A 115,343-nucleotide genomic window follows, 5' to 3' on the forward strand; every position below is an offset into this window, starting at 1 on the left:
TGGATTTTGAAAGCTATTTTTTTCCACTGCATCATGCCAAAATTCAAGTGCTGGCCTCGCATCAGGTGTTATATTCCAAAAATCCCTTAACGTAGCCCGGGTAAAAATTCTCATATATTGATCTGCAAAAGTACGTAAGTTTCATGGAATGCATTCCCGGAATGGGAAAAGCTTATTGACGATTCTTTACGTTGAATAATGCAGTAACAAAAAATACCTCGCTTCGGGCCTATTACGGCTGCCGGGCGAGGTATTTAAAAGATATATAAAATCTGTAAATGAATGCAGTACGTTAGTGTACGAGCAAGGCCCCGGCGTTTTTCTTTTTGGCGCGTTCTTCCCTTCGCAATAAAATGCGTTGTTTGATTCTCATCCAGCGCTCGTACAAGCTGGATTCTTTCAAAAAGTCCCAGGAATGTTTCTCAACCTCAGTACCTATAGAAGCTGCCGAAACTTCTTCTTTTTTCTTATCGTCAGGATTGTACATCATACCCGTGCAAAGGCAATGCTTTCTGCCCGTCCGGGTCAGTACATCGTAATTTACACAGCTCGCACAACCTTTCCAGAATGCGTCATCAGCAGGAAGCTCACTGAATGTTACCGGCTCGTAACCCAGATCCGAATTGATCTTCATCACAGGTAAACTGGTCGTAATACCAATAATCTTTGCATCAGGATACTTCTGCCGAGACAGCTCGAAAGCTTTTTGTTTGATTGCTTTCGCCATTCCGCTGTTCCGAAAATCGGGGTGTACGATCAGTCCGGAGTTTGCCACAAATTTACCGTGTTCCCACGTTTCAATGTAACAAAAGCCTACCCATTCGTTGGTATCGGTGGTCGCAATGATTGCTTTCCCCTCTACCATTTTTTCCATTATATAAACAGGAGAACGTTTGGCTATGCCGGTACCACGCTTTTTAGCGCTCTCTTCCATTTCCGCGCAAATGATTTCGGCGAAATGAAGATGATTTTCATTGGCAGTCTGAATTATAAACTTACTGCCCACTACTTCGGTATTTTTCATTGATAACTTTACTGACAAAAATGTTCGAAACAATAATTACTATACCCAGATAAAAAACGATGGGACGTTTAGAATAAGAAAGAAAAAAGGGGTATAAAAGTTTTACCACGTAGGTAAAATATAATTATGCGGTCCGGGGGGACCTGAATCGGAAAGGCGTAGTATGAAGAACAGTATGTATGCCGTTGTTGTTCATTGACTTGCTAATGCGTCTAAGAAGGTGCAAATTTTGAAAAAAAAATTGTCACTCCAAAGAAACAGAAGATATATTTTTATGGTTCGTTTTGCATTAATAAAGTTTTTGAACCCAAACTACATACTGTGGCTTTCATGACAGAGATCAATACCGATGACATACTTAACGGATATATAAACGGAATATTTCCGATGGCCGAGTCGGATGGGGCAATTTATTGGTATTCGCCCAATCCGCGCGCTGTCATTCCGATTGATACCTATAAGCCTTCCAAATCACTCAGGCCGGTTTTGAATAAGAAGTATTTCGAGATAAAGATTGATACAGACTTTGAAGGAGTCATGCGCGGATGCTCCGGGCCGAGGGTCAATGAGCAGGGTACCTGGATTTCGGAATCCATTATAGCTGCTTATACTTCGCTGCACCGGTTGGGATATGCGCATAGTGTTGAAAGTTACCGGGAGGGAAAGCTGGTTGGAGGACTTTATGGCGTTTCTATCAATGGTGTCTTTTTTGGGGAGTCAATGTTTTCGAGGGAAAGTAATGCTTCCAAAGTAGCATTTCACTATCTGATGCAACTCTTAAAATTCAACCATTTTGTACTGCTGGATACGCAATTTATGAATGATAATGTGCTGCGTTATGGTGCCATTGAAATTCCGAGGGACGAGTATCTTGACCTTTTACAGAAGGCATTGAAAGTGAAAAGAAGATTCGACGCAGGCGTGTTGGCGGATTTATCTTTACACAAACCGTCGTAAGCCACGACAATGTGTTCTATTTCATTTGAAATAATTTAATTTTGACCCAAAATTGATTACCCAGCGTACGAAGTTGTAAAGAGATCGTGCCCATTATTGAATTCCAAAGTGTCAAAACCAATATTAGTAATAAAGTTCGGGACCGCTTCGATCACACTTCCCTCTGGTGAGCCTGATACCAGCATCATTTCCGAAATTGCCAGACAGGTTTCAGAAATCCATTCCAGATACCGAATTATCATTGTTTCATCAGGAGCAGTAGGTGCTGGGAAGGCTTATATTCAGGATTATAAAGGAACCATGACGCAGCGGAAGGCGGCGGCATCTGTGGGAAATCCGTTGCTGGTGGGGCTATATGCCAAATTCTTTGCTCCGAACCAGATTTACATTGCTCAAAGCCTTTGCGAAAGACAACATTTCGCGAACCGGAATAAATTTTTGCAGCTGAAAGAGACATTTGAAGAACTTTGGGGAAACAATATTATCCCTATCGTGAATGAGAATGATGTGGTCAGTGACCGTGAGTTGAAGTTTTCAGATAATGATGAATTGGCCACATTACTAGCGGTGGGTTTTGGAGCGGAATGTTTAATGTTCTGTACTTCGGTCGGCGGCCTGCTGGACGAGGAGGGTAAAATTTTAAGGAACGTATCCAATGTCAATGAGGTTTTTAAGTTTGTAAAGACGGACAAATCTTTTCTAGGTCTTGGAGGAATGGCTTCCAAACTTACTTTCGCAAAACTGGCGGCGAGAATGGCCATTCAGGTTGTGATTTTTGGAATGAGCCAGCCAAACGAACTGCTGGAAGCGCTCAATGGAAATGCCGGAACGCTCATTCACGCGGGCAAAAGCACATTATCGGCGAGGAATCGCTGGCTTGGAAGTGGCGGTTTGGTATCTGGCAGCCTGCAAATTGACGAAGGAGCTGCCAAAGCATTATTGAGACGAAAAAGCCTGCTGGCCGTGGGAGTAAGTGAGGTAACCGGTGATTTTGAATCCGGGGAGATTATTGAGATTTACTCGCCGGCAGAAGAAATGATAGCGGTGGCGAGGGCCAGGGAAACCTCATACGCAATTCGCGAAAATCTGAAAACATTGAATTTCGAAGTGGCTAATGCCAATGATATAGTACTATTATAATGGAATCTATTTTACCTCTTTTAAAAGAAACACGGGAAGCGTCGGCGGCAGTTCGCAGGTTGTCGGACCGGCAACGGGCTGATCTTTTGATTTCCCTTGCCGCAAAGGTTTTGGCCAATGCAGGGTATATTATTGCTGAAAACCAGAGAGATCTGATTTTGATGGATGACGCTGATCCCAAAAAGGACCGGTTGCTTCTGAATGAAAAAAGGATCAATGATCTGGCGCAAAGTCTTATTGATGTGGCTGGGTTACCAGATCCTACGGGAGAGGTTTTTGTTGAAAAGACGATTGAGCAAGGACTTTCATTGAAAAAAATAGCGGTTCCACTCGGGGTAGTAGGCGTAATCTATGAATCCAGGCCTAATGTTACTATCGACGTAGCATCGCTTTGTCTCCGCTCCGCGAATGCTTGTGTGTTGAAAGGTGGGAAAGAAGCGCATTTTTCGAATACCTGCCTGGTAAGCCTTATTCATGAAACATTGGAGGAGTTTGGGGTACCGAAAGCGGCAGTTACATTACTTCCAACGGGCCGCGAGTTTGTGGGCGAGCTGTTGACGGCAACACAATATGTCGATATCATCATCCCGAGAGGTTCGGAGGGGCTGATCAAATTTGTGAGGCAGAACTCATTGGTACCTACCATTGAAACTGGTGCGGGCGTTTGCCATACCTACATTGAGGCATCGGGAGACTTAGACAAAGGTGCAGAGATTGTCATTAATGCGAAGGTTTCCAAGCCGGCAGCGTGCAATGCGCTGGACACTGTATTGGTTGACAGGGTGGTTGCGGAAAGCTTTTTACCAAAGCTAAAAGAAGGGTTTACGAAATGGAATGTAGAGGTTTTTGCGGATGAAATATCCTATGACATTCTGCAAAGAGCGGATTACCCTTATTTGCAAAAAGCCGGGCCGGATGATTTTGGAAAAGAATTCCTTGATTTTAAATGTTCGGTCAAAATAGTGGATGGGTTAGATGATGCGTTGAAACAAATTGAATTATACTCGTCAAGGCATTCGGAAGCCATTGTTTCAACGAATGACGAGACCATTGAAACATTCCTGAGAGAAGTGGATGCTGCGTCAGTTTATTCCAATGCCTCTACCCGCTTTACCGATGGCGGCGTATTTGCATTAGGTGCTGAAATTGGCATTTCAACTCAGAAGTTACACGCAAGAGGACCATTTGCGCTCGAAAAACTAGTTACAGAAAAATGGATTGTTAAAGGTGACGGGCAAGTAAGATGGTAAATACATTGGAAAATATACAAACGCTTACCCGCGAAGCCATTGCGCTTTTGAAAAACCTGATCGAAACACCTTCTTTCAGTAAAGAGGAAGACAATACGGCGCAGCTGATCATTGATTTTTTTGGGAGGAAAAACATTCCTTTTCATACCAAGAAAAACAATATCTGGGCTTATAATCTTCATTTTGACGAAGCAAAGCCTACTGTCCTGCTCAATTCGCACCACGATACCGTGAAGCCTAATAAGTCATGGACATTGGATCCCTTCAAGGCAATTGTTGAGGAGAATAAATTATATGGTTTGGGAAGTAATGATGCGGGTGGATGCCTGGTATCGTTGATTGCCACATTTTGCCATTTTTATGAAAGAGAAGATCTCACCTACAATATAGCAATCGCAACGACGGCTGAGGAGGAAATTTCAGGAAAAGAAGGTTTGGAAATTGTAGTACCTGAGTTGCCCGAGATAGCTTTCGCGATCGTAGGCGAACCGACAGAAATGCATCTGGCAGTCGCTGAAAAAGGCTTGTTGGTGTTGGATTGTACTGCCAAAGGTAAGTCAGGACACGCGGCAAGAGAGGAAGGCGAAAATGCCATTTACAAAGCATTGGCGGACATTAAGTGGATTACAGAGTACCGGTTTCCAAAAGTTTCGCCGACGTTGGGCCCGGTGAAAATGTCGGTAACGATCATTAATGCCGGAACGCAACATAATGTGGTGCCCGACGCGTGTACTTTTACCATCGACGTAAGAGTTACCGATCAGTATACATTAGAGGAGGTTATTGAAGAGATTCAGAATAATATACAGTCGGAAGTCTCCGCCCGCTCGATCCGGTTACGGCCATCAAGTATACCGATGGACCACGCGATCGTTAAGAAGGGTTTAAAATTGGGACGCATTGCATACGGTTCACCTACGACCTCCGATCAGGCGCTTCTGGATTGTCCGTCGTTAAAAATGGGGCCGGGCCATTCAGCAAGGTCTCATAGCGCCGACGAGTTTATCTACCTTCACGAAATCGAAGAAGGTATTGCTCAATACATTACCATGCTGGAAGGCGTCGTCACCAAATCCTAGGGATATGCGATTTTACACAAAGGAGGATGTACAAAAATTTGATACTATACCATTTTTGTATATCAAAACTTCTTTGTCTGGTCACTTATTCACGATAACACTCAATCGTCCGGAAAAGCGCAATGCTTTTACACCCACGATGACGGAAGAAATCACATTTGCGCTAGCTTATGCTCACTTCAATTCGGAAGTAAGGTGTGTGATTGTTAATGCATCAGGGCCTGTTTTCTGCGCGGGTGCGGATTTGAATGCTTTTCATGACCAGTCAGCTAATATCAGGAATGCAAATCTGCCAGCTACCCGTGAGGATATCAAGCTTGGGGATGCATTTGTACAACTTTTAAAACCAAGCATTGCCCAGGTAGAGGGGCCTGTACTGGCTGGCGGTTTTTTGATTGTCTGCGGTTGTACATTCGTGGTGAGTACTAATGATGCAAATTACAGCCTCCCGGAAGTAAAAAGAGGAATTTGGCCGATGCAGGTTATGGCGTCTTTGATGCAGATCATTCCGGCCAGAAAAGTGCTGGAAATGTGTATCACAGCCAAGAGCTATAATGTTGATGAAGCTTATCATCTAGGATTGGTCACCCAAGTTTCGACGAAAGAAAGCATTGCTGATGATGTAAACATACTAGCGGATCAAATTCTACAAAATGCGCCGCTGGCGATTCAAATGGGTATGAAGGCGCTTCAAAATCTATCCGAAATTCGTGATAGCGAAAAGCAAAGCTATCTGAAATCACAGCTTGATTTATTAATGCAAACGGATGATGCCAAAGAAGGCGCTTCTGCCTTCAGAGAAAAACGAAAGCCAGACTGGAAAGGGGAGTAATACGGAGCGTATAGCGCTCCGCAAGAAAAACCGCTGGTTAATTTCCCGGAACAATCTCAATCTCCTCGCCGTAGCGGTTATGGAATTTGAAATCAACAACTCCCAGGGAAGTGTCTTTAATCAGTTTTACCCAGGTTTTGTAATGGAAAAGCCATTTTACCTGCTCGGAAATAATTCCTTTTGTAAAATAGGAATGCAGGAATGGATGAAGTGAAATCGTAATCCCACGTTCATTTTGTTTGGTAAGAATGTAATCCAGGTTATTCGCGATCACATCAGACACCAGGATACTAGCTTGAATGGTACCCGTTCCGCCACAAGTAGGACATGTTTCGCGGGTCACAATGTTCATTTCAGGTCGTACACGCTGACGTGTAATTTGCAACAACCCAAATTTCGAAAGTGGCAGCACCGTGTATTTAGAACGGTCGCCTTTCATTTCGTCGCGCATGGTATCGAAAAGAACGCGCTTGTTTTCCGCCTTCTTCATATCGATAAAATCGACGACGATAATACCACCCATATCGCGAAGACGCAATTGACGGGCAATTTCCTTCGCTGCTTCAAGGTTTACACTTAATGCAGTCGCTTCCTGATCTTCTTCGGAATTAGATTTGTTGCCGCTGTTTACGTCAATGACGTGCAGTGCCTCGGTGTGCTCAATGATTAGGTACCCACCATTAGGCAAGCTTACCGAACGGCCAAATAGTGACTTGATCTGCTTTTCCAAACCAAATTGTTCGAAAAGCTTGTTCTTGCCATTATGCAGTTTCAGGATATTCTCCTTATCCGGCGCAATGTTGTGAATGTAGGCTTTGATGTCGTCATACACTTCTTTTGAATCTACGGTAATGCTGTCGAACGACTCGTTCAGCATGTCGCGGATAATGGAAGAAGCGCGATTCATCTCACCTATCACGCGGTCGCGTGGTTTGGCGTCGCGAAGTGTTTTAATGCCATTTTCCCATTTGTCAAGGCAGTCCTGCAAATCTTTGTTCAGCTCATCCACATCTTTGCCGGTGGCAACGGTACGGATGATTACACCAAAGTTAGCTGGCTTGATAGAGGACATAAGCCGCTGCAAACGGTTTCTCTCCTGCTTGTCTGTTATCTTTTTGGAAAGGTTAACAGAGTTGGAAAAAGGAACGAGTACAATGTAACGGCCGGCAATGGAAATGTCACAGGAAAGCCTCGGACCTTTTGTAGAAATAGGTTCTTTGACAATCTGAACAAGTATAGGCTGATTTTTAGAAAGGACTTTATCGATTTTGCCCAACTTCTCAATCTCAGGCTCCATCTTGAAATTATTCAATTTGCCTGAATTGCCCCGCTTGGAGATAACATCCTTGGTGAGCTTGTTGAGAGAGTTGATATTAGGCCCCAGATCGAGGTAATGCAGAAACGCATCTTTCTCAAAACCTACATCAACGAACGCGGCATTAAGCCCCGCTACCAGCTTCCTTACTGTACCGAGATAGATATCCCCAACGGTAAAGCTTTGGTCCGGTGTTTCGACGTGGTATTCTAAAAGACGTTTATCCTGCAAAAGGGCTATACGTTCTCCCTTTTGAGTAGAATTGATTAGTAATTCGTTACTCAATGTTCAACCAACTAAATGGCTATATAATGTTGATACTTAACCTCCCGCTTTTGGAATAAAAGGGGCATTACATACGAGGGGAAGAAGGCATGACCGGATCTTCATATTTAAAAACCCGGTCATGACCATTTATTTCTTCTTATGTCTGTTTTTTCTAAGGCGTTTTTTTCTCTTATGAGTGGAGATCTTATGTCTCTTTCTTTTCTTTCCGCAAGGCATAAATATGTCGTTTATAAATAAAAAATGGTTTCCTTATCTTCTGCTGATCAATTGTTCAGACGGCCTTCAAGTTCGCCAATCGCTTGCTGAATAACCGGATCTTTTTCCTCTTTCTTAACCTCCGACAGAACCTTACGTGCCTGTTCCTTTTCTCCGAGCTCTACCAGCGTAAGTCCTAAATAGAATTTCGCTTTGGTATTTGCAGGATTATTGGTTAAAATCTGTCTGAACCTGTCAGCAGCCTTAGAATATTGGTTAGATCTCATGGACAAAATCCCCAGATTGAACAAAGCCAATTCGTTGGTGGGATCCGTGTCAATTACCTCACGCAACATCAAAATTCCCTGCATCGGGTTTTCTGTATTCACATAAGTCATTGCCATATTAGCTTTTACAGCTAATAATCCAGGATCCTGATCAATTGCTTTCTGATAATATTCGCGGGTTTTTGTTCCCAGGTTTTTCGCTTTCTGCTCGTCAATGGCAAAACCATAAGCTTCGTAGTAGCGATCACCTGTTCTCACCAGGTTATCGATGGTGGGAGACAAAAGGGTTACTTTTTCAGCATAAAAAGCCGCACTGTCAAATTTTTGTAGCTCGGCAAATTTATCAGACAATTTTAACCCCGCGGTTATCTTTTCTTTTTCATCCGCTTTAATGAAACCACTTCTCAATTGATCTACAATTTTTTGTTGATCAGCAGATAAAGTGGCTCCATCATGCGATTTGGAAGGAGTCTCGGGAGCAGCTTCCGTAGAAACTGCGGCCGTCTGGCCCTTTTCCTTGTCTACCTCGTTACTTTTTGTGTTTACAACCACTTTTGGAAGACTGAACAATGTTCCAACCAAAGCGACCGCGAGCACGCAAGAAAGAATGATAGACTTTTTCATACTGTTATAACCTAAACCTTTTCAAGTAATTACTTTTCAGCGACTACTTTCAATTTGTCACTTTCTTTTACCTGTTCAACAAAAACTTTTGCAGGTTTGAAGCTTGGTACAAAGTGCTCGTCAATGATCATTGAAGTTCCCTTAGAAATGTTACGGGCAACTTTACGCGCACGTTTTTTATTAATGAAACTACCAAAACCTCTTACATAAAGATTCTCACCATCAGAAAGTGAGTCCTTTACCACGGTGAAAAACGATTCTAGCGTTTGCTGAACATCGCCCTTGTCCACGCCTGTTTTCTCAGAAATCTGTGCGATTACGTCTGCCTTAGTCACTTTGATTGTTTACTTTAAGTGGATATTATTTCATTTATTTACTTACTCCTCTAAATTTTGGGAACACAAAGGTACGGTAATTTTACCAGTATTTAAAAGGATGGGGTTTTCATTTTTTTTCTAATCGGTTAAAAAACAGTGCACATAAGCGAAAATTATATGGTACCGGATCATTTTCAGGTAATTGATTTTAATAAAAAACTTAAATCCTGGTACCTCAAAAACCATCGCCCGCTGCTCTGGCGCCAGACCAACGACCCGTATAAAATATGGTTGTCGGAAATTATTCTTCAGCAAACCAGAGTGGCTCAGGGGACACCCTATTACGAGAAGTTCCTGTTAAACTACCCGACCGTTTTTGATCTGGCAAATGCGGACGAACGTGACGTATTAAGGCTTTGGCAAGGCCTCGGCTATTACTCCCGTGCCAGGAATATGCATTTTACAGCAAGGCAGATTGTTAGTGAATTTGAAGGTAAATTCCCCAAAACGGCGGTACAGCTTTCGAAGCTCAAAGGGCTTGGTCATTACACTGCGGCGGCAATCGCTTCATTCGCATTCGGGGAGGCAGTTGCGGCGATCGATGGTAATGTGTACCGGGTCATGTCTCGAATTTTTGGGATCCAATCGGATATGTTGAGCAATGATGGGAAAAAGGAATTTGCGGCTTTGGCGAAAGAGCTGGTTTCGCAAGATGATCCGGCAACCTACAATCAGGCGATGATCGAGTTCGGGGCGATTCAATGTGTTCCTGTTTCGCCTGATTGCAAAATTTGCCCGTTCAATGACATTTGCTATGCCTTTGAATTCAAAATGCAGAGCCAACTTCCGGTTAAAATCAAGAAATTGACCGTCCGTCATCGGTTCCTTAACTATTTTCTGATCAGAAAGAATGATGAGCTCGCGATGCAGGAACGGCTAGGCAAGGATATATGGAAAGGGTTATACGATTTTTATTTGATGGAATCGCCAGGCCCGGTGAGCACTCCGGACGACCTGGATGATGAGCCCGCTCTTCGTGTTTTACTGCAAAAGGGCAGGATCAGCGAGGTTGCCAGGTTGTATAGTCACATTCTGACGCATCAAAGGCTGAATGTCCGCTTCTGGTGGATTGATTTTCAGTCAGGAGATACAATAGATTTACCACCCGGAATGGCTTTCTATACAAAAGAGCAAATTGAAATTCTTCCGAAACCCATCTTGATTGATACGCTTCTTAAAGAAGAGAATTATCTTTAAAACGATTGATAATGTCTTCGGTAAACAGAACTGGTTAAGGTTTCTTTGCGCTGTTTTAATTGTGTTTAAAGTAATATATTTTTGTACTTAACATGTAAAACGAAAGAGTTATGGCGGGTTTTAATTTAACTACCAATCAGATAAATGACTACAACCGGGATGGTTATGTAGTTGTAAAAGCACTTTTTTCGAAAGAGGAAACGGATAAATTATATCGTACCGCCATTGAAAATTCGGTCATGCAAAAGAATGCTATGGACCTGAATGATCAGTCGGGGAAGAAAACGAAACTATCGTTGTGGTTTACGCCGGGTGATGACGTTTTTGGTTACCTGATCAGAAGTGAAAGAGTGGTTAACTCGGTATGGCAATTGCTAGGTCAGGATAGCCAGGTTTGCCATTTTCATACCAAACTAATGCAGAAGGAGCCAAAAGTTGGCGGCGCATGGGAATGGCATCAGGATTATGGCTACTGGTATAAAAACCAGTTTATTTTTCCTGACCAGCTCATGAGTGTGATGATCGCATTAACTCCCGCTAGCAAAGAAAACGGATGTTTACAGGTCATCAAAGGATCACACAAAATGGGCCGCGTCAATCATGGTTTCTCTGGCGAGCAGGTAGGAGCTGACATGGAAATGGTGAACCATGCGTTGAAGACAATGGACTTGGTTTACTGCGAAATTGAGCCGGGCGATGCATTGTTTTTCCATAGTAACCTGCTTCACAGGTCGGAAGCGAATCTTTCGGATCATCCGAGATGGTCGCTGATTTCATGTTACAATTCGCAATCCAACATAGCTTACAGTGAAACTTCCACTTCCTGGAGAGTACCGGTTTCTATTGTACCAGACCACGCTTTGACTGAATGGGACGCTGCGTCATTCGGTAATGCTGATTTTCTAAGAAAAGAAGACGACCCCGCGCTGAAAACTACTGGCTGGGAGAATGAAGTGAAGACGTCCTGATTTTTTTAAATTGAGTCATGGGGCGTCATTGATTGTCATGCGTTGTCATTTATTGTCATTTTTGAAAAAGCGATAAATAACTATCCATGACCAGGTATGACGATAAGTGACCAAAAATGACAATATCTGACTAATTCATAAAATATTTAATCGATTGCTGATATGCAGAAAATTGCAATGCTGGGTTCCGGTTTTATCGGACGCTTTTATGCTGAGTCCATTCATGGCCAGCGCGGCCGGGATAAGGTGGTCGCTATTTATGCTAGGAGAGAGGAAAGTGCGCAAAAGTTTGCAACGGATTACGGATGTGACTTTTGGTCGTCGGATATGGAGGAGGTGATTGCCCATCCTGATGTGAATATGGTTTGCATTGCACTGCCTAACAACATTCATGAGCAGGCAGTAATGCTTTGTGCCAGGCATAAAAAAGCTGTCGTTTCTACAAAGCCGCTCGGCAGGAACGGTGAGGAGGCGCTACGCATGATGAAAGCAGTAGAAGAGGCTGGGATTTTCGCGGGTTACCTGGAAGATCTGTGCTATACGCCGAAGTTTTTGAAATCACTGGAGAGTGTGAAAAACGGATCGTTGGGGAGGATTATCTGGGCCAAGTCCCGTGAGGCGCATCCAGGGCCACACAGCGAATGGTTTTGGGACATTGAACAGGCCGGCGGTGGCTGCATTCTGGATTTGGGTTGCCATTGTATTGAGATATCGCGGAATTTTATCGGTAAGGATATCAGGCCAGTTGAAGTAATGTGCTGGGCCGATACGCAGGTCAAACCCATTGATGCTGAGGATCATGCCATTGCTTTGGTGAAATATGAAAATGGTGCGATCGGGCAATTTGAAGTAAGCTGGACATTCCGCGGCGGTATGGATTTGAGGGACGAGGTCATGGGTACCGAGGGGACCATCTGGATCAATAACTTTTTGAGGACAGGTTTTGAAATGTTTACAACAGGACAGAACCCCGATGGTAAAGGAGAAGATTATGTAGCTGAAAAGGCCGAGAGCAACACTGGCTGGCTTTTTCCGGTGGGGGACGAAGTCAATGATCTTGGTTATAATCACATGTTTACGGATATGTTCAACTCTGCTGAAAAGGGAACGGAGCCTGCTGAAACATTCTATGATGGCTACATTGTGAATGCTGTGATTGACGCGGCGTATAAGTCAGCGAAGTCCAAATTGTGGGAAAAAGTAGAACTGCCGGTCTGGCGTGGGAAAGAAGGTGTGACCAAACCTTCAAATTACGTCTCATATAACGAAGACTATTATTTGATCAGACAGGAAATGACACACGATGGTCGCAATAAATTGATCCTGAAAGACAAAAAAACAGGAAAAATCAGCGAGCAGGATGTCTGAAAAGGTTTCAAACCTGTTATCTTTAAAACTACATTTTAAAATCATCCACAACAAAAAACCATGGCAGGAAGCGTAAACAAAGTAATTCTGATAGGAAATTTGGGCAGTGATCCGGAGGTTAGATATCTCGAAAGTGGATCAGCGGTAGCCAAATTCAATATCGCAACCACTGAATCGTATACTAATAAAAGTGGTGAGAGAGTAGACAACACCGAATGGCACCGGATTGAACTTTGGGAAGGATTGGCCAAGGTAGCCGAGAAATACCTGAAAAAAGGAAATCAGGTTTACATTGAAGGTCGTATCCGTACCGACAGCTGGACGGACAAGGAAGGACAGCAAAGAACCGGCGTGACGATCCGGGCTAACAGTATGACATTACTCGGCGGACCTGCGGGCGGAGGTAGCGAAAGCAGCGGACAAGGTTATTCTCAGCCGTCTGCTCCCCGTGCCAACCAATCACCAAGATCCTCCGATCCTATTCCGCCTTCACTGGCTGCTGGAAACGATGACGATGATCTGCCGTTTTAGCCAGACATTCCAAATATTTAGGCGATTCTGCCATCAAAGAACATTTATTTTTGAGGTAGAATCGCTACATTTATCTTATTGAATGTCCGGTATGAACATTTTATAACATTTTGTGAAAGAAACTGCAGATAGCGACGATCCACTTTCCCGAACGCGTACGGGGATTTTATTTCCCCAACGAAGTACGCAACCTATCTTGGCAGGGGTGATCATACCCATTGATTTCTTAGCTCCCTACGACTTTATCCTCATTATTTTTCTGTTCATAATTTCCCTTTTCCTTTCCGGGATACGCGCAGCATACGCAGCATCCGGCGCAATGGAAAATCCATGGGAACGAAAAAGTGACGCAGAAAACAGCCTTCCCAGTCGAATACAGCAACTTGCGCTTTCGCTAGTACAGCGTGCCATTACATTATTTGCGCTGGTTCTCGCGGCACGATTGGCATGGATACATTTACAAATTACTCAAAGTGAAGTTGTTACCTGGGTGATCCTGGGAACGCTAGCATTCTGGATATGGTTGGATGCCATCGTACGGTACAATAGTGCGCGACGTGCAAATGAATTTATTCCCAGAATTTCAGGCCTTACGCAGTTTCTGATCAAGATATGCAGGCCGCTCACACAGCCTATTATGAAGCTGGGCTATTCCTTTGGGGTGCTCACGCCGGAAGGAGCGGAAATAACTACCGAAATGCTCGAAGCAAAGGCTGAAAGCGAGGAGGAAACTGATCTTTTACGCGGACTGGCTAATTTCAGGCAGACAAATGCTAAAAAAGCAATGCAGGCGCGTCTTCATATCACCGCTTTTGACATTGAACTGAATTTCCATGAATTAATGGATAAGATCAACAAATCGGGTTACTCGCGTGTCCCTGTTTTTCGGGACGATCTGGATCATATTGAGGGAATTCTGAATGTAAAGGATTTACTTCCTCATATTCATCTCGATGAGCATTTTAATTGGCAGAAACTCTTACGGCCTGTCTATTTTATTCCCGAAAGCAAGCGTCTGGACGACCTGATGAAGGATTTTCAGAGCCGCAGGGTACATATGGCGCTCGTGGTCGATGAGTACGGCGGCACGGGCGGACTTATCACACTGGAAGACATTATTGAAGAGATTTTCGGTGATATCAATGACGAATATGATGAGGATGACGAGATTAACTACACGCAGGTAGATGAGAATACTTATGTTTTCGAAGGAAAGGTACTGATCAATGACTTGTGCCGGTTACTGAATCTCGAGACCGATTATTTTGACGAGGTTAGGGGAAGTAGCGAGTCGCTGGCTGGGTTGCTACTGGAATTATTCTCGCGATTGCCACGTCCGGGGGAGATTGCCACGCACCGTGAAGTAACGTTTAAAGTACAATCGGCTGACAAGAAAAGAATCAAAAAAGTCCGTGTTCTGGTGTCTGAAAAATGATGACTCTAAAGAAAAAGTACAATTGATTTTATTTCCTCCAAAGTTATTATTAATTTTGCCCGGCAAATAACAATAGTTTATTTGCTATGAGCACAGACCCATCCAAAGTCCTCTTCGAGGCGTTAACTTACGACGACGTTCTTCTAATACCTGGTTATTCAGAAATTCTGCCTCGCAATACAACAACAAAAACCAAGCTGACACGTAACATCGAGCTGAACATTCCACTTGTTTCTGCCGCGATGGATACAGTAACAGAATACGAGCTGGCCATTGCCATGGCTCAGGAAGGCGGTATTGGAATTATCCATAAAAACATGAGCCTGGAGTTGCAGGCCGAGCAAGTAAGAAAAGTAAAACGTTCTGAAAGCGGAATGATCCTGGATCCGATCACACTCTCAGATAATGCTACACTAGGTGATGCGCATCAGATCATGCGCGAGTTCAAAATAGGTGGTATACCTGTGATCGACAAAGACCGTAAACTGATCGGTATCCTGACCAACCGGGACCTTCGTTTTGAAAGAGAAATGGGGAAACCCGTTACGGAGATCATGACCAAGGACAAGCTGATCACCGCTTCCGACGGACTGTCGCTCGACGATGCCGAAAAGATCCTTCAGGAATACAAAATTGAAAAACTCCCAATCGTTGATTCAGAGTACAGGCTTACCGGATTGATTACGTATAAGGATATCCTGAAACGTAAGTCGCATCCGAATGCATGTAAGGACGAGTACGGCCGCCTTCGTGTAGGAGCAGCCGTAGGAGTCACGGCAGACCTTTTGAAACGCGTAGAAGCATTGGTTAAGGCTGGTGTCGACGTTATTAGTCTTGATACTGCTCACGGACATTCCTTCGGTGTCATTGAAGCATTGAAATCTGTTAAAGTGCAATTTCCCAAACTGGATGTGATCGCAGGTAACGTGGCCACAGGCGAAGGAGCAAAAGCACTGGCAGAAGCGGGTGCGGATGCAGTTAAAGTAGGAGTAGGACCAGGCAGTATTTGTACAACCCGTATCATTGCCGGTATAGGTGTACCTCAGCTCACAGCAGTCATGTGGGCAGCAGAAGCATTGAAAGACACAGATGTTCCTGTCATCGCGGACGGTGGTATCCGTTTTTCAGGAGATATGACCAAAGCGCTGGCTGGTGGCGCGAGTACGATCATGATCGGTTCTATGCTGGCAGGAAGTGACGAAGCTCCGGGTGAGATCGTCATTTACGAAGGAAGGAAATTTAAAGCTTACCGCGGAATGGGATCAGTGGAAGCAATGGAGGATGGTTCGAAAGACCGTTACTTCCAGGATGCCGAAGATGATGTTAAAAAACTGGTTCCGGAAGGAATTGTTGGCCGGGTACCATTCAAAGGAAAAGTTTCCGAAATTGTATATCAAATGGTCGGTGGCTTGAAAGCTGGCATGGGATACTGCGGAGCTGGCGACATTGCTGCATTGCAAAAAGCACAGTTCGTGAAAATAACATCCGCCGGTGTGAAAGAAAGTCACCCACACGATGTAATGATCCAGAAAGAAGCGCCGAACTACTCGTCGAAATCGTGATTGCTGTTAGCTTTTTAGCTGTTAGCTATTGGCTATTGGCTATTGGCTATTGGCTTTCCGATTTTGAATACTAAAACAAAAATGCCTCGCGACCACAATGTCACGAGGCATTTTTGTTTACGTTTAAAAGCTAAAAGCCAACTACGCTGCCGAAGGCTTCGCAAAGCGACTTTTGAGATATTGAAAAATCATTGGCAGGATCGAGAATCCGATAATTCCGAAGATAACCAGTTCGAAATTTTTCTTCACGATATCCATATTTCCGAAGAAATAACCTAGTAATGTAAGCGATGGTACCCAAAGAATGGCGCCAACGACACAATAGACGATGTATTTGGAGTAATTCATGCTTCCGGCACCTGCTACAAATGGTGCAACGGTGCGTACAATAGGGATGAAGCGGGCCATGATAACTGTGCTACCACCATGTTTTTCGTAAAAAGCTTCTGTTTTTTCAAGATACTCTCTTTTCAGGAAGAGAATCCGTTCCCTTTTCTTGATTTCGCCTCCAAATTTTTTACCCATAAAATAATTGACATTGTCACCCATTAATGCAGCAATGATCAAAACAATGATGATCAGCCACACATTCAGTCCGGTTCCTTCGTTGGCAGCAATAGCGCCTGCAGCAAATAACAATGAATCTCCCGGCAACAGCGGCATGATAACCAGCCCTGTTTCGGTGAACACGATCAGAAACAAAATTACATACGTAAGCGTACCGTACTGTTCAACAATGTTAAACAAATGCTTGTCCAGATGAAGGAAGAAGTCAATGAACTGGGTCAAAAATTCCATAGCTAAATTTGATTTGACAAATAGATTTGATGTATAGTAGTTACTTGGAGTCAATTTTCCATTTCTGCTTTGTTTTGGCATTCAGGAAGTGGTTGAATGTATCGCCTCTCAGGCCTAGTCGTATGGTTTCAAGAGGAATGAGTTCGCTCGGGGCGATGTTCCCAAGATTGACATTGGCACCCAAAAGCTTTACAAACCAAACCTGCTGGGATTTTTGGGGAGCCTCCCAGAGCATATCTTCGAAAGCGATTTCAGTCAGGATCTCTTCAACCAGACCTTGTCGTACTTCGCCGCTGGCGCGGAACAAACCTACATTTCCTGATTCTCTCGCCTCTCCGATCACCTTCCAGGCGCCAGCCTGCAGCTCTGACTTAATGAGCTGGATCCATTTGTAAGGAGGAATGATCTTGTTCTCATCTTTGGAACCCACCTCGGACAAAACCGTTACCTGCTGGGCGAGGGTGCGGATATATTCACATTTGAGATCCTGAGCCATTTCAATGGAGCCGTCGGAAACTTCCGCGTACTTCAGGTCGTATTTATCGAGCAACTTGCGGTAATCGTCGAACTGATTTCGTACCACGAAGGCTTCAAACAATGTACCTCCAAAATAGACCGGAATATTGGCATTTTTGTAGACGGCCAGCTTTTCATTCAAATTAGGGCTCACAAAAGACGTGGCCCAGCCAAGCTTTACGATATCAATATAAGGTGCTGCTATTGAAAGCATGTCTTCGGTTTCCCTGACACTGAGCCCTTTGTCCATTACCATGGTAATACCCTTCTGCCGGGGTTTTTCGGAACGGTTGGGGACTTGCGATAACGTAAAATTCATATATGGGTATGCTTTTATCTCTGGCAAAAACTCCGGCAAAGGTAGTAATTACCTTTGATACGTAGCAATAAAATCCATATCATTGCCACTGATGGATATATTCTTCTACGATAATTACTATTTTTAGAATACACATGAATAATCGCTTAAACCGAATTATTTTAAATGACCATTCCAAGTAACATGGCTTCTTTCCAGGAAAATAGCAGATTGATTTTTCTGCAACAATTTGTCGGGCAGCATATGACCGGAAGTTTTTCGCCGGTAGCCAAGTGGCTCAACGGAAGATTGATTGCCATCCAGGATTCTGAAATGGAGATCGAATACATCGTACGGGAGGATATGTGTAACCCCATGAGTACTTTGCACGGAGGAATTGCAGCGACGATCCTGGACGATATTGTGGGGACTATGGTATATGCCATGGGAAGAGAATTTGCCTATACATCTGTTAACTTGAATTGTGACTTCTTAAATCCTGCGGTTGTGGGAGATGTCCTGACCGCGAAATCGCAAATAATACGCGCTGGCAAAAGTGTCATTCATGTCGAAGGGCAAATTACAAATGGCCTTGGAAAAATTGTAGCCAAATGTTCCAGTAACCTCATTCAAACTGCCTTGAAAATACCGGCACCATCGGGAGACTAACACGGCTACCGCTTATCTTTGTTTATGGAAAAACAATTCAATGATCTATCGGAAAGCCGTCAGCAACAATTGATGGCTTTTGACCGCCTGCTTACTATTATGGACGAACTTCGGGAGCAATGTCCTTGGGATCGGAAGCAAACCATGGAAAGCCTGCGGCATTTGACGATAGAGGAAACCTACGAATTATCCGACGCTATTATAGAAAATGACCTGCCCGAGATTAAAAAGGAGTTGGGTGATGTGTTGCTGCATATTGTTTTTTATGCCAAAATCGGTTCCGAACCAAGGCTGGACAATGGCTTTCAATTTGATATAAAAGATGTATTGCATGGAATCTGCGATAAACTAGTATCGCGCCACCCGCACATTTATGGAGATTTTGTGGCAGATTCGGAAGAAGCCGTGAAGCAGAATTGGGAGAAATTGAAACTGAAAGAAGGAAATAAATCGGTACTATCGGGAGTGCCAACGTCATTACCTGCATTGGTGAAGGCCATGCGCATTCAGGAGAAAGCGCGTGGCGTGGGATTTGACTGGGATGATAAACGGCAGGTTTGGGGTAAAGTAGAGGAGGAGCTGGCGGAATTTAAGGAGAATTTTAATATTGAAACCGGCGAGGTACTAGATCAAAAAGAGGCTGAGGGTGAATTTGGTGACCTCTTATTTTCGCTGGTTAATTATTCAAGATTTGTAGACATCAATCCCGAAACGGCTTTGGAGAGAACCAATAAAAAATTCATCCGCCGCTTTCAATACCTCGAAGAAGCATCAAAAGCAGACGGAAAATCCTTGTCGGAAATGACATTGGATCAGATGGATGCATACTGGAATGAGGCGAAAAAATTGAATGCTTAAAAAGTTTAAACTTTTGTGTGACTTTATTTGAGTAGTGCAGTCTAAGTAAAGATGCCGTTTGTAAACCATGGAATTCTTTTCGATATTGGTTTGAGTTATGTTACGCAGGCATCAGTTTGGAACTGTTATTCATCAAATAATTTTGCCTGAAAATGTATCTTGAAGAGCGTGTTGAACAATTAGAAAACCTGGCAGTGGATCAAGGAAAGCACATCGAAATAATAGCTTCTGGCCTGGCAACATTGACTGCCCAGGTTCAGAAAGGCTTTTCCGATGTGCGGCAGGAGATAAGTGACCTGACTGAACGCTTCGGCGTTTTGGAGTCAAAAGTCGAAAGGCTGGATGTCAGGGTTAGTAGGATCGAAGTCAAGATTGACAAAATCGAGACGAGACTTGAACATGTAGAGATACGACTAGACAAAATCGAGACGAGACTTGATCATGTAGAGATACGACTAGACAAAATCGAGACGAGACTTGATAATATGGAGATGAGGCTAGAGCATGTAGAGATGAGACTTGACAAAATTGACACAAGACTCGATCAAATGGATGCAAGACTTGACCGATTTGAAACTAAAATGGATCAGCGTTTCGATGAGCTGATCATGCTCATTAAAAGTAAATAGTGGAATGTCTTCCCATCATATAGTAAAGGAAAAACAGGAGCCGGCTCTGATCATTGCCAACGGTGAAGCTTGTAGTGAAGAACTTCTGGGCCAATTGTTGGAATGGAGCCCGTTCATAGTTGTACTCGACCACGCGATTTACCGGGTACTTGATCTGGGGATAAAAATTGATGTCTGGATGGGTGATTTCGATCAGCAACATGATTTTGAAAGCATCCAGGCCCGCCAGCATCCGCTGGAAATCATCAGTACGCCTGATCAGGAAAAGACGGACCTTGAAAAAGCTATTGATTTTTTGATAGAAAGAGGTTTTCCTGCCGCAAACATTGTGTGGGCTACCGGCCGCCGCGCGGATCATGCTATTACCAACATTACCAACCTGGTTCGGTATAAAGAGCAGATCAGGCTCGTTTTGTTTGACGATTATTCGAAAATTTTCCCGCTTTCAGGCACATTTGAAAAATGGTATGTAGCGGGAACGCCTATATCACTCATTCCTATCGGGGTGGTTGAAGGAATCGAGACCAGCGGATTGAAATATAACTTAAATGATGAAACCCTGACTTTGGGACATCGCACCGGCAACAGTAATGAAGCCGAGGCAGATGGTATGGTCAGGGTTTCTGCGAAAGAAGGAGATCTTTTGATTATGGAATGCTGGGACCTATAAGGAAGCCTGCTTGCTTTCCTTCGATTCCACGTAGAAATTGCGATCCACAGAAAGTGTCTTTTCAGATTTCGTTTTTAAGCTTTTCCATTCAGCTGTGGGATAAAGGAATTCCTCCTTACCACTGCCAATCTTTACTTTCACCGGCATATCGAATCCGTCCACTACATTAGCCCAGCGATACTGTAAGCCTTTATTTCCAAACGAATATTCCAAAACCGGAATTCTTACATCCCTGAGATACTGATCAAAGACCTTCGACAAATTTCTGCCTGCCTGCTCACTGACATAAGCCTCAATTTGCGATCCGTCGACAGTCTGGTGATAAAATGTTTTGTTCAAACCTCTAAGGATCTGCCTCCATTTCTCATCATCATTGACAACCTGGCGAATGGTATGCAACAGATTTCCACCTTTGTAATACATATCCTTGGAGCCTTCCTGATTCACACCGTATGTGCCAATAATAGGCTCATCATTCGCGATCAGAGCCCTCGTCCCGATCACATAGTCTGAACCTGCTTCTTTACCAAAATAATATTCAGTATACAGATTTTCGGAGTAGTTAGTGAAACCTTCATGTACCCACATATCCGCGACGTCCTTGTAGGTAATGTTATTCGCGAACCATTCATGACCGCTTTCGTGGATGATAATGAAGTCCCATTTCAAGCCCCAGCCTGTGTTGGAAAGATCCCGGCCGAGGTACCCCATTTTATAGCCATTGCCATAAGTGACTGAACTTTGATGCTCCATGCCCAGGTAAGGCACTTCTACCAGCTTATAGCCATCCTCATAAAAAGGATAAGGGCCGAACCAGTGTTCAAATGCTTTGAGCATTTGCGGCGCCTGCTTAAATTGCTCTTTGGCCTTCTCGAGATTCTGAGGAAGTACGTAATAGCTTACAGCCAGGTCACCTTTTTCACCTTTGAAAGTCTCTTTCCAGCTCACATAATTCGCCACGTTCATATTCACCCCATAATTATTGATCGGGTTTTTGACAAACCAATTGAATGTATGCGTGTTATCATTGTTTTCAACCACAGATCTCAGGTTTCCGTTAGATACGTCCATCAGGTTTTTGGGCACTGTAATGCTGATCTGCATACTGTCCGGTTCGTCGTACATATGATCCTTGCACGGCCACCACACGCTCGATCCCAGCCCTTGGCAGGATGTTGAAATGATCGTGTTTCCTTTACCGTCAGGAACCCATTGTACGCCACCATCCCACGGCGGACGCTTTGCCAGCCTCGGTTTGCCTGAATAAAAGACTTCAATCGTTTCAGTTTTACCGACCTCCTGTTTTTTCTTCAAATCAATAAAAAAAGCACTACCATCCCGTTTGAACCTAAGCGACTCTCCGTCCTGAATCACTTTACTGATCTGTAAGGGTTCCTGCAAGTCAATTTGAATGGTTTGATTTGGCTGAATTACTTTGTAAACCACCTGCGTACTTCCCGACAATGTGCTGTCTTTAGCATTGGGCGTCACTTTCAAATGGTAGTAAGTAAGGTCCCACCATACGCGCTGTGGGGTAATGGAGCCGCGTAGTGTGTCGGCATGGGTAGACTTTGGAGCCTGGGCCAAACCGTTTATTGAAACGGCAACAAAGCATAAGCAAGCAATGATTCGAAGCATGTAATGGTGTTATTTATTTATCAAGAATTTCCATATCGTTCAATTCGGGTCCGCCTCCCCGATTTGCTGACCCTGCTGCGACATATACTTTTTTATTAAGCGAAACGGCCTGCGTTCCATGTCGGCCCTGGTGCATCGAAGGCAATTTTTCCCATTTTTGTTTTTGCGGATCAAATGCCTCGACATCATTATGGGCCTCCACATGGGCATCGCTTTCGCCGCCAATGATCAGGATCTTGTTATTGTAAACAACGGCAGTATTGCCGGCCCTTAGTGTAGGGAGATTATTGGAAGCGTCTAGCGTAGACCATTTGCCTGTTTTGAAATCGTAAACATCCACTTCCTTAATTACGGTGTTCAGTACCTGATTGATGCGGGCAGTGGAGAGGCGGCCGCCGGCAATATATAGCTTGTTATCTAAAACGGCTACCTGTATATGATCTCTGGGGCGGGGAGCGTCAGTCAATGTGGTCCATTTGCCGCTGGCCGGGTCGAATTCGTCGAACCAGGTAACTTGCCCGTCCCAGTGCCCATCCTGGATTCCGCAGACGAGGTAAATTTTATCATTCAAAACAAATGCGCCTGCTGCGCCGCGACGGCGATTTTCAGGAATTGAAGCCCCCTTTCGCCATTCATTTTTAATGGGATTAAAAATGTAAATATCAGGTATCGGCGTCTCGTGCGGGTACCCACCGGTAAACGCTCCTAAGACATAGATCTCGTTCTTGTAAGTGACTGCCTGGAAGTGGCTCATTTCGAGCGGCGTCTTGGCCAGGCCAATCCATGCGTCTTTTTTAAAGTCATATTCGTCCACAGGTTTAATCCCGCGGCCACCCAAAAGGTACAGTTTTCCATTAGCAGTCGCCATTGCATTTTCATGGCGTTTTTCCGGGAGGTTTTCCGGTTCTGATACTTCCCAGATCTGTGCCGAAAGCGTGAAAGCAAGCAGATTGAATATGATCAGCAATGCGCCGGTTTTGCAAAAAGAATTCATAGTGATTGCGTTTAGGATGGGTAGGCAAAGCATTGAAAAAATGCTTTTTTTTCATAAAAACGACATTAAGGTACAATTATATTTCTTAAAACCGAAAGACCAGCTCATGGCTGGTCTTTCGGTTAATTTTCGTCAATAAGTCATTAATTTTTGCTGCTGATTTCAAGAGCCGGACTTTCAAAACCAAGCTTTTTCAGCCCTGTTTGTACATCCGGATCTTTCATAAACAGCTTCCACAAAAGGCCTGTGCGGTAGTTCTCTATCATCACAATAATCGGTCCCTGGTCAATGGCCAGGTGCGACTTGGCGTACCAGTTTTGAGATTCATTAAAGGCATCGGTAAAACCGTATTCGCTCCAAATTTTATCGCCCATATCATCGTAAAAATGCCGTAGCGCTTTCATGGATTGTTCCGGTGTATAAGGGAACGAGGATAGCGCAGCAGTAGGGGTAATGGTACCGAAATCATTGGTCGGCGAATGTGCATTGTATCCATTATACGTATCGCTGGCCGTCAGTCCCCAGCTGTTTTCTCCATAACCTTTAAATTTCCCCGGATTGGCGACGCAATACTTATAGTTAATGAGCGAATGATTTACATTTTGTTCCCAATAATTAGCATACTGGTCTTTTAAATGGCGCGGATCGAGGCCCACGAAAGAGTAATGTGCAAAAAACAGCGGACCACCATATTCGAAACCGAGCGGAAGTTTTATACCATAATATTCCTTCCCATTTTTGAAATGATCACTTTGCGCCCAGCATTTATTATAAACCTGTGCAGTGATCGGATATCTTGGGGACGCAGCTGCCATAATATAGGTAATGAGGGTCTCATTATAACCTCTCAATTCAAAATTCATAGCCCAACCATTGTTAGGACTCCAATGCCAGTACAGCTGGTTCGGATTTCCCTGCGTGTACCAATCCCACTCTGCCTCATTCCAGATCCATTGAATACGGTTACGCAAATCTCTCTCAACGTCTGTATTTTGGTCAAAATACTGTCTCGCAGCCAAAAGCCCCTGAAAAAGGAAAGAGGTTTCAACCAAATCGCCGCCGTCGTCCTTGCGCCCAAACGGTACGATCTTGCCGGTTGCGCCATTCAACCAATGTGGGAAAATGCCATGGTAATGATCTGCCTTGGACAAGAATTTGACCATTTTAAGTAACCTCGCTGCCACTGAATCCCTCGGCTGCCATTTTCTTTCCGCAGCAACGATCATTGCCATGATGCCAAAACCGGTACCGCCGGTTGTCACTACTTCGTTGCCATAGTCATAAGCAACATTGCTCCGTTCGCGCGACATTCCGCTCACCGGATGCCCGAATTCCCAGAAGTAACGGAAAGTTTGCTTTTGAACGAGTTCCAGCAAAGCCGTGTCGGACAAATTTTTAGGTCTGTCGGCTGCATTAAAATCGGTTGGTTTTGCGGCAACGGTTTTCTTCTTCTGCGCCTGGATATCTGCCTGTGCAAAGAGTAGAAAGAGGCCAAGCAGGTAATAGAAGGATATCTTCATGATTGGGTCAATTAAATGTTGAGGATTGCATTATTTCAAATCGGGGCTGGTGAACCCTAATTTTTTTAGCCCGGTTTTCACTTCAGGGCTGCTCATAAATAAATTCCATGGTAAGCCACTCCTATGATTCTCGATCATAATGATAACCGGTCCCTGGTCTATGGCGAGGTAGGAGTCGGCAAACCATATTTTATCCAATGAAAAGGCATCGTAGAAGCCGTAATCACCCCACAACTTATCCCCCAGCTTGTAATAGAAAAACTTCAACGCTTTCATCGATTCCACAGGAGAGTAGGGGAAAGCGGAGAGTGCTGCGGTTGGGGAAATGACACCTTTGTCATTGGTGGGCGAATTGGCATTATAGCCATCCGGAATGTCGCTGGCAGTCAACCCCCAGCATTGGTCACTGTAACCATTAAACGACTGAGGATTGGTTTTGCAATAGTTGTAATTGATAAGCGTATGTGCTTTGTTTTGGGTAAAATAATTCGTGTAAGTGTCGGCCAGACCCGTCGGGTTGAGTCCCAAAAAAGAATAATGCGAAAAGAATAAAGGCCCTCCATAAGGTTCGCCGAGCGGAAGTTTGATGCCATAATATTCTTTTCCATTAGCAAATCCTCCATTGCTGGCCCAGCCTGCATCGTACACTGCTTTTGGAATAGCGTGTGTGGGCGACGATGCAGCCAATGCATAAGTGATCAGGCATTCGTTCCAGCCTTTGATCTGGTGGTTCATGTCCCAGTTATACTGCGGGCTCCAATGCCAGTACAACACGTTTTCATTGTTTTTTCGAAACCAATTCCACTCGACGGCTTCCCAGATCGTGTTAATGTCCTTTCTCAAAGCAGTTTCAACCACGTTGGCATCATTGAAATACTGTCTGGCGGTCAGTAGTCCCTGGATCAAATAGGAAGTTTCTACCAAATCGGCGCCGTTATCTTTGGTACTGAATGGTACTACCGATCCCGTGGCACCATTGAGCCAATGCGGAAAAGCGCCATGAAATTTTTGCGTTTTGTCTTTCAGAAAGCTGGTGATCTTTTGCATTCTTTCCAGTCCCTGAGCGCGGGTAATGAATTTTCTTTCAATAGCAATCGGAATGGTCATGATCCCAAAACCGCTACCGCCGGATGTCACAACATCGCCGGACGAATTTCTTTCCCGGGCCAATCCGCTGACCGGATGCCCGAAGTCCCAGAAATACTTGAATGTTTGTTTCTGGATAAGGGTCAGTAGTGCTTCGTCGGATAGTACGGGGAATTTGTCTGTACTATCCAGTTGCGTGGTAAGACTAACTTTGACTTCACTCAGCAGTAAACCATTGCTCTTGGATTTCAGAGCTTTGGTGGCGGTAACGGAGTAGGCTTTTAGATAATCCAGATCGGTAGAAGGGATAATCACAACAGAGCTGTCGCCATTTTCCAAAGCACTTGAAAAAGCAATATTTTCACCGGACTCAGATTTGAAAGTGATCCCGCTGGTGATAGAGCCGCTGCTCAGCGTGGTGGAAAATGTAAACCTGATCTTTGGTTTCAGGTTCACATTTACATAATCAAATCCTGTGTACGCATCATTTACTTTCAGGCTGTTAAATCCGAAAGAGGAGGGGACTATTGGTGTCGGCCCGGGATCCTTTTCAGATTTGCAGGAAATCCCGAGCCATAATAGCAAGCCAACAAGAACAATATTTTTAAATGGCATTATTTTCCTCTTGATTCCAATTTAACCAGGGCATCTACTTCGTTGTCTTTCAGGGCAACATTGTAAATCCGTACTTCGTCCAGTAAACCGGTCAAATAACTGGCCCAGGGTTCGCCTTTTGATTCGGTGGTCAGACTGGGTTTGGTTTGAAACTGAACTGTGCCGAAAACCATTTTTCCAGGATTTTTCCACTTCAAATTTCCAAATTTCGCAACTGTACTGGTCGCCGTTTTGGAACCATTGATATAAATAGAAAAAGTGGAAGTAGTAGCGTCATACGACAATGCAATGTGCGTCCAGGAGTTGTACAGGTTCACAATTCCTTCCTTGGATACCCAGGTGTCAGTACTGTCATTTTGAATGTGAGCTTTAAAAATTCCGTCGGTTTCTGTACCGCCGTTTTCAAAGAATGTCTCAATGTTACCCCAAAACCCATCCTTTTTCGAAAGTCCAACCAGTCCAATGATACCACCGGCAGCCGTTGAAGACTGACTGTTGACCCAATAAGTCATGGTGAAACTTTTCAGGCCTAAAATTGATGCAGTCGGATCAAATAAAACATAACCTTCTTTTACCCCCTTCATGGCCTGGCCTTTCAGACCATTGGCAAACGTGGTACCTGTGTTGACGCCGGCTGTTTTCGAAATCACGTCCATATAGTCACCATCGAATGGGAAATGTGCGATCAGGTTGGCAGCTGCTATCTCATTGGAGGCAGTGAAACCGCCAATGGAAACGCTCGGCGCATAGCTTTCCGGATCGAATTTCTCGTAGCACGCGGATAGACTCACGAGCATAAAGCCACTAACGACCCAGATTAATTTATTCTTTAAAGTTTTCATCGATAGATCTTGGTTTGACATTAATAACCTGGATTTTGAACCAATACGCCTGCACTCAGGTCGAGCTCATTCTGTGGGATCGGCCACACTTCATTTTTGCTAGCTTTCCATCCTTTTGGACCAAAAACAGTGGCAGCTCTTCCCTGACGGATGACGTCAAAATAGCGGTCAAATTCCATGGCAAGCTCTACGTGGCGCTCGTTCCAGATCGCGGTGCGAAGAGCGGCTTTGTCGGTTGTAGTCACTTTTGGAAGGATCGTTTTGCTGGTACCTCTCGCTCTTGCTCTTACCAATTCCAGCGAAATCAAAGCCTGTGCGCTGTTTCCTAATTCGTTCGCTGCTTCTGCATTCATCAATAGCACTTCCGCATAGCGCAGCACACGTACATTTTGCTGAGAGCCTTCATTGAATCCGGTGGTGTATAGTGCAAAAGGCACATAAGACTTTTGATTATACATTGGATTATCGCCGACTGCCGCAATAGCGTCGCCGGAAGGGGTAGTTTCCCCACGGAAAATAATGGTAGCATCTCTCCTCGGATCTCCGGTTTCAAATGCGCTGGCCAATGTAGCTGTGGGCGTATTGAAGCCCCAGCCACCGCCGGTTACACCACGTACGCCCTGAACTTGGGAGTACTGTGAATTGCTTACCTCTTTATTGTTAGGAAGCAGCTCATTTTGAAGCTCAAAGATCGATTCCGTGGAGTTTTCATTCGCTACCCGGAAAAGCGCCTCATAATTGGCAAACAACGAATACTGACCGGAACTAATCACCTGCGTGGTGAGGTCAAATACCTGCTGCCATTTCTGCTGATACATGGAGACTTTAGCGTGCAAAGACAATGCTGCACCCTTCGTAACACGCCCGATATCCGATGAACCGTAGCTTTGAGGTAGAACACCAGCTGCATCGGTCAGGTCTTTCTCAATCGCCGCGTAAACCTCTGCTTTGGGTGTCCGGGGAATGTTGTATTGGGTCGCATCCTTCGGTAATGTCAAACGTAGCGGAACATCTCCAAATGCTCTCACAAGCCGGAAATAAGAATATGCGCGGATGAACTTCGCTTCGGCAATGTACCGGGCTTTCAATGTCTCGTCCATGCTGATCGTCGGAATGTTGTCGATCACCTGATTCGCATAATTGATATTCTGATACTGTCCTGACCAGAAACCGCCCAGCTGCCCGTCACCAGACCCTACCGAAAAATTATCATAATCATTAAAGAAAGTGGCATCAGAAGGTGTACTGCCTTTTTCGGCATCGTCGGATCCTACACTTTCAACTGCGATAGCAGCAAAAGCGGTATTATTCCAGCCCCGCAGGTTGGCATACATTGCATTGACTGCCTTGGTAGCATCACCTTCATTTTGCCAAAACACAGTGCCGGCTTGCTTACCCTGCGGATCAGTGTCCAGGAAGCTTTGGTCACATGCGGAAGGCACTACCAGCAAGGATAGCAATCCCAGATACAGACCAGTCCGCTTTACATTATTTTTTAAACCTATATTTTTCATATTGCTTGTTGTCTTAGAAAGTAACATTGATACCAAAGTTGTATGTGGCTGAGAGCGGGTATACATTCGCGTCGATACCTGCCTGCGTTGGCTTATTCTCATTGGCGCGTACCTCAGGAGAAAGTCCTTTGTATTTGAAGAAATTCAAAGCGTTTTGTGCATTGGCATAAAGTCTCAGCTTTCTGATTTTTAGCTTTTCGTTCACCGCTTGTGGGAATGTAAAGCCCAGTTGTGCATTTCTCACACGGAAATAGCTGCCGCTTTGCACAAAGAAAGTGTTAGGCAGATAGTTAGAACCTCCGCCGATATTCGCAGATGGATAAGTGTTGGAAGTGCCTTCTCCATGCCACCTGTTGTCATAAAAATCTTTGGTGAAGTTCTCATTGCCATATCTCCATCCCAGGTTCGCATTATAAAGATCTACTTTGGCAACGCCCTGGAAATCCAGAGAAAGGTCAATGTTGCGGTAATTCCAGGTGGTGTTGATACCGTATGTAAACTTGGGGTTGGGGTTACCAATCACTTGTCTGTCGAGGCCGGTGATGGCGCCGTCCGGTGTGCCATTGGTTCCGCTGATATCACGGTATTTGAAATCTCCCGGTTTTGCGTTAGGCTGCGCAGACTTGGCGATCTCATCCACATTCTGAAAAATTCCATCCACTACATAACCATAGAATGAGCCTATCGGGTCGCCTACTTTGGTGCGTGTTGCCAGCGCGCCACTAGTTAATCCTACGCCACCGTCGTAAATCGGGTTAGCGCCGGATGAAACTGAAAGCACCTTGTTATTATTGATACCACCATTGAAACCAATGCTGTATGAAAGATCTTTGCCGATATCGTCTCTCCAGTTCAGCGAGAATTCAAACCCTTTATTCTCGAAATTAGCCTGGTTTCCTACAATACGACCGGATTCTGTACCAATAGAGCTAAGTACCGGAATGTCGAAGATCGCTCTTTCAGTCTTTTTAATGTAGTAATCCAATTCGACAGTCAGCCTCGATTTCAGGAAAGAAGCTTCGATACCTGCATCAGTACCCACGCCGCGTTCCCAGTAAGTGGTAGGAGGAATGATCGTGTTAATGCTCGCACCGGTATTGACAGTTCCGCCAAAAATCGCTGCAAGGCCGCCACCCGTTGCAACCGTAAGCGTCGAAAGGTTTGATGGAACCGACGCATTACCGATCTTACCCCAGCTACCTCTCAGTTTCAGGTTATCGAAAATGTTCTGACCTTTCATAAATGATTCATTACTGATCACCCAGCCTGCTCCAACTGATGGGAAGTAGCCCCATGCATTGCCGCCCTGGAAGAATTTCGAAGAACCATCAGCACGAAGAGATGCATTAATCAGGTACCTATCATTAAATGAATAGTTTACCCTGCCAAAATAAGAAGCATACGTTCCCAGATCACCTTCATCTTTCACATTGCGTCCGTCGGTATTTCCAAGTGTCAGATAAAGATCGCCTTCACTTGAAAATGGTACATTCAATGCGCTGGCAGTCAGTTTGTACGATTGGTCGCGTTGTGCAGATTGTCCCGCGAGTATTGTAAAGCTGTGTTGCCCAATGTCTTTCGTGTAGGTCAATGTGTTTTCAAAGATCCAGTAACGAGCCTGCGGACGTGTAAATTCCAGAAGGCTGGTGGTATTGCGCTGTTTGAAAGTGGCCACATATTCCGGATTGTAATAGCGCGTCTCATCTTGTGAGTAACGGCCACCGAGGCTGGTCCTGAAAGTCAAACCTTTCAGAATAGAAAGTTCAGCGTATGCATTACCAGTCAAAAGCGTCTTTTTTGTATTTTGATTATAGTAATCGATCGAAACCTGCGGGTTGAAGTTATTACCGTCGCCCAGGTTATAATCCGTCGGGTCACCATAGGTTCCGTCGGCGTAATAAACAGGTACTACCGGGCCGGCTGCATAAAGTTGTCTGAAAATTCCGCCCGCCTCGTCTTTGGATTTACTGAACGATCCGGTCGCGGTGTAGCCTACTTTAAGGCTTTTCAGGACCTGAAAATCATTCTGTAACCTGGCAGTGTACCTTTTGAAATTATTCTTTTCAACAATACCATCCTGATTGAGGTAACCCAAGGAAAAGCTGTAAGTGGTTTTCTCGCCACCACCGCTGATCGAAAGCTGATGATTGGTAACCATTGCATTTCTTAAAATCTGGTGGTACCAGTCTGTGCCTTCGCCATATTGGCTAGGGTCAAGAACATTAGGTTTTCCGTTAACATTACTTAGCTCATTGACCATTGTAGCGTATTCATTCGCATTCGCCATTTTGATCTGGTTGGTCACTTTCTGGTAGCCTACAAAACCATTATAATCAACGATCGCTTTGCCGGATTTTCCTTTTTTGGTAGTAATCAAAACCACACCATTGGCGGCCCTCACACCATAAATAGATTGACTCGAAGCATCTTTTAAAATGTTCATGCTTTCAATGTCGCCGGAGTTGAGGAACGAAATGTCATCAAACCACACACCGTCAACTACATATAACGGGTTAGCGCTGCCGTAAGCAGTACCGACACCGCGGATACGGATTTGCGGAGCTTCACCCGGCTTTCCTGAGTTATTGATCTGGACACCGGCAACTTTTCCCTGCAAACCGCTCACTGCGTTCATGGATGGTTGTTTTGCAATGTCTTCGCCTTTGATCTGAACCACGGAACCGGTAACATCAAGTTTACGCTGACTACCGTAACCCATCACCACAAATTCCTCCAAAGTCTTCGCATCTTCCTGCATTACGACATTCAGAACCGTTTGTGTGCCCACAGCAACTTCCTGTGGAATCATTCCGATCATTGAAAAAACCAAAACAGATTGAGCAGACGGAACGCGAATCGCAAAATTTCCTTCAGCATCGGTGGGAACACCAATGGTAGTTCCCTTTATCAGCACGCTGGCTCCCGGAAGAGGAGAATTGTCCGCGCTGGAAGTGACTTTTCCTGTGACATTAATTTCCTGTCCATAAGAGACCATACTCACGGACATAAAAACCATGATGTACAGTAATCGTACAATAGTTTTCATTTGTTATAAAATTGATGATTGAATTATTATAAGAATTTATTGTCTTCAAATATAGATCCAGGATTGCCCAGGAGTCAAAAAAAGCACTACATCACCACTACATCAATGAGAATAATGCAAGGTTTAGTAGAATTTTAGGCTGTTTTGTGAAGGTTTAATACAATGGCCTCAAATGTCCATCATAAACTGTACCAGATTAGCTTCGGCATCCAGATCCAGCTTTCTTCTGAGGCGATAGCGCTTGATTTCCACACCGCGGATGGAAATGCCCAGTACCGGCGCCATTTCTTTGGTGGAAAGATTCATCCGCAGACAGGCCGCCAGGCGCAACTCCGAGGGTGAAATAGAAGGAGATATTTGTCTTAGTTTTTTAAAAAACTGCTCATGCACTTCGTCAAAATTTTGCTCAAAAAGTATCCAGTCGTCTTTGCCAGCCACATTGCGTTCGATACTGTGAAGCAATTTCTGATAATGAATGTTCGGAAGTTGCTGACCCATTTCAGCTTTCACCTGTTTCAATTCGTCGCGGATCTCTTCCAGGATCTCATTTTTACGTACTACATTGATGGCGACATTGCTGAGCTGCTGGCTTTTATTCTGGATTTCACTCTGCAGCTTGTCATTCTGGATTTGCATGATCTGCCGTTCGCTGGAAAGACGTTGCTGACGTAGCTTCTCTTCCTGTTCTTCGATGAGTTTTCTCCGGTGCCGTGCAAGTCTTTTTTCTTGAAATACGAGTAACGCAGTGACCGCGAGTGCGGCCAGAATAGCGAAAAGAACACGGGCAAAAAGCGTTTCCCGCCAGTACGGTTTGACACTGAACCGGTAAGAGGTAATGGAGTCATTCAGACTGCTTTTTACCTCAAATAGGTAATCTGTGGATTCCAGGTTGGTGAACTCTACAAAGTTCTGTACCGTCCATTCGGACCATTGATCGTTAAGTCCCCGCAGCCGGTACCTGTATTGAATATTTTGCCCGTACACAGGCAATGCGTACATAATCCGCAGCGAGCGCACATCGGAAGGAAGGGTAGGATTACCGACAATGCTGAACGTCTCGGTCAGATTTCTCAGATTAGCCACTTTTCTGATGGCGGGCGCAGAAACCGGCTCGTCGTTTTTTTCTCCCGTGGTCCTGTTGTACAAGGCATAACCATTATCCAGACAAAAAAAGTAGTATTCCTTAGAAAGCGGAATGACCGTCTCGCTATTCCTGACTAATGTGAGGTCGAGATTGCGGACTTCTTTCCCCGGCGAATAATAGGTGACTCGGTTCATGAAAACCTTGAACCAATCATTGTTAATGCCTGTCAGAACTTTGAATGGTTCTTCTTCCGGTAAAAAATCGGCACTGGTTTCAAGTTTATTATTTAGGCCGGGTTCCAGGAAAGCATTACCGGAATGAATATGGACACGATTTTTCCAGTTAATAATCTCGACCGAAAACTCACTGGGAAGGTCCTTCGGGGCTTTGAATTCCTTCCATTGCAATGCTGAATCCAGGTTCGGTGTAAGTTTGGTTTGAAACAGTCCCTTGTACGCATGCCCCAGCCAGAACGTCCCTTGATCATCCCGGACAATCTGTCGGATGGGGATGGGTTGCGCTCCCTTTACCGCATAGGCGTAAGTCCAGGCATTCTTGCTGTCCTTTTTATATACATGCAGACCGACGTACGCACCCTGCAGCAGCAGTGTGTCGATACCACTGCGCAAGGGCAGGAGTACCCAGCCACCATTAATATCGGAGATTTTTGTGATGCCATGCTCTTCGATTCGATAAGTAGCATCATTGTGACCGCATAGCAGCTGATCATTGAACACTTTTAGCGTCCAGGTTTGCCCTTCCAGCCCTGGTACGGGGCGAAAAGGCTCTGGCGAAAGCCATTTTTTTACAAAAACACCCTTGTTGGAACCCACATATAGGTTGCCCCGCCAGATGGCGGCCGCATAGGTAGAGCCCAGCGGATTATCATTGGTTTGGTAGGAAATAACCGGAGAGGACATTTTGACCATGTCAATACCTTGATCAAGCCCGATCCAAAGCTGTTTTTTGCTGTCTTCGGTCAGGGCAAGTACGGTGTTATTCTGCAGTCCGGTTTCTTTGTTGAACTGATATTTGAGTGTACCATTCCTGGAAACTACGTAAACCCCTTTTTGAATGGTCCCAAAAACGAAGCTGCTATCCTGGCTGAGGACCAATGCGCGGTTAATGATGTTGGTTTTCAGCTCTTCGGAAATGCCAATGTTCCAGGGCGTCAGTTTCCCGTTTTCCCAAATGAACAAGCCATGCTTGGTAGTAGTGATTAAAATGCGATTCCGTGAAAAAGGCAGGATGGAAGAGACAATGGTAGGTGCAAGTGACTCCGTTCCGGGAAACGGCTGGAATTTCCCTGCCTTCATTTCATACAATCCCTTTCCGATCATCTGAACCAATAACCTGTTTTGAACGAACCGGAGAAACATGAAATTTCCATTTACCTTCAATTCGGTCAATGACTGGCCGTCGTACCGGTATACTTTGGAAAAAGACTGAAAATAGATGTACTGCGGTGTTTTCAGAATATGCCAGATCTCTTCTGTTTTAAGGCTGGCGAAGTTGGCTTTTTTGCTGAGGGAATAGTATTTCAGTTGTCCGTCCTGCTCTTTTTTCCAATAACCGAATTCGGAAAATCCACCTGCGTAAATACGATTTTCTTTTTTTGCTGATCGGTTATGAACTTTCCCGGGCAGCGATGGGATTTCGGTTTCGTCGCACAAAATAGTCCGCACGATCTGCCTGTCAGGCAATGGGTAGAGTTTCCAGGAAGCCCCGTCAAATTCCAGTAACCCGTCGGAATTGGCGGAGTAAACGATCTGGTCCGAACCCTGATCAATGGCCCAGTTCTGATTGTGCGCCTTGTAAACTGATGAAGGATAATTGATCAGCGGCGGTGTCTCCTGAGCGAAAGAAGTTGAGATAAAAGTGATAAAAAGCAGTATAGCGGCGTACAGATCCGCCTTATATTTGAAGATCGGGTATGTGGAAAATCTAATTACGGACCGTTTTGCTGCCTGGTCAAAAATCATTTTAAAGGTCTTTTAATATCGTTTTAGCTCTCTGCTGAGGGTTTAATGCGCTATTATCTTTTGATAACATTAACGTCAGTAAATGAAAAAAGTACTTTCCGTAATCCTGTTTAGTTCGTCTATGGCCATGGCGCAGGTGAAGCCATCAGACGATAATACCAAGAGCGATATTCGGTACAATCTTAACGAATCCGGCTCACATTATGTAAAAGTTACATTTACGAATCAGGCCTGGTTTCGCTTCAATGAGAACAACCCCGGTACCACAGTTTTAAGTGATCCCAAGTCCAATACTTTTGACATTGGTTTACGCCGGACACGCATTCAGTTATTCGGGCAGATCACCGATCGTATCTTTTTCTACACACAGTTCGGAATGAACAATTTCAATAAAGTGAGTGCTTTTCCATCTTACAACACTGCCGGTACGCCGAGCCAGAGAAAGGTAGCCGCCTTTTTTCATGATGCAGTGGGTGAATATGAAGTTCAGCGCAAAGGAACCAGTTTCATCCGCTTTGGAGGTGGTTTAACGATCGTGAATGGTCTCTCGCGTTTTTCACAACCCAGTATCGGCACCATCCTGACCATTGATGTTCCCGTTTTCGCACAGGCCACCGTGGACCAGACTGATCAGTTTTCAAGAAAGCTGAGTATTTACAGCAGGGGGCAAATCGGCAAATTCAACTACCGTATTGGGATTGCCGATCCGTTCCCTATCGAAACCAACGGCTCCACTCCTCCGGCGCTTAACCAGAATTCCGTGTTCTCGCAACGTAGAAATCATAAGCAGTTTGAGGCTTTGTTCATCTATAACATTTTTGATACCGAAGACAACACGACACCGGGTTATATGACAGGTACCTACCTCGGCAAACGTAAAGTTTTGAACATTGAGGCAGGTATTATTTCTCAAAAGAATGCGACCTGGCGAAAAGAAGCTGTTGATACACTTTACAGCAATATGACACTTTGGTCGGTGGCTGCTTTTATGGATATGCCGGTAAACAAAGTGAAGGGAACTGCCGTATCAGCATACCTGGGCTACTTTGACACTAATTATGGAAACGGATACCTGCGTTACAATGGTATCATGAATCCCGCAACAGGCACTACCCAGCCAATCACCGGCGTGAGCGGAACGCAGGGTAATGCGTACCCGATGTTCGGAACCGGCAGCGTGGTGTACGCACAGGCTGGTTACAAGCTGAAAGACGGTTTGTTGGGAAGCCAGGGAACACTAATGCCTTATGCGTCATTGCAACATGCGGATTATGAAAGATTGAGAGATGGAATGAATGTTTTTAATGTAGGTGTAAACTGGCTGATCAAAGGTGTCAATGGTAAAATGACATTGAGCTACGAAAACAGGCCGGTGTATCGGAACAGTTTGGTTGCTAACGAGCTGGAAAAATATGCAAGGAGAGGTTCCTGGACGCTGCAATACCAGATTTCGATTTGAAAGAGACTTACCAAGTCTGGCAGACTTGGCAAGTCTTACTCGTCCTTAGAAGTTAAAATTAACCCTCGCAAATATATACCTCCCATTCACACCCATTTGCTGCACACGACGGGAATATACAAATCGTCCGAGACTGAAATTCCCCGAATGATTATGCCGGTCCTGGTACACATCAAATAAATTATTAGCCCCGATTGAAACATTGATTCCCTTGACCAGATCATAATTCAAAGCAATGTCGGTAACGATTTTCGCGCCAAATGTCTGGTCCAGCGTTTCTTTTTGTCCCGTTAATGTATTCACAGGCCAGGAGTCAGGCTTGGTAGGATCGATGGTCGGGTCCCAATAACTCACTTCGCCAAAACGTACTCCACGCAGCATGACCCCGAATTTGCCGACTTTATAATTGATGGTCAGGCTCTGCTTGTTTTTCGGGCTGGCGATCTCGAAACGGCTCATGTCTTCGCGATTGAAATAAGTGTTCACCTGATTGGTTTGTACCAATATGTCCGACGCGTGAATGATCGGCTTGCCGCTCGCGTCCTTCTTTACTTTGTTTTGGATAAATGTGCCGGCCAAAACGGCTCTTAATGACTGATTGCCGCCGAATTTGGTGTTATATGACAAAACAGCCTCAATTCCACGTGAACGCGTATCGACTGCATTCGAAAAGAAATTGGCGGTAGTGGCATTGGCTGCGGCGAGTTGCGCTTTTAATGCTGCGTTGCCTCCATCATTGAAGTTGTTGGTCAATACGATACGGTCGTCAATGTCGATCTGGTATGCATCCACCGTCAGTTCCAATGCATTGTTGATCTGTATGGTTGTTCCGACGGTAAAGCTTTGGGAAGTTTCCTGTTTCAGCTTGGGTATGCCGAGGATTTCGGCCGGTTTGCTGTCGTTGGTAAATGTCCCGCTTTCCTGCGCTACCTGCTGACCGTTCTGGGTTACGAATAATGTATTGGTTTTGGCATAATAACGTTGCTGCAACGACGGCGCACGGAACCCGCTGCTAGCGGAGGCTCTCAGCGCAATACCATCCGTAAATTTATAACGAGTGGCTACTTTGTAATTCAATGTGTTTCCGAAATCGGAATAATTTTCAAAACGCAGAGCGCCACTCAATACCCAGGCCTTGGTAATGTCCTGTTCGAGATCAATGTACCCTGCAACACTGCTACGTGAATGCGAGCCGGCATTTTGAGGAAAGAAACCCGAAAATACCTGTGCACCTGCCGCTACTCCTGCTGCCACATCGTAATTTTTGTAAGACGATTCCTCGCCAGCCGTGATCGTGTACTTGTCAGTTCGCTGTTCTGCGCCAACTGCCACATTCAATCCATATAAGACATCAAATTTCCTGCCCAGATCCAGGTTGATCGTATTTTGGGAAAAACCATTTCCTCCTGCATTAAACTTGGTCTGAAATGTGCTGCTGGAAACGGCCTGCGTGTAATTGACCGAATTGGAGATGGTATAGTCGAAATCGTTCTTGCCAAAGGTATTGCTCAGGTCAAATTTCCATTCACCCAGCTTACCGCGGAAGCCTGCCGCCGCTGAAATGTCGGTAACATCACTATTAATTTCCGGCAAAAAGCCGTTTGGATAAACAGTGGTGACATTGGGCCTTACTGCCGCAGGGATGCCATTGGGGTAGCGATAAAACCCGGCCGCATTTCCCTTCTTGTTGTTATAACCTCCGAAAGCGTAAAGTTCGATACTGGAAGTGAGCGGAATGCTGGCATTCAAAACGACACCGCCACCCTTCACTTTTGAATTCCCGATCCGCATGTCAAAATCATTACGGGTCAGCCCCTTCGTACTCAGCAGCTCATCATCTACAATTTTACCTCCTACTGCCGGGAAAATCTGTCCGGTGTAAGTTCCGGTCCTGTTGGTAGCTTCGCGGTTTACATATTCGCCGGTAATATTAACAAAGCCCTTCTGGCCGATTTTGAAACCATAGTTCAAGCCCACCTGAGCAGTTCCACCGTCTGAAATGTTTACAGAAGCGTCCTTACCGCTATTAAGCACATAGTTTTTGTCGTAACTCGTGACGTTCTGCCCGTACGACACATTGCCGCTCAGGCCAGTGCGGGTTTTGAGGATAATGTTTATCACACCAGCAATCGCGTCGGAACCATATTGGGCAGCAGCGCCGTCGCGAAGAATTTCGATTTTATCCACCGCAGTAGCCGGGATAGCATTCAAATCCGTTCCGACCGTACCACGGTTCACGGTACCATTCACATTGACGAGCGAGGACTGATGCCTCCTTTTTCCATTTACTAAAACCAAAACCTGATCCGGGCCAAGTCCTCTGAGCTGTGCGGGGTCAATATGGTCGGAGCCGTCGGAAATGGTTTGCCGGGACGACTGAAATGACGGTGCGATGTAAGTCAGGATCTGGTTAATGTCCACCTGGCCTACGTTATTGGTGATCTGGGAAACCGGAATAATATCGACCGGGACGGGTGAATCGATCCGGGAGCGACCGCCGCTCCTGGAACCGGTGACCACGATTTCGCTCAGTACTTCCGACGATTCTGCCATGGACACATTCAATGTGGTAACGGCTCCTGACGTTACTACCGCCGGAATGATCTGGGGCGTGTAGCCGATGAATGAGACGACGATGTTGTACGATCCTTCTGCAATGTTAATGCTGAAATTACCGTCTGCGTCCGTTACTGTTCCGTTGTTGGTGGACTGTACGAGGATCGAAACGCCGGGCAATGCGGAGCCATTTTTTTCGTCGGTGATCTTCCCTTTGATACCTTGCGCAAATGAAGTGATTGGGCCCAAAATGGCCAAAAGTAGAATGAATAGATTTCTCATAGATGTGTATTTTTTTGATAAATAGTTGATGAAAATGATACTTTATAAATTTTTTATTGAATTATTTAGTATCAATTTAATTCGAATCACGTTGAAAACCAAATACTCGGCAAAGCAAAGGCCGACCCGGATAATCCGGACCGGCCTGTATGTTAGCTTATTTATATGGTCTTACAAACTCAAAGCTCCGTTCATCGAGCGAACGGCTTCGGCTGACTTTTCAAACGCTGCTTTTTCTGCGTCGCTCAGTCTCAGGTTAACGATTTTTTCCCAGCCGCTTCTGCCGAGTACCACTGGAACGCCCATGCAAATATCCTTCTGACCGTACTCGCCATTAAGGTAAACGCTGCATGGAACAATGCGTCTCTGGTTACGGACAATGCTTTCAACCAATAACAATGTAGCAGCGCCTGGTGCATACCATGCTGAGGTCCCGATTAGTTTGGTCAATGTAGCGCCGCCTACCATGGTATCTGCCGCCACTTTTTCAAGCTGGTCGGAAGATAGGAAACGGCTCACGGGGATACCATTATAAGTAGCCAATCTGGTCAGAGGGATCATGGTGGTGTCGCCGTGGCCACCGATCACCATTCCGTGGATATCGAGCGGTGAAACGTCCATCGCCAGTGCCAGGTATGTTTTGAAACGTGCACTATCCAATGCACCGCCCATTCCGATCAGTCTTTTCTTTGGAATTCCTGATTCTTTCAGAGCAAGATAAGTCATGGTGTCCATTGGATTGGAAACCACAATAACGATTGCTTTTGGAGAGTATTTGAGAAGATTTTCGGTAACTCCTTTTACAATTCCTGCATTGATTCCAATCAATTCTTCACGCGTCATGCCCGGTTTGCGGGGAAGCCCTGAAGTGATAACCACTACATCAGATCCTTTTGTCTTTTCATAATCATTGGTAGAGCCAATGGGTTTGGTATTGAAACCAAGCAATGCTGCCGTCTGGTACATATCCAGCGATTTGCCTTCGCTCACGCCTTCCTTAATGTCAAGTAATACGACCTCTTCTGCCAGCTCACGACGAATAATATTATCGGCAGTAGTTGCACCAACGGCGCCCGCACCTACAACAGTAATCTTCATATAGAAATATGGTTAATTGTATAGAAATTAATGCTTTTTGAATTTTTTCCTAAAAGTAGGGCACATAATTTGTTTAAACCAAGCGGAATGCGATTTTTTGGCGGAAAAGTCACAGGTGTGATCCAAAATGCAATTTTTTGCGTATCTTGATAGTTATATTGGCATTATAAACCACTTTTTCTTGCTTAGTATAATGGATGATGAGTCTATGGTTTCACGAATTTTAAAATCATTTTTTTTTAAAAATGCCAAGGGAAAAGCTGGCCGTTATGCACAAAATTCCACACGTTTGCTCGAACTGGTCAAGGAGGTCATCGGCAAGCTTCAGAAGGTGGGGTTCAGGGATAATCTCTCGGAGTTTCAGAATGGAGTTCAGTTATTGATCCGGATGGTGAAGGCTTATGCCTCCGGTGAATACAGAGGGTTGCCATGGAAAAGCCTGCTTTCAATCGTTGCTGTGCTGATCTATTTTGTATCCCCGATTGACCTTATTCCTGATTTTCTGCCGATTATAGGTATTACTGATGATGTAGCTTTGGTGATCTGGCTTCTCAAAACATTGAGTGGTGATGTCAGTAAATTCAGTGATTGGGAAAAGAATGAAAAAACGATTAATATAGGATAAAAGGCTCCTTAGTTTTAGTTCTTATAAAAAAGAATAATTATTTTTGTAAACATTAAAAAGAAAACAGATATGGAATCAGTAACCGTTTTGGCATTTATGGGATTAGGTGGACAAGAGATCTTTTTGGTTGCCTTGTTCGTTTTACTTTTCTTCGGTGCGAAGAAAATTCCTGAATTGATGCGCGGTTTGGGGCAAGGTATCAATGAATTCAAGAACGCTACCAAAGACGTTAAAGAAAATATTGAGAAAAGCATGGAAGACCCCAAATAACGCTTCCATTCTTATCCGAGGTACAACCAGAGCCTTTAAGCATCCACTTAATGGCTCTGATTCTTTATTTACAACCCCACAAAGAAATTGACATTGAAAGAGTATCTGACGCTAGCCGAAATTCAGGGAGATTTGCGTGAAGGAGGTTTGACCTGCGTCAAGTTAGTGAACCATTATTTAGAAAATATTGCATCTGCGGCTCATCTGAACGCTTTTGTTGAAGTGTACGGAGACGAAGCGCTTGCAGCAGCAGCCGCGGTTGATCAAAAAATAAAAGGCGGAACAGCTGGTCGGCTGGCCGGTCTGATCATTGGACTCAAAGATGTCCTTTCCTACAAAGGACATGGTTTGCAGGCCGGAAGTAAAATCCTTCAATCCTACGAAGCACCATACACAGGCACAGCAGTCCAGCGCCTGCTCGACGAGGATGCGATCGTGATAGGAAGACAAAACTGCGATGAGTTCGCAATGGGCTCCTCCAATGAAAATTCTTCTTTCGGCCCGGTACTCAATGCGGCCAATAATTCCAAAGTTCCTGGGGGATCGTCGGGTGGATCAGCAGTAGCTGTTCAGGCCGGGCTTTGCCATGCATCTCTGGGTAGCGATACCGGCGGTTCGGTTCGACAGCCGGCTGCATTTTGCGGGGTTATCGGTGTCAAGCCTTCTTACGGCCGCGTGTCCCGCTATGGTCTGATCGCTTATGCGTCGTCATTTGACTGCATCGGGCCGATCACCAAATCTGTTGAAGATGCTGCCCTGATCCTTGAAATAATGGCCGGGGGAGATAATTTCGATAGTACTGTTTCAAGCAAAGAAGTGCCTGCTTATTCTTCCAAAATGGAATGGAATGGGAAGGCTAGAATAGGTTATATTCGGGAAACTATTGATAATGAGGCGATTTCTTCTGAGATTCGCCAACAGACGCTGGACGTACTGAACCGTTTACGCGCCGAGGGGCATGAAGTGACGGCAGTAGAAATGCCATTGCTGGATTCATTGCTACCTACTTACTACATTCTTACCACAGCCGAAGCAAGTTCCAATTTATCGCGGTTCGACGGCGTACGATACGGTTACCGCAGTGCTGAATCTGTTGACCTGGAAAGCATGTACAAAAAGACACGTACGGAAGCTTTCGGTGAAGAGGTAAGGAGAAGAATACTGCTGGGTACTTTCGTATTGAGCGCTAATTATTATGACGCATACTATACCAAGGCGCAACGCGTTAGAAGATTGGTGCGGGAGGAAACGAACCGGTTCTTTGAGCAGTTCGATTTTCTGATTTCCCCGGTCACACCTACCACCGCCTTTACAATTGGTGAAAAGACAGAAGATCCGTTACAAATGTATCTGGCTGACATTTTCACAGTACAGGCAAACGTCGTTGGAAATCCCGCCATCGCTATTCCGAATGGAAAAGATGATCACGGAATGCCAGTAGGAATTCAAATCATGGCTCCTTATTTTGGTGAGGAAAAAATGCTGGCCTTCGCCGGTTACCTTACCGAACTGAACAAAAAGGTTGCTATAGAGTACAATACAAATCACTAGTAAGAGGCAGAAAGTCAATCTGTTTTTTTATCTTGCCGGTTACAAAGTGGTTGTATTTAAACCCAAAGATTTAAAAGTAAATAATCGTGCCAGAATGACGAAGTGTTTCGCGGCTTATTCTGACATGATTTTGTGAGTAAAAAGTAAAATGTGTTAGAGATTATTCTAATTCATCAGGCAGATTTTCAGAACATCGAAAATTTAAAAAAGGGATATTTTATCTGTAATTATGTCATCAGCAGGTACTAGCCATTGAAAACCGGGAATTGATTAACCTTCAAAAAACATTTATTGATGAGGATTTCGAAAAAAGTATTGTGGCTCGGAGCCATGTGTGTTGGATTCTGGAACTCGCCCGTTAAGGCCATCATTCCACAGGAGAAGTTAGCATTCGAGCCAGATACACTGGAGACTATTGCTCAGGCAGAAGAAAGTTTACTACCCTACTTACCGGAAGTAGAAGAGATCGGGGCGACACCCGCTATTTCACAGGAATTGCTGAGAGAGCGGTTCGCTAAGCTGGAAAAATCGATTCCGCTTACTTATCATAAATCCTCTCATGAATTTGTAGAGTATTTTATCTACAAAAAGACACAGTTTACAAAAACGATGATGGAGAAAATGCCTTTGTATTTTCCCCTCTTCGAAAAAACACTTCAAAAACACGGACTGCCTACCGAACTGAAATATCTTTCAATGATTGAGTCGGGGCTTAATCCAACCGTGATCTCACATGCGAGAGCCGGTGGTTTATGGCAGTTTATGCCCGCAACTGGTCGCGAATTTGGTCTTTATCAGGATAAATACATTGACGAACGCTTCGAGCCGGTAAAAGCTACCGAAGCAGCTTGTCTTTATCTGAAACAACTTTACAGGATTTTTGGAGATTGGGAACTAGCACTGGCTTCGTACAACACAGGCCCGGGTAATGTGAAACGCGCCATGCGCCGCTCGCAAGGAACTACATTCTGGACTATATATAATGTACTTCCACGCGAAACTCGCTCGTATGTACCTCAGTACGTAGCGATGAATTACATGATGAACTATGGTAACGACCATGGGATATTCCCTGAGAACACCGAGTTCCTGATCCCTAACGATACCATTCATGTCAACGGATACATTGACCTGGCTACTTTTTGCAAGCGGAGCAACATTGATTTCGCGGAGCTGATCAAGCTGAATCCTCAGATCACCAAAACATCACTTCCTGATCAAACCAGGGACTTTGTACTGAAAGTGCCAAGCATGCAGTTTACCTACCTGGTAAGCAACAGGAGCACTATCATGGATTCCTGCACGAGAAGATACCTGCCGACCGGCGTGATGGTGGCCCGTGTGGATAGTACCGCGACCGATTCGTTAGGTAATGTATCTGCATTTCCATATGCGCTGGTTAGTAATAGTCAGGAGCAGACGGACGATCTTGAAGAAGACGATCATGAAGAGGTTGTTGAACGCAGCAAGACTAAACGATCATCGCATACCGTGCGCCGTGGTGAAAACCTGATGTCGATTGCAAAAAGGTACCGCGTTACGGTTTCGGAGCTGAAACGATGGAATCATATACGCAGAAGTAATATCAGAAAAGGCCAGCGACTGGTGATTTATAAAGACGTAAAAGCTGCCCGACCTAATGTAAGAGTGGCTTCGGCTTCATTCAAGCAGGCTGAGCAAATAGAGCAACCTGTTAAGAGAAACGACAGACATACCAGGAAGCGCTACCACACGGTTCAGAAAGGTGATACTTTGTGGATTATTTCTCAACGTTACGGGCTTGAAATCAGCCAGTTGAAAAAAAGAAACAAGATCAGGGGCAATGCGATTAAGCCGGGACAAAAACTGATCATCTCTACCTAGTGAACAAGAGTCTGAAACACACATACTATTTTTATGATTGCCTACGTTAACGGAACTGTAGTCTACAAAGATCCGGCTTATGCCATTATCGACGTAAACGGGCTGGGCTACGAAGTTCGCATATCTTTACAAACCTATACTTCACTTCCGGAGCTGGGGGAGCGCTGCAAGCTGGTAACGTTCCTGAATATACGGGAGGATGCCCACATACTTTACGGTTTTTGGGGAAACGATGAAAAAAAGCTATTTCTGGATCTGATAGGAATATCCGGAATCGGGCCTTCAACAGCATTGGTAATGCTTTCTTCGCTTTCTTCATCCGAGATCAGGCAGGGAATTATGGACGAAGATCTGCGCCTGATTCAATCCATTAAAGGGATCGGGTCCAAAACTGCTCAACGAGTTATCCTGGAATTAAAAGATAAAATCCGCAAGGAAGATTTAGTGTCGACCGGTACAAGATCCGTCGATAGTTCTTCCGGCAACATTAGAAGTGAAGCGTTAGCTGCTCTTGTCACATTGGGTATACCCAAAGCAACTGCAGAAAAAAGCCTGGACGTGATCATTAAACGCGAAGGACAGACGCTCACGGTGGAAAACCTGATAAAACTTGCGCTTCGATAACCGGAACTGTAATGATATTTGGCAAAAAAATTTACGATAGTAAGACCGAGTTGATGAATTTGAGTGTAGTTACAACCTTCTCTAAATAAGTATATTACCTTGTCATCAACGATTTACTCATTTCTGTTTAAGGCAGTTAGCATTTCAGCAGGAGCGGTACTATTGGCCAATGTTTCTGTTGACCCGGATCCTTCGTATTCCGGGCAGGCTGGGGAATGGGCACTTTTGGCTGACACGATCAGAGAAGATACTACTAAGAGAAACCTTGACAGATCAGGCAATCAGCTGATCATGCGATGGAAGGATTATTATTCCAACCGCATCGCAGAACCCCGTCCAAAATCACCATTTTATCTTCGCGACCCAGCCAACATTTCAACTTCCATATTGCTGGATAGTACCGGAAAAGTAGCTGTTTCAGAGAATATTCAGACTCCCACGGGCAATCTCAATTTTCGCGCACCGGAACGCATGGACCTGGCAACCTATGACAAGATCCAGGAAGACCGTGCGTTTAAAAGCCTCTTGCGGGAATATGCAGGCCGGCAGGATGGCAAAAGTGCTATGGGCGCGCGGGGACTTTTACCAAAACTGGACATTCCACCGGGTCTTTCAAAGCTGCTCGGGGACGATTTTATCAATTTCAAACCGACCGGTTTTGTTTCTCTGGATCTCGGGCTGATGCACCAATTCCTGGACAATCCGTCTATCCCGATCCGCCAGCGGCGCAACACACAATTTATATTTAACGAGCAGATTGCGATCAACTTCGATGCCCGATTGGGAGATCAGCTGGGTTTTCAGACGAACTTTGATACGAAGGCGAATTTCAACTTCGAGAATGCGATCAAGCTGAACTACAAGAACCCTGAGGAAAGCTTTATCCGTAAAATAGAGGCAGGAAATATCAACTGGGCCATTAATAGCCAGCTTATTCCGGGTGTCCAGAATTTGTTCGGTTTAAAAACGGATCTTCAGTTCGGAAGGTTGAAAGCGACATTAGTGGCTTCTCAACAAAAATCGAGTAAGGAAAGGGTCGTTTTACGTGGAGGAGCACAGAACCGTGATTTTGAACTTCGCGCAGACACTTACGATGAAAACCGCAATTTTTTCCTATCACAATATTTCAGGAACATATACGAAAGCTCATTGCAAAATACGCCTACCATTACCTCAGGTGTAACAGTGACTAGAATTGAAGTGTATGTTACCAACCGGACCACGACCACAGAATCTTTAAGAAATGTGGTTGGTTTTGCAGATTTGGGTGAACCTAAGCCTTATAAGTCTGCAAACCCTAATTTACAGCCGATACGGTCTACGTCTCCTGCTGACAATGCTGCCAATAATTTGTATAAGACGCTGAATGACAATAGTGCTTTCCGACAGGTTGATAATACCAACAGTTCCATTACCGCTCTCGGATTGGAAAAGACACTGGATTATGAACTGCTACGCGGAGCGAAGAGGCTGATCCTGGATCGTGACTTTACATTTCATCCACAGTTGGGATACATTTCTTTAACCAATGCATTGAGGAATGACGAGGTACTGGCTGTTTCCTACGAATACACATTGAATGGAAGAGCATTTAAAGTAGGTGAGCTCACGGAAGACTATCAGGCCCGCAAGGATAATGAGGTAATCGCATTGAAGTTGCTGAAATCATCGACAATCCGGAACAATACCAAGCTTCCAATGTGGGACCTGATGATGAAAAACATTTACTCTCTCGGTACCAGTCAGATAGAAAAGCAGGGTTTTCAATTAAGGATCATATATAAGGATGACCAAACCGGGATTGATAACCCTAATTTACAAGAAAGTAGCATAGCCAATGTTCCGCTGATCCGCCTTGCCGGACTGGATCGCCTGAACCCGGTGAATGATCTGCAACCCGACGGAAACTTTGACTTTGTAGACGGTATCACGATGGAAAGCAAAACCGGGCGGATCATTTTTCCGGTACTTGAACCATTCGGTACCAATCTTTCGAAGAAATTCGGAGCGGGTGAGGATCAGTTCCGTAACAAATATGTGTTCAGTGAGCTGTACCGCACTACCATGATCGATGCAGCGCAGATTTCAGAACGTAATAAGTTTTTCATTAAAGGCTCTTACCAATCGAGCGGCGGGGCTGAGGTGCAGCTGCCATTTGGTGTCCTGGAAACATCGGTTACCGTCACTTCTGGTGGTGTACCGCTTTCGCCAGGCTCGGATTACATTGTAGAGGCGCAAATCGGCCGTGTCCGGTTGCTGAATAGTAGTGTACTGAATTCAGGTCGGGAAATTGTGATCGAATATGAAAGGCCTGATATGTTCCAGAACCAGATCAGGTCATTGATGGGAACCAGGCTTGACTACCTCGTAAACCGGGATATGAGCATTGGATTTACCGCGATAAAATACCGGGAGAGACCAGCAGGGTTTTTGTCGCGTGTGTCTATCGGTAATGAGCCGGTGAATAACACGATCCTTGGTTTTGATATCAATTTCCGCAAAGATGTTCCTTTCCTGACCAAATGGCTGGATGCATTACCTTTCCTTCAAACCAAGGAAATGTCGAGTATTCAGTTCAAAGGTGAGTTTGCCAAATTGATTCCTGGGGTTTCGAAAGACGTTAACAACCGCTCGCTGGTAGACGATTTTGAAGCGACCCGTACGATTTATGATCTTTCGCGTCAGCCACAGAAATGGAGACTCGCGGCTGTTCCTCCCAAATTCCGGGAAGGATTGGATGGTAAGACGCTCAATTACGGATACAAACGGGCAAAAATCTCCGCCTATACGGTTGATAATATCTTTGGAGGCTCACAGGGACTTGGAGGCGGATACCAGCCCCCAAGCAACATTCAGGATGCTGACCGGGCCAATTTTTATGAAAGATTGTTCCTGCCCAATGAAATTTTCCCAAACCGCCCGATCGCAGGATTGGTGACTTACCCTCAAAATGTACTGGATATCGCCTACTATCCCAGCGAAAGGGGAATGTACAACTACAATGTTGACCTGAGCGCTGACGGTCTTTTGAAAAACCCGCGTCAGAATTTCGGGGCGATCAGCCGTGCCATTACCTCAGATAATGATTTTGACAATGCCAATATCGAAAGCATCGAGTTCTGGATGCTTGATCCATTTATCAAGGGAGTGAATGGACAAGTCCGCGACGGATTCAAAAAGGAAAATAACACGACTGGTGGGAAACTGATATTCAATCTCGGCGATATTTCCGAGGATGTCATTCCGGATGAGCGCTACAATTTTGAAAACGGGTTGCCAATTGTACAGAGGCAGGTAGGAGTGAATGTTGACTCTACGGCCTGGGGTTATGCTACCAAATCACAATATCTGATCAATGCGTTCAGCAATGAGTCGGGCGCCAGGGAAAAGCAGGATGTAGGTTTGGACGGTTTGAGCAATGCTGACGAAAGAACATTCTTTAAACAGTATCTGGACAGGTTGCCAGCAACCCTGACTGCCGATGCCAGAGAAAGAATACTAGCTGACCCCTCAGGTGATGACTTTAAGTTTTTCCTGGGTGCCGAGCAGGACAGCGCCGACTTGAAGGTCCTGGAACGTTACAAAAGCTACATCGGGATGGAAAATAACTCTCCCGAAAGTCTTGGAAGAGCTGCGGATGTGACGCCGGCTTCCACTAATGTTCCCGATGCGGAGGACATGAACGTGGACAACACGATCAATGATAACGAATCCTACTACGAATACGAAATTGACCTGAAACCGGATCAGCTTGGGATTGGTAACGGGTATATTGTCGATAAAACCATCACTGACGGCCAAAACTGGTACCTGTTCCGGGTTCCGATCAAGGAATTTTCAGGAATTGTAGGCAGTATGAATGGTTTTAAATCCATTCGTTTCATGCGCATGTACCTCACTGACTTCCAGCAGCCTGTTGTATTGCGCTTTGCACAGCTTCAAATGGTGGGCCAGCAGTATCGCAAGTATACTTCCAATCTGGACGCACCGGGCTTACAGGAAGTACCTGAGCCTTATGATGCGAAATTTACAGTGGGAACTGTCAGCATCGAAGAAAATAGCACTTCCGGTACCGGAGCTAACAAATATATCTACCAAATTCCTCCGGGTTGGAAACGTGATCAGGATAATACGCAGAGACCTCCGCTATTGCTGAATGAGCAGTCGATGAGCCTTTGTGTGACCAACCTGCGCGATGGTGATTCCAGAGCCGTGTTCAAGAATGTAAACCTTGACCTGTTGTTCCGCAAAAGACTGCGGATGTATGTGCACATGCAGAACGAGCAAAGTGAAGACGGGATGGTAGGTGCATTCATGCGGATTGGTACCGACCTTACACAGAACTATTACGAGATCGATCTTTCGAAATTGCAGGCGACCCGGCCTGGTGTTAGTGCTGCTGAAAGTGTGTGGCCGGAGGGTAATGAGATCAACATTGCCCTGTCTGATCTGATCAATGCCAAGGCGCAGCGTAACAGGCAGCTTGACAAAAACCTGAGTGTGCCTTTCACCATCATGACCGGCGACGGGCGATACAAATTGACTGTTGTCGGAAATCCGGATTTGAGTTCGGTAAGGGTCATGATGATCGGTATGCGAAACCCAAAGTCGGTGGATGAGCGCTCCAAGACATTTTGTATCTGGGTCGATGAAATGCACGTCGAAGGATTTGACGAGACGGGTGGAGTTGCCGCCATTGCCCAATTGAATGCGAAGCTGGCGGATTTTGCGACATTGACCGCTTCAGGCAGGTTGGAGACATTCGGTTTCGGAAGTGTTCAGCAGCGGATCGGAGAGCGCTCCCGTAATTTCACCACCGAATACGGCGTCTCCTCCAACATTGCATTAGACAAGTTGCTTCCTGCCAGCTGGGGTTTCAGTATACCACTGTTTGTGAGCTATGACCGGCGAAATGTGAAGCCCCATTTTGATCCGCTGGATCCAGATACACCATTAAATACTTCATTGGATAATTTGCTTTCGGATGAAGAACGGGATGGTTACCGGCGAATGGTCGAGGAAAATGCTGTCAAAAGAGGGATCAATTTCTCCAATGTCCGAAAGATCAAGACCAAACCAGGGGCGAAAACCCACTTTTTTGACTTTGAAAATTTCTCCTTTACCTATGCTTTCAGTGATGACAAGCGGCGGAACATACTGACGCAGGAGTATAACCAGCGCATGTACCGCGGGGGCATCACCTACGTATACAGTAGCCAGCCTAAGCCTATGGAGCCATTCAAAAACTGGAAAGCAACCAGTCGCTGGGCGGAACTGATCAAAGACATTAACCTCACCCTGCTTCCTAATATGGTACAGGTGAGTACCGACGTGGACCGCCGCTTCCTGAAAACACAATTACGCAATGCTGACCTCACTACCGACGGCATTCAGCCATTATTTGAAAAGTATTTCTGGTTTAACCGCTACTATGACTTCGGCTGGAACCTGACCAGGAACATGACGCTGACGTACAAAGGAGTTGCGAATTCGATCATTGACGAACCAATGGGCGATATCAACACCGGAGAGAAAAAGGATTCGCTATGGAATAACTTCAAAAAACTGGGCAGGATCAAGAATTTTGACCAGAGAATAGACCTTACGTACCGGCTTCCTTTGGACAAAATACCACTTACTGACTGGATGACGGCGGATTACAAACATACTGTTGCCTATCAGTACCAGGCCAATGCATTGGGATTGAAAGATACGACCGGCCTGCCTTTCGGAGACATTATCAGGAACAGCCGTGAACGTGGAATTACCGGAAAAGTGGACTTTGTATTGCTTTATAATAAACTGCGCTATCTCAAATTCGCCAATACACCGTCTGTCGGCAGGAAGAACTTTGCCAGAAGCCCCGGTGACATTGAGGACATTGATATGCGTACTACCGACATTTTGAAAACGGTAACACGCGCTTTGATGACGGTACGCGGCATTAATGTGAGCTATTCGGTATTGGAAACAACTGCATTACCGGGTTACCTCCGCGCTCCGAAATATTTTGGAATAGATAATACCAATGCACCTGGCTTACCATTCGTACTCGGGCAGCAGGACAGGAATTTCCAGATCAAGGCGGCGGAAAAAGGATGGATTACGAAGAGCGGACAGCAGAATATGCCTTTTCAGCAAACCATTGCAAAGAACTTTTCTGCGAACACCACGCTGGAACCATTCAAAGATTTCCGGCTGATCATTGAGGCCAGACTAACGAGACAAGATGCCTACCAGGAATTTTACAGACCCGATTCGACCGGTGGATTTGCATCCCAAAGTCCGCTTCGTAATGGTCAGTTCAGTATGTCATTCATGTCTTTCCGTACCGCTTTTGCCAAGATCAGGAAAGACAACTCTTCGCCGATTTTCGATAAATTCAGAGCATACCGTGCTATTTTGAAGGATCGGCTGAATAATGAAAACAACAGCGGGGGTGAGTACAATGAAACATCTCAGGACGTTCTGATCTCGTCATTCTTCGCGGCCTATACGGGCAAAGACCCGAAAACGGTGCGTACGAATCCATTTTTGAAATTTCCGATGCCAAACTGGGATTTGAGCTATAATGGTTTGTCGCAGCTGCCGGCATTCAAAAAGCTTTTCAGTTCATTCACATTGAAACATAAATACATGTCGAATTACAGCGTGGGTAACTTCACCTCCTCGCTGGACTACGAAGCTTTATATGTGAACCTGGCGGTGACCGGTTACCCGCTATCGTCCAGACTGAATGATCTTGGGCAATATATCCCGGTTTTTGCGATGAGTACCATTACATTATCGGAGAAATTCCAGCCGCTGGTGGGCGTCGAGTTCAGGACGCAGAGCAGGATTACGGCGCGGGTCGAGTATAACCGTGACCGTACCATTGCCCTTAACCTTTCCAATTCACAGGTAGCAGAGCTTTTCAATCAGGATGTGACAGTGAATATTGGTTTTACCAAAAACAATGTACCGCTGCCATTCAAGATCAATGGTGCGAAGCGGAAACTAAAGAATGACATGACGATGCAGCTCGCGTTAACATTCCGCGACACGAGATCAATCCAGCGGAAATTTGATGGTGAAAACATTCCTATTGCGGGTAATATCAACTTCCAGCTTCGCCCAACCATTAATTATATGGTTAACAATCGGTTAAGCGTCCAGTTTTACTTCGACCGTACATTCAACGATCCGCTCGTTTCCAATTCCTTTTACCGGGCCAGTACTTCGGGAGGGGTGCAGTTGAAATTCAATTTGGCAGAATAATATTTCGATTTGGAAATTACACGCTACATCTTGTAATTTGCGGTTCAAAGATATTCACAACTTACCTTTTTAATTATGGATTTCCCGTCAGAACTTAAGTATACAGAGGATCACGAATGGATTCGTATTGAAGGAGATACGGCAATTATAGGAATTACAGATCATGCTCAGAACGAATTAGGTGATATTGTGTATGTTGACATCAATACTGTTGGGGATGCATTGAGTAAAGGAGAAGTTTTTGGATCAGTAGAAGCGGTGAAAACGGTTTCGGATCTTTTCATTCCAGTCGACGGAACAGTGGTGGAAGTGAATGAAGAGCTTGACGCAGAACCTGAACTCGTGAATACAGATCCTTATGGTCGCGGCTGGATGGTGAAAATCAGTTTGACAAATCCTGGTGATGTAGATGGCTTATTATCCGCCGAAGACTATCAGAAATTTATAGGTGCCTAATATTAGGTTGAAGCTCCGGTTGGAGCTTTTTTTTTGAAACCGGCGGTACCAGATGTATTCCGGCTATTAGTTTTAAGAAGATATGAAATTGTTAATTCGCGCTGTTCGCATAGTTGATAAAAAATCTCCATTCAACGGTCAGGTAAAGGATATCCTGATTGAAGATGGAAAAATTAAGAACATAGGAGACGGCCTCGAAGCTGATGAGGCAGAGGTGAAGGAAGGAAATGGTTTGAATGTGTCGGCCGGGTGGATCGATATGCGGGTAGCCTCGCGTGACCCGGGTTTTGAGCACAAAGAAGACCTTAATTCGGTCAGGATTGCTGCGTCCCGGGGCGGATTTACTGAAATCGTACTGCTACCGAATACCGAGCCGGTTGTCCATAGTAAAGATACCCTCAATTACATTCGCCAGTCGGGAGCTGGCGGTCTTGTGAAATTACACGTTGCCGCAGCTGTGACCCGCAAAGCCGAAGGTATGGATTTTACGGAAATGATCGATCTGCACGAGGCTGGCGCGATCGCTTTTACAGATGGCGAACATCCGGTGCAAAACGCGGACCTGTTCCTTAAAACAATCCTATACCTGCAGCCGCTGAACGCATTACTAATGAACCGGCCGGAAGACAGGGAACTCTCGCTGTACGGACAAATGCACGAAGGCGTAACGAGTACATTGATCGGCATGAAAGGCATTCCGTCGCTGGCCGAGGAAATGATGCTGACCCGCGATCTGAAATTATTGGAATATGCTTTGGAAAAGAGCATGTACCAGTCTGCTGCACCAGCGTTACACGTTTCGCTGATCTCGACAAGCCAGGCGGTGGAGCTGATCCGAGCAGCCAAGGCAAAGGGACTTCCGGTTTCCTGTGACATTGCTGCACATCAGCTTGCGTTCCTGGACACGGACCTGATCGATTTTGACACCAATTTGAAAGTAAACCCACCTTTCCGTTCCGAATCTGACCTGAATGCATTGAAAGATGGACTGGCTGATGGTACTATTGACGCCATTGTGTCGGATCACAACCCGCATGATGAAGAAAGTAAAAACCTGGAATTCGATCACGCGGATTTTGGTATGACGGGACTGGAAACCGCCTTTTCAACTGCATTGGAATACAGCGGGCTGAATGTGGAAGATATCGTTGAAAAACTGACCAATGTGCCAAGACACATATTGAGGCTTACGGAGATTGGTATTCAAGAGGGAAGCATTGCGAACCTGACTTTCTTCGAACCGGAAACGGAATGGAATTTTGAAAAAAGCTACTCTAAATCGAAGAATACGCCATTTTTGGGTAAGAGGCTGAAAGGTAAGGTAAGAGGGGTGATCAACAATGGAAAACAAGAGTGGTATTCATGAAATCAATTATTGCATATTTTGACAAACCAATATTAAAAGTTTCCCTGCTTTTTGGCCTGGCGACAGGTTTGCTGGTTTTTGTATTTTTTCTGGGACTTTACCTGATGGATATTGTACCGTTGGGTAATAACAAAATCCTTGACTTTGGAATACACATTATTTTGATCGCAGGTGCATGCTGGTACTATCGGAAGAAAGTAGGGAATGGTTTTCTGCATCTATGGGAAGCACTGACGATCGGTTATGTGGTGAACACGATCGGCGCGCTGATCGCGGGCTGGCTCATTTACTTTTTTGTGACTTACATTGATCCTTCCGTGTTTACGAACTACCTGGACGAAATGAAGACATTGATGCTGGCAGGTAAAACGGAATTGGTAAAAAATATTGGAGAGCCCGAATTTGTCAAAATGTACAATGGCGTCGGCAGTATGGAGCGTTCTGAAATTATCATGGACGAGGTCAGCAAAAAAACAGTGATGGCTATCATTCCGATCTTAGTCATTTCGCTGATATTCAGGAAGCAGGATTACGGTTTGTATCACAATAAATAATGATATTAGTGGTATCAGGAATTCTCAACAATCTCTTAACATCAATTTGGAATGGAAGAAAAAACTTCTACTGCCCGTGTTGCGCTGAAATACGGGGTACTTGCTTCGGTGGTGATTATGATCTATTCTACGGTCATTAACCTCGCTGGACTGTCCCAGAATAAAATATTATCGTCACTGTCTTTCATTTTCATGATCGTCGCCATTGTGCTGGCTATGAAGAATTTTCGTGAGCAGAGCAAGGGTTTTATGACTTATGGGGAAGGCCTGGGGCTGGGGACGTTAGCGTCGGCCGTGATGGGGCTGCTGAGTTCTGCATTCGCGATGTTCTACATGCAGTTTATTGACAATACATTGCTTACCCAAGGCATGGACAAAGTGCGGGAGGACATGGAAAAACGCGGTATGGATGATTCGCAGATCGATCAGGCGATGGAGCTATCACAAAAATTCATGTCGCCTGGGATCGTTTTTGTCATGGGGGTTTTCGGGTACATTGTCATGGGTTTTGTCATTTCACTGATCGTAGCCGCCATTATCCGGAAAGAAAAACCTGTTTTTGAATGATCCGTCCAAGATCTGAGCGTATTTAAATCGTTGAAATAGTGTTAGCAATATTCCGCAAAGAAATAGGCAGCTTCTTTAATTCCCTGATCGCCTATATTGTGATGGTCGTGTTTCTGACGGCCGTTGGACTGATCGTCTGGGTATTTCCTGACTCCAATATTCTTGACTACGGCTACGCCGACTTAGGCTCTTTTTTCAGTCTGGCGCCGTACGTTTTGATTTTCCTCATTCCCGCCATTACCATGCGTTCCATCGCCGAGGAAGCACGGACGGGAACACTCGAACTATTGCTTACCAAACCACTTCGCAACAGCGACCTCGTACTTGGTAAATTCCTCGCCAACTGGGCGTTGGTACTGATCACATTATTCCCGACGGTGATCTATTATTACAGCGTTTACAAGCTCGGCAATCCCGAAGGTAACATCGATTCTGCCGCGGTACTGGGTTCCTATATCGGACTTTTGCTTTTCAGCGGGGTAGTGGTTTCAATGGGCATATGGTCCTCTTCGTTGAACGATAATCAGATCGTCGCTTTCATTATCGGAGTCTTCACAGCATTCATTTGGTACATTGGTTTCAGTTCAGTGTCTGTACTCTTCGGTACCGGGCTGGTTGCCCAAATCCTCTCCTGGGCAGCATTGGACCAGCAGTACCTGGCATTGGGTAAGGGCCTGGTGGATTCACGCAATGTGGTCTACCTGCTCAGTCTGATCGCTTTCTTTAACTTTCTGACGTTGTGGAAGGTAGAGCAACTCAGAAAATGAACCGTTTTTAATTGTATTGATCGAACCATGATCTAAATCGGTTGTGTTCATCGTATATAGTTAAAAAACACACTAGCGATGAAAACTTTAAACGCCAGGTGGGGAATGCCATCAGCGCCGCCAACTTTTATAATTTTTAGCGGATTTCAGACCGAGGCAATTAATTATAGTGCCGGTGTCTGGTTCTTCGGAAATTTTACTAGATTGCCTTTAAGAAATTTACAATTAAATGTTAAACAACTCTTGGCGACCAACAAGGTAAAATACTCGGAAGAGGAATTGGTGTTAGCTCTGAAAAGAAATGAGCAAACCGCCTTTGAATTCCTGTACGACCATTACTCAGGTGCTTTGTTTAATATCATTTCAAAAACGTTGAGGGACGAGGAGAGAGCCGCGGATGTGTTGCAAGAATCCTTTCTGAAAATTTGGAAAAATATAGCTTCCTATAATCCGGAAAAGGGACGATTGTTTACATGGATCATGAATATTGCACGAAATGGTGCGATTGATGCGGCCAGAGCGGAGGGAAGAAAACCAGCGATGGATGATATTGAAAACAGGGCTGTCCTGAATGAGCGGGATGTGTACGAAGATTCACAGACTGCCAGTTCGGAAATGAAAGCAATCGTTAATATGCTTAGACCCGAAAGGAAAATCCTCATTGATATGGCCTATTTCCAGGGTTATACGCATGAAGAAATTTCAGAGGAGCTGAGTATCCCTTTGGGTACGGTAAAATCCAGGATCCGGACAGCATTACACGAGTTAAAACAATACTTTGCAGTATGAATATCCAAGCCTACATAGAGTCCGGTATATTAGAGGAATATGTATTGGGCACTGTTTCTCCCCAGGAAAAACAGGAAGTGGAGTGTATGTCTCATATTTACCCTGAGATAAAGGAAGAGCTGTTGCGAACTGAAAGTGCGTTGGAAGAATATGCACTGAAACACCAGACCTCTCCACCAGCTTCTTTAAAGGAATCGATTTTTGCTAAAATGAATTTTGATTCCCTTGAAGATATAGATGACACACAAGCTGATGAATTGACCATTGGGAATGCAGACAATATTATCCAATTAGAAACACCGACGATCATTTCGCAACCTGTTAATACAGAAGAACCAAAGATCATTGAAGACGTATTTGACAGGGTTGAAACCAGGGAAGTTATACCTTTCTGGGCCAAATTGGCGGTTGCAGCAGCGGTATTATTAGGTTTGTTTGCAGGCTGGTCGGCCGTACAGATGACTGAGTACAAAGGCAGTAATGAGCAATTGGCAGCTGAGATGAATGAAGTGAAGACGGAAATGGCAGGTTTGAAACAGGGGTTTGATTACAATCATTCGCTGGCAGGTCTGTATCAGAATCCAAGCTATAAGGTTGTGAAAATGGCTGGCATGCCAAAATCTCCCGAAAGCGCAGTGTCTGCATTCTGGAACCAGCAAACGAACGAAGTGTATGTGGACGTGCAAAAGCTTCCAGCCGCGCCGACGGGCAAGCAGTATCAGCTGTGGACGATCGTGGACGGGAAACCTGTCGATGTAGGAATGCTCGATAGCCAGTTTTCCGGTAAAGTTTTGAAAATGAAAGAAACCAAACCAGGCGCAGTAGCATTTGCCATTACGCTTGAAAAAGAAGGAGGCGTACCGTCTCCGACAATGGAAGAAATGTACGTAATGGGGAAAGTGAGTTAATGTATGAAGCGTCGTAATTTTTTAGGAAGCATCGCACTCACGAGTGCATTAGTAAATAACACAGAAGGTCCGGCTACACAGTCCGGGCCTTTTTTGCGTGAAAATAAGTCGAAGGAAATGCTGTCGGCTGATGTCGTTATCGCCGGAGCTGGACTGGGCGGCTGCGCGGCGGCTTTGGCTGCATTGCGAAACGGGCTATCTGTGATCCTGACAGAGGAAACGGACTGGATTGGCGGACAGGTTTCGCAGCAGGGAGTACCGCCGGATGAGCATCAATGGATCGAGACGCACGGCGCTCCGAAGGCTTACCGTGATTTCAGGACTGCGGTAAGGGAATATTACAAGCAAAACTATCCGCTGACCGCCGATGCCAAAAGCCGCAAACACCTGAATCCTGGTGATGGAGCTGTTTCCAGATTATGTCACGAACCGCGCATTGCAGTAGCAGTTTTGAATGATATGCTGGCACCCTACCAAAGCCGGGGTAAGCTGACATTGTTGTTGGAACACAAAGTAGTATCCGCCGAACTGCAAGGAAACCGGGCCAAGTCACTAGAATTTTTGAATAAAAGAACCGGTAACCACGTCATTCTCACCGCGCCATATTTTGTAGATGCCACTGAGCTGGGAGACTTGCTGCCGATAACCGGAACTGAGTTCGTAACAGGTACTGAGGCTAAAAGCGAAACCAACGAATTACACGCACCCGAAAAAGCAAATCCTGACAACGTACAGGCATTCACCGTTTGTTTCGCGATCGACTATCAGCCCGGTGAAAACCATGTGATCGAAAAACCTGCCGAGTACGATTTCTGGAAAAACTTTGTCCCGAAAATGACCAAACCGTGGTCAGGGAAATTACTGGGACTTTCGTATTCCAATCCCAAAACGCTGGAACCGAAAGAACTCGGTTTTCATCCTGAGGGAATCGCTACCGGCGACAAGCTCAATCTGTGGAACTATCGCAGGATCATTAGTAAGTCCAACTTTACTCCCGGCACCTACAAAGGCGACATTACGATCGTGAACTGGCCGCAAAACGACTATTTTCTTGGAAATCTGATCGGGGCGAGTGAAAAGGAATTCAAGAAGCATTTTGAAAAAGGGAAGCAGTTGAGCTTGTCGTTGCTATACTGGCTGCAAACAGAAGCCCCTCGTCCCGACGGCGGCAAAGGCTGGCCGGGAACCCGTCTCCGAAAAGACATCATGGGTACCGAAGACGGACTCGCCAAATATCCCTACGTAAGAGAATCACGACGCATCAAAGCCGTTTTCACGATCAAAGAAGAGCATGTGGGCGCAGAAAACCGGGCGATGGCCGTAGCCAACGGTGCCACCGGCGACAAAAACAAAGCCGCCGAATTTTACGACAGCGTAGGCATAGGCTACTACCACATAGACCTCCACCCGAGCACAGGAGGCAACAACTATATCGATTTCGCCTCACTACCCTTCCAAATCCCACTAGGCGCATTGCTGCCTGTGCGAATGGAAAACGTGCTTCCTGCGAATAAGAACATTGGTACCACGCATATTACGAATGGATGTTACCGGCTGCATCCGGTGGAGTGGAGCATTGGGGAGGCTGTGGGTTTGTTGGTGAAGTATGCGGGGGAGAAAGGGGTTGCGGCGCGGGTTGTTAGGGAGAGGAAGGAGTTCTTGGAGGGGTTTCAGGAGTTTTTGGGTCGCGAGGGGGTTGGGGTGGCGTGGAAATGGTGAGATGAATTAGGTAAAATATTCATAGATTGTTAATATATATAAAGGCAATCATGAAAGAGATATCACAGAGGCAATTTGATGCGTTTTGTTACACTAGGCTAGCTCTCACAAGGCAGGTAAGTCAGGAAGTGCGATGGTTTGAAGCAGGAAATCGTAAATTGTTGGCGACAATATTTTTTGATTATTCCGATGAAGATTACGGATTTGTAATTTTGGGACGAGATCAACTTAATCTATTTCGAAGTATTGAAGTTTCTACTGGATTCTATGATTCCATTGATAAAGCAATATGTGGTTTGCGTGAACGTATGGATTTTTATTCACGCGATTCAAATGAATATTATGAACAAGGTGATGAGAAGGGTAAACCTAATGATATATTTTTACCAAAACGAGACGGTCACAAACTTCACCCCTACTTCAAAAGGTTAACGGAGCTCCCACAATACGAAGCTGCGCGAAATCTGATTAAAGAGATCGCTTACTCCTTTAAGGATGTTGACGGCAATTACATTGAGCAATTTCAGACAACAGCTTTTGACGCGAGATTATGGGAGTTGTACTTGTATGCATTTTTTCAGAACAATTGGTTTCAAATTGATCGTAATAAATCAGTCCCAGATTTTTGCCTAGTTAAAGATGGACAAGAATGCTTTGTCGAGGCGGTTACCGTGGGCGCCAACGAGAAATTTGATTTACCTAATCCAAAAAGCGCTCAGGATGTTGTTGAATATTCGAAGGACTATATGGCTATTAAATTTGGCAGTGCCTTGTTTACCAAACTGAATCATAAAAATAAGTATTGGGAGCTGCCCCATGTAATGGGAAAGCCTTTGGTATTTGCAATACATGACTACCATCAACCTCCTGATGCGGACACGCCAGCTTCTATGACTTGGTCGAGAGCGGCCTTATCTAATTATTTATATGGTATGCGTGATGTTGTGGAATTTAATGAAGATGGTAGACCGCAGTCAGCAATGATGGAAACACCAGAGGGAAAAAAACAAAAGATCGTTAGTCAAGAGGAGCATCGTTTTGGCGGTAAAGTGATACCTTCCAATTTTTTTATACAACCTGAAACTGAAAACATCTCAGCAATTCTTTTTTCTAATGCAGCAACTATACCTACATTTAATCGTATGGGCAAGTTGGCCGGACTCGGATCGGAAAGTGTAATCATGATTAGGCAGGGTGTAAAAATGACTGAATCTGGAAATATACTACCTTTTACAATTGATGTGGCTTCCGAGGATTATGAGGAAAGTTGGGGAGATAGCATTGTGATGTATCACAATCCAAACGCAAAAATACCATTGAATCCGTTTTTGTTTGAAGATATAACGCACGTTTTTTATGATCCATCGGCTGAGCAATTTCATTATCTTCAAAACCCGAATGAAATTTATAGCTCGACGACTACAATTTTTACGAGTCCAGCAAATTGATTTATCTGAATAAATTGAAGAGCTTTTGGCAAAATGACAAACTATGGATTCCGTGAATTTTGAATATATAGGAGACAATAAACTTCGGGACATTTTGATTAGAGATCAAAATGAAATGGAACTTTGTCTTAAAAATGGAGCTGCAAAGTCGGTCTTGGTTCTTGCGGGAAGCATTATTGAGACAATATTGATTGATATTTTAAGTCACCACATATCTGGTAGTAGAGATGAGTTTTTGAAAAAACAACTTTATCAGCTAATTGACATTGCTCATGCAGAAAAAATAATATCGGATAAGTCAAAAGATCTTTTATCTATTCTAAGAGGTTATAGAAATCTAATTCACCCAGGTAGGGAGGTTAGGGAGAATGAGAGATTTGATATTAATACGGCCAAAATAGCAGTGACCTTAGTAGCTATTTTGTCCACCGAAATTAAAAGCTACTTGATTGATCGATATGGATTTTCTGCAAATGATATCATAGAGAAACTAGAAAAGGATGAAACTTCCGCTGAATTATTTAAAGAGTTATTATTAAGGTTGAATCAAAGAGAAAAACATGCTCTTTATTTTTTATTGAGAGATTATAAGCCAGGAAGGCGAGCTCTGCAGAGAACATTAGCTGATAATTTAAGACCTCTTATTTATAGGCTAAGGCCTTTCCTATCAAACGATTTTGTGTTAGAACAACTGAAAGACCTAGTTGTAAGAGTACAAGTCGGTGAGGCAAAAGAGATTCTTTCGTTATACAGAATTTGGCACAAGGATTTAAGACTGTTGCCGGATAGAGACAGCGAAACTATTTTATTGTATATAATAAACTACATCGATTACAATGTTTATACTATTTTAGAGCAAGGTATTTATTCGTCAAATTTATATGGTCTGACATCTATTTCTCATTACATTGCTTCCGAGAGGACATTGGTAGAATTTAAACGGTTGGTCAAGTCAATTTTATCGGCCTATCAGGGTGAAGTGCCCTTAGTGAGGTTTTTTATAGAAATATTTGATAGGCTTGGTGGGAATGATAAGATTGAAGTTGAGAACTACATTCTCAATGAAATGCCAATTGAAATAACTGGCGATTTTTTAATGAAACTAGCAGATCTTAGAAAAGCTGATGATGACCTTCCCTTTTAAGTTATAAAAATAAATGTGTACCAGCAACAAGTAAATGAAGTTTTTCAGATGGTGATTAGATTGTAGTAGTGCTATGGCAGCTAGCATGCTAAATTTTCATATATAAGCTTTTTACTCAAATTTAAATGTGCTATTAGAAAAGAACTCCTGATCCCACGCTCCTCCAACAAATCAACTCGCCGCTCAAACACATCTTGCAACCCAAACTTGAAGTCAAAATAATTATCAGCGTAATTCTCAACTTCCAAGTCAAAGAAGTCAACGATTAAATCAATATCACTTTCGTCGTTAAAGTTTTCAGTCAGAACTGACCCAAATGCATATAATCTCTTCACTTTGTAAGTTTTACAAAGCACTACAATTTCGGCTTGATACTTTTCCAGCCATTTCACATTCAACTTTATTTAACCGCAATCAACCTTTCCAACCGCCCCATCATCTCATCCTTCTCCTTCAACATCCTCTCATACAAAGCAATCTTGTCTTCGTGAAGTCGAAGGAGTTGTTCAACGGGATGAAAAGTAGGATTGTTATTGATAGCATTAATCATTGAGCTATCATTGAATGTATTTGCAATGATGTTCACAGCACTTTCCTCGTCAAAATTCCGAATCGCCTCAGCCGGGATTTTAAGAATCGCCGCAACTTGTTCCAAAATATCGGAATCGATTTTTTCTCTTTGTTCGAGTAAAGAAACCTTTTGCTGGTTCCAGTCTTCGCCAAGCTCAAACGCCAGGCTGTCTTGTTTGAGGCCCAAAAGTTCACGAAATCGTTTGAGGTTTCGGCCTTCGTGGATCTTCGGATTGGAGGTAGTATGTGCCATGTGGAAAGGGGTTTGGTTAAAGGGGCAATTTATATAAATCTGGCGGGAAGTGTTCGGGTAATTTACAAGCATTTTGGCGTAATGTACCTGCCGGATGTGTAGGGTAACGTTTGCAGGAAGCCGTGCTTTGCAGAAAACCCAAATGTTCAACACATCTGAAATCAACAAAATGGACACCAAAACACACTTAGAGGAGACTGCCGACGCGCAATTTCTGGCCTATGGCCGGGAGGTAGGCAGTTTGTTGAGCAATAATAGCGCCGAAAGCTGGAAGGCCGAACTTTGGACGATGTTTGGCGGATACATTGTCGCCCTCAAAGATTTCGGCCACGCGCCTGAGCTTTGCAACACATACTTTTCATTTAAGGAGTTGCTTGAATTCTTTGAGAAGGTGGAACGGATTAGGTTGGGGGAAACAGAAGGGGCTTGAACCGAAGTGACTGATTGTGGAGTTTCTGATTTTGTTTGATATATTTGGTTACATAGCGTTCGTAATCAATGTATTTGGCCTTATCTGTGCTTGTGTATGAGAAACTTTTTTATGATTTTGGTGATGGCCTCAATGTGCCTTTCTGTTTCGGTGGAAGCTCAGCAGGCGCGACGTTGGGAGGTTGGTGTTCAGGGTGATTATGGGCGGGATTGGTATCATAAAAGCTACGCGGCCGACGTAAATTACGGGGACGATATCCTGGATTTTTCTTCAAGCCGCTCATGGGGAGCGGGTTTCTATTTTGAGAGGCCACTGAATCAGCGATGGTCTGTGCTGGGGCAGGTAGGTTATATGCAAAAGAAGTTGCATCCGCAGCTTTTTCATTATCCCAGCCAAACGGCATCTCACTATTATACCCGCGAATTGCACCACAGGGTCGCAGCAGATGCGGGAATGAGGCTGTATTTGAATCCGGAATCGCCGGTTAAGTTTTTTATAGACGGAAAGGTGGGAGGAAATGTCTTTATTTCGATCGTTCAGCGTGAAGCCAGCAGGGGCGACAGGGTTATCAGGGACGTTTTCGAATTTCAGCGAGTTGCTCCGGTTGCCTCGGGCTCGGTCGGTTTCAAATGGTCGCGATTGACGATTTCTGCAGAATACAGGGACGATCTGATGATATCCAAACGGAGTGATAAAAGGAGCGGTGTATCGGGTAGGGGGGTGTTTGGGAAGGTCGGGGTGGCGTTGTTTCAGGGGAAGAATAGGTAGGAATGTTAAAATAGCCCATGACTTCAGTCGTGGGTACCGGAAGTGCGACAGAGAAAACATCCCGGCTTTAGCCACCGCAAGGTTTTGGCTAAAGCCGGGATGTTTTTTGTTTTGGCTTCGATCCGTAGGCTGAAGCCCACGGTTAAGGTTGGCCCATATCATGATGCAGAGCGCACCCCTAGCCCATGACTTCAGTCGTGGGTACCTGACGTGAGGTATGATTTTTGTTTTTGGCTTCGATCCGTAGGCTGAAGCCCACGGTTAAGGTCGGCCGCTCATCCCTACTTCTTCTCTTTCGCCTGTTTCAGCGCCTCAGTCGTCAACCAATACTTCGCGATCATATTCGGGACTTCCCACTCCGGCAGCTTACCAGCCTTCAAATACTCCATATACTTATTCGCAACCTGGGCGAAATGTGACTCGTGGCCGGTGTCGTACTTAACTGGAATGGTAATTTCCCAGCCCGCAGCGATCTTTTTCAGTTCTACGCCCGGATGTTTTTCCTGAACGGATTTGAATGCAGCCGCAACAGCATCTTCGTAAGCTTTGCCTTTGTCGATTGCTTCAATATACAGTACCGGCTTGAATTTCTGGTCTTTTCCCTGGCGCACGATCAGGTTCGCTTTTGAACCTTTCATGATCGAATAGTGGGTGTCACCGGTTCCTTCCGGTGCCTGGAAATTCCAGAGAACGGAAACTTTTGCATGCACACCTTTTAGCTTATAGCTCAATTCGCCATTGGAATACACATTCAAAACAGTGTCTTTGAGGTCCTTTTTCAGGAAGTCAGGGAAAGTTTCGCTTTTGGTGACCAACTTGAATTGTGATGTTGTCAATTGCGTTGCTGTCCGTTTTGCACCTAGCAGCTCAATGTCTTTTCCATAATCCAAAGTCACATCCGGAAAGGCACTCCATTGCACCAGATCGATCAAATGTGTCGTTACATCTACCATTCCTTCGCCTTGCTGGTTCACATCAAAAAACCAGGTCGGCCGCACCAGCGGCTCACCGGAGATGTATTTGAAATAATGGTGAACACTTTCCTTCACCACGGCAGGATTTTCGGGGGTACCTTTTTGCAATTCTCCAAAAATAGCAGGCAATGAAGCCAGTTCGCGCTGCAAGGCATTGGTGATCTCGTAGCGCTCCGTCATGATATCATACAAAAGCACTTTATTTTTTTCGGCACTCGCAAATGCTTCTTTCAGCTTATCGAAACCGGCGGCATCGATTGCCATTGGTTTGTCGGCCAGTACATTGAGGCCGGCGTCTACCGACTTTTTAATGTAATCCGTTTTTTTCTGATTGTTACCAGCCAGTACCACTACATTGCCTTTCTTTTCAGCAAGCATTTTGTCCAGGAAATCCGCGCCGGTGTATACTTCTTCTTTCCAATGCGTCGGATTTTCGGGAGTGGAGTTATACTTCTCCACTTTGTCCAGATAAGCCTTCACATCCGGACCTTCGGAAGCGTAAACATGCACTACCGAGTCCACATCCGCATACATTGATTTTTGAACCAATGCCGCATGGAAGTGGCCGGGTTCTACAACAATCAGGCTCAAAGGTTTCTTCGCCTCATCCTTAGCCTCTTCTTTTTTCGTACTACATCCCTGATTTAATGCCATTGCGCTCAATAAAGCGATCGTCAAGAGTTCTTTTCTCATTGGATTGGGTTGAGGTAATATTTGCAAGATAATCCCAAAACGGAACTACGCCTGACTGTAAGACGAAATTTCTTTCAGCCTCCCTGAACTGGCTTTGTCGATAAATAAAATGGCGTGAGGATGCTTGCGGAGAATGGTAGAAGGGAATTCTTCCTTGATATCTTCCGCAACGGTATGGTAAATGGCATCCGCTTTTTTCTCGCCGGGAACAATGCAAAATGCGTATTTGGCTTTCAGCAATGTCGGAATGGTCAATGTTAATGCAGTTTCCGGTACTTCGTCAAAAGTATCAAAACAGGCATCATTCACTTGTTGCTGGCGGCAGGCATCGTCGAGTTCTACCTTTTTTACGATCAATGGATCATCAAAAAAAGCTACGTGCGGATCATTGAAAGCGAGGTGACCATTTTCACCAATCCCCAGACAAACAATGTCGATCGGATTTTCGAGCAACAGGTTTGCGTAATGTTGACATTCTTTTTCAATGTCGGTAGCGTTACCGTCGAGGTATGAAACAGAATGCACCGGTACATGATCGAACAGACGCACTTTCAAAAAATAACCAAAATTCTGTGGCGCATCCGCCGGTACACCCACGTACTCGTCCATGTGGAAAGCATTGATCTTTTCCCAAGCAATTCCCTGCTCTGATTTCAATGCTTCCAAGAATTCATTCTGGGACGGCGCAGAGGCAAATATAATGTTCACCAAATCCTTGGTATCCTGAATTTCCCGGATCTTATCGGCAACCATTCTAGCTGCATTTTCACCCATTTCCTGTCGGGTTTCAAAGATTTTTATTTCAAGATTATCAACTTTCATTATTGCGGTAGTTAGATTTTTTGATATTGTTTTTCGTAAATAATTCTTCCCTGTACAATGGTAGTTTGTATCCTGATATCCTCATCGAAAATGACAATGTCAGCATCTTTCCCAGCCACCAGCGTGCCTTTTTTATTGTCAACACCCATAATGCGCGCTGGCGTAGCCGTCATCATTCGCACTGAATCGAGTAAAGAAACGTCCGCCATTTGAACCATGTTTCTTACCAGTCTGTCGGCAGTAGAAACACTTCCGGCAAATGAGGTGCGGTCGGGTAACTTAGCGACTCCGTCTTCCACAATCACTTTCAAGCCGTTTTTGAGAGAACCCAATGTACTTTCGCCCTCCGGCATTCCGGCAGCACGCATGGCGTCGGTGATCAATGCAATGTGGTCAGGGCCTTTTATTTTATATATTAATTTCAAAAGCGGTGCAGGCAAATGCACGCCGTCGGCGATGATCTCCACATCCATATCCAGCAAAAAGGCGCTTTCAATGGTACCTGCGTAGCGAAATGCATTTTTCCTCGTAACTCCCGACATGGCAGAATAAAGGTGCGTGGCCAGTGTGTAACCATTTTCATAAGCTTCCAGCACTTCCTCATAAATCGCATCCGTATGGGCCACAGCCGCCAGTATACCTTTCTGACGCAGTCTTTTACCAAATTCAATGGCACCCGGAAGTTCTGGCGCGGCGCTCCATCGCGTTATCGAGGAAGAATAAGCCAGTACTTCTTCGTATTCTTTCGGATCAGGATTTCGAATGTAGCGTGGATCCTGCGCACCTCTTTGGCTCAATGCAAAATAGGGGCCTTCCAAATGCATTCCGAGAAACTGCGCGCCTTTTGTATTCCTTGCATTGGCTTTTTCGTACAAATCCAATGTTTCGAGCAAATCCTCTTTTTCACTGGTTAATGTCGTCGGCACCATGGCTGTTGTACCGTATTGCGCATGTGTTTCGGCAATTCCCAAAAACGCCTCGACGCTACCATCCATAAAATCATGTCCGCCACCACCATGAATGTGCAGATCGATAAATCCCGGGGCAATGTAATGTCCGTTGGCATCGATTACCTCTGCGTCTGGTACTTCAACATTACCCTGATGAACGCCCACAATTTTTCCATCCTCAATTACCAGCGTACCGTTTTTCAGGTAGCGGTAAGGTGTTATTAGTGTGCCGTTTGTTATTTTGAGGCGCATGTTTTTGGGCTTTTAGCTATTAGCTTTTTTATTGCGTTAATATGTAAACATCATTTCAATCCCGGAGAAAGCGAAATGCTAACGGCTAATTGCTAACAGCTAACAGCTAATAGCTAAAACCCCCTCACCTCCACTTCCTAAACTTATGTCCTTTTACCGCATAAAAAACCAAATACAAATAACACGGCAGTAACACCCAGTACGCCTGCCGCACGTCCAATTTATCAGCAAAATATCCGTAGAAAAGCGGCATAATGGCATTGCCACAAAGTCCCATGATCATCACGGATGCGCCGAGCTTTGTAAATCTTCCCAGATCGTCGAGTGCGAGCGGCCATATTCCGGCCCATACCAGCGAGTTGGCCAAACCAAGCAAAACCACAAACCAGATTGAAAGATCAGCCTGATGACCTAGGAAATTGACTTGGCCGTGTGCAAAAATAATGAGCAATGTAAAAATCGTCCCAAGTACCGTGCAGATTCTCAATGCATTCACCTGACTGATGAACTTCGGTATCACTGTAATGCCAATCAGATAACCGCAGATTGTGCAAAACAATGTGTAAGAAGGAAATACCTTGGCTTCCAGCAGATCAATGCCCATTGAATTGGCATAACCAATGATGGTATCGATCGCGATCACCTGCGTACCCACATGCAGGAAAATAGCCAAAGCGCCCAAAATGAGATGTGGAAATTGAAAAATACTATTCTTACCCGCGTTGGCTGTTGCAAGATGTTCACTCTCGTGCTCTGTATCAATTTCCGGAAGCGGTGATTTGAAAACTAGAAACCCTAAAACAAACAGAAATGAACCCAGACAAATGTACGGAACGATCACCCGCTGGATCAGCTCATCCAACGCTGCGCTTCGCTGAACATCAGTCATCGAACTCAGTTGCTTGAACAAATCGGTATCGGTAGGTTTAAGAATCACCGCTGCAAATACAATGGGAGATAAAATTCCCGCCGCCTTATTGCAGATCCCCATCATACTGATCCGTTGCGCCGCCCGCTCTTTGGCGCCCAAAATCGTGATGTAAGGATTGGCTGCTGTTTGAAGGATCGACAAGCCGATACCAATTGTAAACAGGCCCAGCAAAAAGATCTCATAAGTTCGCGACATAGCCGCCGGAACAAATATGAATGCACCCAATGCCATCGCCCAGAAACCAAACATCATTCCTTTTTTGAAACCTACAGCTTTCAAAAGGTAGGATGACGGAACCGACATCACGAAGTAGGCAATGTAAAAAGCGAAAGCCACCAGGTATGCCTGAAAACTGGTCAGCTCGCAGGCAATTTTGAAATAGGGGATCAAAATGGAATTGACCCAGGACACAAAGCCAAAAATGAAAAACATCAGACCGATCAGAAAGATTGATATGGTAGTCTCTTGTTTGGTCAGGTTTTCGACTTTGATTGCTATGGTTTCACTTTTCATTGTTGTTGTTTCATTATCGGATGTATAGTCCCCAGGATGAATCCTCGGGTTGGGTGATGATGGTCGGCAGAGGCGGAGCTCTGTCCTCGGAAGCTCCACGCCTGCATGGGTCCGGATCTGCCTAGCCCGGACCTGCCTAGCCCGGACCTGCCTAGCCCAGGACCTGCCTAGCCCAGGACCTGCCTAGCCCAGGACTTAAGTCCTGGGTTAGGCAGGTCCTGGATTATGGTTATATGGTTGGTTCCCAGCCTTTTTGGTACTCACGTTTCCAAAGCTTCTCTGCTTCTTTGTTGCCTTTGATGTGACCGTTGGTGGGGTCGATGTTCAGCGTTCCGCCGGAGCGGATCGCTATGTTACCAAGTTGCGCCAGCAATGTACTTTGATGTCCACCTACAATCTCGGAAGCCAATGGCGTGCCTTTTTTAATGGCGTCAAAGAAATTCTGAATGTGTAATGCGTCCAATCCCTGCGACGGGTTCATTTTATTTCTCGGGTCAATTACAAAGTCATTTTTTACTTCTTTAATGATCTTGTTATCAAGCCCATATATCGTGTAAGTGTTACCTTCTCCGATTTGCAAAGAACCCGAATCGCCATAGAATACTACGCCTACGCTGCTGCCTTCAATGGTACGCCCGTTGCAGCTCCTGCCTTCCCACGACATAGCGGTATTGTTGGCAAATTCGAGGTTAATGACCTGAGTATCGGGTGTTTCCCAGTCATCTCTGTAACGGAAACGTCCGCCTGAGGAAGTGACTCTGGTAGGATAATCTACCTGTAATCCCCAGCGCATGAGGTCCAGCATGTGGGTACCGTTGTTCAGCGCCTCGCCGGTGCCCCAATTCCAGAACCAGTGCCAGTTGTAGTGTATTAGATTGTCTTTAAAAGCACGTCTCGGTGCAGGTCCTTGCCACAATTCGTAGTCCAGCCACGATGGTACAGCAGTTTCTTTCCCTACTCCGATAGACGCTCTGTTATTGGTATACCATCCTTTCACAAAATACGGACGACCGATTAGGCCATCATGTACTTCTTTGATAGCAGCAGCAACATTCGGCCAGGAACGGCGCTGGTTGCCCATCTGGATCACATTTTTATATTTTTTAGCCACCGAAACCAGTATCTCACCTTCATTTGGATTGTGGCTGCAAGGTTTTTCAAGATACACATGTTTGCCAGCTTTGGAAGCCAATATAGCTGCCGGCGCATGCCAGTGATCCGGTGCAGCGATTACCAGCGCATCCATATCCTTATTTTCCAACGCTTTGCGGAAATCAGGAATACTAGCAGGTTTGGATTTTTGAATATCGCTTACTGTGGCGATGGCTTTTTCAGCTGCCCGCGTATCCACGTCCGAAATCGAAACGACTTCACAGTTAGGTTGCAATGCATAATTGGAAGACAATGCAAGACCGCGGCTATTGACACCCATCATGCCGACGCGTACTTTCTCGTTAGCTCCCAAAATGCGCGCATAACTTTTCGGACTAAAACCCGGCAATACGCCTCCGAAAGTCAGTAATGCGCTACCTGCAATGGATTTTTTGATAAAATTCCTTCTGTTATCTCCTTGTTCCGGGTTGTTGGACGACATATCGGTTTGGGTTGAGTTATTATTGCTTTTCATATTAAAGAGTTTAAGATCATCAGTTTTAAAAAGGCTTGAAAAGAGATTCATACTGATTGTCAGCCTTGGATTTGTGGTGCCCAGTAGGTGCAGTAAGCTGTCGTGAATACCGGTCCTTTGAACAGCTGACAGTTGCCACAAGTCTTGCCATCTTTGGGCGGCAACCATAGTTGGCAATTACCACATTTGGAATCAGGAATGGGCGATTCCTTAACATATCCAAGCTTTTTACGCGCATTCAGATCATTTTCACTCACATTGGAAAAATCATTGCAAGGATCTTTGGGAGGGCCCACAGCTTCCTGTTTTTTTTCCTCCGTTTTGGTCCCGCATCCAAATAGCCACAAGCCTGAACCTGCCATGAAAGTGGTCATGCCAACGGATTTCGCAATAAACTCTTTCCGGGTTAATGTGTTATTCGCTATTCTCATTTTCCAGTTGCTCGCTGGCTTGCAAGGGTACCAGCTTTACTTGCTTCTATAATTTGATCAATGTCTTTCCGGAAAATGGTTTTTTCCTCATCCATACTGTTGAAAAAACCATATTGATCCGTCAGCAATGCTAGAAATGCTGGCGAAGAACCCGGTTTGGAACTGAGTACAGCCATTCTGAACCATTGATCTTTGTAATGTTTCTGTAAAACTGCTGCTAATGGAGTTGCAGATTTGACGGCCGGAAACTGGCCAAGGCTTAGTGTAGCCTGAAATGCTACCCGTGCCGAGGAATCGTCCGTCGCTTTGATCAGTTCCGGCAATAGCTGCGGGTATTTTTCCGAAAGCATTACCCCATATTCTCTCACACCCGGGTGGACGTCGCGCATGGCCTTTTTGATCATATCCGCATCAAGAGACCGTAATCCTTCCAATACGAAAAATGCGTGAAGCCGTGCCCTCGGATCGGTATTGGTTTCAAACAGTGTTTTAACAGCCGGAGCAATAGTGTTGTCCTGACGTTCCAGAAGTAGTTTTTGCGCTTGTCCGCTCCACCATTGGTTTGGATGTGCGAGCAGCTTGACCAGTTCCGCAGATGTCATTTTGCCTGGGTACTGAGCAATAGCCTTACGACCTGCCGCATTTTTCGGAGTGATCTTGTAAATCCTTCCTTTATCCATTCCCGCATTGAAATCCATATCCGTTTTCAGTTCTTCCGGAATAGAAACCGGCGTTTCAATGTGCTGACGGTACATATCAATCACATATAGAGCACCATCCGGGCCTACTATGAAACTTGCCGGGCGAAACCAGGGGTCGGTTGAAGCCAGAAATTCTTTGTCTTTTTCAATGGTGCTGTCCCTGCCTGCGCGGTAGGTCGGACTGTCTTTCAAAGGCGTCAAAACGTCGCGGTGGATCAGGTTACCTGCTACGTCCCCGGTAAATACATTTCCATAGTATTCTTTGGGAAAAAGATCACCATTGTAAACCGTCCCGCCGGAGGCTCCTGTAAAATGATCATCGGCATATTCCTGGCGATCCAGATTCTGCTCTGCGTATTGTTTTTGACGCTGCCTGGTACGTTCAGCGCGCCAGTAAGGGGCAGGAGTGACCTGGTACATGATCATTTCTTTGTTCGAAACATCAAAAACTCCTTTTGCGGAAGGCATATTAGGATGTCGGTGCGTGTAGCGCCATGGGATCACGGCATGCTGAATATGCAAAGTGTTTTGAGTTACAAAACGATGTCCCCAGTCGTTAAATGTATGTCCAAATTGTCCCGGGCCTGTTTCCTGTTCGAATTCATCATTGTCGAGCCGGAAACGAAAATCCGCACTGCTCATCGCGAGGGGCGCTTTGCCTGGTTTTTTGTTGGAAGTAACTGTGCCGTTTTGCCCATTATTGGAAGCATATATCCAGTTATCAATGCCAAAACGAAGATTCGTAATCTGCGCCTCTGAATTATTTTCAAAAAAACCAGTGAACAAAACTTGCTTGATATCAGCCTTGAAATCGTCCGTAGTGTCTTTCATAAAAAGGATATTGGGAGCCGCCGTCACAAGCAAACCGCCTTTCCAGGGCAAAACGCTGGTAGCCTCCGAGATACTGTCAGCAAAAATGACGGATTTGTCAATCCGCCCATCACCATCTGAATCGGTAAGCATTCGAATGCTACCTTTCCCTTTTCCGGGTTCCGGTTTATAAGGATAGTCAGGCATTTCAACTACAAAAGCGCGTCCTTCTTCATCAAAAACCATTTCCACCGGATCTAAGACGAAAGGCTCCGCTGCAAAAATTTCGATTTTGAAATCATTGTCCAGCTGAAAACTTTCCAATGCTTCCTCCGGCGTTAATGCATCCGCATAACGTTTTTGGGAGCAGGAAGCAGTAATTAGCGCACAGCAGGTCAGGGCAATAATGGTCAGATGTTTCATAACCAATTAGTTATTTGAATGGGTTGGTAACCTTAACCAGGTCCTGAATGGTTTTTTCGTCGTGCTCGAAGCGTGCCAGCGTGTATATATTTCCATCTCCGTCAACTGCGATCGAATTGACATACGTTGGTCTTTCTCCGTCACCGTAAAATACAGGACCGTGGTCAATGTAAGTCTGACCGGGAATGTGGTAGGTAATCAAATGGAGATTTTCAAGCCCTTTCGCAGCTCCTTTTGCGATCTGCTCTTCCCCTTTCAATCGTTTGCCGTCGACATAAACCGGTCCGCCGGTAAGGTAATAAATGGTTTCCATGTCCGGGCCCAGCTGAAACCCGAGGTACCCATAACTGAACTGGTCAAACATCCCGCTCTTCTTGGAAGGGCTGGATGTAATGCGTTCAACGATTTCAATGGTTTCGTCTTTTGGATCAAACCGAAAAAGATACCCTGAGTTGCCGTGGACACCGTACGCCACATTTTCAACAGGGTGCCAAAAGATTTTACGCCAGTTGTAAGACATACTTCCCGGACGGGTAGGGTCGTATTTTCCAAAATAATCCAGCCGTAGATCTACATTTTCAAGCTTGCGGATCACATTGGTTTCAGGGCTGTATGTAAAAATATCACCCTCAGCGACCGAAAAATGAGCCGCACCATTTCTTGCATCCACAAAAAGCGACCGGCACAACGACCGGAAATCTTCACCCGGCGTACCAGCTTCTCCACCCGCTGAAACAGGGCCGAGGTTTCTTAAAATATCATTGTCAACATCGTAATGAATAAAATTCCCTCTCGGCCAGGTCAAACCATACAAATGCCCGCGATCTTTGTCCATCGTCATTGACACCATCCCTTCGCCGTCGGGTACCAATGCCAGATCTTCAAATTCCCCGGTTTCCAGATCATAGGAAAGAAAATGACCGCCCGGATATAGTGCGTATCCGTCCGGGGCAGTTTCTGGCAAGCGGTCCATGCCGTCTATCAGCTGATAAAAGCCCACATGCGTTGAAAAGTAAAGCTTTCCATTGCGTTCATAAAAACGTACGTGACTTTTGCCCTGCGGAATGGCTTTCAAATCCTGTTCACCGCAAATGGTAGTCAAATCGCCAATAAACCGGATGGAATCAGTCCCGGGATCATACACGTACATCTGTCCGCCGATCTCATGGTTATCAGACGATAATACATAATATATCTTCCCGTCACTTGCCGCTGAGATAGCATTGTAAGTGTCATGCGCTCTTTCGAAACCGGAATAGTAATGTTTTGCAGTCAAGGAATTTTTATCAGTTAAAGCTTCAAAGGCAAAGAAGTAATCGGTACTATTCACTTTATTTATGATCGTTGAGTAACTTAATTCTTGATAACCCTGGACTCGGGCTTCGTAACCCCGGCCTGCTTCGCAAGCTGTACTATTCCATTCAAAATCTCTATCTCTACATCCGAAGCCCAGGTTGCAGGGAGGCCGTAAACAATCGCCGCCACTTCGCCTTCATAGCCACCTTCCCGGAGAATGGTAGTGCTGGGAATGTAGGTCATCACATCATTGGAGTATCCCATGACAAAGGTTTCCTGGCCGAATATTTTCTTAATGTTAATGGCATAATCCACCACCAGCTCGCCTCCGAGGGTCATAATCGGCTGGTCGCCAAGCTTCCACACCTGCAATGGAAAAGGGTAGGAGGTAGCGAACTTTTCTCCTTTGTTGATCATATCGATCATCCGCATTGCCCATCGCTGCTGGTAACCCGTAGTTTTTTCAGCCATCGCAGTCAGCTGAACTTTGGTAGGTGCTGTGGTTAGAGAGAGATTTACTTCCGTGTAGGCAGTAGCCAACGTGGCGTCCAATGGCTTCATTTCTTCACTCAAAACCCGCTCCACGGCGGCCGCAAGTGTCTTTCCGTATTGAATGGCCAATGGTACGGTGTGCCTAGGCAATGGATTCTGATCCGCTCCTGCTCCCTGGAAAAACAATGCGGTTGCACCTGGATAAAGCTTTTCAAGTTCAATTTGGGCAAATCCAGGATAGTCTCCCGACCATTTGTAACTATCCAGCACCGTTGGGTGGCAGGCATAGCCAAATGCAATAGCCATTATTTTCCCTTTTGGATCTGCTACTTTTAAAACAGGCACAGCTGCATCGCCGGGACCGGTAATTTCTGTGAGCCTTTCCAAAGTAGCCGCGTCATTGTTACGACGATTTACCTGAAACCGGGCCACGCCATTTTGGGCATGTAAAGTAGCAGGCTGCAACGCTTTCAATGCATCGCCGGCAAGCGCGACGATTTGCTCTGCAAGTTTCGTAGTGTAGGCGTCTATCTTGTTTTGTTCTTCGGGGTTCAATGGATAAATGTCCGAAAGCGCAGTGCCCAGCACCGGGCCGGAATGCGTATGCGAGCTATTGAGGATGATCTGGGCTTTGGAAAGCTTATATTTTGCAAGAATCTGCGCCCGGATGTTATCGGACAAATTTTTAGGAAATCCCAAAAGATCGGTCGTGATCATCACCGCCTGCTTACCATCGGCATCTTCCAGCGCCAAAGCTTTGGCCCAAAGATCGTGCAACTTACCGTCGGAACCGTGTGTACGGGATGCGAATCCGGCCATCCACATCGGATCCTGCGGCGTAATGGCCACTTTGGCCACACCCGCCTTCCAGCTTTTGGTTTGCGCGGAAGCAGGAAGGATATAAAGCAATGCCAGAAATATCAGTATCAGTACCCTCATTTTTGACCGAGCGTTTTGATTTGGTCCACATTATGGTGAATTTTTTCAATGGCCGAAGCAATGTCCTTCATATCCGACTTACTGCCCAGAAGCATATTTTGAGTAAACCACACGGCTTCCTCATTGCATACTTTGTCGTTTACCGGACATTTATTCTGCTCGTTGTATTGATTGATGTCCAGCATTTCCTTCGGATACATTTTCCGGTAGTTTTTGGATTCAAATGTGTCTTTCAGGTAAGGCTGGGTGTTCAACGTCGCATAGCCACTCGAACAGGGTACGCCCTCAGCTTGCAGCGCTTTCAGGAAACTCGCGCGCGACAGGTCTTTGAAACCCTCTTTTTTGTAACGAAAAGGGAATAAGTGAAACGCGCCTCTCGTTACATTGTCATAAAGTTTATAGGGAACAATGCCGGGGATATCCTTGATGAGGGATTTTAGATACGCAGCATTGTCATTTCTGATGGTAGTCTGGCTATCCAGTCGTTTCATTTGAGCCAGACCAATGGCTGCCTGGTATTCCGTAAAACGCAATTTAGTACCCTGAATAAGGCATCCTGTACTGACAGCCCCAACGGTAGTTCCGTAGGCATAACCAAAGTTGTGATATGAAAAGCATTGGTCCATAAAGGCGTCATTGTTGCTCACAATGGCACCTCCTTCACCGATCGGCAGGTTTTTAGAATTCTGAAAACTAAAACAGCCTGCGTCGCCGATCGTTCCTACTTTTTGCTTGCTATACTCCGCCAAATGGGCCTGGCAAGCATCTTCGATCACCAGTAATTTATGTTTTTTGGCAATCGCCATGATCCTGTCCATATCCACGGGAAGTCCCAGAATATGGACGGCCATAATGGCTTTGGTACGCGGTGTGATCTTCGCTTCTATTTTGGCAGGGTCAATCTGAAATGTTTCCGGGTCAATATCCACAAAAACAGGCATGGCGCCATTGGATAAAATCGAGGAAACGGAGGCTATAAACGTGTAAGGCGGCACAAGTACTTCGTCACCGGCCTGAATCCCCAGTTGGTTGATGGCAATCACCAATGCATTGGTACCATTCACCGTGGAAAGGCAACGTTTCGCACCCAGTGCACTCGCCCATTCTTTTTCAAACTGGGTTACCACCTGCGCACGGGACCAGATGCCGCTACGTAGCACTTCCAGTACCTGTTTTTCGTCCGTTTCGGGATTCCACATAGGCCATACCGGCCATTTGTCAGCTGCCCAGGCAGACGGCCCGCCGAGTATCGCAGGCTTCTGTGCTGATTTGATATGAACCAGCGGGCTGGCTATACCGGTCGAAGCGAGCGCCACGCCCAGGCCGGCCATTGAATTTTGCCTGATAAACGTTCTGCGAGATACCTTTTCTTGAAACGGTTTCATGGGATTACAGATTCAGGATGACAGAATGGTTGGTTATTTTTTTGCCTTGCTCAATACACTTTCCAGTGTAACGCTTTTCCCGCCTTGCCGTTTGCTTTCGTCCGCTGCTTCCATGAAAGCAAAAATTTCAATGGTTTCCTCGGGTGTCACGGGTGTTTCCCCGGTTTTGAAATATTTAATAATATCGACCAAAAGAGGCTCGTACCCGCCGTAGGGGCCCAATACTTTGTTGCCGTCCTCTGTGAAAACGGTTGCGCCGTAATCATGTTTTCCCGTGCGGGTACCACGAAATGTGCCCGTGCGGCCGTCCCCCCAAATACCCACCACGATGTCCGTATTAGGTGTGCTCACACGGGTCACGCTTTTGCAGCCCGTCCCCATCACCGTGTATAACGTTTCTACGCCGTGGATGCCATACCAGAAAAAGTCCGGGTGTGTTTTTTCGAGAACGGCCGGACTATATGTGTCCGCGCCTAATACTTTCTTTTTGTCAATGCCTTCGATTCCTTTGATGTAGCGAAGAGAGGAAGCAGAGAATATGGGGATTTTATATTTTTTGGAAGCTTCGTAAATCGCCAGGGTGTCCGACAGGGAAGCCGCTACCGGCTTATCTATAAACATCCTCTTGCCTGCTTTGAAAACTTCCAGGGCTTGTTCCAGGTGAAGTCTTCCGTCGTTGGTTTCAAGCATGATGAAATCAACCTTTCCAAGCAGCTCTTTGATAGAACCGGTAATTTCGACACCCAGTTTCTTTACTTCTTCAATGTACCCAGGAATGCGTTTGGTACTGGATTCAATGTCTTTGCTACCATAAGGATAGGCAGCGGTAACCCGGAATCCATCATAGATAGGGTCGGGTTGTTCGGCATTCAGCCCCTTGGTAAAGGCAATGCTATGCGAAGTATCCAGCCCGATAATACCCACTCTTTTCCCCTCCGCAGGATTTGCTTTCAGGCTTGTGTAATCTAATAAACCAAGTCCGATACCGGTCGCCACCGATTTCAAAATGAACTTTCTTCGATTCAGGGAATGCATATAATTCAGGAAAAGGTGTTAGGAATAGTCTCTTTGCTCAATGATTTCGGGTACGTACCCGTAAATATACTAACATATTTTTATTTACAAGTTATTGCTTTAATTGTTTACAAAAAATTTTGTAAACAATTTTAATAGGTTCAATATATATCGCATAATGGTCAAAACGCGGTATTTGCGACTGGCAGGAATGTTACATGCCTGACGGCATTCAAAAATGGATATTAATGGTGACATGTTACCAATATTTCGTGCCTAAGGCTACCAATATTTCGTACCTGCCGGTACTTGGCGTTTTGCTGTTTTGGTAGCGTTTTGCCTTTCGTTGCGCTACCCAATGTATAGCTTTCACATTGGACCAACGGGAATCGCAGAGCGATGTAACAATTGACCCGCATTACATTTCCAAATCACGTCGCGATTTAAAATCAATACAAGATCAATTCTGATAAAACGCCTGATTCTCCTTGGTGATAATGTCGATCGGCATGAAATGTACCTTATCGACCGGCGCGCCAAGCACCAGCCTTTGGTATAATGCCATTAATCCGCGGTAACCCTGCTCTTCGGGTTTGTGACAGATCAGGAAATCGATCAGGCCTTTTTTGAGATAGTCTATATTTTCCTTCAAAAAATCGTAGCCAATGAGCGATATGTCAGTTCTTTTACTTTTTTCCAAAAACGAGGCGACGGAGAAAACACGCGAATTGGTCACAAAAATGGCTTCAATGTCGTCGTGCTTGTGTAAAACGTGCGTCAACTCGCGGGTTACGGACAGACTATCGGTATCCTTAATGTCAACCCGGATGATTTCGCCGGGGAGGTTATGATCCGTAAAATAAGCTCGGAATCCTTCTTCGATCTGCGGGTAATTATAGTTGTCGATCTCTTTTGAGATATTGACAACCAGTACCTTATGGTTTTCTTTCAGCCTGTATGTGAGCAATCTTGCACCCACATAACCACTTTGGAATAAATGCGGGCCAATGTAACATAGCTTGTCCTGGCCCGGAATGTCGGAGTCGATGAATGTGAAAGGGATCTTTTGTTTGTGACAGGCCTGAACAAATTGCCGCGACTCCTCTATAAAAGAAGGGGATAGCAGCACGCCCTGGAATTGCCCGTTGAGGATCAATGCGGCCTGTTCGCTAAAAGAATCTTCACTATTGAGATCGAAAAAAAAAGTTTTGACCTGTACCCCGTACTTCCTGATCTCAGCTTCCGCGCGGACAACACCTTTCAGCGGCGCTTCCCAGAAATCGGTTTCTTTGGATACACGAGGGATCAATACCGCCAGCGATATGATTTTTTTGGAGGCCAGCCGACTCGCCAGAATATTGGGCTGGTAGTCGAGTTCCTTGATGATCTCAATGATCTTCTTCTTGGTTTTTTCAGAAACTCCCGTCCGGTTGTGAATGACCCTGTCTACCGTCGCGATGGAAACATTGGCCCGCCGCGCTATTTCTTTTACCCCAAAAAAGGTGTTGTCTTTCTCCATCCGGAAAGCTAAAATTTGAATGTCAAAGTTTGTAAGTATTGCAAATGACTGCAATTCACCGGCAATGCCCCTAATAAAGCGATTCTGGAATTCATTTTACGATTTCCGGCAGTGATTTTTGATTTTTTATGCTCTTGAACATGCCATAACTCCATACGCTGAGCAGCTGATAATAATAGCTGCATTCTTAATAAAAGCGCTAGGATGGCGAAATATTGTATTTTTTAAATTTATGATATAATGTATTGCTGAATTTATGGAGATTTTTAATGCAGTAGTTTCTCCCGGTTGCTTGTTACGGATTATGTACTTTATTTTGCCTATATATTCAATAGAGTAAATATTTTATTAGTAATTAGCCCAACAACCACCAATTCAAATCCCCATGAACCATGTCTAAACATTTATCCCTAAAAACCCTTAAAATACAACCCGGCATTTTGCTGCTATTGATCCTGCTGGGAGGTTTCAATGCGATTGCGCAAAATAGTACGGTCAAAGGCATTGTAACCTCGGCTACGGACAAAGGCGGTCTGCCGGGTGTGAACATTGTGGTCAAAAACACATTAACCGGCACCGCAACTGACGCGGAAGGTAAATTTGAGATCAGTGCACCGTCTGACGCTACGTTGGTTTTCTCCGGTATCGGGTACGTTACCCAGGAAGTTTCAGTAGGCGGGAAAAGCACTATTGATGTAAAACTTGCTGTTGACACCAAGCAATTAGAGGAGGTCGTAGTAGTCGGTTATGGCACGCAAAAACGTAACAGCCTCACCAACTCTGTGTCGCAGATCAGTGGCGATGCGATTACTAAAAGACCGGTTTCCAACATCCAGCAGGCTTTTCAGGGCTTAATGCCGGGCGTGACAGTCCTGGATCAGGGCGGATCGCCGGGTAAGTCCAACACCAACATCCGTGTTCGCGGAATAACCACTTTCAACATTAACGGCAGCAGTACCAGTGGTTTTGATCTGGGGAAAAATGATGCGCTGGTGATCGTCGATGGCATCGAGCAGCGGCTGAGCGACATTAACCCGGATGATATCGAGTCGGTTTCGGTTTTGAAAGATGCTTCTTCTACTGCGATCTACGGCTCACGCGCTACGAATGGTGTAATCCTGATCACCACCAAAAGAGCAAAAGGCGGAAAAGTACAAGTGGACTACCACGGCTACTATGCCATCCAGAAGTCCAACAATGTACCTAAAATGATGGGATTGGAAGCTTACATGCGTGAGCAGGTGGCTGCCTACACCAATGCAGGCGTAACATTACCTGCTCGTTTCACGGAAGAATCTATTCAGGCATATGTCAATGCGACGGATCGCGAGAAATATCCAATGGCCAACACCTGGTTTGAAACTATGCTCCGTTCGGCACCTCAGCAAAACCACACCATTTCCGTTGCGGGTGGGACAGACGTATTACGCACAAGATTGAGTGTTCGCTACCAGGACCAGCAAGGTGTCATTGCCGGTTATTCCAATAAAATAGGGGAGTTCAGGCTGAATACGGATTATACAGTTTCCAAAAGATTGCGCGTGAGTGGCGACATTAACTACCGTTACAACCGCTCTTTGAATCCGACAGTCAATAACTCCAATGCCAATCCGACACCCCTGAACAATTTCTTTCATGGCACATTATGGGCTGTCCCCAAGTACGCCGACGGAACGTACGGATTAAGTACCCAGGGAAATAACCCATTGATGTTTAATGAAATAGGGGGGCAGTCGAGACAAAATACGGATTACCTGGCAGGTTACCTGAAAGCGGAATTTGACATTGCGGAGGGGTTGACATTCTCTACTCAGATCGCCGGCCGCGGCTCTTTTGTTTTCCAAAAGAACTTGACCAATTCCTACACCAATGTGGATAAGAACGCCAACATCACCAAAACGGTGGCGATCAATTCGCTGACCGAGGTGCGCAACACATTGCGGGAATACACGCTCAACAATTTGCTGACTTACGAAAAAAGCTTTGGCGATCACAACCTGAAAGCATTGGTAGGTTACTCGCAGATTGGCAATACGCAAACATTCCTTTCTGCATATCGGGAGCGTTTTTATAACAATGACATTGGTTCAATCGGCCAGGGCGCGAATGATGGTACCAAAAGCAATTCCGGTAATGATGCCGAATATGGCTTGCGTTCTTTCTTTGGCCGGGTCAATTATGATTATAAGGAAAAATATCTTTTTGAAGCCAATGCGCGCTACGATGGATCATCCAAATTCACGGGTACCAAGCAATACAGCGTTTTCCCATCATTCTCCGCAGGATGGAGGATTTCAAAAGAGAACTTCTGGAGTAATATCGAAAAGACGGTTAACGAGCTGAAATTGAGAGGTTCTTGGGGTATTACGGGTAACCAGTCAGTGGATTTGTACAGTTACTATTCAGCGCTCACTGCCAATGGATATAGTTTTGGAGGAACTTCGGTACAAGGTTACCGCCCGACCACATTGGCAAATACCAACTTGGGCTGGGAGTCGACCACACAATTGGACCTCGGACTTGACGCTGCATTCTTCAATAAAAGACTAAGCCTGACTGTCGATTACTATCGCAAATTGACCAATGACATTCTGCTCAACCTTGACATTCCCGCTACCATAGGCTTGACCGCCCCTCCGCAAAATGCAGGTTCTGTGGAGAATAAAGGATGGGAATTTGGCCTTAACTACCGCGGCGGACAGGGTAACTCTGGGTTCCGTTACACATTGGGCGGTAACCTGAGCATTAATGAAAACAAAGTGGTGGATCTGAAAGGTACCGGCCCCTACATTACCGGTTCCGACATTGATCCGCGGTACATTATCGCCAAAGGCTTGCCGATCAACACGCTTTGGGGCTACCAAACCGACGGATTATTCCAGACAGCGGCAGAAATTGCCGAGTACAAAGCCACTTACGCTACCAATACCAAACCTGGCGATGTAAAATACGTTGACCGGAATAATGACGGCAAGATCAACGCGGATGATATGACGGCGGTCGGTAACTCATTCCCGAAGTATACATTCGGTGTAAATTCTGATTTCTCCTACAAAAATTTCGAGCTGAACATTCTTTTCCAGGGAGCCGCCAAAGTGGACGCGCGTCTGGCAGGTGCATTGGCTGAAATGGGTAACCAGGAAGGTTTTACGCATGAAATTTATACCAATGATTACTGGACTCCTGAAAATCCCGGAGCACGTTTCCCAAGGCCGGTCAAATTCGATCTGCGCAATGTCGCTACTTCTGACAGGCTGGTGATCGACGGTTCATATGTGAGGTTGAAAAACGTACAGCTGGCTTACAACATCCCGGCGGAGATTGTTAGCAAACTGCGTGTGAGCCGCATCAGGGTGTATACTTCGGCTACGAACCTGTTCACCATTTCCAAACTCAATGACTGGAACCTGGACCCTGAGGTGCCGTCGGGACGCGCGGTCTATTTCCCGCAAACTGCGCTGTACACATTTGGTTTAAACCTGCAATTCTGATCCGGTACTCAAAAGCATTCAATCATGAAAACAAATACATTCAAACATATTCTTTACTCAGGAATTGCCGCGCTCACTTTCGGACTGGCTTCCTGTGACTCCGGATTGCTGGAAACGGTTCCAAACGACCGCCTTTCGGTGGATCTTTTCTGGAAAACAGAGGCGGATGCGAAGCTGGCTGTCAACTCACTATATACCGATCTGGACAGTACCAACCTGATTTCCTGGGACGGTATGACGGACATTGCGCACATTAATCAAAGCTTCAATATCGATGCCTACATTGAACTGGGAAGTTACGACGCGACGAGCTCAAAAATTTACGGCGAATGGAGAAGAGCCTATCGCGGTATCCGTGCCGTTAACTATTTTCTCGAAAATGTGGATAAGGTCCCAAGTACCAATGCTGCGCTGATCAATCAGTTCAAGGGCGAAGCCAAGGTATTGCGTGCTTACCAATACATTAAGCTCGCCGGACTTTTTGGCCCTGCGCCGCTGGTTACATCCTCCATTACCATTGAAGAAGGCCGGGCATTGACCAATACACCTGTGGAAGAAATCTGGAATTTTGTTGAAAAAGAACTAACCGAAGCCGCAGGACTTTTGCCAGTAAGCTATGGCGCGGCCGATAAAGGAAGGGTGACGAAAGGAGCTGCATTAGGCCTTTTGGCCAGAGCGGATCTGTACGCGGGACGCTACCAAAAAGCAGCCGATGCAGCGGATCAGGTGATCAAGCTGGGCGTGTATGGGTTGTATGATTCTTACGAAAAACTGTTCAGCTACGCTGCTGAGAACAATAAGGAAGTGATTTTTGATAAGCAGTATTTGAAAGATGTTTATTCTAACAATGTATTCTCCTACCTGGCACCGTACAGTCAGAAAAACGGAGGCAGCGCAGTGGTACCTACCAAAGCATTGGTAGATATGTATGAAACATTGGGCGGCAAGAAGATTGCCGATGCAGGAAGTGGTCACGATCCTGCAAAACCATACGCGAACCGTGATTCCCGCCTGAAATTTTCGGTGTATCTGGAAGGCGATGCATTGCCGAGTGGCATCACCTTCCAGCCGAAACCTACCAGCGGAACTGCCGACGCGATCGGAAGTACTTACATTGCTTCCACGACTGGTTTTAACATTAAAAAATACATGAATACGGAAGATTTCGCCAACCCGGGCAATAGTGGTATCAACATCATTTTGCTGCGCTACGCGGAAATCCTGCTGACTTATGCAGAAGCTAAAATCGAGCTGGGGCAAGCTGATGCAAGCGTTTTGGCGGCTATTAACCTGGTCAGAAATGGCAGATCGGACGTGAAACAGCCGGCTGTGGCCGCTACTACTCAGGCAGCATTGAGGAGTATTGTTCGTCAGGAAAGAGCGGTGGAGTTAGCATTTGAAGGACAGCGCCTGTTTGATATCCGTCGATGGAAAATTGCTGAAAATGTCATGACCGGACCAGTTTTCGGTATTACCTATTCCGACAATACAGGCAAATTGATCACCGTACAGGCAGTTGCGTCGACGCGGGCGTTTGATGCGAGCCGCCATTACCTGTGGCCGATCCCGCAAAAGGAAAGGGATCTTAATCCTAATTTGAAACAAAATCCGAACTGGTAGTCTCTGGATTGAAATATTTGATAATTTCCCGGATCATCCGAAACGGGAAATTTTATACTAAACCAAAACTTTAACATGTTCCGATTACTATCTGTGTTTTTTGTAGCACTGGGCCTATGCTTTTTAATGAGTTTTCAATCTCAAAAACCAGCTGCAAAAACACCTAATATTGTTCTTTTCTTCATTGATGACCTCGGTTACGGCGATTTGTCAGTGAATGGTGCATTGGGATACAAAACGCCTAATCTGGATAAAATGGCCGCGGAAGGAACGCGTTTTACTAATTTTATGGCTGCCCAGGCGGTTTGCAGCGCCTCCCGTGCTGCATTACTAACGGGTTGCTATCCCAATCGCGTCGGAATTTCGGGTGCATTGGGGCCTCAACAACCTGTTGGACTTAATCCGAAAGAAGAAACCATTGCCGAGCTTGTGAAAGCACAGGGTTATGCCACCGGGATCTTTGGTAAATGGCATTTGGGAAGCGACGAGGAGTTTTTGCCGTTGCAGCAGGGTTTCGACGAATACTATGGTGTGCCTTATTCACACGATATGTGGCCGCTGCATCCATGGCAGGAACGTGCAAAATATCCGCCGCTACATTGGATTGACGGTAACAAGCCAGGCAAAGAGATCAAAGACCTGGAAGATGCCAGCGAACTGACGCCGACTATTACCGAGCATGCGGTAGCATTCATCAAGAAAAATAAAAATAAGCCATTCTTCATGTACGTGCCGCATCCGCTGCCACACGTTCCGTTAGCGGCGTCGGCTAAGTTTAAAGGAAAAAGCGAGCGTGGGATTTTCGGGGACGTACTGATGGAGCTTGACTGGTCGGTGGGGGAGATTATGAAAGAGCTGAAAGCACAGGGGCTGGACCAGAACACATTGGTGATTTTTACGAGTGACAATGGTCCTTGGCTGAATTATGGTGACCATGCTGGTTCGTCGGGCGGGTTTCGTGAAGGAAAAGGAACGTCGTTTGAAGGCGGGCAGCGTGAGCCTTGCATGATGCGCTGGCCGGGTGTAGTACCTGCCGGAAGAGTTTCGAACAAACTTTTGTCCACCATTGACGTCCTTCCCACTATTGCTAAACTCACGGGGGCCAAGTTACCGAAAGAGAAAATAGATGGTATCGAGTTCACGGACCTGCTGAAAGGTGACGATACGAAAACGCCGCGCGAAAATTTCCTTTACTATTATCGAAAAAATAGCCTGGAAGCCGTCAGAAAACATGATTGGAAACTGGTATTTGCACACCCTGGTCGTACCTATGAAGGCTCATTGCCGGGGAGGAATGGTCAGCCGGGCCCTAGTCCTGAGGATCATGATTTTCCCAAAGCATTGTACAACCTCGCACGTGACCCGGGCGAGCGATATGATGTATTGGAACAAAATCCAGAGATCGTAGCGGAACTGGAAAAAATAGCGGATGCTGCGAGGGAAGATCTGGGTGATGATTTACAGAAGCGTCAAGGGAAAAATAATCGCCCGGCCGGACAGGCTGTCAGAAAATAAAGACGAAGTATTTTTTGGCGCCGTAGGTGCCCCCTGTTTATAGAAATTGTGTTGATAACGTTTTTCGGCTCCGTAGGTGCCGCCTGTTTGTAGCATTTGCATGACCCAATACCTCGGGCAATTTTCACGATTATTTTTACAATCGTAAATTGGCCAACCGGATTCTTTTACAAACAGGTAGCCCCGATGGGGCAATGGCATTGCGGTTATTTTTTGATTATTTATTTCGATCATCATTTCTACAAACAGGTAGCCCCGATGGGGCAGTATTCATTTTGAATTACTAATTGATAATGATAAAATCGCCGACTTCGAAACTTTTCCTGATTTTTGCTCTATTCATCTGTTTTCCGGGTTTTTCGCAAAAGAACCGCAAGCCTAACATCATTTACATCTACGCCGATGACCTCGGCTACGGCGAGCTGGGCAGTTACGGACAAAAGAAAATCAGAACTCCCAACCTGGACAAACTGGCCAAAGAAGGAATTCGGTTTACCAAACATTACACCAGTACACCCGTATGCGCACCGGCTCGCTGTATGTTGCTGACGGGCAGGCATGGCGGACATTCATACATTCGCGGGAATTACGAAATGGGAGGTTTCGCGGATAATAAAGAAGGTGGCCAGATGCCGCTACCGGAAGGAACGCTTACCATTGCCAAAGTGCTGAAAGGTGCGGGGTATGCTACCGGCGCCGTAGGTAAATGGGGGCTGGGAATGGCCAATACGACCGGCGATCCTAACAAGCAGGGATTCGATTATTTCTATGGTTACCTGGATCAAAAGCAGGCCCACAACTACTACCCGACACATTTATGGGAAAATGGAAAATGGGATACGCTCAATAACCCGGTCATCGACGTGCATAGAAAGCTCGCGCCGGGCGCGTCGGATGAGGAGTTCGCCTATTTCAAAGGGAAGGATTATGCCATTGATAAAATGGCTGCCAAAGCAGAGAAATTTATTAATAATCACAAAGAGAAACCATTCTTCCTGTACCTGCCTTTCACGATCCCGCATGCTTCATTGCAGACATTGGACGAGGAAATTAAGCAGTATGTAGGACAGTTTGATGAAAAACCATATCTCGGTGAGCGAAATTATGCGTCCACCAAATATCCATTGTCAACCTACGCGGCGATGATCACTTACCTGGATAAGCAGGTAGGCAAGGTGATGGAGCAGGTGAAACGTTTGGGGTTGGACGACAACACGATCATTATGTTTTCGAGCGACAATGGTACGACGTTTAATGGTGGTACGGACGCGAAATTTTTTAACAGTGTTGGCGGTTTAAGAGGATTGAAAATGGATGTTTATGAAGGCGGAATCCGCGAACCATTCATTGCCAGATGGCCAGGTAAAATCCCTGCCGGTACCACTTCTGACTTTGTTTCAGCACAGTTCGACATGTTTGCGACATTATCAGAAATCGCTGGCGTAAAAGCACCGCCTTCCGACGGGATCTCGCTGGTACCTGTTATGACGGGTAAAGGAAAGTTGCAGCCCCGAGAATATCTGTATTTTGAATTCTCCGAAAAGAGCGGCCAGATCGCGATCCGGTTTGAGAAATTCAAGGCTGTTAAAAGTGATTTGAAAAAGAACCGCAATGCAGCCTGGGAGCTCTACGATATGGAAAACGATGAAAAAGAGTCGGTTGACATTGCTTCAAAACATCCTGAAATTATATCCAGACTGGATGCGATCGTGAAAAAGGAGCACCAGGCAGCCACGATCAAGGAGTGGGAATTCATTGATCCCAAGTTCTGATGAGTTACATTCTGAAAATTATTTCAAAATGTGCAATCTGAGCCTTGTTTGTTTGATTTTATTATCTTTATTTTGTCTATCAACTTAGTAGATTATTAAAGACTTTTAAAATACTAAGTTCAGTGAGTGTCTACTCCTGATACCCTAATGAACAGCCCTGTCCGACTTGCGGGAATTTTCGGTGGTTGTCAATTCAGGCTGGTCGTCTGGGCTGTCGTAGGGTATCAGGAACAAAGATACTTATCAAATCTACTTTTTCTTCTCTGCCGGTCAACGGAATGTATGTTTGCCGCGTCTCTAATACAAAAATCTGCATTTAGCGCTCGGAAATTAGCTTTTTACAAGTAATCTTGCGGTTTCAATGCCTTTTTCAAATGTATCAATTGAATCAATACAAATGAAGATATTTATTTCGCTGTTACCCTGCCTGTTACCTTTTCTTGGAGGAAGTACTGTGTCAGCGCAGGCTCCGAAAGCCCCCCGCCCGAACATCATTTTTATTCTTGCCGACGACCTTGGATACGGTGATGTGGGTTTTAACGGGCAAAAGCTGGTGAAAACGCCTAACATTGACCGCCTGGCCAGGGAGGGAATGATCTTTAATCAATTTTATGCGGGTACCTCTGTTTGTGCTCCGTCACGCTCCTCCTTGTTGAGTGGCCAGCATACGGGACATACCTATATCAGAGGAAATAAGAGCGTGGAGCCTGAGGGACAGCAGCCGATCGCGGATTCGGTGATTACGGTAGCCGAAGTTTTGAAAGAAGCAGGTTACGTTACCGCTGCTTTTGGTAAGTGGGGCCTGGGGCCGGTAGGCTCGGAAGGGGAGCCGGGTAAGCAGGGTTTTGATCAGTTTTATGGGTACAATTGCCAGAGTCTCGCACACCGTTACTATCCGAACCACCTTTGGGATAACCAGAAAAAAATAGTTCTTGAGGCTAACAAAAACCTCATGTATAGCAAAGAGTACGCACCCGACCTGATCCAGAAGCAAGCATTGAGTTTTATAGACAGTCGCGACGGAAAGCAGCCATTTTTCCTATTCTTACCGTACATTCTTCCACATGCAGAGCTAATTGTTCCCGATGACAGTCTGTTTCAATACTATAAAGGAAAGTTCGAAGAAAAACCTTACCGCGGCGCTGACTATGGCCCAAAAGCCACCGATGGTGGGTATACTTCACAGGAATTTCCCCGTGCGACATTCGCAGCCATGGTTGCCCGTCTGGATTTGTATGTGGGACAGGTATTGGAAAAATTGAAGGAGAAAGGGCTTGATAAAAACTCGCTGGTGATTTTTACGAGCGATAATGGGCCGCACATCGAAGGAGGAGCAGATCCCAAATTTTTTAATAGTAGCGGCGGCCTGAGAGGAGTGAAGCGGGATTTGTATGAAGGAGGAGTAAGGGAGCCATTTGCGGCGCGCTGGCCTGGTGTGATCAAGCCTGGCAGTAGAAGTGATTTCATTGGGGCATTCTGGGATGTACTACCCACGTTTGCAGAGCTCGCCAATGCTGCGGCGCCCCGCAATATTGATGGTATCTCATTCACAGATGCATTGAAAGGAAAAGCAACGCAGAAAAAGCATGACTACCTGTATTGGGAATTCCATGAGCAAGGTGGCAGGCAGGCGGTGCGGCAGGGAAACTGGAAGGCTGTCCGGCTAAAAGCTGCGGGTAATCCCGACGCGCTCGTTGAACTATACGATCTTTCCAAAGACCCGGGAGAAACCACCAACGTAACGCCTCAATTTCCTGAAAAGGCCAAAGAACTCGGGCAAATCATGAATAAAGCCCACGTATCCTCCGCCATTTTCCCCTTCGGAAGCCTGGCTACGAATTGAATGAAACGAAACTTGCCAAGTCTTGTAGACTTGGTAAGTTTTATTTTTTCAAATCAACCCCAATCCCGCAGCCAGCTTAATCAACGAAGCAGTATTAGAGACTTCGAACTTCATTAACAGGTTCTGCCGATGGCTATTGACCGTGGTGACGCTGATAAAAAGCTGGTCGGCGATCTGCGGATTAGTCAGTCCCTCGGCGATTAAGAGCAACACTTCCTTTTCACGACGGGTCAAAAACGGGACGGTCTTTGGCGCAGGAGTCGATGCATTCTGGTCAAAATTGACATTCATGAAATATCCGCCAGCCTGAACCTGCTGAATGGCTTCCAGAATTTCCTCTTTGCTCGAACTTTTGATCAGATAGCCCGATGCGCCATTCTGAATCATTCGCGAAACATAGGCACGCTCGCTGAATGTGCTTAACGCTAGCGTTTTCACATCCGGAAATTGCTCTTTTACTTTCTTGCAAAGCTCAATTCCGCTAATGTCAGGCAGGTTAATGTCCAGGAATGCAATGTCCACTTCGTTGTTTTTTAAAAACGCGATCGCGTCTATCGCATTGGAAGCAGTACCGACCACCGCTAGCCCTTCGCTGTCGGCGAGCAGTGATTTTAATCCTTCCAAAACCATCGGATGGTCATCTACGATCAGGATTTTAACGCTCATATGAAGTTTTTTAAAGATTAAGTCATTTATTGAATTTGACAAAAAGCAAGATCATTAAACCACGATCTCAACCAAAATGGATGTTCCTTCGTCAGGTTTAGACTGAATGTCCAGTTTCCCGTTCAGGTAATCCACGCGCGCCTGCACATTCCGCATTCCCGCACCTTTGTTCTGATCGAGCGTGCTGACGTCGAAACCTTTGCCATTGTCTTCCACGGTAAGGCTGACATTGTTTTCGACCCAGGTAAGTTGCACATGCGCCTCGGTTGCGTCGGCGTATTTAAGCACATTATTGAGCAATTCCTGAACGACGCGGTACAATACGATCTCAACAGAAGAGTCGAGGCGTTTGTCAAAACCGAAGTCCTGCATCACCACTTTTAGCTGACCCGAAGCACTGATACCTTCGCAAAAGTCATTGAGAGCATCAATAAGCCCAAAGCGTACCAGCGTCTCGGGCATCATGCTATGTGCCACCCGGCGCATCTCGCTGATCGCGCCGTCCAATTGTGTGAGAGCCCGGGTAAAGGTCATAGCGCTTTCCTCGGGCAGAATTACATTTCCTTTCACGGAATTTAAAGTTAATTTAATACCTGATAATAATCCTCCCAACCCGTCGTGCAGGTCACGGGCCACGCGGGTGCGTTCTTCTTCCTGGCCTTTCAAAATAGAGTTGGTGGCAACCAATTGTCTTTCCTGCTGCAGCTGCTGAACTTCCTTTTCAGCGATCCGTTTCCGGATGGTGATGTTCCTGTGAGCCAATACCGAGATAAGCGCCAAAGCAACAAGGCCGGCTATCAATCCATAAATGAGTGTGTTTCGTGTTTGTTTTTCATTTTCGAGCGTAACGATCTGCTTCTCCTTTTGTGCTGTAAGATATTTTGCGTCAAGCTCTTGCAATTGTTTCTGCACATCCACGCCCTGGATCGAATCATTCATGATCGTATATTTCATGAGGTAATCATAGGCAGCCTTGTAGTCGTGCTGGCGGGCCAGGTCGGTCGCATAGTCTTCATACAGTTCTACCAAATGATCTGTCATCTCATTTTCTTCCGCTATTTTCATCGCTTGTTTGGTGTATTTGGCTGACAGCTCCGGTTGGTTATTGTCTTCCGCTAAAAACATCAGCGTTTTCAGACATTCCATTTCCAGGAACACATTTCCTGTTTTTCTAGCCAGTTCCAAACCTTTTTCACCATACTCTTCTGCTTTGTCAAGGTTTTTGAGTTTCCGGTGTGTACGGGATAATCCTGCATAACCTTGTATCACGAAAATGTCCGACTTGATTTTCTGGGCAATGGTCAATCCTTCACTGAAATGTGCCAGTCCTTTCGGATAATTTTTAAGATTGAAATAAGACCCGCCAATGTTGGTCAATATATCGGCCAGTTGCAGGCTGTCTTTCATCGGCCGGGCCAGTACCAATGCTTTTTCTTTGTACACCAATGCCTTATTGAACAAATTGGCGTGCTCAAAAGCCGTTCCGATGCTGATATATAGCCGTGGAAGGAATTCTTTCATCCCAAGTTTTTCAAACTGGTCCGCAGAAAGCTGGTAGTGCTTGATCGCTTCCAGGAAATTGCCCAGATACACGTAGCTGGTGGCAATGTTGGCCTGGCTCTTGCCCACATTGACAGGATGTTTCATTTCCTGAGCGATGATCAGGCTTTCCTTATTGAGTTTCAGTCCCTGCTCAAACTTTCCCTGTAAATTGAGGATATAAGTATAGTTGGAACGGAACTTGAATCGCCCGTTGAGGTAACCCAGCTTGTTGCTGAGCGCATCGGCTTTCAGGTAGTATTTGGCGGCGCTGTCGAGATTCTGGTTCTCCAGGTACTGGCCATACTCAATGTAGGCAAGTGCGCGGTTGGTATCTTCCTTGCTGGTCCGCATGCGCTTCAAAATAGCATTCACATCACCATTCTGGGCAGAAGCACTCGCATACAACAGGACAAGCAATATTGTTTTAAAAAATAATTTCATTGTATCCGTAGGAGGAGTTTGGACTGGAAAATTACGGTTGTAAAATTCTGAAATAAAACCTTTTAATAATATCCTCTAAAAGCATGATTTTTCAAAAATCCTACTTTTAGAGGATTGATTGCCGCTTCCGGATGGGCTTACCTTTGTCGGGTCAAAATGACAAAATCATCTCATCCATTTATTCATTCAAATTTCAAAACAGCCATGAAAAAAGTTCTTTTATTCTTATTCGTTACCACATTGTTTTTCTCCTGCAAAGATGACAAAGACAAGGATCCCGCACCGGAGCTGAGCGCACAGGTAGCAGGAAATTACAAAGTGACCAAGCTTACCGTGAATGGGGAGGAGCAGCCCTTGGAGCTGGCAAAAGCTATCATTACAATACAATTGGAAAAATTTTCAGCAGAGGTAGTAACCGGAAAAATGAAGGCGAAGATCGACGGTGTTTCTGAACCCGACGAAGATCTGGGCACATTGAACCTGAAAAATGCAGGAAGCACCGGAATCGACATTTACGAAGGCACCGATAAGGTAGGGAACTTAAAGGGCAGCAAACTGACCGTTTTCATCGTGCTCGAAGGAGACGAAATTGAAATGATCGCTGACAAACAATAGTACCTCGCTTACCAATCATCGCCATGAAAAATTTAAGACATCCCCTATTTCTCTATTGCCTTTGTCTATGCTTCCTTAATTTCACATTTTCAGATGATTACTCCGAATTCGAGATTACTGAAAAGAACGTGCAGGAAAGATTATGGAGTTCTTTGCAAAATACCAATGTGAGCGCACCTTATTTCAGCAGCTCAGTTAAATCGGCCTGCCGCTCCATTGCGCCGGAAAATCAGGCCGCAGCGGTCAAAAAAGCGGGTACTTTGGTCAAACTGTATTTCGGCTCAGAAGATTTTCAGAAACGTTACAGCGAGTGGCTGGCCAAAAGTTACCAGCAAACCGATACCAAGCTGAGCGAAAAAAGACAAGCTGAGATCAGGGCTTACCGGATCAAAGACGCACAGGGACTGACAGTGCAGAACATTGAACCAATGGTGGACATGCAGATCCAGTCTGGTGAAACTTACGTTGGGATGGAAAGCATGCTATCGAGCCTGCCCGCCGACCAGCGCGCTGAGTTCAAGAAAACAATTGAAGACGGGAAGCGTAATGCAGCTTTCTTCAAAAAGGTTAAGCCCTTATTGAAATCTGATTTTACTGAGTTCAAAAAACAGTATGCGGAACATCTTGCCCAAGAGGAGATAGACCAGAAAGAGCGGGAACTTGCCAAGAACAATAAGAACAATGCGGCGGAATACGAGAAGTGGAAAGATCCGAAAAATGTGCTTTCAGTACGTTTGACTGAGTTTTTGAACAAAAGCAAAGGGGTAGACTTCGCAGCGCAGACCAAGCAGGTAGCCGATCGTAAAAAGTTTGTCAATGCAGTCTATGAAGGCAAAAACGACGTATGGAAGCTATGCTACCGAATGGGCGCGGCGCCCACCAATGCAGCCCGTGCTTTTGCCCAGCAATGGCTCACCGAATTGAAGTAAATAGGTTTATATACTTTTGACAGACAAGGGGCCGTTGGCTCCTGTCTGTTTTCATGTCCGGGGGGAAGTATTTTCCCGCCGGATTTTTTTATAAACAAAATTTAAAAAACTGTTGCTTTTTTAAAACCATTCAATTTACTTTGTCTATCAAATAAGTATACTAATAACAAAGCTTCTGAACCACCCTGAGCTGAGTATTAATCCAAAGCATTTAATATGAAAGCGGTTAATTTACTTCATGCAAAACTGTCGCTTCGGCAGGAACGGGTGGTTGTTTCCTCCTTGCTTTGTGCAAATTCCCCACTTTCAATGCAGGCTGGTTGTTGTTAACCCTGCGATATTAATCCAAGATCTTAATTCGGAAATATCCCTTCAGGCAGTTTTGACTGATCATCTGAAATTTTCGGTGGTTGGCGATTTCAGTTGCCAGTCATACTGTCCCGGGATATTTCTGAATATTCATAGTCCGTTTACGGATCACCGTGCCACCGGGCCACCGGTATCATCCTAATTTACTTGATCATGACCATTTCAGACGTCATACTACTCGCTAAGAAGATAGCAGTAGGTATTTTTCTGACAGCAGCTCCATTCGCATTGATTGCGGGAGGTATCTGGCTTGCATTGAAATTCCTTCATTAATCGTCCCTGTTCACCTTAAAATTATTTCTGTTTATGAAAGTGGAAAGTGCAATAGCCAAAAGCATAACCCGGGACGCGCTGATCAGCATCCTGCTGTATGTGGCGCCCATCGCGTTGATGTTCGCAGCCTTTTATTTTACGGGCTACAAACCCTGGCAGGGAAGCAATGAGTTGCCATTCAAAGCGCCCGGTTTTCTCGAAGCGGTGTTTAAAAACCTAAGCAGCTGGGGACTTGCGGCGATTGTGCTGGGAGTAGGCGTGATCGAGTTTGCCGTGGGCCTTTACGAAAACAAATGGACCAAAAACGAGCGTACGCTGGACATTGTTTGTTTTGTGGTTCCGAAATTAGTGGTTAAGCCATTTGTGGCATACTTTGGTCTACAACTGATGCCATACCTTTTACCGACAGCCAAAAATATCTTTGAATGGGTGCCATTCTGGTGGGCATTTCTGATCATCGCGGTAGCCGACGATCTTACGCAATACTGGTATCACCGCATCCATCATCAGCTTCCATGGCTTTGGCGTTTTCATCGCACGCACCATTCTGCGCCGTACATGGGTATGGCAATGGCAGGCCGGCAGAACATTATCTACACAATTTTCTTTTCACAAACTTACCTGACGGTTGCTCTCACTTATCTGGGGTTGGGTTATGCAGCATTGTTTGTCAAAGTGATTAAATCGCTCATCACGACCGGTGCACATTCGAGCATTCCCTGGGACAAGCCTTTGTACGAAATCAAATGGCTTAACCCGATCGGATGGGTACTGGAAAGATTGATCTCCACTCCTGCTACACATTATGCACACCACGCGGATACAGTCGACGACGGAATCGGCAATTACAAAGGCAATTTCGGAAACATGTTTTTTGTGTGGGACCTGATTTTCGGTACAGGTATCATTACGCGGAAATATCCTACTTCATTCGGTATCAAACATTATCATGAGGAAGAATGGTATGCGCAGTTTCTGTGGCCTATTTTTAAATCAAAAAAGGAAGGTAGCGAGCTGGCAGCCAATGGGCCGATGGTCGGGGACGCGGTGCCTGAGACTGAAACTATCGTTTTGAAACAGGAACCAGCTAGTGTTGCTGTTGCTTAAATTCAATCGAAGCAAAGACTTTATTTAGTGACAATTCCTGAAACCTGTTTGGGATACGATTCGAGCGGTACTGTGGGTATGTAGCCTATGGTACCGTTTTCTAGTTTAATACGAAATCCCTTCGCCATCTCACCTACCACACGCGCGACTGTACCAGCAGGAAGTGCAGTAATCCATTCAGATTCCTGCAACTGAGCTGACGAAAACAGATTCGCCTTCTTTTTAATGCGTACAGTCGTCCCGAGCCAGCGCGACTTTTCCGGCAATCCAGGAATTTTCTCTTTTTTGTCATTAATAAAGGGCAATGGATTCACGGCACCGGAACCTCGCGAATAAATTCCAAAATGCAAGTGCGGCGCAGTGGTAATGGCGTTTCCGGTGTTGCCTACCAATCCCAGCGTATCCCCTTTTAAAACACGGGCGCCGACAGAAACCAACTGACTGTCGAGGTGTGCATAATATAATGAGTAGGGGCTTCCCATTGACGATAGAAAAACAATTTTCCCGCCCAGATTATTAGTGCACGTTTGAGTTACAAAACCATTTTCAGCAGCAACAACAGGCGTTCCACGCTTCGCCCGAATGTCGACTCCCTCATGCGCACGTATGCCCCCGTCCCGGTCAGCTCCCCAAAAACTTATTACATCCGACATATTATGGTTGGCCACCGGAAATGCCAGAGAAGGTAATGTGGTAAGCGACAGCGATACCGTAAGTTCCTGATTCAGTCCGGTTTGCAGTAAAAGCAGTAGGGTGTCCTGTTCTTCATTATTGTAAGTAATTGAAAAAGTGTTGTCTGTGAGGTAGTCGAGTCGTTGCGGCTTGCCGTTGGTTTTGATCCGATAGAGCTCCACAAAAAGCTTCGATGTGGAATCCAAAGCATCACGCAGCGGAGTAATGACCAATTTTCGCCCCTCCGGAATTTTCATTCTGATCGCCTGCGCAGGTATGGAATCGCCCAGATAAAATCGCTCCTGGTAAGGTGCTATCGAAAAAACGGAATCATTTAAAACAGTTTCACCAGCCCGGAACCAGGTTTGGCCAGCCTGTGTCTTTTCAAGTTTGGCCTGGTAAAGTTCCTTCTCATAATGTTCCAATGGCGTCACCGGAAACCAATGCGAAACCGGTACCGGCTTGCAGGAAGAAAGCATATATCCCGCCAGCAAAACAACAATAACCAAACGCGCAAAAGACTTCATCGAACTGAGGTAGTAGTGTCAACCTCAGGATAATAAATTCATGCCATTGGAAAATTGCATTGCTCCGCTAAAAACCTTTTACATAAATTATCGGCACACTTTATACACACTTCATTACAAGCCGATGACAAATTTTGATTCCCTTGTTAGTTCCATTCATGACACACATCTCACGTTACAGCAAAGCGCTGTAAAAGCGATTAACAAGCATTTAACAATCCGCAACTGGCTTATTGGATTCTACATTGTAGAATTTGAGCAGAATGGAGAGGACCGAGCCAGGTATGGCGAAAAGCTTTTACAGACTCTGGCGGATTCACTTAATCTTGAATCATTATCCTACCGGAACCTGCGACTTTCAGGCAGTTTTATCTGCTATATCCAGGAATTGGGCAGGTAGTCAGGAACGAACTTAACAAACTGGGATTAATGACCGATTCAATTTGGCAATTGCCGATTGCCAAATTGTTAAATGCTGAAAATGAGTCGATTGGAATTTGGCAATCGCCGAATGCCAAATTGGGGCCTATAACAGAAAATGATTCTGAGAAGTTAATTTCCAGACTATCATTCACCCATTTAGTGCAGTTACTTCCGATAGGTTACCAGGCTAAAAGAGAATTTTATGAAACGGAATGTATGAAAGGGAATTGGAGTGTTAGCGAACTGAAACGCCAGATTAATACACTTTACTTCGAGCGCTCGGGAATAAGCATTAACTCGAATGAACTAACGCGGCATGTCAATAGGAACTCCGAGAAATTGCAAATTTCGGACATCATAAAATCTCCCTTTACCTTCGAATTCCTTGGCTTAAAATCAAAGCAGGTTGTTTATGAAAATGATCTTGAACAGGCGTTAGTTGACAATCTTGAAGAATTTCTCATTGAACTGGGTCATGGCTTTTGTTTTGAAGCAAAACAGAAACGTATCACAATCGGAGGAGAATATTTTTTCATAGACTTGGTTTTTTATCACCGAATTCTCAAATGTCATGTATTGATTGAGCTAAAAACCAATGAAGTAAAGCATGAGCACATTGGGCAGCTTAAAACGTATATTAATTACTACAAAAAAGAAGTAATGCTGGAAGGAGATAGTCCCCCCGTAGGATTGCTGCTGGTTACAGATCAAAATAAAGCTTTGGTTGAGTATGCCGTGGCGGACAGCGATATGGGACTTTTCGTAAGCAAATACCTGGTGGAACTACCTAGTAAGGAGCAGTTGGAATTGTTTATCAAAAAGGAGTTATCCCAGATTTAGGTATTTATTTCACTCTGTTATACACCGTCTCCGTAGCCTTATCTTCCTGCCCGTCAGGCGAGATATTGTAGGCTGTGATGGTGATATGGTCGCTGTCGATAAGCTCGACGGTGGTGCGCCAGCCCCAGGGCTCGGGCATGTCAGGGCCGCCGTAGCTCCCCAGAACTGAAAAACCTTTTTCGATGACAGATCCGCCGGAAAGCATAATGCCTGTCCCCATGTGGAAGTTATCGATCCAGGCAGCTTGAAAGATACTACTCGCGATGTCAAAACCGTAAATGGACATTCCTTCGAAAGTATCACCGCTCAATGTGCCGCTATATTCATGGAGCAGAAACCGCCCACCGAGAATGGGCCGGATCGTACCGGACATGGGCGACTGGTCAGCGATCAAGCCGGGCTCGAACCAGGTGGTAGTGCTTCCTTCCCAATTTCCAATAAAGGATTGAAGCTTCTGATGAACGCCCGATTCCAGGGATATGTCGAATTTAGTCTTGCCCATAGTACTATTTTTTATGCAGTGAATGGTCGGAAAGTCTTTTTTGTCTTAGACAAAAATAAGCACAACGAATCAGAAGAAGAATGGCTTAAAAAGACATAAAAAAGGGGTATTTGAGACAAAAAATATTAACTTGGTGAAAAAATATAGTACTTAGGAGGTAAACGACTGAAATAAACTTGTAAAAAACATGATCAATCTAGGTCTTTTGATAACACACAAACACCGTTTGCTAAGTGTTGCTGCTTTGTTAGATGTTTTTGAATCGGTAAATGGATTTTACGAAAGGGCTGGGGAACCTGCATTCTTCAAGATCAACTTACTTTCACCGGAAATGCAACCGGGGCAGTTTTATGGTTCTTATGAAATGCAATCCATTCATTCGGCTGAACAGCAGGATCTGATTCTGGTACCTGCATTTGGGGCGGGAGATCTGAAAATTTCGATTTCTAAAAACCAGATGTTTATTCCCTGGCTTTGGGAGCAATATAAAAATGGGGCAGAACTGGCGAGTTTTTGCACAGGCGCATTTCTGTTAGCTGCCGCAGGACTGCTCAATGGCAAGGAGGCGACCACGCACATTGACTCTGCGCAAGCCCTGGCTTCCAATTTCCCCGAAATCATTATGAAGAGTGACGCCGTGGTGACGGAAGATAAAGGAATTTACACCAGTGGCGGAGCGACAAGCAGCTTTCATCTAATGCTATATCTGATTCAGCGACACTGCGGTAAGGAACAGACTTTGCGTACCGCCAAAATGTTCGCCATCGATATGGACAGAGAGCAACAAACGTATTTTGGTACATTCATGCCGTCGCAGAATCATGGCGACGGACTCGTGAACATGGCGCAGCAAAAGATAGAAAAAGAATATCAGGAAGGTAGTACCATTGAAATGCTGATCCAGGATATCCCGGCCAGCAGGCGTAATGTCGTACGGCGTTTCAAGCAGGCGATTGGCGTTACGCCCATCGAATATTTACAACGCACCCGCATTGAGGCAGCCAAAAAATTGCTCGCTCAGACAGATCAGAGCGTTCTGGAAGTCATGCTGAATTCGGGTTACAATGATCTCAAATCTTTCAGACAGCTGTTCAAAAAAAGTACCGGCGTCACCCCTAAGGAATACCGGTACAAGTTTAATATTGCCAGACTAGACGGTAGCAGGGTTGCTTAATTCAGTTTTGCTACCTTTCTGAATGCACGATCATTACCCTGCTTAATCTCAATAATATAGATGCTGGCAGGGAATTGGGTCATATTCAGTTTGTGCGAGAATTTATTGCCGCTTTTCTGAATGCGCGAATCCCGGTACAATCTTCCCGATTTCGCGTCAAAGACTTTGATCTCCACCTCCTCCGTATTTTGATTCGCCATATCAATGCTGATGTAGTCCGCCACTGGGTTTGGATATACATTCACTGCTACATGCAATGGCTCCTCGGCTTGCAACGCAGGGGCTGCGAGTTGCGTCGCTGCTGTCCTTGCATTAGGTGCATTGGATGCGAGAACGAATATGGGTGTTTCTGTAACAGTAACAGTCACTTTACCGTCAATAATGGGCAGTTCCGCCATATCCATATTATTACTTCCGGCTTTCGGCGTGTAAATTTTGGCGATGCCTGTTTCATTGAGATTGACTGTATATTCAGCTGTCCTGCCAATTTCATCGGGAACGGCCAGGATGAAAAGTGACTTTCCATTCAGCTCGTAACGATCCACAGTCGGGTCGGAATAGATCGTTTCTTTGTACACATATTCTCCGAACAGCTTATTGGTTTGAAAGAAGAAATCAGCCGTCGGTCTGCGGGTTTGATCATCATTCAATAGTCCTGATGAGCCAAACATGCCGGCCGCGGGGTTGTCATCATACATTTGGTAAAAAAACAACTTTTCAATCCCATGACGGGCCGAGAACAACGAAGTGCGAAGGATCCAGTCAGCCTGTGTTTGTGCCGGCGATTTATTACCGATGGCAATGGTTTTGATCGGACTGCTTTCGTGCACATCGTATCCAGCCTCGGTGATCCAGATAGGCAGGTCATTGGAAACCTCCCTTGCTACTTTTACAAAATCGTCCAGGATTTGGTTTGCGTTGGTTTTTTCAGGAGCTGCGCCGCGCGTAGAAGTACCGCTTTGGTCGGAAGAACCATTGTCGGTGTATAAGTGAAAATTGACGATATCCCAGCATAAGTTGACTGTCCCGTCCGGATTGTAGCCACGGAATTCCTTGCACCAGTCTACCATTCCTTTCACAAAATCGGGGCCTGTTACCAGACCTGCGATCACTACTTTCATGTTTGGATCCGCATTTTTCACGCCTACCCCAGGTCCCATTGTATTTTTATGACCATCGTAGAAGGCAGAAATGTTCGCTGCGTATTCCCTGGCAGTCTGGTAACCTTTGCGGCCTTTCCACCATTTGTCCCTTTCATTATCACATTCAATGTACTTGATCAGGTCCAGGCCGATCCTTACCGTATTTGGATAGTCACCGTACCACCTTGGTGTAGTGGAAACGCTGAGCAGCGAAGGGTCCACGTTGGTGTTGCTGCCATAACGCGCTGCATATTGGAAAGCAACTTTGGCCTGTTCAATGTAAGAAATGGGCTGAGTGAAGTCGTTGCCGTACCGTACCGGCACATTTTCCGAATCTCTCTGGTCGGCAGGATAGGTATTCAGCATCCAGTTCGGCAGCGTTTTAAGGCAGGCCAGTACTTCGATATTTTCCTGCTTGCACCTTTCGTAAATCAGGTCGTAATTCCAGCTTCCACTCAATGTAGGATTGTAGGAAAAAACCCCTTCGGTTGATTCCAGCTTTTCCCAATCCATATAGTGACGCAGGCCCGTGAAGGCTTTGGCAGCCGTTACCTTGCTTTCTACCAATGATTCGGCATGTACGCCATCCTGGAAGTTCCACTCAAAGCCATTTACGCCCAGCATATCTTTAATTTTGATATTCTTTGTGCGGGCTGTATGGCCAGTCTGGGTTGCAGGTGTGTAGTTTCCGTAAAATTCAATCTCGGTTGGAAGCGTATTAGGGATCGTTATAACCAGGTAACGAATGTTGGAAACCGCCGCGTCCAGGTTGAACTGCGTATTTCTGTCGGGGTAGGGGCCTACCCAACCATTGTAAATTTCGCCTGTGAATGTTGCTACCGGAATACGTTGCCATTGGTCATTGATCACCGATAATACCATTGGCTGATCCACAGTGGAACCCGTGTAGTCGAAAAATTTGACGCCTTTTAATGTAATTTGCTCGCCATCTTTCAATGGATAGTAGGCTTCATAATGATCAATCACCTTTCCCCAGCCAGTCAGCACGTTTTCCTGTGTATTGCCGTCAAAAAGACCGTCCAAGCCATTCGCTGCATTTGTCAGCTGGTACCAGCGCTTCGGGTCAATGGGGATTTTTGTTCCAAGATTAGAATTTTCAGTACCGCCGGAGATGGTAACGTCTCTCAATACATTGGCAGCAGGCAGGTAATTATTGTTTCCTGGTTGTGAAGCCGTAATCGTCGCTTGTCCGGCAGTGATAGGCGTAGCTTTCCATGCACCGCTGGCATTGGACACCGACACGATCGATGGGTTCGAAGAAACAAATGATATCGGTGTTTCGAGATTAGTACTGCTTGCTGCCAGGTTAAACGGGCCATCAGACAGGCTTTTTGGAGCTATTTCACTGAATGTAATGACCGACTGTCCCTGTACCGAACCAGCGGTAACGTCAAACCAGTTCAGGTTAAATGCCCCGCGATTGGCGAAAATGCGTATCACCTGGCTGCCAGCCGGTAGCACTGCAATCGTGCGAATGGTCGTGTAGGTTTGCCAGCCGCCGGTTTGGGGCACGTCTACCGAGCCAAGCACATTTCCCGCACTGTTTTTAATTTCAATATTTCCGTTTCCGTAGCTGTTGGCAACTCTAAAATTGAATGTATAGGTACCGGCAGCGGCAATGCTCACATTATAGTCCAGCCAGTCACTGTCATCAATGTATGTCACTGTGGAGCCATCGCCTGTGTCGGTTACCGGCTCAGTCCTTACATCGCTTGCCACATCAAAGGTTTCCGCTTCCATTTTTCCTTCCAATGGGCGGGATGCTTTTGCTTCAAACCAATTGAAATTCCAGCCACCTTTTTCAGCGAAGATTCTTAATGTCTGATTTCCGGCAGGAAGAGATGCGATGAGATTGATCGTTTTCCAGCCCTGCATACCTCCGGTTTGGGGAACTGTAAACCGTCCCAGTTCTGCACCTGCGCCTGATTTCATGACCAGTGTTGCTTCCTGGCTGTAACCGTTCGCTACTCTGTAATTGAATGTGTAATAGCCTTCCTGGGGTGCGTGAACTTTATAATCCATCCAGCTATCGTCCTGGATCCATCCCACATTCTCGCCGCCATCCGTATCGGTGGTTGCTTCTGTGGCAACACTGTTCATGGTGTCAAAAGATTCTGCTTGTATTCTTGCAGGAATGACTGTTCCGATAACCGGCTCGCCAGCAGAGGTAAATTCAAACCAGTTCAGGTTGAATGCGCCGTTTTTGGCAAAAAGCCGGACTACCTGACTTCCCGCAGGGAGGTTAAGTTCGGTGTTAACGGTCGTCCAGCTCTGCCAGCCGCCCGTTTGAGGTACATCCACCTGCCCGAGAATGGCGCCAGAGGCATTTTTGATTTCAATAATACCATTGCCATAGCTGTTCGCTACTCTGAAACTGGCCGTGTATGTTCCTGGTGAATTAGTCTTTAAATTATAGTCCATCCAGTCGTTATCATCAATGTAACTTACGTTGAGACCGCCGTCTGTATCGCCGGATGTTTCAGTGCGGACTTCGTGCATGGCATCGAAATTTTCAGCCTCCATTCTTCCAGCAAGGGTCTTGGATGCCAATGCCTCGAACCAGTTGAAGTTCCAGTTGCCTTTGTCGGCATAGATCCGCAAAGTCTGGTTTCCCTGGGGCAACAATGCAACGAAAGCAACCGTTTGCCAGCCCTGCATTCCGCCAGTTTGAGGCAAAATGGTTTGACCAAGTACAGTGCCATTCGATGATTTAAGGGATAGTGAAGCATCGGGCGTGTATCCATTGGCAATGCGAAACCTGAAAGTGTAGTAGCCCTGCGTAGCGACTTCTACATTGTAGTCCATCCAACTACCGTCCTGAATCCAGCCTACATTCTGGCCGGCGTCCACATCTGCATTGGGCTCAGTGCCCACTGCGTTCATTGCTGAGAAATCTTCGGCCTCTATCTTTCCTGGAAGTGACTTAAACGACTGGGCAAGTGCGGTGAAGGAGCAAAAAATCAACGAGATAAGGAAAATTTTTTTCATTCAAATCAGCATTTTATCTTTTGAGGGAGTACAAGGTTTTTTATAAAACCGCTATCTCAAATGTAGAAATTTTTCTAGCTGCTCTCAAATTTAATTTTTATTCTCTACGAAATAAATCCCAAACAAAGTCGTTTGGTTTATTTTTTTAATTAAATATGTTTTAAAGATAATGCCAAGAAAGTTTACTCTTTGAGTTCCAGGAGATAAAAAGCTTAAGGTTCAAGAATTAAGTAGTCCGCAGCCCGGGTTTTTGGGTTTACCGAAAACAATGCGCCGCTGGAAACGGAGCCGGGAAATTACATGGTGAAAATCCCCATGTACACGCCCCTACGCTCAGGCGGTTATGCTACCTGCGAGCATCCCGCACGGATCACCCAACATACTCGCCCAGGAAAGTCCCAGACCGATCATGAAAATGAAAAACAGGTTTTTGTCATGAATCGACGGGATGGCTAAAAGACCTGCGCCGACTCATACGCTGGCAGCCATCATACCGTGCTGCTGAAAGGCATAATGAGCAATGGTAAGGAAAAAAGAAAATTATGCTATGAAATTGGAGCGGATAATTGAACCTTAGAGATGGATGGTTTTCGCAGGTACAATTATTTGAACCCAGGAATATCAGGCTCTCCGCCCGGTGCTGGCAGTGGGTCTACCTCTGGAATGACAGGCTCGGTAGATGGTAGCTCAGGCGAGGGCTCGTAAGGAGGAGTTTCAGGCTCCTTTTCATACGGAGGTGTTTCTTCCGGCACGTTGGGAACAGGAACTTCAGGGCGGGGATCGAAAGCGGGTGTCTCGTTTGGATCAATGGGACCGCCGCTGCTGGTGGTAGAATCCCAATATGTGGTTGCTAGTTGGTAAATGTCCATGGTTTTTAGTTGCCTTCAGGCATAAAAGTGTTAGATGCGTTTATAAAATAATTATGCCGGACCAACATTGCTGCTATCTGTTTAGCCAGCGTGGCGTTCCAGTTTCTTTCCGGTTTTGTTTACCAATTTGCCCTTGTATGAAGCTATTGATTATTGAAGACGAAAAAGGGTTGAGAGAAGTCATTCAGGAGTCCCTTGAAAAGGAACACTTTCTGGTGGAAAGCGCCGGTGATTTTCGCACGGCACTGGACAAGATTGTATCGTTTAACTACGACTGTATCCTGCTCGACATTATGCTGCCGGGAGGCAATGGTCTGGATATTTTGCAGGAACTCAAAAACCTTGGTAAGTCGGATAATGTGATTATTATTTCGGCCAAAGATTCGCTCGACGACAAGCTGAAAGGGCTGAACCTGGGTGCTGACGACTATCTGACCAAACCTTTCCACATTGCCGAGCTGACCGCGAGGGTAAAATCTGTTTTGAGAAGAAAGTCGTTTGACGGTAAATCCACCATTGAAATTGCCAATCTGAAACTGGACCCGGACGAGCGAACGCTTTTGATCAATGACCAGCCTTTACTTTTGAACAGAAAGGAATTCGACATTCTGATGTACATGGTGGTGAATAAGAACAGGCTCGTCAACAAAACCTCGCTCGCGGAACACGTATGGGGCGACCACATGGACGAGGCGGACGATTACGAATTCATTTACTCGCAGATCAAAAACCTGAGGAAAAAAATGAGAGATAGTGGGGCGGATGTGGAGATTCAGGCCGTGTACGGCATTGGTTATAAACTGGTACAGCCATGAATTTACTGAACTATACCCTTAAATATCTGGCGATTGCGCTGTTCGGTATCATCAGCATCTGGGCCGTTATTTTTTACATGAATATGCTGGATGAGGTGTATGACAGTCTGGACGACGGGCTGGATAATTACAAATTGTTGATTCTGGAAAAAGTGGAAGAGGATCCCGCAACATTGTCGAGAACGGACTTTTCGGAAGCGAACTACGAGATCCGGGAAATTTCTGCTCAACGTGCGAACCAAACAGGGCAGGTGTACCAGGACACATTGATGTATATGCTGAACGAGGAAGATCTGGAACCTGTGCGTATGCTGACTACTGCCTTCATTCATCAGGGAAAGCACTACGAATTGAAGGTAATATCTTCCATGGTGGAGGAGGATGACCTGATTGAGGACCTTTTTTATTCGCTGTTCTGGCTATATGTGGCCTTATTGGTGAGTATTTTGTTGGTCAATAATTTCTTGCTGAAAAAAGTATGGCAGCCATTTTACGAGCTGCTTGCTCAGCTTAAACATTTCAGGCTGGGAAAAGGACAGTCTATTGAGCCCGCCGATACCGAGGTGAAGGAATTCAAAGAACTGAATGCTGCGGTGAAAGGATTAGTCCTGCATACATTGGATACTTACAATAGTCAGAAACAATTCATAGAAAATGCCTCCCATGAACTGCAAACGCCTGTTGCGATTAGTATTAACAAATTAGAGCTGCTGGCAGAGAAGAACGATTTATCCGAATCCAGTCTGGAATCCGTCGGGCAGGTTATCCGCACATTGGAACGACTGACGCGGCTTAACAAGTCGCTACTATTGCTTTCCCGCATTGAAAATCGGCAGTTTGAGGATACCGAGCAGGTTTCGTTTAATGCAATCGCCAAACAACTGATCAGCGAGTTTTCCGACTTTGCCGAATACAAGGATGTGGCAGTTTCACTTCACGAAAACGCCGACCTGGGCATTGAAATGCAGAAAGACCTGGCGGTGATCATGATTTCAAATGTCCTGAAAAATGCCATTGTTCATAATTACAAGCACGGCACTGTCGATATCTTCATCGAAAGCGATTCTTTGAAAATCTCAAATTCAGGAGCTCAGCAGGCATTAGATCCGGATCGGATTTTCAGCCGTTTTTATAAAAATTCAACGGATAACGGCAACACGGGTCTTGGTCTGGCTATTGTGAAAGCGATTGGGGACTTGTATGGTTTTCAGGTTGGCTATGTGTTTGACGGGCTGCATGTTATGAGCATTCATTTTAAATGAAAGATCCTTGGTGTATTTTCATATTGTGAAATATTTTTCGATATAGGAAAAATCTGTACCATTGATCAATGTTCATCATTACTAAAAACACACTATCGGAATTTGCCAGGTTGCATCCAAATGCCGTAGAGCCTTTGAACCACTGTTCCAAAGTTTAGAAACGTTATGATAGACAAAATAAGAAATGACATACAATACAAGCAGGTCATGAAATTGATAGAAAACTACATTCAGCAGGCTACTGACGGAGGTGGATTTCATTCCCTGGGCAAGAAGGAAACGGAGGAGTTGGGGAAATTATCCATGCTGGCGGAGTACTATGAAGAAATGTGTTGAACATTATGCCTTTAACTGTGACAATCAATGCGGTGGTGCAGCAAAAAATTAGTGAAATGAACATTACCCAAGGGAAACTGGCCGAAATGTTCGGGATGGGTGCGGCCAAGGTATCACAGATTTTAAACGGAAAACGCGAACCCGATGTCCATTTCTTAAAAGCCATTCATCAGAAATTGGGCATTGACGGAAACTTTATCCTTGATCGTGTATAGGCCTGTTTTTGGGTAAAATTGAGACTGCCCTAAAAATATTTTCAACTTCCTGGAATTATTTTAAATTTCAATATGTAATGTACGCACTGTACAGATTATTAATATATTCAAATCTATCAATATATAGTGAGACATGGAGGTTCGAAAAGTGGAGAGGATATCGAAGGCGTTGAGCGATCCGAGTCGTATTCTCATTTTGCAACAATTGCGTGAAAAAGAGGACTGTTTATATTGTCACGAAATATCCGACTTTATTGACCTGACCCAGCCTTCCATTTCACATCACGTGAAGCAACTGGCAGACGCAGACCTGATCGTGACGGAGAAGGAAGGAAGAAACGTGAAATACAAGCTTAACAAAACGGTACTGAATGAATATGTTCAGTTTCTGAACACCTTGCAGGTTTAAAATTTTTTGGCCAAAAGTATCGATACATTTCAATATATAAATAGTTAATAAGACTTGCCAAGTCTGGGCGACCCCGTTTCCAAAACTTGGTAAGTCTCTTACCAAATCAATCGATATATTTAAATACTTAAATTAATTAATCCATGGAAAAGACAATTCACTCTGCCAAAATCATATCAGGCCTCATTATTACCGGCGTGATATTGTTATCGGTGTATCTGAAAGGATATACTTCGGAAAAAGAAAAGCCAGCCGCCAAAGCGCCGGCAGTACAGCAAGCAACTGGCGTACCTGTTGACGGCCAGGTACTGCATTCGGAATCGATCAATGAGGAAATGGTCGTTTCGGGAACGCTGATGGCGAACCAGGAAGTAAGTATCAGCAGCGAGCTGAATAGGAAAGTAGTCGCTGTGTATGCGAAAGAAGGGAAATTCGTAAATGCAGGAGCCATACTTTTCAAGCTCGACGACGCGGATCTGATCGCGGAATTGGAACAATTGAAACAACAGGAAAAACTGGTTCTTTTGAATGAAAGAAGACTTAAAGAACTGATTGACAACGAAGCTGCGATCCAACAGGATTACGATCAGGCGTTTACAAACCTAAAAGTTTTACAGGCCAAAATCGAGCAGCTGAAAGTGACGCTTTCGAAAACCAGCATTCGGGCACCATTCAGTGGTAACCTGGGAATCGTCAATGTTCATACCGGTGCTTACGTCACTCCCGGCGCCCCGCTGGCGTTGTTGACAGATAACAGCCACCTGAAAATTGACTTCGCTATTCCCGAGAAACACGCCAATACGCTGAAAACGGGAGACGAAGTGCAATACAATGTAGAATCCAACGACAAAATCTACAAAGCGAAGATCGTTGCCCACGAAGCTGGTCTTGACCAGAAAACCAGAACGCTGTTAATGCGTGCGGTATCCAATAACAGCAGCAACGAGCTGCTACCCGGACAAAGCGCCAGACTGACGTTACGTTTAAGCAATACCGGTAACGCGCTGATGGTGCCAAATCAGGCCCTGATTCCCTCGTCACAAGGTTACAGTGTGTTCGTCGTAAATAATAATAAAGCAAGTTTCAAACCCATTGAAGTGGGGGAACGTAATGCCTTTTCGGTGCACGTGACCAAGGGACTGGCTCCTGGCGACACGGTGATCACCAGTAATATGCTTCGTTTGGCCCCCGGTTCTGCCGTACAATTGGTTTCAATTCATTAAAAACATCTATTAGTCATGAGTGCTATTTCTCAAGTAAGTATTTCCCGGCCGGTTCTGGCCGGGGTAATGTCTGTACTGCTTATACTTTTCGGTATCGTGGGTTATACCTTTCTGGGAACGCGGGAATATCCCGTTACAGATTCCCCGATCGTAATGGTAACCACGGTGTATCCGGGAGCAAGCGCGGACATCATTGCCTCTCAGGTGACCAAACCTTTGGAGGAAGCTATTGCGGAAGCGAATGGAATACGTTCAGTATCATCTACTTCCCGTGAACAAGTGAGTATCATTACCGTTGAATTTGAACTGAATGCGGACCTGGAAGCTGCCGCCAATGATGTGCGGGACAAAGTTTCCAAATCACGTCAGCAACTGCCTGCGGACATTGAACCGACTGTTGTTGAAAAGGCCGGTACCAACGATATTCTAGTGTTTTTGACCGTTCAAAGCAAGACCAAGACGCTCGAAGACGTAACAGATTTTGTCAATATTAACATCAAAGAGCGTTTGCAATCGATTCCCGGCGTGCGGCTCGTAGAGTCGTATGCAGGTAGAAAACGGGCGATGCGACTGAGAATGGACCCGGTGAAACTGGCCGCTTATGGCCTTACGCCGCTGGATATTCAAACTGCCTTGCAACGTGAAAACGTGGATTTGCCGAGTGGCCGTATTGAAGGTGAAAATACAGAAGTGACACTGCGGACGCAGGGACGATTGGTTACCGAGGACGATTTCAACAATATGATTCTGCGCGAAAATGACGGTGCCATTGTTCGGTTCAAAGACGTAGGCCAGGCGATCATGTCGTCCCAAAATGAGCGGACCGCAATGATTATTTATAATGGTAAAACAGCCGAATATGGTGTCGGAACTGGGGTTAGCCCGCAGCGTGGGGCCAATTCACTTGCGATCGTGGATGACTTTACCAAACGTTTTGAAGAGATCAAAAAGTCGGCGCCGAAGGAATATGAAATTGCATTGGGAAAGGATTTTACGATTCCTGTAAGAAACTCACTCTCAGAAGTTGAAGAGACATTACTACTCGCTTTTGCGCTGGTTTCCCTGATCATTTTCGTCTTCCTGAGAGACTGGCGGAGTACGGTGATCCCGTTGCTGGCGATCCCGGTGTCCATTATTTCGGCGTTCTTTATCATGTATGTGGCCGGGTTTTCGATCAATGTGCTTACGCTTTTGGGGCTGGTACTGGCGATCGGGCTGGTGGTGGATGATGCGATCATTGTTTTGGAAAACATATATAGTAAGGTGGAACAAGGCATGTCGCCGATCCAGGCTGCCAGGCTGGGTTCCAATGAGATATATTTTGCGGTAATTTCTACTACCATTACGTTGGTAGCGGTGTTCCTACCGATTTTGTTTCTGGGCGGATTGACTGGTCGTTTGTTTAAAGAATTCGCGATCGTAGTCGCTGGTTCTGTTACAGTTTCGGCCTTTGTCGCATTGACATTAACACCGATGATGAGTGCTTATCTGCTTAAATCGGGCACTTCCCACAATTGGCTTTACAAAAAAACAGAGCCATGGTTTGTGGCCATGAACAATGTTTATGCACGTTCGCTGAATGCTTTTATGAAAGTGCGTTGGGTAGGCATCGTGCTGCTGCTGGCTTCATTTGGTGTTGCCTACTGGCTCGCTCCAAAGCTGCCTTCCGAACTGGCACCATTGGAGGACCGGTCTATGATAGGTCTGGCCGTGATTGCACCTGAGGGAACATCCTTTGAAAGTATGGAGCAGAGTATGAAGCAAATCGGTACTTATATCAGCGATTCCATTCCTGATCTCAATGCGGAACGTACCTACACTGCCGTGGCGGCTGGATTGGGAACATTGGCACAGCCGGTCAACGGGGGTTTTCAATGGATATTCCTGAAAGAACCCAAAGAACGTAAAAGCGGACTGAGTCAGGGGCAGATCTTCCAAAAATTGGTGGTAGCCTCGCAGCAATTCAGGAATGTGCTGATTATTCCGGTGCAAACGCCAACGATCGGAGGTTATGGCAATACCCAGCCTGTGCAATACGTGATCCAGGCGCCTAGTTTGAATGGTCTGATTGGTGTAATGCCGAAACTGATGACCGCGGTGGGAAGTAATAAAAAACTCGTTTTTGCCGACGCAGATTTTAAAATCAACCGTCCGGAGATCAGTATCAACATTGACCGCCAGCGTGCTGCCCAACTGGGAATTTCAACGCAATCTATCGGGCAAACCCTTCAACTGGCGCTGAGTAGCAGAAGGTACGGCTACTTCATTCACAATGACCGCCAGTATGAAGTAATTGGCCAGCTCGACCGTAAAGACCGCTCTGCGCCTTTTGACCTGAAATCATTATACCTGAAATCGGGAAGTGGCGAAATGGTTTCCCTCGATAACCTGACCAAGCAAAATGAAGGCATCAGCCCACCTGCGATTTATCGGTACAACCAGTCGTACAGTGCAACCATATCGGCAACACCAGCGGCAGGGACAAGTTTAGGCGAAGCGATTCAGGAATTGGATAAAATCACTGCGAAAGAGTTACCGAAAGGTTTTACCACAGCATTGGCGGGCCAAAGCCGCGATTACTCTGAAAGTAGTTCCAGTCTGATCTTCGCATTCGTATTTGCCATTGTGCTGATTTACCTGGTACTGGCTGCGCAATTTGAAAGTTTGATCGATCCTTTTATTATTCTTTTAACGGTTCCAATGGCACTGACCGGTGCATTGCTCAGCTTGTGGTTCACCGCTCAAACGGTTAACATTTTTAGCCAGATCGGGATCATCATGCTCATTGGGTTGATCACCAAAAATGGTATCCTGATCGTAGAGTTTGCCAACCAAAGCAAGGAAGAAGGCAATACTACATTGGAAGCTGCGAAAATTGCCGCAGTGTCCCGTTTCCGTCCGATTTTGATGACCACATTGGCGATGATTTTCGGAACATTACCGATCGCGCTTTCACTGGGAACTGCCTCAGGAAGCCGCCAGTCACTGGGTATTGTCGTAGTAGGCGGGCTGATTTTCGCCGGGGTACTGACGCTTTACGTCATCCCTTCTATTTATTCATATTTATCAAGACCATTGCGGAAACGTGAGGAAGAGGGGAAGGCGCCTTTGGCAGAAGAGGCATTGTTACACACGCACTGATTCCCGCAAGGAACATTAACAGCACATTTCAATCATGAAAAGCACAATTTTGAACAGAAATTCCGGGATCACAAAGCTTGTTGCTGTGATCCTGGCGCTGAGCCCCTTGTTTGCAAACGGACAAAAGCAGACATTATCATTAGAGCAGGCCATTGACCAGGCCAAAGTACGGAACCGTGAGTTGCGCATTGATTCGCTCGGTATTCACAAATCCGCCCAGCAGACGGCGATAACCCGTGGTTTATTAATGCCAAATATTAGCCTCACAGGCCAGTTTCAGCATTACTTTCAAAAACCGGTATTTTTTGGTCTGAATGGAAATGCGAACTCTGAGAAGATCGACTATGCACGTATCGGTGGTGAAGATGTGGCCGGCGCGCAGGTTTCGCTCGTGCAGCCGATCTACAATTCGGGTACCAGATATGAGATTCAGCGAAGAAAATTGCTTGAAAAACAGAGCAAACTGATCTTTCAGGAAAAAGAAGTAGATATAGTGGCCAGGGTGAAACAAAACTACGTGCAGCAACTTGTTTTAGCGGAGCGCCTGAAACTACAAACAGAAAGCATTGTGAGAAACGAGAAAGCATTGAAAGACTCGCGTTACTTACTGGCACAGGGAAAAGCATTGCGTGTAGATACATTGCGGGCCTATACTTCGGTCAAAAACCTAGAACCGGACGTGCTGAGACTTACTTATGCTTTGCAGATCAGTCAGCAGCAGCTCAGAAACCTGCTGGGCGATGTGACGGAAACCGAGTATGTATTGTCAGATTCACTGGAATTGAATCCGTCAGACTCCATTCCAAGCGAAGCCGGTACGTACAGGTTGTCTGTTCATCAGCGTCCTGACTTACAAATCCTTACGCTAAACAAAGAGATTAATGACAAGGAAATTGACCTGTATAAATCAGCGCGACGGCCGGTAGTAAACTTTGTAAGCCAGTACCAGCTGCAAACGCAGACGAATCAGTTCAAATACGGTAATGCGGGCTATCCTCCGGTGTTTTTTGCGGGATTACAATTTTCGATACCGATTTTTAGTGGCAACCAACATGTCAATCGCATAGCACTGGGGAAAATTGAAAGACAACAAGCTGATGTCATTTACAACAATGCTCAGGAACAGCTTAAAACAGAAGTTAAGCAGGTCCTGGCGAGCCTGGTAGAATCAACCGAAAGGATCAAAACGCAGCAAAATGTGTCAAAAACAGCTGAGCTGAGTTACTCCATTACCAAATACAGATATGAAAAAGGGGTCGCTTCCCGGCTTGAACTGGTCGATGCTGAATTCGCCCTCACTACCGCGAAAGCCAATTATCTGGAAGCCGTTTTCGATTATCTATCGTCCAAAATTGAACTGGACCGCGTGACTGGTAATGTAAATGTCACCTTATAACACGCTCCATTAAAATAATATAATGCATTGAGTCCACCCCGTTTGGTAATGATTGAGGTTGTGGTGTCGGTTATACCGCAGGATAATTGTCCTGCGGTATTTTTTGTTGTTGAGGAGTGGGATAATCTAATGTTTCAGAAAAAAAATTATATTTGGTTTATCCTCTCACTTAATTAATCTAATGGAACAATCTCAAAATCAATCCCGCCAGGTCTCTTTTCATGGCGAGGGCGCCAAACTGTTTGGCGTTTACATTGTCAATATCCTGATAACTTTCTTTACGCTCGGACTTTACTATCCATGGGCAAAAGCGGCGATTCTTAAATATATCTATGAAGAAACCGAGTTTGAGCAAAGCCGGTTTACGTTTCATGGAACAGGTAAGGAAATGTTTATTGGGTTTATCAAAGCATTTGGAATCATTCTCGTGATCTATTGTGTGCTTTTTCTGTCTATCCTTTCCAAAAAGGCGGCGATCATGGCTTTTGGATTTTTGTTTTTTTATGCAGCGTTACTTTTGTTGATTCCAGTCGCTATTCATGGCTCATTGCGCTATCGAATGTCGCGTTCGTCATGGCGCGGTATTCATTTCGGCTATCGGGGAAATCTCAAAGAATTTGTGAGAATATTTGTTATTGGGAGTTTGCTGACCATATTCACCCTGGGAATTTACTCTTTCTGGCTTATTATTGAAATTCGGAAATACATTTTTAAACACCTGCGGTTTGGTGACCTGACCTTTTCATACGAAGGCGAGGGAGGGGCCTTTTTTGTTCTGAATTTAAAAGGCTATTTCCTGTCGCTTATCACATTGGGGATTTACTCTTTCTGGTATGTTAAGGATTTGTTCAACTACTACATCGATAATATTCGCATGCATCAGGACGACCAAAAACTTATATTTCGTTCCAATGCCACAGC

Annotated in this window: 90 protein-coding genes (1 of these 90 running past the window's edge); 54 read left to right on the forward strand and 36 right to left on the reverse strand. The window is 45.3% G+C overall.

Features of this window, described 5'->3' with window-relative positions:
• Positions 1-292: 292 nt before the first annotated feature.
• Positions 293-1,024: a GNAT family N-acetyltransferase gene (locus tag ABIO93_RS14820; protein ID WP_348068956.1), complete on the reverse strand. Its 732-nt coding sequence runs from the start codon at positions 1,022-1,024 to the stop codon at positions 293-295.
• A gap of 330 nt (positions 1,025-1,354) precedes the next feature.
• Between ABIO93_RS14820 and aat the strand changes: the two genes are divergently transcribed.
• From aat to ABIO93_RS14845, 5 genes are all read left to right on the forward strand, one after another.
• Positions 1,355-1,981 (forward strand): leucyl/phenylalanyl-tRNA--protein transferase, encoded by a 627-nt coding sequence (gene aat / locus ABIO93_RS14825; protein WP_348068958.1) that lies wholly within the window; start codon positions 1,355-1,357, stop codon positions 1,979-1,981.
• A 108-nt stretch (positions 1,982-2,089) separates the two neighbouring features.
• Positions 2,090-3,121: a glutamate 5-kinase gene (proB, locus tag ABIO93_RS14830; protein ID WP_348068960.1), complete on the forward strand. Its 1,032-nt coding sequence runs from the start codon at positions 2,090-2,092 to the stop codon at positions 3,119-3,121.
• Positions 3,121-4,371, forward strand: coding sequence for a glutamate-5-semialdehyde dehydrogenase (locus ABIO93_RS14835; RefSeq protein WP_348068962.1), 1,251 nt, complete (start codon positions 3,121-3,123; stop codon positions 4,369-4,371). Before proB ends, ABIO93_RS14835 begins: the two co-directional genes overlap by 1 nt.
• A complete protein-coding gene (locus ABIO93_RS14840) occupies positions 4,365-5,450 on the forward strand; it encodes a M20 family metallo-hydrolase (RefSeq protein ID WP_348068964.1) in 1,086 nt (361 codons plus the stop codon). Before ABIO93_RS14835 ends, ABIO93_RS14840 begins: the two co-directional genes overlap by 7 nt.
• Before the next feature lie 4 nt (positions 5,451-5,454).
• On the forward strand, positions 5,455-6,282 hold the full coding sequence (locus tag ABIO93_RS14845) for an enoyl-CoA hydratase-related protein (protein ID WP_348068966.1): 828 nt from the start codon (positions 5,455-5,457) through the stop codon (positions 6,280-6,282).
• A gap of 37 nt (positions 6,283-6,319) precedes the next feature.
• Here the strand turns inward: ABIO93_RS14845 and ABIO93_RS14850 are convergent, their stop codons facing one another.
• The 3 genes from ABIO93_RS14850 to ABIO93_RS14860 form a co-directional block, all read right to left on the reverse strand.
• Positions 6,320-7,882 (reverse strand): Rne/Rng family ribonuclease, encoded by a 1,563-nt coding sequence (locus ABIO93_RS14850; RefSeq protein WP_348068968.1) that lies wholly within the window; start codon positions 7,880-7,882, stop codon positions 6,320-6,322.
• Between the two features lie 266 nt (positions 7,883-8,148).
• The gene (locus tag ABIO93_RS14855) at positions 8,149-8,991 is read right to left on the reverse strand and encodes a tetratricopeptide repeat protein (protein ID WP_348068970.1); all 843 of its coding nucleotides are present in this window, start codon (positions 8,989-8,991) and stop codon (positions 8,149-8,151) included.
• A gap of 29 nt (positions 8,992-9,020) precedes the next feature.
• On the reverse strand, positions 9,021-9,326 hold the full coding sequence (locus tag ABIO93_RS14860; RefSeq protein WP_348068972.1) for an HU family DNA-binding protein: 306 nt from the start codon (positions 9,324-9,326) through the stop codon (positions 9,021-9,023).
• Positions 9,327-9,464: 138 nt separating this feature from the next.
• Between ABIO93_RS14860 and mutY the strand changes: the two genes are divergently transcribed.
• The 6 genes from mutY (at position 9,465) to guaB (ending at position 16,429) form a co-directional block, all read left to right on the forward strand.
• Positions 9,465-10,565, forward strand: coding sequence for an A/G-specific adenine glycosylase (gene mutY, locus ABIO93_RS14865; protein WP_348068974.1), 1,101 nt, complete (start codon positions 9,465-9,467; stop codon positions 10,563-10,565).
• A gap of 110 nt (positions 10,566-10,675) precedes the next feature.
• Positions 10,676-11,533 (forward strand): phytanoyl-CoA dioxygenase family protein, encoded by an 858-nt coding sequence (locus ABIO93_RS14870; RefSeq protein WP_348068976.1) that lies wholly within the window; start codon positions 10,676-10,678, stop codon positions 11,531-11,533.
• A gap of 162 nt (positions 11,534-11,695) precedes the next feature.
• Positions 11,696-12,901 carry a Gfo/Idh/MocA family oxidoreductase gene (locus ABIO93_RS14875; protein WP_348068977.1) on the forward strand — a complete coding sequence of 402 codons (1,206 nt, stop codon included), beginning with the start codon at positions 11,696-11,698 and terminating at the stop codon, positions 12,899-12,901.
• A gap of 60 nt (positions 12,902-12,961) precedes the next feature.
• Positions 12,962-13,432, forward strand: a complete 471-nt coding sequence (locus ABIO93_RS14880; RefSeq protein ID WP_348068979.1) for a single-stranded DNA-binding protein — start codon at positions 12,962-12,964, stop codon at positions 13,430-13,432.
• A 112-nt stretch (positions 13,433-13,544) separates the two neighbouring features.
• Positions 13,545-14,867 carry a transporter associated domain-containing protein gene (locus ABIO93_RS14885; protein WP_348068981.1) on the forward strand — a complete coding sequence of 441 codons (1,323 nt, stop codon included), beginning with the start codon at positions 13,545-13,547 and terminating at the stop codon, positions 14,865-14,867.
• A gap of 86 nt (positions 14,868-14,953) precedes the next feature.
• A complete protein-coding gene (guaB, locus tag ABIO93_RS14890) occupies positions 14,954-16,429 on the forward strand; it encodes an IMP dehydrogenase (protein WP_348068983.1) in 1,476 nt (491 codons plus the stop codon).
• Between the two features lie 141 nt (positions 16,430-16,570).
• Here the strand turns inward: guaB and ABIO93_RS14895 are convergent, their stop codons facing one another.
• Together ABIO93_RS14895 and ABIO93_RS14900 are read right to left on the reverse strand one after the other, a co-directional pair.
• A complete protein-coding gene (locus ABIO93_RS14895) occupies positions 16,571-17,227 on the reverse strand; it encodes a DedA family protein (RefSeq protein WP_348068985.1) in 657 nt (218 codons plus the stop codon).
• A gap of 40 nt (positions 17,228-17,267) precedes the next feature.
• Positions 17,268-18,062, reverse strand: a complete 795-nt coding sequence (locus ABIO93_RS14900) for a phosphosulfolactate synthase (RefSeq protein ID WP_348068987.1) — start codon at positions 18,060-18,062, stop codon at positions 17,268-17,270.
• Between the two features lie 165 nt (positions 18,063-18,227).
• Here ABIO93_RS14900 and ABIO93_RS14905 point away from each other — a divergent pair, with 165 nt between their 5' ends.
• The 4 genes from ABIO93_RS14905 (at position 18,228) to ABIO93_RS14920 (ending at position 20,867) form a co-directional block, all read left to right on the forward strand.
• Positions 18,228-18,710 (forward strand): PaaI family thioesterase, encoded by a 483-nt coding sequence (locus tag ABIO93_RS14905; RefSeq protein ID WP_348068989.1) that lies wholly within the window; start codon positions 18,228-18,230, stop codon positions 18,708-18,710.
• Positions 18,711-18,734: 24 nt separating this feature from the next.
• Positions 18,735-19,568, forward strand: coding sequence for a nucleoside triphosphate pyrophosphohydrolase (gene mazG, locus ABIO93_RS14910; RefSeq protein ID WP_348068991.1), 834 nt, complete (start codon positions 18,735-18,737; stop codon positions 19,566-19,568).
• Positions 19,569-19,720: 152 nt separating this feature from the next.
• Positions 19,721-20,197 carry a hypothetical protein gene (locus ABIO93_RS14915; RefSeq protein WP_348068993.1) on the forward strand — a complete coding sequence of 159 codons (477 nt, stop codon included), beginning with the start codon at positions 19,721-19,723 and terminating at the stop codon, positions 20,195-20,197.
• A gap of 4 nt (positions 20,198-20,201) precedes the next feature.
• The gene (locus ABIO93_RS14920) at positions 20,202-20,867 is read left to right on the forward strand and encodes a thiamine diphosphokinase (protein WP_348068995.1); all 666 of its coding nucleotides are present in this window, start codon (positions 20,202-20,204) and stop codon (positions 20,865-20,867) included.
• Here the strand turns inward: ABIO93_RS14920 and ABIO93_RS14925 are convergent.
• From ABIO93_RS14925 to ABIO93_RS14960, 8 genes are all read right to left on the reverse strand, one after another.
• Entirely contained in the window at positions 20,862-22,505 is a 1,644-nt protein-coding gene (locus ABIO93_RS14925; protein ID WP_348068997.1) for a M1 family metallopeptidase, read from the reverse strand. The two genes, ABIO93_RS14920 and ABIO93_RS14925, sit on opposite strands and share 6 nt — an antisense overlap.
• A 13-nt stretch (positions 22,506-22,518) precedes the next feature.
• Positions 22,519-23,499 (reverse strand): kelch repeat-containing protein, encoded by a 981-nt coding sequence (locus ABIO93_RS14930; RefSeq protein WP_348068999.1) that lies wholly within the window; start codon positions 23,497-23,499, stop codon positions 22,519-22,521.
• A gap of 143 nt (positions 23,500-23,642) precedes the next feature.
• A complete protein-coding gene (locus ABIO93_RS14935; RefSeq protein WP_348069001.1) occupies positions 23,643-25,019 on the reverse strand; it encodes a glucoamylase family protein in 1,377 nt (458 codons plus the stop codon).
• A 30-nt stretch (positions 25,020-25,049) separates the two neighbouring features.
• Positions 25,050-26,720, reverse strand: coding sequence for a glucoamylase family protein (locus tag ABIO93_RS14940; protein ID WP_348069003.1), 1,671 nt, complete (start codon positions 26,718-26,720; stop codon positions 25,050-25,052).
• On the reverse strand, positions 26,720-27,562 hold the full coding sequence (locus tag ABIO93_RS14945) for a LamG domain-containing protein (protein WP_348069005.1): 843 nt from the start codon (positions 27,560-27,562) through the stop codon (positions 26,720-26,722). The genes ABIO93_RS14940 and ABIO93_RS14945 overlap by 1 nt, the downstream gene beginning before the upstream one ends.
• A 20-nt stretch (positions 27,563-27,582) precedes the next feature.
• Positions 27,583-29,076: a RagB/SusD family nutrient uptake outer membrane protein gene (locus ABIO93_RS14950; RefSeq protein WP_348069007.1), complete on the reverse strand. Its 1,494-nt coding sequence runs from the start codon at positions 29,074-29,076 to the stop codon at positions 27,583-27,585.
• 13 nt (positions 29,077-29,089) lie between these two features.
• The gene (locus ABIO93_RS14955) at positions 29,090-32,122 is read right to left on the reverse strand and encodes a TonB-dependent receptor (RefSeq protein WP_348069009.1); all 3,033 of its coding nucleotides are present in this window, start codon (positions 32,120-32,122) and stop codon (positions 29,090-29,092) included.
• 168 nt (positions 32,123-32,290) lie between these two features.
• Positions 32,291-35,188 carry a triple tyrosine motif-containing protein gene (locus tag ABIO93_RS14960; protein ID WP_348069011.1) on the reverse strand — a complete coding sequence of 966 codons (2,898 nt, stop codon included), beginning with the start codon at positions 35,186-35,188 and terminating at the stop codon, positions 32,291-32,293.
• Between the two features lie 82 nt (positions 35,189-35,270).
• Here ABIO93_RS14960 and ABIO93_RS14965 point away from each other — a divergent pair, with 82 nt between their 5' ends.
• Positions 35,271-36,647, forward strand: a complete 1,377-nt coding sequence (locus tag ABIO93_RS14965) for a hypothetical protein (RefSeq protein ID WP_348069013.1) — start codon at positions 35,271-35,273, stop codon at positions 36,645-36,647.
• A gap of 45 nt (positions 36,648-36,692) precedes the next feature.
• On the opposite strand, the gene ABIO93_RS14970 is transcribed toward ABIO93_RS14965, so the two are convergent.
• Both ABIO93_RS14970 and mdh read right to left on the reverse strand, forming a co-directional pair.
• Positions 36,693-39,485 carry a TonB-dependent receptor gene (locus ABIO93_RS14970; protein ID WP_348069015.1) on the reverse strand — a complete coding sequence of 931 codons (2,793 nt, stop codon included), beginning with the start codon at positions 39,483-39,485 and terminating at the stop codon, positions 36,693-36,695.
• A gap of 171 nt (positions 39,486-39,656) precedes the next feature.
• Positions 39,657-40,583, reverse strand: a complete 927-nt coding sequence (gene mdh, locus ABIO93_RS14975) for a malate dehydrogenase (protein WP_348069017.1) — start codon at positions 40,581-40,583, stop codon at positions 39,657-39,659.
• Positions 40,584-40,791: 208 nt separating this feature from the next.
• Between mdh and ABIO93_RS14980 the strand changes: the two genes are divergently transcribed.
• The 16 genes from ABIO93_RS14980 to ABIO93_RS15055 all read left to right on the forward strand — a co-directional run bounded on the left by ABIO93_RS14980 (position 40,792) and on the right by ABIO93_RS15055 (position 62,491).
• Entirely contained in the window at positions 40,792-41,208 is a 417-nt protein-coding gene (locus ABIO93_RS14980; RefSeq protein WP_348069019.1) for a YkvA family protein, read from the forward strand.
• A gap of 69 nt (positions 41,209-41,277) precedes the next feature.
• The gene (locus tag ABIO93_RS14985; RefSeq protein WP_026631334.1) at positions 41,278-41,478 is read left to right on the forward strand and encodes a twin-arginine translocase TatA/TatE family subunit; all 201 of its coding nucleotides are present in this window, start codon (positions 41,278-41,280) and stop codon (positions 41,476-41,478) included.
• A gap of 93 nt (positions 41,479-41,571) precedes the next feature.
• Positions 41,572-43,029, forward strand: a complete 1,458-nt coding sequence (gene gatA / locus ABIO93_RS14990; RefSeq protein ID WP_348069021.1) for an Asp-tRNA(Asn)/Glu-tRNA(Gln) amidotransferase subunit GatA — start codon at positions 41,572-41,574, stop codon at positions 43,027-43,029.
• A 294-nt stretch (positions 43,030-43,323) separates the two neighbouring features.
• Positions 43,324-44,892: a LysM peptidoglycan-binding domain-containing protein gene (locus ABIO93_RS14995; protein ID WP_348069023.1), complete on the forward strand. Its 1,569-nt coding sequence runs from the start codon at positions 43,324-43,326 to the stop codon at positions 44,890-44,892.
• 33 nt (positions 44,893-44,925) lie between these two features.
• On the forward strand, positions 44,926-45,516 hold the full coding sequence (gene ruvA / locus ABIO93_RS15000) for a Holliday junction branch migration protein RuvA (protein WP_348069025.1): 591 nt from the start codon (positions 44,926-44,928) through the stop codon (positions 45,514-45,516).
• Between the two features lie 99 nt (positions 45,517-45,615).
• Positions 45,616-52,773 carry a cell surface protein SprA gene (sprA, locus tag ABIO93_RS15005; RefSeq protein ID WP_348069027.1) on the forward strand — a complete coding sequence of 2,386 codons (7,158 nt, stop codon included), beginning with the start codon at positions 45,616-45,618 and terminating at the stop codon, positions 52,771-52,773.
• Between the two features lie 75 nt (positions 52,774-52,848).
• Entirely contained in the window at positions 52,849-53,229 is a 381-nt protein-coding gene (gcvH, locus tag ABIO93_RS15010; RefSeq protein WP_348069029.1) for a glycine cleavage system protein GcvH, read from the forward strand.
• Between the two features lie 82 nt (positions 53,230-53,311).
• Positions 53,312-54,595: a dihydroorotase gene (locus ABIO93_RS15015; protein ID WP_348069031.1), complete on the forward strand. Its 1,284-nt coding sequence runs from the start codon at positions 53,312-53,314 to the stop codon at positions 54,593-54,595.
• The gene (locus ABIO93_RS15020; protein WP_348069033.1) at positions 54,592-55,149 is read left to right on the forward strand and encodes a DUF4199 domain-containing protein; all 558 of its coding nucleotides are present in this window, start codon (positions 54,592-54,594) and stop codon (positions 55,147-55,149) included. The genes ABIO93_RS15015 and ABIO93_RS15020 overlap by 4 nt, the downstream gene beginning before the upstream one ends.
• 51 nt (positions 55,150-55,200) lie before the next feature.
• Positions 55,201-55,716 carry a DUF4199 domain-containing protein gene (locus ABIO93_RS15025; protein WP_348069035.1) on the forward strand — a complete coding sequence of 172 codons (516 nt, stop codon included), beginning with the start codon at positions 55,201-55,203 and terminating at the stop codon, positions 55,714-55,716.
• Positions 55,717-55,754: 38 nt separating this feature from the next.
• Positions 55,755-56,483 carry a gliding motility-associated ABC transporter permease subunit GldF gene (gene gldF, locus ABIO93_RS15030; RefSeq protein WP_348069037.1) on the forward strand — a complete coding sequence of 243 codons (729 nt, stop codon included), beginning with the start codon at positions 55,755-55,757 and terminating at the stop codon, positions 56,481-56,483.
• Between the two features lie 243 nt (positions 56,484-56,726).
• The gene (locus tag ABIO93_RS15035; protein ID WP_348069039.1) at positions 56,727-57,272 is read left to right on the forward strand and encodes a sigma-70 family RNA polymerase sigma factor; all 546 of its coding nucleotides are present in this window, start codon (positions 56,727-56,729) and stop codon (positions 57,270-57,272) included.
• A complete protein-coding gene (locus ABIO93_RS15040; protein ID WP_348069041.1) occupies positions 57,269-58,180 on the forward strand; it encodes an anti-sigma factor in 912 nt (303 codons plus the stop codon). Before ABIO93_RS15035 ends, ABIO93_RS15040 begins: the two co-directional genes overlap by 4 nt.
• 3 nt (positions 58,181-58,183) lie before the next feature.
• A complete protein-coding gene (locus ABIO93_RS15045; RefSeq protein ID WP_348069043.1) occupies positions 58,184-59,899 on the forward strand; it encodes an FAD-dependent oxidoreductase in 1,716 nt (571 codons plus the stop codon).
• A 50-nt stretch (positions 59,900-59,949) separates the two neighbouring features.
• Complete coding sequence (locus ABIO93_RS15050) at positions 59,950-61,347, forward strand: hypothetical protein (RefSeq protein ID WP_348069045.1); 1,398 nt, start codon at positions 59,950-59,952, stop codon at positions 61,345-61,347.
• Positions 61,348-61,390: 43 nt separating this feature from the next.
• Positions 61,391-62,491 (forward strand): hypothetical protein, encoded by a 1,101-nt coding sequence (locus ABIO93_RS15055; protein ID WP_348069047.1) that lies wholly within the window; start codon positions 61,391-61,393, stop codon positions 62,489-62,491.
• 80 nt (positions 62,492-62,571) lie between these two features.
• Here the strand turns inward: ABIO93_RS15055 and ABIO93_RS15060 are convergent, their stop codons facing one another.
• Positions 62,572-62,883 carry a nucleotidyltransferase domain-containing protein gene (locus tag ABIO93_RS15060; protein WP_348069048.1) on the reverse strand — a complete coding sequence of 104 codons (312 nt, stop codon included), beginning with the start codon at positions 62,881-62,883 and terminating at the stop codon, positions 62,572-62,574.
• A gap of 8 nt (positions 62,884-62,891) precedes the next feature.
• Positions 62,892-63,314, reverse strand: a complete 423-nt coding sequence (locus ABIO93_RS15065) for a helix-turn-helix transcriptional regulator (protein ID WP_348069050.1) — start codon at positions 63,312-63,314, stop codon at positions 62,892-62,894.
• 142 nt (positions 63,315-63,456) lie between these two features.
• Between ABIO93_RS15065 and ABIO93_RS15070 the strand changes: the two genes are divergently transcribed.
• Both ABIO93_RS15070 and ABIO93_RS15075 read left to right on the forward strand, forming a co-directional pair.
• Positions 63,457-63,744 carry a hypothetical protein gene (locus ABIO93_RS15070; protein ID WP_348069052.1) on the forward strand — a complete coding sequence of 96 codons (288 nt, stop codon included), beginning with the start codon at positions 63,457-63,459 and terminating at the stop codon, positions 63,742-63,744.
• Between the two features lie 96 nt (positions 63,745-63,840).
• Entirely contained in the window at positions 63,841-64,512 is a 672-nt protein-coding gene (locus ABIO93_RS15075; protein WP_348069054.1) for a hypothetical protein, read from the forward strand.
• Between the two features lie 281 nt (positions 64,513-64,793).
• Here the strand turns inward: ABIO93_RS15075 and ABIO93_RS15080 are convergent, their stop codons facing one another.
• From ABIO93_RS15080 to ABIO93_RS15135, 12 genes are all read right to left on the reverse strand, one after another.
• A complete protein-coding gene (locus ABIO93_RS15080; RefSeq protein ID WP_348069056.1) occupies positions 64,794-66,179 on the reverse strand; it encodes a putative oxidoreductase C-terminal domain-containing protein in 1,386 nt (461 codons plus the stop codon).
• Positions 66,180-66,224: 45 nt separating this feature from the next.
• The gene (locus ABIO93_RS15085) at positions 66,225-67,001 is read right to left on the reverse strand and encodes a glucosamine-6-phosphate deaminase (RefSeq protein ID WP_348069058.1); all 777 of its coding nucleotides are present in this window, start codon (positions 66,999-67,001) and stop codon (positions 66,225-66,227) included.
• Between the two features lie 11 nt (positions 67,002-67,012).
• A complete protein-coding gene (gene nagA / locus ABIO93_RS15090) occupies positions 67,013-68,203 on the reverse strand; it encodes an N-acetylglucosamine-6-phosphate deacetylase (protein WP_348069060.1) in 1,191 nt (396 codons plus the stop codon).
• A gap of 124 nt (positions 68,204-68,327) precedes the next feature.
• A complete protein-coding gene (locus tag ABIO93_RS15095; RefSeq protein ID WP_348069062.1) occupies positions 68,328-69,647 on the reverse strand; it encodes a sugar MFS transporter in 1,320 nt (439 codons plus the stop codon).
• A gap of 229 nt (positions 69,648-69,876) precedes the next feature.
• Positions 69,877-71,274 carry a Gfo/Idh/MocA family oxidoreductase gene (locus ABIO93_RS15100; protein ID WP_348069064.1) on the reverse strand — a complete coding sequence of 466 codons (1,398 nt, stop codon included), beginning with the start codon at positions 71,272-71,274 and terminating at the stop codon, positions 69,877-69,879.
• Between the two features lie 59 nt (positions 71,275-71,333).
• Positions 71,334-71,705 carry a high-potential iron-sulfur protein gene (locus ABIO93_RS15105; RefSeq protein ID WP_348069068.1) on the reverse strand — a complete coding sequence of 124 codons (372 nt, stop codon included), beginning with the start codon at positions 71,703-71,705 and terminating at the stop codon, positions 71,334-71,336.
• Complete coding sequence (locus tag ABIO93_RS15110; protein ID WP_348069070.1) at positions 71,702-73,639, reverse strand: PVC-type heme-binding CxxCH protein; 1,938 nt, start codon at positions 73,637-73,639, stop codon at positions 71,702-71,704. The genes ABIO93_RS15105 and ABIO93_RS15110 overlap by 4 nt, the downstream gene beginning before the upstream one ends.
• Positions 73,640-73,649: 10 nt before the next feature.
• Positions 73,650-74,915 carry a hypothetical protein gene (locus ABIO93_RS15115; protein WP_348069072.1) on the reverse strand — a complete coding sequence of 422 codons (1,266 nt, stop codon included), beginning with the start codon at positions 74,913-74,915 and terminating at the stop codon, positions 73,650-73,652.
• A gap of 77 nt (positions 74,916-74,992) precedes the next feature.
• Positions 74,993-76,366 (reverse strand): neutral/alkaline non-lysosomal ceramidase N-terminal domain-containing protein, encoded by a 1,374-nt coding sequence (locus ABIO93_RS15120; protein WP_348069074.1) that lies wholly within the window; start codon positions 76,364-76,366, stop codon positions 74,993-74,995.
• Positions 76,363-77,751 carry a DegT/DnrJ/EryC1/StrS family aminotransferase gene (locus ABIO93_RS15125; RefSeq protein ID WP_348069076.1) on the reverse strand — a complete coding sequence of 463 codons (1,389 nt, stop codon included), beginning with the start codon at positions 77,749-77,751 and terminating at the stop codon, positions 76,363-76,365. Before ABIO93_RS15125 ends, ABIO93_RS15120 begins: the two co-directional genes overlap by 4 nt.
• 33 nt (positions 77,752-77,784) lie before the next feature.
• Positions 77,785-78,786, reverse strand: coding sequence for a Gfo/Idh/MocA family oxidoreductase (locus tag ABIO93_RS15130; RefSeq protein ID WP_348069078.1), 1,002 nt, complete (start codon positions 78,784-78,786; stop codon positions 77,785-77,787).
• A gap of 439 nt (positions 78,787-79,225) precedes the next feature.
• A complete protein-coding gene (locus ABIO93_RS15135; protein WP_348069080.1) occupies positions 79,226-80,284 on the reverse strand; it encodes a LacI family DNA-binding transcriptional regulator in 1,059 nt (352 codons plus the stop codon).
• A 392-nt stretch (positions 80,285-80,676) separates the two neighbouring features.
• On the opposite strand from ABIO93_RS15135, the gene ABIO93_RS15140 reads away from it, so the two are divergent.
• The 5 genes from ABIO93_RS15140 (at position 80,677) to ABIO93_RS15160 (ending at position 90,525) form a co-directional block, all read left to right on the forward strand.
• A complete protein-coding gene (locus tag ABIO93_RS15140) occupies positions 80,677-83,775 on the forward strand; it encodes a TonB-dependent receptor (protein WP_348069082.1) in 3,099 nt (1,032 codons plus the stop codon).
• Between the two features lie 24 nt (positions 83,776-83,799).
• Positions 83,800-85,395, forward strand: coding sequence for a RagB/SusD family nutrient uptake outer membrane protein (locus ABIO93_RS15145; RefSeq protein WP_348069084.1), 1,596 nt, complete (start codon positions 83,800-83,802; stop codon positions 85,393-85,395).
• Between the two features lie 126 nt (positions 85,396-85,521).
• Positions 85,522-86,910: a sulfatase gene (locus tag ABIO93_RS15150; RefSeq protein ID WP_348069222.1), complete on the forward strand. Its 1,389-nt coding sequence runs from the start codon at positions 85,522-85,524 to the stop codon at positions 86,908-86,910.
• Positions 86,911-87,203: 293 nt separating this feature from the next.
• Positions 87,204-88,682, forward strand: a complete 1,479-nt coding sequence (locus tag ABIO93_RS15155) for an arylsulfatase (RefSeq protein ID WP_348069086.1) — start codon at positions 87,204-87,206, stop codon at positions 88,680-88,682.
• A gap of 397 nt (positions 88,683-89,079) precedes the next feature.
• On the forward strand, positions 89,080-90,525 hold the full coding sequence (locus ABIO93_RS15160; protein ID WP_348069088.1) for an arylsulfatase: 1,446 nt from the start codon (positions 89,080-89,082) through the stop codon (positions 90,523-90,525).
• Positions 90,526-90,573: 48 nt separating this feature from the next.
• Here the strand turns inward: ABIO93_RS15160 and ABIO93_RS15165 are convergent, their stop codons facing one another.
• Positions 90,574-91,191, reverse strand: coding sequence for a response regulator transcription factor (locus ABIO93_RS15165; protein WP_348069090.1), 618 nt, complete (start codon positions 91,189-91,191; stop codon positions 90,574-90,576).
• A gap of 54 nt (positions 91,192-91,245) precedes the next feature.
• A complete protein-coding gene (locus ABIO93_RS15170; protein ID WP_348069092.1) occupies positions 91,246-93,174 on the reverse strand; it encodes a tetratricopeptide repeat protein in 1,929 nt (642 codons plus the stop codon).
• 204 nt (positions 93,175-93,378) lie between these two features.
• On the opposite strand from ABIO93_RS15170, the gene ABIO93_RS15175 reads away from it, so the two are divergent.
• The 3 genes from ABIO93_RS15175 (at position 93,379) to ABIO93_RS15185 (ending at position 96,467) form a co-directional block, all read left to right on the forward strand.
• Positions 93,379-93,789 (forward strand): hypothetical protein, encoded by a 411-nt coding sequence (locus tag ABIO93_RS15175; protein WP_348069094.1) that lies wholly within the window; start codon positions 93,379-93,381, stop codon positions 93,787-93,789.
• 23 nt (positions 93,790-93,812) lie between these two features.
• The gene (locus ABIO93_RS15180; RefSeq protein ID WP_348069096.1) at positions 93,813-94,718 is read left to right on the forward strand and encodes a hypothetical protein; all 906 of its coding nucleotides are present in this window, start codon (positions 93,813-93,815) and stop codon (positions 94,716-94,718) included.
• A gap of 675 nt (positions 94,719-95,393) precedes the next feature.
• Entirely contained in the window at positions 95,394-96,467 is a 1,074-nt protein-coding gene (locus ABIO93_RS15185) for a sterol desaturase family protein (protein ID WP_348069098.1), read from the forward strand.
• Positions 96,468-96,487: 20 nt separating this feature from the next.
• Here ABIO93_RS15185 and ABIO93_RS15190 read toward each other — a convergent pair whose 3' ends face one another.
• Entirely contained in the window at positions 96,488-97,666 is a 1,179-nt protein-coding gene (locus tag ABIO93_RS15190; RefSeq protein WP_348069100.1) for a M23 family metallopeptidase, read from the reverse strand.
• A 124-nt stretch (positions 97,667-97,790) separates the two neighbouring features.
• On the opposite strand from ABIO93_RS15190, the gene ABIO93_RS15195 reads away from it, so the two are divergent.
• On the forward strand, positions 97,791-98,066 hold the full coding sequence (locus tag ABIO93_RS15195; RefSeq protein ID WP_348069102.1) for a DUF1016 N-terminal domain-containing protein: 276 nt from the start codon (positions 97,791-97,793) through the stop codon (positions 98,064-98,066).
• A 29-nt stretch (positions 98,067-98,095) separates the two neighbouring features.
• Positions 98,096-98,929, forward strand: a complete 834-nt coding sequence (locus tag ABIO93_RS15200) for a PDDEXK nuclease domain-containing protein (RefSeq protein WP_348069104.1) — start codon at positions 98,096-98,098, stop codon at positions 98,927-98,929.
• Between the two features lie 4 nt (positions 98,930-98,933).
• Here the strand turns inward: ABIO93_RS15200 and ABIO93_RS15205 are convergent, their stop codons facing one another.
• A complete protein-coding gene (locus tag ABIO93_RS15205) occupies positions 98,934-99,431 on the reverse strand; it encodes a DUF1579 domain-containing protein (RefSeq protein WP_348069106.1) in 498 nt (165 codons plus the stop codon).
• 187 nt (positions 99,432-99,618) lie between these two features.
• Between ABIO93_RS15205 and ABIO93_RS15210 the strand changes: the two genes are divergently transcribed.
• Positions 99,619-100,605 carry a helix-turn-helix domain-containing protein gene (locus tag ABIO93_RS15210; RefSeq protein ID WP_348069108.1) on the forward strand — a complete coding sequence of 329 codons (987 nt, stop codon included), beginning with the start codon at positions 99,619-99,621 and terminating at the stop codon, positions 100,603-100,605.
• On the opposite strand, the gene ABIO93_RS15215 is transcribed toward ABIO93_RS15210, so the two are convergent.
• The gene (locus ABIO93_RS15215; RefSeq protein ID WP_348069110.1) at positions 100,602-104,756 is read right to left on the reverse strand and encodes a carbohydrate-binding protein; all 4,155 of its coding nucleotides are present in this window, start codon (positions 104,754-104,756) and stop codon (positions 100,602-100,604) included. The genes ABIO93_RS15210 and ABIO93_RS15215 overlap by 4 nt on opposite strands.
• A 602-nt stretch (positions 104,757-105,358) precedes the next feature.
• On the reverse strand, positions 105,359-105,625 hold the full coding sequence (locus tag ABIO93_RS15220; protein WP_348069112.1) for a filamentous hemagglutinin: 267 nt from the start codon (positions 105,623-105,625) through the stop codon (positions 105,359-105,361).
• Positions 105,626-105,762: 137 nt separating this feature from the next.
• On the opposite strand from ABIO93_RS15220, the gene ABIO93_RS15225 reads away from it, so the two are divergent.
• The 9 genes from ABIO93_RS15225 to ABIO93_RS15265 form a co-directional block, all read left to right on the forward strand.
• Positions 105,763-106,440 (forward strand): response regulator transcription factor, encoded by a 678-nt coding sequence (locus ABIO93_RS15225; RefSeq protein ID WP_348069113.1) that lies wholly within the window; start codon positions 105,763-105,765, stop codon positions 106,438-106,440.
• Positions 106,437-107,702 carry a HAMP domain-containing sensor histidine kinase gene (locus tag ABIO93_RS15230; RefSeq protein WP_348069115.1) on the forward strand — a complete coding sequence of 422 codons (1,266 nt, stop codon included), beginning with the start codon at positions 106,437-106,439 and terminating at the stop codon, positions 107,700-107,702. Before ABIO93_RS15225 ends, ABIO93_RS15230 begins: the two co-directional genes overlap by 4 nt.
• A gap of 165 nt (positions 107,703-107,867) precedes the next feature.
• Positions 107,868-108,038 (forward strand): hypothetical protein, encoded by a 171-nt coding sequence (locus ABIO93_RS15235; RefSeq protein ID WP_348069117.1) that lies wholly within the window; start codon positions 107,868-107,870, stop codon positions 108,036-108,038.
• A 5-nt stretch (positions 108,039-108,043) separates the two neighbouring features.
• On the forward strand, positions 108,044-108,253 hold the full coding sequence (locus ABIO93_RS15240; protein ID WP_348069118.1) for a helix-turn-helix transcriptional regulator: 210 nt from the start codon (positions 108,044-108,046) through the stop codon (positions 108,251-108,253).
• A gap of 133 nt (positions 108,254-108,386) precedes the next feature.
• Positions 108,387-108,662: a metalloregulator ArsR/SmtB family transcription factor gene (locus tag ABIO93_RS15245; RefSeq protein WP_348069120.1), complete on the forward strand. Its 276-nt coding sequence runs from the start codon at positions 108,387-108,389 to the stop codon at positions 108,660-108,662.
• A 143-nt stretch (positions 108,663-108,805) separates the two neighbouring features.
• Positions 108,806-109,885, forward strand: coding sequence for an efflux RND transporter periplasmic adaptor subunit (locus tag ABIO93_RS15250; RefSeq protein WP_348069122.1), 1,080 nt, complete (start codon positions 108,806-108,808; stop codon positions 109,883-109,885).
• Positions 109,886-109,900: 15 nt separating this feature from the next.
• Positions 109,901-113,026: an efflux RND transporter permease subunit gene (locus ABIO93_RS15255; RefSeq protein WP_348069124.1), complete on the forward strand. Its 3,126-nt coding sequence runs from the start codon at positions 109,901-109,903 to the stop codon at positions 113,024-113,026.
• Between the two features lie 34 nt (positions 113,027-113,060).
• Positions 113,061-114,422, forward strand: coding sequence for a TolC family protein (locus ABIO93_RS15260; protein WP_348069126.1), 1,362 nt, complete (start codon positions 113,061-113,063; stop codon positions 114,420-114,422).
• A 181-nt stretch (positions 114,423-114,603) separates the two neighbouring features.
• On the forward strand, positions 114,604-115,343 hold the 5' portion of the coding sequence (locus ABIO93_RS15265; protein ID WP_348069128.1) for a DUF898 family protein. The gene runs 220 nt beyond the window's last position; only the first 740 of its 960 coding nucleotides appear in the window; its start codon is at positions 114,604-114,606; its stop codon lies off the right edge, out of view.

Origin of the sequence: Dyadobacter sp. (assembly GCF_039919315.1) — a bacterium.
Lineage (GTDB): Bacteria > Bacteroidota > Bacteroidia > Cytophagales > Spirosomataceae > Dyadobacter.

Coding starts and splice junctions, on each gene's coding strand:
- ABIO93_RS14820 (WP_348068956.1), bottom strand. CDS start 1,024: ATGAAAAATACCGAAGTAGTGGGCAGTAAGTTTATAATTCAGACTGCC.
- aat (WP_348068958.1), top strand. CDS start 1,355: ATGACAGAGATCAATACCGATGACATACTTAACGGATATATAAACGGA.
- ABIO93_RS14835 (WP_348068962.1), top strand. CDS start 3,121: ATGGAATCTATTTTACCTCTTTTAAAAGAAACACGGGAAGCGTCGGCG.
- ABIO93_RS14840 (WP_348068964.1), top strand. CDS start 4,365: ATGGTAAATACATTGGAAAATATACAAACGCTTACCCGCGAAGCCATT.
- ABIO93_RS14845 (WP_348068966.1), top strand. CDS start 5,455: ATGCGATTTTACACAAAGGAGGATGTACAAAAATTTGATACTATACCA.
- ABIO93_RS14855 (WP_348068970.1), bottom strand. CDS start 8,991: ATGAAAAAGTCTATCATTCTTTCTTGCGTGCTCGCGGTCGCTTTGGTT.
- ABIO93_RS14870 (WP_348068976.1), top strand. CDS start 10,676: ATGGCGGGTTTTAATTTAACTACCAATCAGATAAATGACTACAACCGG.
- ABIO93_RS14875 (WP_348068977.1), top strand. CDS start 11,696: ATGCAGAAAATTGCAATGCTGGGTTCCGGTTTTATCGGACGCTTTTAT.
- ABIO93_RS14880 (WP_348068979.1), top strand. CDS start 12,962: ATGGCAGGAAGCGTAAACAAAGTAATTCTGATAGGAAATTTGGGCAGT.
- guaB (WP_348068983.1), top strand. CDS start 14,954: ATGAGCACAGACCCATCCAAAGTCCTCTTCGAGGCGTTAACTTACGAC.
- ABIO93_RS14895 (WP_348068985.1), bottom strand. CDS start 17,227: ATGGAATTTTTGACCCAGTTCATTGACTTCTTCCTTCATCTGGACAAG.
- ABIO93_RS14900 (WP_348068987.1), bottom strand. CDS start 18,062: ATGAATTTTACGTTATCGCAAGTCCCCAACCGTTCCGAAAAACCCCGG.
- ABIO93_RS14905 (WP_348068989.1), top strand. CDS start 18,228: ATGACCATTCCAAGTAACATGGCTTCTTTCCAGGAAAATAGCAGATTG.
- mazG (WP_348068991.1), top strand. CDS start 18,735: ATGGAAAAACAATTCAATGATCTATCGGAAAGCCGTCAGCAACAATTG.
- ABIO93_RS14915 (WP_348068993.1), top strand. CDS start 19,721: ATGTATCTTGAAGAGCGTGTTGAACAATTAGAAAACCTGGCAGTGGAT.
- ABIO93_RS14920 (WP_348068995.1), top strand. CDS start 20,202: ATGTCTTCCCATCATATAGTAAAGGAAAAACAGGAGCCGGCTCTGATC.
- ABIO93_RS14925 (WP_348068997.1), bottom strand. CDS start 22,505: ATGCTTCGAATCATTGCTTGCTTATGCTTTGTTGCCGTTTCAATAAAC.
- ABIO93_RS14930 (WP_348068999.1), bottom strand. CDS start 23,499: ATGAATTCTTTTTGCAAAACCGGCGCATTGCTGATCATATTCAATCTG.
- ABIO93_RS14935 (WP_348069001.1), bottom strand. CDS start 25,019: ATGAAGATATCCTTCTATTACCTGCTTGGCCTCTTTCTACTCTTTGCA.
- ABIO93_RS14940 (WP_348069003.1), bottom strand. CDS start 26,720: ATGCCATTTAAAAATATTGTTCTTGTTGGCTTGCTATTATGGCTCGGG.
- ABIO93_RS14945 (WP_348069005.1), bottom strand. CDS start 27,562: ATGAAAACTTTAAAGAATAAATTAATCTGGGTCGTTAGTGGCTTTATG.
- ABIO93_RS14950 (WP_348069007.1), bottom strand. CDS start 29,076: ATGAAAAATATAGGTTTAAAAAATAATGTAAAGCGGACTGGTCTGTAT.
- ABIO93_RS14955 (WP_348069009.1), bottom strand. CDS start 32,122: ATGAAAACTATTGTACGATTACTGTACATCATGGTTTTTATGTCCGTG.
- ABIO93_RS14960 (WP_348069011.1), bottom strand. CDS start 35,188: ATGATTTTTGACCAGGCAGCAAAACGGTCCGTAATTAGATTTTCCACA.
- ABIO93_RS14965 (WP_348069013.1), top strand. CDS start 35,271: ATGAAAAAAGTACTTTCCGTAATCCTGTTTAGTTCGTCTATGGCCATG.
- ABIO93_RS14970 (WP_348069015.1), bottom strand. CDS start 39,485: ATGAGAAATCTATTCATTCTACTTTTGGCCATTTTGGGCCCAATCACT.
- mdh (WP_348069017.1), bottom strand. CDS start 40,583: ATGAAGATTACTGTTGTAGGTGCGGGCGCCGTTGGTGCAACTACTGCC.
- ABIO93_RS14980 (WP_348069019.1), top strand. CDS start 40,792: ATGGTTTCACGAATTTTAAAATCATTTTTTTTTAAAAATGCCAAGGGA.
- ABIO93_RS14985 (WP_026631334.1), top strand. CDS start 41,278: ATGGAATCAGTAACCGTTTTGGCATTTATGGGATTAGGTGGACAAGAG.
- ABIO93_RS14995 (WP_348069023.1), top strand. CDS start 43,324: ATGAGGATTTCGAAAAAAGTATTGTGGCTCGGAGCCATGTGTGTTGGA.
- ruvA (WP_348069025.1), top strand. CDS start 44,926: ATGATTGCCTACGTTAACGGAACTGTAGTCTACAAAGATCCGGCTTAT.
- gcvH (WP_348069029.1), top strand. CDS start 52,849: ATGGATTTCCCGTCAGAACTTAAGTATACAGAGGATCACGAATGGATT.
- ABIO93_RS15015 (WP_348069031.1), top strand. CDS start 53,312: ATGAAATTGTTAATTCGCGCTGTTCGCATAGTTGATAAAAAATCTCCA.
- ABIO93_RS15020 (WP_348069033.1), top strand. CDS start 54,592: ATGAAATCAATTATTGCATATTTTGACAAACCAATATTAAAAGTTTCC.
- ABIO93_RS15025 (WP_348069035.1), top strand. CDS start 55,201: ATGGAAGAAAAAACTTCTACTGCCCGTGTTGCGCTGAAATACGGGGTA.
- ABIO93_RS15040 (WP_348069041.1), top strand. CDS start 57,269: ATGAATATCCAAGCCTACATAGAGTCCGGTATATTAGAGGAATATGTA.
- ABIO93_RS15045 (WP_348069043.1), top strand. CDS start 58,184: ATGAAGCGTCGTAATTTTTTAGGAAGCATCGCACTCACGAGTGCATTA.
- ABIO93_RS15050 (WP_348069045.1), top strand. CDS start 59,950: ATGAAAGAGATATCACAGAGGCAATTTGATGCGTTTTGTTACACTAGG.
- ABIO93_RS15055 (WP_348069047.1), top strand. CDS start 61,391: ATGGATTCCGTGAATTTTGAATATATAGGAGACAATAAACTTCGGGAC.
- ABIO93_RS15065 (WP_348069050.1), bottom strand. CDS start 63,314: ATGGCACATACTACCTCCAATCCGAAGATCCACGAAGGCCGAAACCTC.
- ABIO93_RS15070 (WP_348069052.1), top strand. CDS start 63,457: ATGTTCAACACATCTGAAATCAACAAAATGGACACCAAAACACACTTA.
- ABIO93_RS15075 (WP_348069054.1), top strand. CDS start 63,841: ATGAGAAACTTTTTTATGATTTTGGTGATGGCCTCAATGTGCCTTTCT.
- ABIO93_RS15080 (WP_348069056.1), bottom strand. CDS start 66,179: ATGAGAAAAGAACTCTTGACGATCGCTTTATTGAGCGCAATGGCATTA.
- ABIO93_RS15085 (WP_348069058.1), bottom strand. CDS start 67,001: ATGAAAGTTGATAATCTTGAAATAAAAATCTTTGAAACCCGACAGGAA.
- nagA (WP_348069060.1), bottom strand. CDS start 68,203: ATGCGCCTCAAAATAACAAACGGCACACTAATAACACCTTACCGCTAC.
- ABIO93_RS15095 (WP_348069062.1), bottom strand. CDS start 69,647: ATGAAAAGTGAAACCATAGCAATCAAAGTCGAAAACCTGACCAAACAA.
- ABIO93_RS15100 (WP_348069064.1), bottom strand. CDS start 71,274: ATGAAAAGCAATAATAACTCAACCCAAACCGATATGTCGTCCAACAAC.
- ABIO93_RS15105 (WP_348069068.1), bottom strand. CDS start 71,705: ATGAGAATAGCGAATAACACATTAACCCGGAAAGAGTTTATTGCGAAA.
- ABIO93_RS15110 (WP_348069070.1), bottom strand. CDS start 73,639: ATGAAACATCTGACCATTATTGCCCTGACCTGCTGTGCGCTAATTACT.
- ABIO93_RS15120 (WP_348069074.1), bottom strand. CDS start 76,366: ATGAGGGTACTGATACTGATATTTCTGGCATTGCTTTATATCCTTCCT.
- ABIO93_RS15125 (WP_348069076.1), bottom strand. CDS start 77,751: ATGAAACCGTTTCAAGAAAAGGTATCTCGCAGAACGTTTATCAGGCAA.
- ABIO93_RS15130 (WP_348069078.1), bottom strand. CDS start 78,786: ATGCATTCCCTGAATCGAAGAAAGTTCATTTTGAAATCGGTGGCGACC.
- ABIO93_RS15135 (WP_348069080.1), bottom strand. CDS start 80,284: ATGGAGAAAGACAACACCTTTTTTGGGGTAAAAGAAATAGCGCGGCGG.
- ABIO93_RS15140 (WP_348069082.1), top strand. CDS start 80,677: ATGTCTAAACATTTATCCCTAAAAACCCTTAAAATACAACCCGGCATT.
- ABIO93_RS15145 (WP_348069084.1), top strand. CDS start 83,800: ATGAAAACAAATACATTCAAACATATTCTTTACTCAGGAATTGCCGCG.
- ABIO93_RS15150 (WP_348069222.1), top strand. CDS start 85,522: ATGAGTTTTCAATCTCAAAAACCAGCTGCAAAAACACCTAATATTGTT.
- ABIO93_RS15155 (WP_348069086.1), top strand. CDS start 87,204: ATGATAAAATCGCCGACTTCGAAACTTTTCCTGATTTTTGCTCTATTC.
- ABIO93_RS15160 (WP_348069088.1), top strand. CDS start 89,080: ATGAAGATATTTATTTCGCTGTTACCCTGCCTGTTACCTTTTCTTGGA.
- ABIO93_RS15165 (WP_348069090.1), bottom strand. CDS start 91,191: ATGAGCGTTAAAATCCTGATCGTAGATGACCATCCGATGGTTTTGGAA.
- ABIO93_RS15170 (WP_348069092.1), bottom strand. CDS start 93,174: ATGAAATTATTTTTTAAAACAATATTGCTTGTCCTGTTGTATGCGAGT.
- ABIO93_RS15175 (WP_348069094.1), top strand. CDS start 93,379: ATGAAAAAAGTTCTTTTATTCTTATTCGTTACCACATTGTTTTTCTCC.
- ABIO93_RS15180 (WP_348069096.1), top strand. CDS start 93,813: ATGAAAAATTTAAGACATCCCCTATTTCTCTATTGCCTTTGTCTATGC.
- ABIO93_RS15185 (WP_348069098.1), top strand. CDS start 95,394: ATGAAAGTGGAAAGTGCAATAGCCAAAAGCATAACCCGGGACGCGCTG.
- ABIO93_RS15190 (WP_348069100.1), bottom strand. CDS start 97,666: ATGAAGTCTTTTGCGCGTTTGGTTATTGTTGTTTTGCTGGCGGGATAT.
- ABIO93_RS15195 (WP_348069102.1), top strand. CDS start 97,791: ATGACAAATTTTGATTCCCTTGTTAGTTCCATTCATGACACACATCTC.
- ABIO93_RS15200 (WP_348069104.1), top strand. CDS start 98,096: ATGACCGATTCAATTTGGCAATTGCCGATTGCCAAATTGTTAAATGCT.
- ABIO93_RS15205 (WP_348069106.1), bottom strand. CDS start 99,431: ATGGGCAAGACTAAATTCGACATATCCCTGGAATCGGGCGTTCATCAG.
- ABIO93_RS15210 (WP_348069108.1), top strand. CDS start 99,619: ATGATCAATCTAGGTCTTTTGATAACACACAAACACCGTTTGCTAAGT.
- ABIO93_RS15215 (WP_348069110.1), bottom strand. CDS start 104,756: ATGAAAAAAATTTTCCTTATCTCGTTGATTTTTTGCTCCTTCACCGCA.
- ABIO93_RS15220 (WP_348069112.1), bottom strand. CDS start 105,625: ATGGACATTTACCAACTAGCAACCACATATTGGGATTCTACCACCAGC.
- ABIO93_RS15225 (WP_348069113.1), top strand. CDS start 105,763: ATGAAGCTATTGATTATTGAAGACGAAAAAGGGTTGAGAGAAGTCATT.
- ABIO93_RS15230 (WP_348069115.1), top strand. CDS start 106,437: ATGAATTTACTGAACTATACCCTTAAATATCTGGCGATTGCGCTGTTC.
- ABIO93_RS15235 (WP_348069117.1), top strand. CDS start 107,868: ATGATAGACAAAATAAGAAATGACATACAATACAAGCAGGTCATGAAA.
- ABIO93_RS15240 (WP_348069118.1), top strand. CDS start 108,044: ATGCCTTTAACTGTGACAATCAATGCGGTGGTGCAGCAAAAAATTAGT.
- ABIO93_RS15245 (WP_348069120.1), top strand. CDS start 108,387: ATGGAGGTTCGAAAAGTGGAGAGGATATCGAAGGCGTTGAGCGATCCG.
- ABIO93_RS15250 (WP_348069122.1), top strand. CDS start 108,806: ATGGAAAAGACAATTCACTCTGCCAAAATCATATCAGGCCTCATTATT.
- ABIO93_RS15255 (WP_348069124.1), top strand. CDS start 109,901: ATGAGTGCTATTTCTCAAGTAAGTATTTCCCGGCCGGTTCTGGCCGGG.
- ABIO93_RS15260 (WP_348069126.1), top strand. CDS start 113,061: ATGAAAAGCACAATTTTGAACAGAAATTCCGGGATCACAAAGCTTGTT.